The following is a 114,857-nucleotide window of genomic DNA, read 5'->3' as shown; positions in this document are numbered from 1 at the left end:
ACCGATCTCCCCGCATCGGTGCGCGAGAAGGTGGGGGAGTCGCTCTTCCCGACTCTGTTGACGCCGATCAAGCATCTCGCGTGCGATTCGGGCGACACTCGCAAAACCCTGTGGAAGGCGCATGACGGAACGCTGCTCGAAAGCGTCCTGATGCGCTATCCCGATCGGGCGACACTCTGCATCTCGAGTCAGGCAGGCTGTGGAATGGCCTGCCCGTTCTGCGCGACGGGTCAGGGCGGCCTCGACCGCAACCTCTCGACTGCCGAGATCGTGGATCAGGTACGCGAGGCAGCGGCCGCCATGCGCGACGGTGAAGTTGCCGGCGGCCCCGGCCGCTTGTCGAACGTCGTGTTCATGGGCATGGGTGAGCCCTTGGCGAACTACAAGCGCGTAGTGGCAGCGGTACGACGCATCACGTCACCTGCACCGGACGGACTGGGACTGTCTCAGCGATCCGTGACCGTCTCGACCGTCGGGCTTGCCCCGGCGATCCGCAAGCTCGCTGACGAAGGCCTGAGCGTCACGTTGGCGGTGTCGCTGCACACGCCGGACGACGAACTGCGCGACACCCTTGTCCCGGTCAACAATCGCTGGTCAGTGTCGGAGGTACTTCAGGCTGCCCGGTACTACGCGGACAAGACCGGTCGCCGTGTCTCCATCGAGTACGCGATGATCAAGAACGTCAACGATCAGCCGTGGCGCGCGGACATGCTGGGCAAGAAGCTGAAGAAGGCGCTCGGCGGTTTGGTGCACGTCAACTTGATTCCGCTCAACCCGACTCCGGGCAGCGAGTGGGACGCGAGCCCCAAGGACGTCGAGCGTGAGTTCGTGCGTCGGGTCATCGCTCAGGGAGTCTCGTGCACGGTGCGCGATACGCGCGGTCAGGAAATCGCCGCAGCCTGTGGTCAGTTGGCCGCGGAGAACTGAAACGCTCCAGGCCTGAAACACGTAAAGAGAAGGCCTCCACGAACTTTCGTTCGTGGAGGCCTTCTCTATGTCAGGTCTCTAGCGCGGGCGGCGACGAATGACGATGTCGCGGACCAGAATGAAGATCATCAATCCGGCGGTGCCGATGAGCCACAGATCCTCGACCTTGCCGTGATGGTTTCCGATCATCATCAGAAGCAGGAATATTGCGAAGAACCATCCGAGGAAACGGAAAAACTTGAGTCCTTCACCACTCCACCCCCATGCGGCAGAGGGAACCTCGGCCTCATCGACGTGCGAGACCACGACGGGGGCGCTGGACTTGACGTCCAACTGGGTATCGGCCACGGTCGATCCTCCTGCTCATTCGGTTGCACTACTGCCCAATATGGTGACATACGACTGCCTGTCGTACGTAGTTGGGCGTCGATAAGGTTGTTCTCAGGTGTTATCAGGAACAATGGGCGAGTGCAGGAAACCACACGTACCCGCGTCCTCCTCCTCGGCAGTACCGGTTCGATCGGTACCCAAGCGCTGGAGGTCATCGCCGCCAACCCCGATCGTTTCGAAGTAGTGGGACTCGCGGCGGGTGGCAACAATGTCGAGTTGTTGGCCGAACAGATTCGCGCAACAGGCGTCACCGACGTCGCCGTTGCCGATCCTGCGGCGGCATCGGCGCTGGAATCGGTCACCGCCCGTTCGGGACCGAGCGCCGTGACGGAACTGGTTCGGGACAGTGGTGCCGACGTTGTCCTCAATGCGCTCGTCGGTTCGTTGGGACTCGAGCCGACGCTGGCTGCTTTGAACTCGGGGGCGCGTCTGGCGCTGGCGAACAAGGAATCGCTTGTGGCGGGCGGAGCGCTGGTGACCAAGGCTGCCGCGCCCGGTCAGATCGTGCCGGTCGACTCCGAGCATTCCGCGCTGGCTCAGTGCCTCCGTGGCGGATCGGCCGGCGAGGTGGCTCGCTTGGTCCTCACCGCTTCGGGTGGGCCATTCCGCGGCTGGAGTGCCGAGGATCTCGAAAGTGTGAACCCGGCACAGGCAAAAGCGCACCCCACCTGGTCGATGGGACCCATGAACACTCTCAACTCGGCAACCCTGGTCAACAAGGGCCTCGAGTTGATCGAGACGAACTTGCTGTTCGGGATCGACTACGACCGGATCGACGTCACCGTCCATCCTCAGTCGATCGTGCATTCCATGGTGACCTTCTTCGACGGATCGACGCTGGCACAGGCAAGCCCGCCGGACATGAAGCTGCCGATCGCGCTCGCTCTCGGCTGGCCGGACCGTATCGAAGGCGCGGCGTCGGCATGCGACTTCACCACCGCCTCCACCTGGGAATTCGAGCCGCTCGATTCGTCTGTGTTCCCCGCCGTCGATCTGGCGCGAAGCGCGGGCAAATCCGGAGGTTGCTTCACCGCGATCTACAACGCGGCCAACGAAGTGGCAGCCCAGGCATTCCTCGACGGTGTCATTTCCTTCCCGGCAATCGTCCGCACGGTGGCCGCTGTTCTCGACGATGCAGGTCAATGGTCCGCGGAACCGGTTACCGTGGACGACGTTCTGGCCGCAGACGGCTGGGCACGCACACGAGCGCGTCAGCTCGTGAAGCAGGAGGGCTAGAGCTTTCATGGTTTTTGCACTGGGCGTAGTGCTGTTTGCCCTCGGCATCGGCGTGTCCATCGCCCTGCACGAAGCCGGCCACATGTGGACGGCCAAGGCTTTGGGAATGAAGGTTCGCCGCTACTACATCGGCTTCGGACCGAAGATCTTCTCGTTCCGTCGAGGTGAGACCGAGTACGGACTCAAGGCGCTGCCGCTCGGTGGATTCTGCGACATCGCCGGCATGACGGCCCTCGACGAGATGACGCCCGAAGAAGAGCCGCACGCGATGTACAAGAAGGCGGCGTGGAAGCGCGTCGTCGTCATGTCCGGCGGTATCGCGATGAACTTCATTCTCGGGTTCCTCCTGATCTACGCGTTGCTCCTCGGTTGGGGTCGAACTGAGCCCGCTCAGCCAGTGGTCCAAGAGGTCACGTGTGTAGCCCCCGATCAGCTGGGCCAGGACGGCAACTTCGAGCTGACAGAGTGCTCGGGTGGAGGCCCCGCAGGAGATGCGGGCCTGAAATCGGGGGATCGGATCACCGCAGTCGATGGAAAGTCGACGAGCACCTTCCCCGAGGTGGCAGCTGCTATTCGAGGTGTGAATGGCCCGATCGTGTTGTCGGTTGATCGCGACGGAGAGGCGTTGTCGATCACGGTCGTCCCCGAACGAGTCCAGCGATATGTGAACTCGGCCAGTGGCGTTCCCGTGAAGCAGGAAGTATCCGCTGTCGGAATCGGTGGTCCGGGCTCGGCGTTGGTCGAGTACAACGCGCTCACTGCTGTTCCGGCAGCCTTCGACTACACCGGACAGATCATGGTCGACTCGGTGAAGGCGCTGGCTGACATTCCGTCGAAGGTGGGGGCTCTGTGGGAGTCGGTCACCGGCGGTGAGCGGGCTCAGGACACACCGATCAGTGTGGTCGGTGCCAGCGTGATCGGCGGCGAGGCCGCTGATCGAGCCGAGTGGCCGATGTTCGTCGGATTGCTCGCGTCGATCAACTTCTTCCTCGGAGTTTTCAACATCCTGCCGCTGTTGCCGCTCGACGGCGGGCACATCGCGGTCGTCTTCTACGAGAAGATCCGCGATTGGTTCCGCGCACGCCGCGGCCTGATTCCGGGCGGCCCGGTCGACTACACGAGACTCCTTCCGATTACTTACGTATTCATCGTGATCGGTGGCGCGTTCATGTTGCTGACACTCACGGCTGACATCGTCAATCCGATCAAGATCTTCTGACCGTGTGAGAAGGGCGACGGTTGCCGCGCGGTAGTGCGGCGATCGCCCGGCTAAACTTGCAGTGAAGCTATGAAAGAAGGCACAGACGTGACCATCCCTATCGGACTGGGAATGCCCTCGGCACCCGCAGCGATTCTTGCTCCTCGACGCAAGACACGGCAGCTGCAGGTCGGCACGGTAGGTGTGGGCAGCGATTTCCCCATCTCGGTGCAGTCGATGTGCACCACGAAGACGCATGACGTCAACGCAACGCTCCAGCAGATCGCCGAACTGACCGCGTCCGGTTGCGACATCGTCCGTGTCGCCTGCCCGCGTCAGGAAGACGCGGACGCGTTGTCGATCATTGCGAAGAAGAGCCAGATCCCGGTTATCGCGGATATCCACTTCCAGCCGCGCTACATTTTCGCGGCAATCGAGGCGGGATGCGCTGCGGTGCGCGTCAATCCGGGCAACATCAAGGAATTCGACGGCCGCGTCAAAGAGGTTGCCAAGGCTGCCGGTGACGCGGGCATTCCGATCCGCATCGGTGTCAATGCGGGATCGCTCGATCCTCGGTTGATGGAGAAGTACGGCAAGGCGACGCCCGAAGCGTTGGTCGAGTCCGCGCTGTGGGAAGCCGGGCTGTTCGAAGAGCATGGCTTCGGTGACATCAAAATCTCGGTCAAGCACAACGATCCGGTGATCATGGTCGAGGCTTACCGCCAACTCGCTGCCAAGTGCGATTACCCGCTGCACCTCGGCGTCACCGAGGCGGGCCCTGCGTTTCAGGGCACGATCAAGTCCGCGGTCGCCTTCGGTGCGCTGCTCGCGGAGGGTATCGGCGACACCATCCGCGTATCGCTCTCTGCCCCGCCGGCCGAGGAAATCAAGGTCGGTAACCAGATTCTGCAGTCGCTGAACCTGCGTCCGCGCAAGCTCGAGATCGTGTCGTGCCCCTCGTGCGGCCGTGCACAGGTCGACGTCTACACACTGGCCGACGAGGTCTCTGCCGGCCTCGAGGGTATGGAGATTCCGCTTCGCGTGGCAGTCATGGGCTGCGTCGTGAACGGGCCGGGTGAAGCGCGTGAGGCGGACCTCGGAGTGGCGTCCGGCAACGGCAAGGGCCAGATCTTCGTCAAGGGCAAGGTCATCAAGACGGTGCCCGAGGCTCAGATCGTCGAGACGCTGATCGAAGAGGCGATGAAAATTGCCGAAAGCATGGAGGGTGACGCTTCGGAGGGTGCACCGGTCGTCACCGTGAGTTGAGTGATTGCCGGATGAATCTTCCCCGTCGGTGTCAGGTTCGTGGCAATCTGAGTGCATCATGATCGGGTAGTGATATTCGTGGACGCGCAGTCGAGTCGAGGGGGTTGACGGATGCTCAAACTCCTCGGAGCCAAGCAGGTCGGAAGTCGAGATCTCGAGGACGTCCGGGCGGTACTCGACGCCGATCCGGTGGCGGCCTGCATGATTGCCGCGCGTGTCGAAGAATGCGGCGTCGATCCGCGAATGATTCACGGCGAGCTGTGGAGTCGAGGCGGGCCGTTGTCTTCCCTGTGCTTTGCCGGGGCGAATTTGGTTCCGCTGCGGGGCGAGCCGGATGACATTCGGGCATTCGCTGACCGTGCTTGCCGGATTCCGCGTATGTGCTCGTCGGTAGTCGGACGCGCCGAGTTGGCGTTGCCGCTATGGGAGATGCTCGAGCTCGATTGGGGAACTGCGCGGGAGGTCCGCCCCGAACAACCTTTGCTCGCGGTATCCGAGCCGTTGGCGTGTCCGTCCGATCCGCTGGTCCGGCAGGTTCGTTCGGACGAACTCGAGATCTATCTTCCTGCCGCGATCGCAATGTTCATCGAAGAGGTCGGCGTCGATCCACGTGCCAACGACGGTGGGCGCGGGTACCGACATCGTGTCGCAAGCCTGATCGCCGCCGGGCGAGCGTGGGCGCATATCGATGACGGTCAGGTCGTGTTCAAGGCCGAGGTCGGTTCGATGTCTGCGCGCTGTGGCCAGATTCAGGGTGTGTGGGTCAATCCCGAGTTTCGGGGACAAGGCTTCGGCGTGACCGGTACAGCGGCTGTAGCGGAGTCGATCATGGCGACCGGTCGCATTGCGAGCCTGTACGTCAACAGCTTCAATACGATTGCGCGGTCGACCTATTCGCGCGTGGGGTTCCGGCAGGTCGCGACCTTTTCGACGGTGCTGCTCGACTGAGCGTCCAAGTTGCAGGCAATGGTCGCGCCTACGCTGGGTGGAGCATTTGTCGCCCTACTATGGGGCTCGATGAACACTCGGCATTTCTCTCGTAGTCGCTCGGCCCAACTGTTGGCCTCCTGCACCGTGATTTTCATGGCGGTGGGGATCAGTTCGTGTACTCCGAAACCCGCCGGTCCCGAGCCCGTCGCGCAGCAGTTCCTGAGTGCGTTCGGTGACAGGGACATCGACGAGGCAGCGAAACTGACGGACCGGCCTGATTCCGCGGGTCCTGTATTGAGCGACACCTGGGATGCGCTCCAGGCGGAGTCGATGACTGCCGAGACCACCTCGGTGAAGATGAACGGTGATACCGCGACGGTCGGCTACACCTACGAGTGGCACCTTCCGAAAGACCGCGTCTGGACGTACGACGGCGAGCTGCAGATGGGACGCAAGGACGGCGACTGGTCCGTCCGGTGGAGTTCGACGGACGTTCATCCGCGCCTCGGTGACAAGCAGACGATGTCGTTGCGGGCAACCGCGGCGCCGCGAGCGCGGGTCAACGAACATTCGGGGACCGATGTCCTGGTGCCGGGAATCGTCTACCGAGTGAAGTTCGATCGCTCCAAGAGCAACGACATCATCGGTTCCGCAAACAGTCTCGCAAGTGTTCTCGGGCGGTTCGATTCGTCGCTGACGGGTCAGTCGATCGCCGAATCCTCGACGGCCGTCAAGGGCGACTATCTGGTGACCCGGCTGCGCAGTGACGACTACGACCAGGTTTCGGCGCAACTGGGAGCCATCTCGGGAGTATCTGTCTCGGACGAATCGGATCTCGTCTCGACGGACCCGGAGTTCGCGCCTGACCTACTCGGGCAGATCAAGAAGACGATCATCGACGAGGTTGACGGTAAAGCCGGCTGGAGTGTCGTCACGGTCAACCAGAACGGCGTCGACACCGACGTGCTGACCGAGACTGCGCCGCAACCTGTTCCGTCGTTCAGTATCAGTCTGGACCGTAACATCCAGATCGCTGCGCAGCGCGCGGTGAACGTGAACAAGGACCAGGCGATGATGGTGGTCATCGAACCGTCGAGTGGGGCCATTCTGGCCGTTGCACAGAACAAGGCGGCGGACCGTGACGGACCGGTCGCGACGATGGGTCAGTACCCACCGGGTTCGACGTTCAAGATCATCACGGCGGGTGCGGCGATTTCGACCGGTCAGGCGACCCCCGACACGATGGTGCCGTGCCCGGGCCGGATCGAGATCGGTGAGCGCAGCGTTCCCAACTACAACGAGTTCTCACTCGGCACGGTGCCGATGGCAACGGCCTTCGCGCGTTCGTGCAATACGTCCTTCGCCAAGCTGGCCAGCGAGATGCAACCGGACACGTTGACCACTGCCGCAGCGCAGTTCGGTATCGGCCAGGACTACAACGTGGTGGGATTGCCGATCGATTCGGGTTCGGTGCCGCCGGCGTCGGATCTGGTCCAGCGCACCGAAGACGGGTTCGGTCAAGGCAAGGTCGTGGTCAGTCCGTTCGGAATGGCGATGGCAGCCGCGACGGTCGCGAACGGGTCGACTCCGGTGCCGCAACTGATTTCGGGGCGCGAAACCATCATCGACGGCGAGCGCCCGGCGATCACGCCCGCCATGGTCGACGGTCTGCGCGGAATGATGCGACTCGTGGTCACCAGCGGTACTGCCGAACGCGTCGAAGATCAGGGTGAGGTGTACGGCAAGACCGGTGAAGCCGAGGTCGAAGGGGGATCGCATGCGTGGTTCGTCGGCTATCGAGGCAACCTTGCCTTCGCGACTCTGGTTGTGCGGGGCGGAAGTTCGGACAACGCCGTCGCAGTCACCCGCGACATGCTCACCGCCTTGCCGGAAGGCTACTGACTCGTCAGGGGAGCAGTCCCAACCTGCGGGCGGTCACCACAGCTTCGTGGCGTGAGCTCGCGTCCAGCTTGCCCATCGCGCTACGCAGGTAGCTCTTCACGGTCTCCGGGCGGAGGGAAAGCCTTTGGCCGGCTTCGATGTTGGTGCAGCCGAGTGCGACTTGCGAGAGAACATCCACTTCACGTGGGGTGAGCGTGACGTCGGATTCGGCGTCGACGGTAGGCCGCAGCAGGTTGGCCAACCGCTGGGAGAGTCCGCGGAGTTTGGTCTGTAAGTCGGTGTCTGTGACGGTCTGGGCGACACTGCGTAGTTCGGCGTGGACTCCGCGGATCTCTTCCGAAGACATACCGTCGGCGGTGGTCGCGGCGGCGGCCTGCAGTAGTTGCAGGCGACGGTCGACTTCGTCGCGGATGGCGAACTCCATCCCGAGGCGCCGGGATGCGTTGACCATGACGTCTGCTGTGCGGTCACCCAACGGAGCGGAATCACGGATCGCGGCGTAGAGGACGGCGCGCGATTTGCCGGACACCATGACCGGAACGGCGATGATCGAATGCAGGCCCTCGCTGAGAACAGGCCGGTCGAAGTGATGAGTGATGGACTGCGAATTGCCGTAATCGTTGACGGTGATCGGTGAACCCTGGGCGACGACGCGTCCGCCCATGCCCGAGCGCGGCGGGATGGCCAAGCCCTTGAGGTTGTTGGTGCGGGTGCCGACGAATTCGCTCAGGTGCAGGGTTCCGTCCTGGACCTCGCCTCCGAACAGCACGGGAACAACGCCCTGAGCTGCAATTGTTCGGAGTTCACCTCGCATTGCGTCCCCGTCGCGGGGACGCAGAAGTGACGAAGCATGTCGGTTCACGCAGGTACCCCTTTCTGGGGGTAGTGAAGTTCTCTTGTGAGCTAGATCATAGGGGGTGAACAGTACGTATGACGAGCCGCCAACGTAACCGGTCGGGCCAACCATACGACGATCGATAAGGAGCAAGTTGATGAGCACCGATCCCACCGCACGGGTGCGCGAGCTGCTGGACCAGTACGACACCCCGCATGCCAGCGCCGCAGAATTGCTCTGCGATCGGCACCCCGCGGATGGCGTTGCATTCACCGTCGTCGAGGCAGACCTTAGCTCGGTGGACCTCACTTACGGTCATCTACGTGAGCAGTCCGCGCGTTTCGCGGCAGCTCTGGCCGACCTCGGAGTCGAGCCGGGTGACAACGTCGCGACGTTGATGGGCAAGTCTGCGGACCTCGTGGTCGCGCTCCTCGGAATCTGGCGCCGCGGCGCGGTCCACGTGCCGTTGTTCACGGCGTTCGCCTCGCCGGCCATCGCCTTCCGCTTGACGGCCAGCGGCGCGAAGGTGGTCATTTCCGACGCCAATCAGCTCGACAAGCTCGCGCCGGGTGAGGACATTCCCGCCGACGCAGCGTGGCAGGTCGTCGTCGCGGGCGGTGCGGCCGGTGACGAGTTGGACTTCGACGCACTTGTCGCAGCTCAGGATGCCGAAAACCCGAAGGGCGCTGCTCAGGCAGTCGGCGGCAACGCACCGATGGTGCAGTTGTTCACCAGTGGCACCACGGGAACACCCAAGGGCGTTCCCGTTCCGGTGCGCGCGCTCGCGTCGTTCCACGCCTACCAGGAGTTCGGCCTCGACGTCCGCGACGACGACGTGTTCTGGAACGCCGCAGACCCGGGCTGGGCGTACGGGCTGTACTACGCCTTGCTCGGCCCGCTTGCCGCCGGCACGCGAAGCATTCTGCTGCACGCCGGCTTCTCCGCGCCTCTGACGTGGCAGATCATCGAGAAGTTCGGTGTCACCAATTTTGCCGCCGCTCCGACCGTGTACCGCAGTCTGCGCGCCGACAAGGCACCCGTTCCGGAAGGCATCTCGCTGCGCCGTGCGTCCTCGGCCGGTGAGCCCCTGACCCCGGATGTTGTTGCGTGGTCCAAGAACTCGTTGGGCGTCGAGGTCCGTGATCATTACGGCCAGACCGAGCACGGCATGTTCATCGTCAACGCCTGGGCTGACGGTCTCCGCGAAGACGTACGCCCGGGATCGATGGGTCGTCCGTTGCCGGGTTGGTCTGCCGCTGTGCTGGAAGACAATTCGGATGACATCGCGCCGGCTCGCACTCAGGGGCGCGTTGCGATCGATACTCACAACAGCCCGTTGATGTGGTTTACCGGGTACGTCGATGCGCCGGAGAAGACGAAGCAGCGATTCAGCGAAGACGGTCGCTGGTACATCACCGGTGACGCCGGAATGACGGACGAGGACGGATTCTTCTTCTTCTCCTCGCGCGACGACGACGTCATCATCATGGCGGGCTACCGCATCGGCCCCTTCGACGTCGAGAGCGTGCTGGTCATGCACGAACACGTCATCGAGGCCGCCGTCGTGGGTATGCCCGACGAGTTGCGCGGCGAGGTCCTCGAGGCGTTCGTCGTTCTCCGCGAAGGCGTCGACGGCGACGACGAACTCGAGAAGGAACTGCAAACCCTGGTGAAGAAGAAGTTTGCCGCGCACGCGTACCCGCGCACCGTGCATTTTGTTCCGAACCTGCCCAAGACCCCGAGCGGCAAGGTTCAGCGGTACATCTTGCGGAAGGGATAAACCCCCTGCTGTGCGCCTTTATTAACCCCCGGCGGTTAATAAAGGCGCACAGCAAGGTCAGCGCCGCCGGATTCTGCCGACCACCATGAGGGCGACCAGGGTGACTGCAAGCAGCAGTGTCGTATTTGCTGCGGCGAGAAATACCTGGCCGCGGTCGGTGAGTCCGAAGATGCTGACCGGCAAGGTCTTCCAGGTCGCCGGATAGACCATCACGGTAGCGCCCAGCTCGCCCATCGACAGTGCGATGGAAAGCCCGGCGGCCGCACCCAACGCTGGGAACAGCAGCGGTAGCGTCACCCGCGTCAGGACCCGCACGGGCCCGGCGCCGAGTGATTCGGCAGCTTGACGGTAGGCGGGATCGAGCCGTTCGAGCGCGGCCGATACGGAACTGAAGGCGAAGGCAAGCACCAAAACCGTGTGAGCGAGAATCACGATCCACTTGGTACCGCCGAGCAGCAGTGGGCGCTCGTTGAAGGTGATCAGCAACCCCAAACCGATCGCGACCGAGGGAACTGCAATCGGCAGGTGGAACACGGCGTCGGTGATGCGCCGCAGCCACATCGGCGCCTCACGAGCAGCCAGCGCCGCCCAGGTTCCGACGATCAGAGCTAGCGCGCCCGAGATGAACGCAGTCTGCAAGCTGACGGTCAGGCTGGCGAAGTTCTCGTCGGACAGCGCCGTGGAGAAGTTCTTTCCACCGAGATTCGACGGAAGTGGCCCGGTCCACGATCCGGCCAAGGCAGCCGCGACGACGGTGGCGATCGGCGCGACGAAGACAACCGTGACGACGAGGGCGAAGAATCCGAGTACGAGAGTCCTAGAGCTTCGGGTCCACAGCAGCACGGCTGCCTCCCATCAATCTGTTGAAGGTGAATCGGTAGAGGCAATACAAGCCGAGCGAGAGTGCGACTTGAACCGTCGCGATCACTGCCGCTCCCGGCAAGTCGAAGGTGACGATGCCACGGGTGTAGATGAGGACCGGAAGGGTTACGACGTCTTTTGCTCCGGTGAAGAGCACGATGCCGAATTCGTTGAGCGTCATCAGAAGGACGAGTGAGCCACCGGCCAGCAGGGCCGGCCACGCTTCCGGCATCACCACCTGTCGCAGAACTCGGACAGGAGACGCGCCGAGACTGGCTGCAACGTCGAGCTGTTCACGCGGAATCTGGGTGAACGCGGCCAGTAGCGGTCGGACGACAAACGGCGTGAAGAAGGTGATCTCGGCCGCGATGACTCCGAACGGCGTGTTGAGGAAATTGAGCGGACCGCTCGCGTCGCCGGTGATGCGAATGATCAACGCGTTGACGGCGCCGGCCGTGCCGTAGAGAAACGTGAACGCCAGCGTGATCAGGAACGACGGCAGGGCGAGCACGGTGTCGATCAATCGGCCAACCACCTTGGATCCGGCAAACGGAACGAAGGCAAGCACCAAGGCGAGGAAGGTGCCCAGCACCAGGCAGCCCAGCGTCGACGCCACAGCGATTTGGATGGTCCGCCAGAGTGCGGTTCGGAACAGTTCCGAACCGAGTACGGAGGACCACGTGGACAACCCGGTGCCGCTCTCGGTGCTCACCGATTCCGTGAGGACACGCGCGGTGGGATAGACGGCAAACACGAGGACAAGAAGCAGGGGCGGTAGGGCCCACCCGATCCGGCGCAACGGGATCGGGTCTCTGTGCTGGGGCACAGCGGTTTCGGGGCGTTCCAAGGTGGTCGTCATGGGTGGCGATCCGCGGGAACCAGAACGCTGCCGTCCGTGGGCAAGACGACGCCCACTTCTGTGTCGACCGGTCGCTCGTCGTGCCCTGGAACATCTGCGTCGACGCGGACGTCGTCGAGACCATGGACAGCCAGTGTCAGACGCGTCGTGGAACCGCGCCAGACGCTCGAGACGATATGTGCTGGGAATGATCCTCGCGCACCGACGCCGGTTACGCCCACCGCATGTGGACGAACACACAGGTAGGCGTCCATGTCGGACTCCCATTCGATGTGCCCGATCTCGGGCTGCGGGGCGTGAGCAGTGAACGGCGTGCCACCGATCGAGACCAGTGCGGAGGTGCCGATGACGCGTGTGACGGTGCAGGGCAGCAGGTTGGCACCCCCGAGGAAGGCCGCGGTGAAGCTGGACGGTGGACGCTTCCACAAGGCCTCGGCGGTGTCGATGTCCGCGAGTCTGGCGTTGCGCATCACTGCGATTCGGTCTGCGAGCGCCAGGGCTTCACTCTGATCGTGCGTCACGTAGAGCATGGCGGTGTCAGGTAGTGCTGCGCGCAGTCTCGCCAGTTCGCCGAGCATGCTCTCGCGAAGTTGAGCATCCAGGGCGGCCAACGGTTCGTCGAGGAGGAGTACTCCAGGGCGAATCGCCAATGCTCGGGCAATGGCGATTCGCTGCTGTTGACCGCCGGAAAGTTCACGGGGAAGGCGCTTTCCGTACGCCGACATCCCGACCATGTCGAGGGCTTCGGCTACGCGAGGGCCGATCTCCGACCGCGGCACGCGATGGGCTCGGAGTCCGAAGGCTACGTTTTCGGAAACTCGCATGTGCGGGAAGAGGGCGTACGACTGAACGACGACGCCGATACCGCGCTGTGCGGGAGGCAGATTGGTGATGTCTCGGGTGCCGAGCTTGACGGAACCGGACGTGGGGCGGACAAATCCCGCGAGGGCCTTCAGCGCGGTCGACTTCCCGGATCCACTGGGCCCCAGCAGTGCCACAGTTTCACCCGGTGCCACTCGCAGATTGAAATCGACGAGGGCATGGGTTGCGGTCTTTCCACGGCCGTAGGCGACGTTGACGCGATCGAAAGTGATTGCCGGAGCGGAATGTTCGATCGCTCCGTGAACACCGACGGTCTCGGGGAGCGTCCGCCCCAGTCTGGTTCTTGCCATGATCAGCTCCCGGTGGCTTTCTGGTAAGCGGCGATGTCGGCGTCGAGCGAGCTGAGGACGTCGTTCCAGTTCGGGGTCCAGACGTCGACGCCCTGCAGAACTCCGGAAGGCGTGTTCTTGTCGCTGGATTCACCGGCGTTGCTTCGGACGTCCTCGCGGACCGATACGCCGAGTGCATCGGTGGCGACGGTCTTCTGGGACTCTTCGGAGAGCAGGAACTCCATCAACTTCTTGGCTTGTTCGCTGCTGGGTGCGCTCTTGGCGAGGCCCATCACGTAGGGCAGTGCGATGGTGGTGCGAGTGCCGTCGGCTCCAGCGGGGAAGAAGATGTCGAACTTCGATCCGTCGTCGGCGATGGACGCGAGGTTCATCTGGACGTCACCGTTGGCGACCAGCAGCTCGCCGTTGCTGACCTTGGGCTGGAGCTTTCCGGTGGAGGACGAGGGTCCGACGTTGTTGGCCTGGAGCTTTCCGAGGTAGTCGAGGGCGCCTTCCTTGCCCATCAGATGCTGGAGCAGCAACAACACCGCGGTACCGTCGCCGGCCTGCCCGGGCGTGGAGTACTGCAACTTGCCCTTGAACTGATCGGTGAGCAGGTCGTCCCAAGATTGTGGGGCGGGTGATGCAGTTGGATTGGCGATGAACGAGAGGTAATTCTCGACGACGGGTACGTACTTGCCGGCGTCGTCCTTCTCGTCGGCAGGAACGGCGGAGGTGTCGATTCCGCTGGGCTCGAGCAGACCTTGCGCGTCGGCCTTCTGGATGAACGGCGGCAGCGTGATGATCACGTCTGCCTGTGGGTTGGACTGCTCCTTCTCGACGCGGGAGACAACCTCGCCGGATCCAGCTTCGACCAGGTTGACGGCGATACCGGTCTGCGCGGTGAAGGCGTCGAATCTTCCCTTGTACCAGCCGGACAGGCCGTCGGCGCTGTAGACGGTGACGGTCTCGGTATCTGATCCGGCGGCAGTGCCGGTGCCACCGCAGGCGGTGGTGAACGAAAGGACGGACACGGCGAGAGCGGCCGCAGCGATGCTCGGGCGTAGACGCATGACGATTCCTTTTTCGGAGGTGAGATCAGGAGTGGGTGAGGAGTTCGGCGAACTCCGTCACGGACGGGACGATGTGGGTGGCACCGGCTTCGCGAAGTTGCTGTTCGTCGTGAGCGCCGGTCAGAGTGCCGGCAACGATCGATGCGCCGGAGCGAATGCCGCTGAGCACGTCGTTGGACGTGTCGCCGAGTACGGCGATCTGGTGGACGTCGTCGATCGAAAGTTTGAGCAGGGCAGTCAGAACCAGGTCCGGGTACGGTCGACCGCGACCGGCCTCGGCGGGGGAGAGGGTGAGATCGGCGAGGGATTCCCAGCCGAGCGCGACGAGGAGTTTGTCCTGCGTCGATCGGCTGAACCCGGTGGTCAAGGCAACTTTGATGCCGGCCTCGCGCAAAGTGGTGATGGCTTTCTCGGCGCCGGGGATCGGCTCGGCCAGGCCCTGGTCGATGAGGGAATCGTAAGTGGTTTCGAAGGCGGCGTTCGCGGCTTGGGCGCGGGATTCGTCCCCGAAGATCGCCCGGAACACGACGATCTTCGACTGGCCCATCGTGTCGAGGACGTATTGGCGAGCGGCGTCGGCTTCGGTGCCTTGGGCAGGCAATCCGCCGGCTTCGGCAGCGGCGGCGAACGCGCGAAGCACCAGTCCGTCGTCGGCGACGGTGGTGCCGGCCATGTCGAGAACGGCAAGGGTGATGGGAGACATGAGAAGTCTTTCTTGTCGGAAGGATTCAGAGACCGAGCTGGTCGGCGGTGTGTTCCGCCAGTGCCGGGCCGAGCGTCATGCCGCGGCCACCGGGACCGGCAACCACCCAGACGTTGTCGGCGGCTTGTGCGCGGTGAACAAGTTGTGAGGGGTCGAGGCACTGGCTGTAGACGCCCGCCCATCGCTTGACGATGGGCGGAAGATCGCGTCCCAGAAGTGTTTCCACGACTCCGGACAGATGGCGATAGGGCGCCTCGTCGACGTCGAAGTCGAAGGGCTCCTCGTATTCGTGGGTGTCGCCGATGGTCAGGCCGCCGTGCAAGCGCTGCACGCACAGGAGCTGCATGCGGTGCTCCTCGGCCGTCGGTTCCTGCGGCTGCACCGTGCGAAGGTGATCGAGGGCAGATCCGGCGAAACCGGGGTAGTAGCGGAAGCTGTCACCGTCCGCGATTGCGGTGGTGAGCTTTTCGCCGAGTGGGGCTGTCTGCATCATCTGCAGGCGCACACGTCGCAACGGGAGATCGCCGGCGAGATCGCGGGCCAATCCGCCGAGTGTTGCTCCGGGGCAGACGATCACGAGATCGGCGTCGAAGTTGCGACCGTGGTCGTCGCGGATGTGTACGCCGGAGGTGTTCGTCGTGATCTCGCGGGCTTCCGTTCCGGCGTGGAAGGTGTAACGGCCGGTGGATTCGAGGTAAGAACGGATGGCGGGGAGCGCTTGCCGTGACTCGACAGCGGCGTCCAGGGTGCAGTGCAGTCCGCCGAGAAACTTGCCCCGGAGCGCGGGGTTGACGACGCGAACGGCGTCGGGATCGAGAAGTGCGAACCCTCGGTTGTCGGCGTCCGGCCGAGCGAATGCTTCCTGCGCGACCGCGACCTCCTCCTCGGTGCGCATGAGGGTGATGGAGCCGGCCGGGCGGTATCCGACGCCGGGGACACGGGCGGCTAGGTTCGCCCACAGCTCGCGCGAACGCAGCGCGGCTTCCAGTTCGTTGGGAGCTCGCCCGGATACCCAGACCAATCCGAAGTTCCGTACCGTTGCACCGCGGGCTTCGGGCTCGCGTTCGAGATGGATGACATCGTGTCCCCGGCGGATTGCCTCGTCGGCGTGCGCCGTTCCGAGGATTCCTCCGCCCACAATCAAAATTCGCATGTAGAGATAGTGACGTTTGGTCTAGACCAATAGGGGGAATCGAGACGAACTCCAGGTTAACAATTGGTATAGACCGAATTCTTGTACGCTTGCGCCATGAATCAGCAGACGTCCACCGGGCCGGGGACCTCGAGCGTCGTGATCGAACCCGAGTTGAAGTACTACCGGGTGCGCACCGAGATCGAGACCATTCTCAGCGGGCTCGACGAGGGTGATTCCGTCCCGTCGGAGCGGGAACTGGCGGCGCGGTTCACCGTCGCTCGCGAGACGGTCCGTCAAGCGCTTCGTGATCTTCTCGTCGAAGGACGGATCGAGCGGCGGGGTCGGGGCACCGTCGTAGCGAGTCCGAAGTTGGTTCAGCCGCTGTCGATTCGTTCCTATACCGAAGGCGCCCTGAGTGCTGGGCGAGTGCCCAGTCGTAAGGTTGTGACCTTCGAACGAATGTCAGCCGACGACGGTCTCGCGACGGAGTTGGGTATCGAGTTGGGCGACAGCGTGGTTCATCTCGAGCGTGTCCTCTTCGCCGACGGCGAGAAGATCGGGCTCGAATCAACCTTCTTGCCGGACAGCAGGTTCGGTGAGATGCTCGACGCCTTCGACGCGACGACGTCCCTGTACGCGGCCATCCGCTCCATCGGCGTGGTCTTCGCCTCTGCTACCGAACGGATCGAGACGGTGCTCGCGTCACCGCGCGAGGCAACACTCGTCGAGTCCACCACCTCGATGCCGATGCTTCTGCTGCACCGGACGTCCGTCGATCCGGAGGGTGTGCCGATCGAGCGCGTTCGTTCGCTCTACCGTGGTGACCGTATTGCCTTCTTGACGACTCTTCGCGAGTAGGGGGCGTTGAGGGGGTCTGCTGTTACCCGGAACGACAGGCACTCCCAGGGTCGTGGAATCTGTTCTGTACTGGACTCCGTCAAACGAGAGGACAGTGAACATGGCTGAAAAGAAGGTCTGGTTCGTTACCGGCGCAGGCCGGGGCATGGGAGTCGACATTGCGCAAGCGGCTCTTGCTGCCGGGCATGCGGTGGTGGCAACGGGGCGTGACGCGGACCGTGTTTCTGCAGCGATCGGTGAGCATGACGACCTGTTGGTGATTGCCTTGGACATCACCGACGAACAAGCCGCATATGCTGCGGTGGACACGGCAGTTGCACGATTCGGTGGAATCGATGTGCTGGTGAACAACGCCGGAAACTTCTACGCCGGGTTCTTCGAGGTTGTCAGTCCGGCCCAACTTCGCGCTCAGATGGAGACCAACTTTTTCGGGCCGATCAATGTGACACGGGCGGTGCTGCCGGTGATGCGTAGGCAACGGAGTGGGCATGTCGTGACTGTCAGTTCGCTTGCGGGCCTGGTTGGTCAGGAGTTTTGCGCAGCCTACGCCGCGTCGAAATTTGCGCTGGAGGGCTGGATGGAATCATTGCGATTCGACGTCGAACCGTACGGAATCGGGACGACGATCGTGGAGCCGGGATTCTTCCGGACCGAGCTGCTTGTCGAGGGTGCGTCGTCGATCTGGCCGGAATTGTCGATAGACGACTACGACGCTCGGACTGGAGAGACCGTCGAAGCGTGGAAGAGTATGAACGGTGCCCAGGGTGGGGATCCGGTGAAACTTGCCGCGGCACTTGTGGCACTTGTCGATTCGCCGTTACCCCCACGTCGTTGGGTCGCCGGCGCCGATGCAGTGTCCGTGGTCGAACAGAAAGCCCGCCAACTGCTGGAGCAAGTCGAAGCCCACCGTGGTTTGTCTTCGTCGCTTGCCCACGAGGACGTGACGACCTGATCCGAATTCGTCAGGTCAGGGGTGTGAGGTGAACATGTCCAGGAGCCCCTGGGGTGCGTTCTCGCCGAAGCACATGTCCAGTCCATCAGCCGACTGTTGTGCAGACGCGGCGCTGCGCGGGAACAGTCGCTCTTCGTAGGCAGCAAGTCCTTCTTCCGTGCCGCTGTGTGACGCGATCGCCTCGCCGAGTTCGGCGCCGTCGAGCATTGCCAGGTTCGCGCCTTCTCCGGCAAACGGCGACATGACGTGCGCTGCGTCCCCGAGCAATGTGACGCCTGGAGTACGGCTCCAACTGTGCCCGATGGGAAGGGCATGGATGGGGCGAGGAGTCAGCGTGCTGTCCGCTTCGGCGATCAGTGAACGCAGCGACTCGTCCCAGTCCGAGAAGTGTTCCAGCAGAATCTTCTTCGCGATGTGATCGTCGGAGAAGTCGACACTCGCCGTCCAGTTCTCGGGAACTCGCAGGGCGGCATAGATGTGCAGACTGTTGTCGGTCTCACGGTGGGCAAGGAAGCCTTTGTCGGCGCTGAGCGCGAACATCATTCCGCCACCGATTGTTTCGGCGGCATTCGCGTGTTGGTTGTCGGCGTCGTGAAGGTCGAACTCAACGAAAGATATTCCGGTATAGGCGGGAGTGGCGTTCGAAACCAGTGGGCGAATTTTCGACCACGCGCCGTCGGCGCCGATCAGGAGATCGGTGGTGAAGTGGGTGCCATCGGCGAGGTGTACCTCGTGTCGACCGTCCGGCAACGGATGTGCACTGCGGACCTTGGCTCCCCAGTGGATTGTTTCTTGTGGAAGTGAGTTGAGCAGTAGGTCGCGCAGCTGGCCTCGGTCGATTTCCGGGCGGTCACCGTCTCCGGTGTCCTGCTCGCTCAGGTGCACGACGGCATTTCGATCGAGGACGCGTGTCTCTTCACCGCCTTGATGAACGAGGGCGCGGAACTCGTCGTACAGGCCGGCGGCACTAAGCGCGATCTGGCCCGAGTCTTCGTGGATGTCGAGCATGCCACCTTGGGTCCGCGCTGTTGGTCCGGATTCGAGATCGAATACCGCCGAATCGATTCCGTGGAGATGGAGGACTCGGGCGAGGGTGAGGCCGCCGAGGCCGGCACCGATGATTGCGATGGGATAGTGATTCATGGTGGATTCCTAAGAAGTGAGTGGGGTGTTCTCGATGCCCGTGATGAGCGTGCGAAATCCCCAGGACAGACGTGCGGTGGGTTCACCGGCGAGTAGTGCTGTTGCATGGCCTGCGACGAGGGGGTGCGTCTGCGGGTTTGCGTTCTGGATTGCGTCGGTCAACGCGCTCCATTGGGCATCCGAGTCGGCGGAATTGTTCGGCGCCGAGTGTTCGGCAGCTGTGGACGTCGCATACTGCAGCAGCAAGTCCACGCCCCACGCTGCTTGACCCGAAGGGACTTCGCCTTCGTCGAGTAATGCCAGCAGCCGCTCGAGCAGGCGTACGTAGTGAACTCCGCTGGGCCGGGAAACGAGTGCCGACTGGGCGAGACCGGGATGATCGAACAGCACGGCCGTGTAGGAGGTCAAGACCTGTTCGAGGCGGGCTTGCCAAGTGCCGGAAGAATTTTCGGCGAGATCCACGGCTCCGAGTAGTTCGTCGAGAACCGCGGCATGCAGCTCGACAGTATTGCGCACGTACACGTACAGCGATGCCGGGCCGGTGTCGAGTTCGAGGGCGAGTCGACGCATCGTCAACTTCTGCAACCCCTCCGACCGCAAGATTTGCACCGCGGTACCGACGATGCCCTCGCGTGTCAGAGCGGGTTTGGCCGCACGATTGCGACGGCTCGACGGACCTGTTGGCTGAGTGGGCATGACTTCACCGTACACGAACATGTTCGTAACGAACATGTTCGTTGGGTCACGCACTGAACATCCAGCGCTATACAGAGCTGTATCGAGCGTGGCGGGCTACATGCCCGTGCCGCCGGAAAGCATCGCGATCGTCAGTAGGATGCCGCCGACGATCCCCGCGAGCGGGCTGTCGCTGTTGAGTAGCCAGTCGTTCAAGGATCCCATGTCTGCCTCTTCCGGGTTCGATCTGTCGATGGATGAGCCTATCGACTGACCGAACCCGAAATGTCACTTTCGTCCGAATTGTGGATCCGACCCGAGGTGATCAGCCGTAGACGTTGTCGGGGCTGATCAACTTGGTGATCGGTACCATCAACGCGCTGGTCAGATCAGTCTCGCCGTCGATGTCGGTGTTGATGAAGACGACCAGGGTGGTGTCCTTCTCGGGCAAGTAGACCGAGACTGTCTTGTAGCCGGGCAGGCTTCCGTTGTGACCGATCCAGCCACCGCTGTTGAACAATCCGAGTCCGTAGCCGGAGCTGTCGTCCCCTTCGCTCAAGTTCACGGTTTGCAGGCGCTGCTTCTGAGTGTCGTCGGTGAGGAGATCGCCCTTGGCCAGCGCCGGAACCCAGATGCGCATGTCGTCCAACGACGAGATCATTGCACCCGCGGCGCCGCCCCACGACGGATTCCAGTCCGTCGCCGCGGTCACGGATTCGTCGAGCGTTTGGTTGGTGTACCCCTGTGCGTGTGGTGTCGGGAACGCGTTGGTCATGGGAAAGCTGGTGTGCTCCATCCCGAGTGGTGTCGCGACCTTGGTGTCGATGACGTCCGACAGTTTTGAGCCGGAGACCTTTTCGATCACCATTCCCAGCAGAACAGTGTTGGTGTTCGAGTAGTCGACGGTGGTCCCTGGTCGAAGTTGGAGTGGGAGGTCCTTGACGTATCCGACGAGTTCCTCTGGTGTGAAAGCTCGGCGAGGATCCGAAAGATATTCCATCACAAACTGTTCAGACGTCGTGTAGTCCACGAGGCCGCTGCGCATCCCTGCCAGGTGACGCAAGCTGATCGCATCACCTTCCATGACGCCGTCGACGTACTGGGAGATCGGATCATCGAGACCGATCTTTCCCTCGTCGACCAATTGCAGCAGGGCGGTCACGGTAAATGTCTTGGTGACGCTACCGATTCGATGGTAGAAGTCGGTTTCCATCGGTGCTTTCGTTGCAGTATCGGCGACGCCCGCAACCTTCACATAGTTGCCGTCGGGTCCCCAAATGCCCACCATCGCACCGGGAATCCCGGTCGAATTCACCGCCGCGTCGATGATCGAGTCGAGCTGGTCGGTGATGGCAGAGTCCATGACCTTGTCAGAGGTGGATGTGGGATTGTCTGTGGATTTGTCCGTGCTGCAGCTGATTACAGCGCCGGCAATGATGGCGCTGCACAGGCCGACAAGCATGATGCGTCTTGCTCGGGTTTTCATGAGTCGAACTCTGCCTGTCCGAGGGCACTCACACATCGACCCCGGGTACGGCAGACGCAGTCCCCAGGTACCTCCTCAACCGGTACCGGGGGACTACGGAACCCTGGCCTGAACCCTTGACTTGGGTCAGAGCCCGCCGTCGAAGAACGCCGCCAGCGCCGGTGCCGGGTCTGCCGCGGTGCCCATATTTGCCACGCAGACAACGATCAATCCCAGCGTGAACAGTGCAGTGAGAATGCCTATCGACCCCGACACGAATCTCGTCCGTCGCTCGGATCGTGCCGTTCTCGCGAAGCGTACCCACACGACCACAGTCACGGCCAGTGATATTGCTGCCGCGATCAGCGCGATCACCGCCATGGCCAAGTGATACCGCGCGAAGTCGCTGATCATCAGTTCGAGGGCCGGACTTTGCTGATTTCCGGTGGCCGTCGACTGAGCGAGCTGTTGTCGGACCTGCCCGACAGTGTCGCCAAGTGCCCCATCCGTCTGGGCCACGGGCAACATCGAGATCAGCGAAGAGAAGGGTGCAACGACACCTTGGACGTTTGCCATCACGAGTACCGACGAGAACAGTGCGAGGAGTGTGACCAGTCCACCGGCCGAGACGAATGCGAGTTTCTTTCCAGCCGTGAGAGGGCCGGCGTTCACGAACGACATCCAGAGCGCGCGGCCGAGTGAGAGCAGGACGGTCAACAGGATTACCGCAATCACTGCCTTGGCCATGTGGTACCGCTGCCAGTAGTCGACAGCGGACTGCAAACCGGGCGTGAAGCTCTCAACGCCCGAGTTCCAATACTCGACGAAATTTGCTCGGACCGTCTCGACGAGCGCCCCCTGGTTTGCATAGCCCTCGCCGGGACGTGTTGTCAGCATGGCCGGGGCGAGAACGAAGGCTGCGGAGAAGACGGCGGCGGCAGCGATCAGCGCGGCGATCTTGCGGCCGGAGGACAGTATCGGCCGAGATGGCCCCGACGCGGTATGCAGCGGGATTCCTCCAGCGTGATGCGCGGTCATCTGGTCACCGTCCACAAAGTCATGTCACCGAGTGTAGAAATCCGCGCTACGGACTTCATCGTTCGAGAGGATGATATTTCCGGCGACGGCGTCCGCCCGCCGACGCCGCCGGCGACATCCCCTCAGCACTCGACGACATTGACGGCGAGCCCGCCTTCACTGGTTTCCTTGTAGCGCACGGACATGTCGTTTCCGGTTTGTCGCATGGTCTCGATGACGGTATCGAGGCTCACCACATGCGTCCCGTCACCCAGGTATGCGAGCTGCGCTGCGGTGACTGCAGTCGAGGCGGCTACGGCATTTCGCTCGATGCAGGGGATTTGGACCAGGCCACCAACCGGATCGCAGGTCAGCCCCAGATGGTGTTCCATGGCAATCTCAGCTGCATTCTCGATTTGTCGTGGCGATCCACCCATGACGGCACACAGACCTGCCGCCGCCATCGCACAAGCGGCTCCGACCTCACCTTGACACCCGGCTTCCGCACCCGAGATCGAGGCATTCGCCTTGATGATCGACCCGATTGCCGCCGCGGTGAGTAGAAATGTTCGAACGTCATGCGCGCCGGCGCCCGTCGCACGTATGTGGTGGTAGAGCACCGCCGGCACGATGCCTGCCGCACCGTTCGTCGGAGCCGTTACCACGCGGCCACCTGCTGCATTTTCTTCGTTGACCGCCATGGCGTAGACGGTCAGCCACTCGCGTGAGGATGGTGCGCAGTTACGTTGTTCCAGTTGAATGTTCGCAGACCGCGCGCGTCGGCGAACTCCGAGACGCCCGGGCAACACACCTTCGGTCTGGGTGCCGCGCTCGATGCAGGCGCGCATCGCGGACCAGATCGCGTCGATGCCGGTGAATGCCCGATCCTGGCCGTGTATCGCGATTTCGTCCGACAAGGCCAGTTCGGCGATAGTTCCGGAGCCGCATTCCGCCAGTAGCTCTTTCGCGGTTCGGTAGCGTGAGTTGATCGAATGCGCGTTTGCTTGCGTCTCCGTTCCGGCGCGCAGTACGAATCCGCCACCGATCGACAGATATGTACGTGTACAGACGATTTCGCGACCGCTGAAGGCGGTCAGGGTCATCGAGTTGGGGTGGCCGTGACGGCGAACCAGCGGCTCGAACACCATGTCCTCGTGCTCGAACACTACGTGTTCGAGCGAGCCACCGACGAGCGTCACCGATCCGCCGTCCGACAGCTCGGCCCATCGCCCGTGAACGTCGGTCGGCTCGCACGTTTCAGGCTCCAACCCACGAAGTCCCGCGATCACCGCGTCGGGAGTGCAGTGACCTATTCCGGTGGCGGCGAGAGAGCCGTGCAGGTTGCAGCGAATCCGGTCGACCGACGCGGTCAAGTCGGCAGCGGCGAGCTCGCCGCCGAAAGCGTGCGCAGCGCGCATCGGACCGACCGTGTGTGAACTGGAGGGGCCGATGCCGATGGAGAAGAATTCGAGAGCGGAAACATAGACTCCGGTGGTGCTCATTCGGCGCTCGTGACGGTGGTCGCTCCTGACTCGCGCTGGGCCGCAAGCGTCAAGAGGGTGGAGCGCGAGTCCCCGCTAGCGGCTCGGATCACAGTGCGCGCCATTGCGATTGCTCCGTGCAGAACGGCTTCGTCACCCGCCGCGGAGCGGGCATCAGCGGCAAACTCGATAGTGTGAGGAACTCCGGTGACGCCGCGCAACGCGATCATCGGGTGGATCGAGGGCACCGCCTTCGACACGTTGCCCATGTCAGTCGAGCCGCCGGTCAGGGGAGTTCGGGCGGCCGCGGTGCGGCCCAGGCTCGCGATCTCCTCGTCCCAGATGGTCGCCAGCACGCGATGTTGTACCAGCTCCTCGTACCGAGGTTCGGCGCGTTCGGTCGACCAGGAGCAGTCGCTGGCCACAGCAGCGCCCTCGAAGCATGCGAGCATGCGACGCTTGGCGTCCAACAGCACGTCGAGTTCTGCGGCCCGAACTTCCGCTCGAACCAATGTCGAGGCCGGAATGATGTTTGTCGCTTCGCCGCCGTGCTCGATGTAGGCGTTCAGTCTGACGTCGGACGGAAGTTGTTGACGGAGAAGTCCGATGGCAACCAAGGCGATCGTGGCGGCGTCACCTGCGTTGATTCCCTTGTGTGGCGCAGCGGCCGCGTGCGCGGCTCGTCCGGCGTAGGTCACGTCGAACCGATCGACTGCCTGCGTTCCGGTGACGGTGCAACTGACGTCTTCACCTGCAGCGCCGTGGACCATGATCGACATCGCCGCGCCCTCCCATGCGCCGCGTTCGAGGAGTAGGACTTTCCCGCCGCCGTGTTCCTCGGCCGGCGTACCGAGGAGGACGACGGTCAGGCCGTGCTCCTCCGCGACCTCACCGAGTGCGACGGCTGCGCCGAGTCCGGCGGCGGCGATGACGTTGTGTCCACACGCATGACCGATGTCGGGGAGGGCGTCGTATTCGGCGCAGACGACGACGCGGAAGGGGCCGGAGCCTCGCACCGCTTCGAATGCCGTCTCGAGGCCGTAGGCGGCGCGAGTAACCGTGAAGCCCGCTTCCTGCGCGGCGTCAGCCAAGAGCGCCGACGCACGATGCTCTTCGAATGCCAACTCTGGGTGAGCATGGATCGTGTGGCTGACGTCGATGAGGCGAGATGACCACTTCTCGATCGTGTTCGAAACCGAGTCCGTGGGGGCGAGGGTGTCAGCGATGGACATGGATATTGCTTCCTTTCAAGATCTTTTGTTTCCAGCGTCTTTCGGTGCAGTCCTAATGCCAGAGGCCGAGCGCGAACTCCGCGACGACCACGGAAAGCAGGTACGAGGCGAGGATCGCGACGATTCCGACCGGGACGATCTTCCAGCCGATCGTCTTGAGTAAGGGAAGGTCCTTGCCGAGGCTGAGACCTGCGACAGTCAAGGTGAGGGTGCAGATCGAGAGAAAGTCGACGGTACCGACGGTGGTCGAGACGAAGTCACCGATGGGGGACCACGGCGTGGTCGCCAAGGCGCCGACGGTGATGATGGCGATCATCGCCGCGATCTTGCCGCGGGTCAGGCGGGCCACGCCGACGCCCAGGAGCAACAATCCGGTGAGGATCAGGTATCCGACGATGATCGATCGAGTTACGCCACCCGCTGCGATCGAGGAGACGATGACCCCACCGACGAACAGAATCGGAACGATAGTGGTCAGCGGCACGGTGACACTCGGCGCGACCGCTCGTGGGGCAGTGTCAGCTTTCCGTTCGGTGGTCGTCTTCGAGCGCTTGGTGAGTGCGCCGTAGATTCGATCAGCAAGGGGGAGTGCGACATACATGCCGACATACACGCCGAGGAGGCCGGTGATGATGTTGGATGTGGCCGCCACGGCGAGTACCTGGTCGGCCATCTCGGGGTGCGCCGAAACGACGCTCGCGGCAGCGGCAGCCATCATCGAGCCGGATCCGACCCCAGCACCCATCGCCAACGCGAGTGGGTCGAAGATGTTGAAGGACGTAGCCAGCGACGCAATCAGGCTGATCAGCACGGCACCGAACAGAGTGCCGAAAACGTACATCGACAGGACTCCGCGGTACTGGTCGGAATCGGGGCCGTAGCGTTCACTGACCATCGCGAAGGAGCCCTCGCGGTCGATGGAGAAGGTTGCTCCGACGGTCGCCGGTCCCATCCGAAGGAGTACCGCCAGTGGGAGTGCGAGAGCGATAGTGCCGAACAAGTGCCCCAGTTCCTGCAGTAGCAGGGCAGGGCCCGCCTCGAACAACAGTTGGATGTTCGGGCCGATGGTGAAAGACAGTCTTGCGCAGAGCAAGAGAACAGCCAGCCCCATGATTGCCGAGGCTGCGGCCTGAAGATCGAGGCCGAGAGGTTTCCACTTCTGGCTCGAGACGACACCGCCGGCAATCAGTCCCCACACCATGGGCAGGATCGTGATGGCGGCAGCGCCGACGGGAATCACTGCGGGGCCGATCAGTTGGGCGCCTGCCGCAAGCCCGAGGAGCAGAATCACCACGATCCACAGGCGTGGCGACCTCATGGCGAAAACGACCTTGTGCGTCGCGGTCTGATCGCTGACCGGAGAATCGTCATGCGAGACAGGGAATGCTTCGGTCATGTCGGTGTCTTTCTCGAGGGGGCGAACGAACGCAAGATGTAGCGTTCTCGAGGCTCAGGATTTGGTGGACTATTGATGAGATGAAGTTAGGATTGATGCGTTTCGATCCTGTTTCGGTGCAGCATTCTTGTGAAAGTGAGGTCCTCGGTGCAGGATCAGATGCTCAAGGACGACGATCTTCGGCTGTTGAACGCACTGCAGATCAGGCCGCGAGCGTCGTGGTCCGAGCTTTCACGCGCGATCGGTTCCGACCCGGTGACCCTGACCAGGCGTTGGGAGCGTCTGCACTCGCAAGGGATAGCGTGGATCGCTGCCTACCGAGGCGGTCCCATCGTGTCGGCGACTGCGCTCCTCGAGATCGAATGCGCACCCGCGCAGACCCTTGGTGTCGCCGAACAGATCGCGCACGATCCAGAGGTCCTGACAGTCGATCTCACAACCGGCAATCGGGATCTGCTTGTCACGCTCACGTGCACCGACCTCGATCAATTGTCCAGATACGTCCTGGAGCGAACACGATCGCTGCCGATGATCACCGCGATGCGAACTCAGATCGTGTCCTCGGCGAACTCCGATGCCCGAAACTGGCGTCTACGTGCTCTCGACGCGGACGAGATCGCCGCGCTCGAGGCGACTCCGCCGGCGAAGATTCGTGGTGTACGCGCCAGCGGAGAGGAACAGTCGCAGCTGTTCGACATCCTTTCCCGCGAACCACGAATTACCGTCTCGGCCCTCGCTGCAGCCCTCGGAGTCACGCCGGCACGCGCCGGAGCGTTACTTTCTCACGAGCTGTCGACGGGGCGTCTGGTCGTCCGCACGGAGATAGCTCGGCCCTACTCCGGCTGGCCGGTCTACGCGTGGTACTTCTTACGTCTCGACGGGCGAAAGGAGGCAATTGCTCAGCGCCTTTCCCACCTGCGCGAGGCGAGGCTTGTTGCTTCTACCATCGGCAGCTACGACATCGCGTTGGCGGTGTGGCTGCGCTCGATCGACGACGTGCAGCGTTTGGAAGGTTATCTCGCCGAGCAGTTTCCGGGCGTATCCGTGGTGGATCGGTCGATCGTCCTGCGTACGCCGCATCACCTTCATCGAACGATCGATGTGTCGGGTCGAAGCATGCCGAAGCACGGGTGATCCGCAATGCGTTCGCGGGGCGGGTGCTCTTCCGACTAGTCGGGGATCGTCACGTCGACGATCAAGCCGAAGTGATCGGAACCTTCGATCTCGATCCGCTCGAGAGCTTTCGCCTGTCCGCCCCGCAGAAGTACATGGTCGATGCCGACGATCGCGGGATATTTCTTGTCCGCCGGGTAGGTGTGAACGATGCCTGCTCCCAATTGGTCTGCGGCATCGGAGTAGCCGACGTCGAGGAGGTCACGAAATTGCTTGTGCGTGAATGTCGTATTGAAGTCGCCACTGACGATGACGGTTTTTTGCGCGGAGGCGGCGTCGAGTGCGTTCCGTAAAGTGCTCAGCTCGGCAGTCCACACGTCGGGCGGGGTCACGTACGCCGGTCCGGGGTGTACCGCCAGAAGGGTGAACGGAGTCGAGAAGCCCACTTCGGCAACAAGATTGGTAGGTCCGAATCCGGTCAGTTCCCGAGCTTCCGTCAGGGGATAACGGCTGTAAATACCTGCGCCACCCCCGCCGGCCTCGTCCGGTACCAAGTAGTGATGCGGCAACAGTTGCTCGAGCCCTTGATCTCTCAGGGACCCTTCGAGTGATGTGGTCAGTTCCTGAACCGTCAGGACATCGACTGCCTTCTCGCGCACCGTCGCAGTCAAACTGACGGGGTCTGCCTGCCCGAAGAGGAGGTTCGCTTGCATTACACGCAGGGACGGCCCGTCGATTTCGGAACTGTTTGCCACATACATGGGACTGATCACCGACGCGCCCACCGCAATCAGCAACATCGAGATCGCCAGCAGTATCCAGCGACGAAAAATCAGGCATATCAGGGACGCGACGAGTGTGACCGCAAGCAGCATCGGGACAAAGGAGGCCACGGCGATCAACGGGTTGATCGGTTTGGTGGAGTACAACGCGATCAGCGCGACAACCCCGACGGCAATACCGCCCACACCGGCGACCTGAGCGATACGGCGTGCCGGAACGTTGTCCGTCGTGAGTCCCATACCAAACGGTACCTAATGCAGCCAATGCTCCCGACTGCCTGGCGTTGTCAGTCGCCGGTTCGGGTGCGGAATGCGTTCACGGCCGCTTCGATGGTCGGGTAGAAGTGTGTCGAGTCGAATCTGTCGCCGACACCGAATCGGATGAGTCGATCCTTGATCGGACCTTTCATCTCCGCGAATGCCAATCGAATTCCTTTGCCCTCCAGAAATGTATCCAGATCGACGAGTTCGTCGACGGCGGTCGTGTCCAGCCCGGTGATCGGTTCGGCGGCAATGACCACCCATTCGACCGGGTCGGGTGCCTTGGCGACGACGGAGCGAACGTACTCGTCGAAGATCTCGCCGTTCGCGAAAAACAGTGGCGCGTCAAACCTCACCAACACCAGGCCGGGGATGCGATGCCCATCTGGATGTCGTTCGACGTCGTGGAATCCGGCGGGTTCGCCGGTCTCGACGAGTTCGGTTCGATGTGGCTGCCATACCTGCGCGATGACCGCTGCGAAGGACAGTCCGATCGCAACAAGGATGCCTTGAAGCACCCCGACGAGGGCGACGCCGAGGAACGCCGCGACGGCGAGGCCGAATTCCACGGTGCTCATGCGCCACATGCGGACCATGCCGCCCACGTCGATCAGTGCACACGCGGCGACGATGACGACGGCGGCCAGTGTTGCATCGGGCAGATATGCCGTGAGTCCGGGAGCGACGAGGACGAACACCAGGACCGCAAGCGCTCCGACAACGCCGGCCAATTGTGTATGTGCCCCACTCTGTTCGGCTACCGGCGTCCGTGATCCGCTCGCAGAGATCGGGAATCCGCCGAAAAGTCCGCCGGCCACGTTCGCGACACCGATCGCCTTCATTTCGGTACTGCCGTTCACGTCCTCGCCGTGTCGGGCGGCGAAGGTGCGCGAGAGAACACCGGTGTCGGCGAAGGCAATCAGCGCGATACCGGCCGCCGGTCCGATCAGGTGCCCGACGTCCTGCCAGGTGACTCCGCCGACAGAGGGGAGGGGGAGCCCTTCCGGCAGCGCGCCGACCATTCCGATGTCATCGGTGAGACCGGCGGCGGCGGACAAGACTATTGCCGCGACGACGGCGACCAGCACACCGGGTATAACAGGTACCCAGAGCCGGAAGACCACAATGACAATGAGTGAACCCACGCCGATGACGGCAGCGAGGGGATCGACATCTCCACCGGCCAGAGCCTTTCCGATCTCACCGATTTCACCGAGGAGGCCGGACGCGTCGACGGAGAAACCGAGCAGCTTGGGAAGCTGACCGATTACGACGACGAGCGCGATGGCGTTGAGGTAGCCGAGACGGATCGGTTTCGAGAGGAGTTCGGTCACGAAACCCAGACGCAGGAATCCGCCGATCACCAGGATGAGCCCGACAAGAACGGCCAGAACTCCGGCTAGTGCAAGCGCGTTCTCCGAATCGCCGACCACCGCCAGCGGTATGACCGCGGCGGCGATGAGCGGTGCCAGCGACGAATCAGGTCCGAGTACAAGAATCTTCGACGGTCCGACTACCGCGTACGCGAGCAACGGCACGATGGTTGCGTACAGACCGGCGTACGCGGGCAATCCGGCGGCCTCCGCGTAGCCCATCCCCGCGGGGATGAGCAGGGCCGTCAGAACGAGTCCTGCCGTGACGTCTGCGCGGAGCCATTCACGGCGATATCCGCGTGCAGTCGCGATCCCCGGTAGCCGACCTAGACTCTCCGTCCACATCATCCGTCGATTATCCCCCCGCAATTGTCAGAAGTCTCGAACTGTGCCCCATCGGTCGGCCTGGCCACGAGAGGTACCTGAATTGTGTTGTTTTCGAACCCTTTCCGAGTCTTGACGCGCTCGGCTGGACGGACGACCATTAATGAATGACTGGCGACGAAGAGTTGCTTCACGTCGAGCGGGTGATCACTCGCCTGATTTCCCGGTATCCGAATGTTCCTCCACCGGAGATCGAAAACAGAGTGCGAACAATTCATCAGCGGTTCGTGGGCTGTCGGATCCGTGACTTCGTGCCTCTCCTTGTCGAAAAGGCTGCCAGACAAGAGATCTCGAATCGGAGAATCGTGATCTCGATTATGGACGAGCGTTCGGCGAACCTGGACTCACTCGAGCTGTAGCCGGAACGGATGTCGTCGGCGCATACTGAAATGACCTTGGACCAGGGAGTTCTGGCCGAATGCAGAAGTTCAGGCGCGGAAGGTCAGCCTCCCGAACTCCTGATGTGTAAACCGAGTGCAGGGAGCGTTGACATGGAAGGTTTCTGGGAATTCTTCTGGTTCATCTTCGTCTGTTTCGCCTTTGTGGCCTACTTGAGCGTGTTGTTCTCGATCATCACCGATTTGTTCCGTGACCACGAGACTTCGGGCTGGGTCAAGGCGCTGTGGATGATATTTCTCTTCGTCATTCCATTCCTGTCCGCGATGATCTACGTGGTCGTCAAGAACGACGGAATGACGCGGCGGTCGATGGAGGCCGCTCAGCAGCACATACACGCGCAGAGTGATTACATTCGAAACGTCGCCGGGAAGTCGCCGACTCAGCAGATCGCCGACGCCAGAGAGCTTCTCGACTCAGGCGCGATCAACGAAGAGGAATTTCAGGCCATCAAGGCAAAGGCGCTGGCGTAGTTTTCGTATCTTCTGCCCCAGGCCCGGCGTCGTCGGTTCCGGCGTCGTCGGGCCGGGCATCCTCCGCGGCGGCGCGTGCAGGACGAACAAGTATTTCGAGAACTACGAGTGCGACCAGCGCAATGATGACAATCCAACCCACGACCAATCCTGTGGGGTAGCGCCAGAAGAGCAGCAACAGTGCGGCGATGCCGATGATGGCGCAGCGCAGCGGAACACGAAGCTGATCGGCCCACCGCTCCACCTGATTCGGCGTACGCCCTCTGGAGGAATGCCGGACGAAGTCCAATGCCTGCCCATAGCCTCGGCGAACGGCGATTGCCGACGACGACCCACCGACCAGGTAGGCGCCGAGCCCCACCACCACGCCGAGGACTGCAACCGCGCGAAGACTCGTGCGCAGTGGCACCAGAACTGTGTCGATGACGGCAGTCGCGGCGTCTGGCGAGAGAATATCGGTAGGGACACTGTCGAGGTAGATTGCACGCCCGATGAGAATTCCGATCGCGAGAACAAGCATTCCCAACGCAATCGACAGACCGACCAGTGACAGCGCGCGGAGCCTGCGACCCGTTGGAGCAACGGCGACAGCGGCTGCCGCGCAAGCGATTCCCAGCCATGGCAGCACTGCTGAGACCTTGTCGAGTGCCGCGACGGCTCGCTGTGCCTTCACGAGTTCGGGGGACTGGAAGAGAACAAATTCCTTGTCCACGGAGGGGATTTTGTCTGCGAAGGCGAAGCCGCGGTCGATCAAGACTGTTTTGACCTTGTCGATGATCGTGCTCAGCGAAATGCTGACGGTTCCGCTCTGATCGACTTCGACGGAGTCGGGTCCGTAGTTGCCGGTCATGACCGCGACGAGAGAGTTGTGCGCAGACCTGTTCGCCTGAATCCACAAGTCTTCGAACTGTTGTGACCGCACGAGTGAGCCCACCGTGTCGTGGACAAAACTCTTCGCCTGACCGGCGATCACCGGGGCCAACCCCACGAGAGCTTGGTCCAGGCGAGGTGCGTTGGCTGCAAGGTTCGACACGTCGGTCAGTGCGGTGAGCGCGTCGGTGGTGAGCCCCTCGACATCGACACGATCGAATATCTCGTCGGTGATCTGATTCGTGATCTCGGCCTGCACGGCGGGATTCTCGCCCAGTGGCGCAACAGTGCTGACGTAACGGTCCGTGTCCAGGATCTGACTTCGGGTGAAGCGCGTGGTCACGGACAAGACTGCGAGTAGCGCGACCAACACGAGCAGAATTACCACGGCGGTCCACCGGAGGCCGTGTCGAGGTGGCCGGGGGACCTGTTCGAGGGGCGTTTCACGGGCGCTGGGAGTGTGCTCGCGAAGCGATGCAACCTCTTGGCGCAGCCTGGCCAGTTCGGCACGCTCGTCCTCGTGGAGTGGGCCGTCGCTCGTGCCGTTTGCCATCATGTTCCTCTCAGGAGGGAAACTGCTGCCGCACAGATGAAAACGTCGAACTTGATAGGTGGATCCGAAACTGTCGCCTCAGATCACGTCGGGATTCCATGTCGCGACAGCCCAGATGACGAACACGTCGAGCGCGATGATGATGATCGACCACCACGGAGAGTGGGGTAGCCAGAGGAAGTTCGCGAGGATCGACAGAGAACAGATGACTATTGCTCCGACCCGTGCCCACGTCGCGCCGGTGAAGAGCATGATTCCGACCGCGGTGACGAGCACACCGAGTACGAGGTGGATCCATCCCCACGACGTGAGGTCGAATTGATAGGTGTATTCGGGGCCGACGACTGTCACGTCGTCCTCGGATATCGCCGAGATGCCTTGCAGAATTTCGAGCACGCCGACGGTGACGAGGAGAACCGCTCCGCCGAGCGCGCTTCCTTTTGCCACACCCTGCTTGACCAGTGAATCCTCGGACATGACCGCCCCTAGATTTCAAGTGCGAAATTGCCTGGCGTAACTCCGTATTGCGACTATTTACGGTGGTGAAGTATCCCGCCACGGGGCAAATCAAACATTGAGCGCTGCTCGTCCTCGCGATATTCACTCGCCTACGAATTCGAAAGAACCTACCGTGGCGGCATGGATATGGGGGACGTGGGCAGGTCGACGGCGACTGCACCTGAGGTGATCCGGACGGACCGACTGGTACTTCGCACCTATCGGCCGGGTGATCACCGGGATCTACTCGTCTTCCACGGGCGCAGCGACGTATGCCGGTACCTGTTCAACGAGCCTTGGGATCTCGCGGCGGCCCGAGAGGCCGTGCAGACCAGGATTTCTCGCCGTAACCTCGCGGCCGGTGCCCTGGCGCTTGTTGTCGAATACGACGGTCAGGTTGTGGGAAGCGTGAGTGCGTGGCTTGTCGACGAGCCCGAGCGCACAGCTGAAACCGAGCGCACCGCCGAACTCGGGTGGGCATTCTCGCCCGAGTTCGGCGGCCGCGGATTCGCGACGGAAGCGGTGACGGCTCTGCTCGATTATGTATTCGCGACTCCCCGATTGCACCGCGTGATCGCGCAGATGGATTCGAGAAACGAATCTTCGGCACGACTCGCGCAGCGTATCGGTATGCGGCTAGAGGGACATTTTCGGCAGAACGCGTGGATCAAGAACGAATGGACCGACACTCTGGTTTTCGCGACACTGCGCAGTGAGTGGCCTTCAGGTGCGTGATCGGACCGCGTGGGCTGCTACTTGGCGACCAGTTCGGTCAACTGTGGAACGAGCTCGTCGGTTGCCCACGGGACACTCAGAACGCTGACGTACATGGTCGCCGCTGTCAGGCGATTGTCGGTGATCCACAAGTCCTTTCCGTTGGCGATGACCGGCCACCGCGCGAACAGAGTGTTGGCCAACGTGCTGTCGACTTCCGACTGATCGCTTGCCCATCCGAGATACACGTCGGTGTTGATCGTGTCGAGTTTCTCCATGCTGATGCCGAACAGGAAAGAGTTGCCTGCAAAGTTCTTGGCGCCGTTCACCACGTCGGGAGCAACTGTGAGCCCAAGGTTTTCGACGAACTTGACGCGTGGATCGTCGGGGCCGTAGATGGCGGTTTCGGTTTCTCCCTCGCGGATGTAGGACCCGAAGGCAAAGGTGACCCCGTTGAATTCCGGATGGCTCGCCTTCGACTCCTGGACAGTTTCCTCCGCGGACTTGATCAGCGCAGCGGTCTGAGTGGGGCGACCGAGAGCCTTGCCGACATCGGTGGCCAGGTTCTGCCACGAACTCGGCTGGTACGGCTTGGTGTCGTAGGGGAGTGTCGGGGCGATCGAACTCAGGCGCTGGTAGTCCTGCTCGGAGAAACCGGAATACGGCGCAAGAATCAGATCGGGTGCGACATTGAGTATCTGTTCGAACAGGAGCTCCCCGCTGTCGGAGTAGTACGGCGCAGGCGTGGGCAGTGTCTGGCCCGACTTCTCGAGTTCCGCGCGGGTCCACGGCAGGAAGCCGTCGGCGTCGCCGGCCCACGAGTCCTTCTGCATCGCTACCGGGGTGACTCCCAGGGCGATGACGGTGTCTGCCGCTGCGGAATCGAGGGTGAGGACCCTGGTCGGTTCCTTGTCGATGACGGTTTCACCGAATGCGTGCTTGATCGTGACGGGAAACGCGCCGTCCTCGACGGCGGATGCCGACGAATTGTTTCCTTCGGTCTCGGTCGACGACTGTGTGCAGGCGGTCAGAGGCAGTGCGGCCGCCACCATCAGCGCAACGACTATTCGTCGCCTCCGCTGGGGACGAATTCTCTGACGGGCAGATCTGAACACGCGAAACTCCTCGGGATTGATCGGGGAAGTGCTTGCACGACTCAGTGCCTCGAGCACATGAGAGCAGGCTTACCTAAGTGAATGTAGGGCGCGTCCGTGTAGCGAAGGGGCCAGCAGATGTCGACAACAGGTCAGGCTTGCGTCAGTTGACGGCGGCGAGAGCATTGCCGGGGGTGTAGCCGACCGTCTTGCGGAAGGCGGCGATGAACGAACTCGACGTCCCGTACCCGACTCGACGACTGACTGCATTCACACTCATCCCGGTCCCGAGCATTCCCAAGGCCGTACTCATGCGAACCAGGGTGCGCCACTGCGCAAAGCTCAAGGCGAGTTCCGCGGCGAAGATCCGGGTGACCGTGCGTCGGCTGAGATTGAGAACGTGCGCCCACTGATCGAGTGATCGATCGTCGGCGGGATCAGACAGAACTTTGTCGACGAGTATCCGTAGCCGAGGATCGCGGGGGATCGGCACGTCGAAATGCGGGGCCGATGCGGGAGTGAGGAGATCGACGCAGACCTGCTGAGCCCGAAGGCGTTGTTCTGCAGGCATTCCGGTATGCGCGAGGTGGATCAGCAGAACTCGCGCCGCCTCGCTCAGCGTCACGATGCACGGTTCGTTCCAGGCGGGAGTCCACAACTCGGGGGTGAAGAGAGTGGCGCGGAATGCGACGTGGGGATTGGCCTGACCCTCGTGGAGGACCCCGCGAGGGATCCACAGGCCGACGCCGGGCGTGACGGTCCAGAGTTGATTGTCGATGATCATGTTGACGACGCCGCGGTCGGACCAGATGAGTTCGTGCTCGGCATGAGCGTGCTGTGGCCACTGCGTGATGTGGTCGGTCTCGACGATGTACGTCGTCAGTTGAAACGGCGCCGGGACGGCGCGCGCCATCGGGGTGTGGCGTTCGGGTTCCCGTAAGTGCGGACCGTCGTCCAGGTGTGGACCACCGTCGATTTCACGAAGGGCAGGGATCGGCACCGCGGACTACCTCCAAAGCAAAGTTAGGTAAACCTTACACCCTGTTTGTTGGGCTCAGTGGCCCGCACCGAGTTCGATGAGAAGTACGCCTGCCGCGATAAGGCCGATCCCCACGATCATGAGCTTGGTCAGCGGTTCGCGAAAGAGAATGCGGGATGCGATTGCCGTCAGCGCCACCCCACATGCAGTCCAGATGCCGTACGCAACGCCGATCGTCTGGCCCGCGTCGAGTGCGAGCGTGAGGAAAGCGAAAGCGGCGAGGTACCCCACGGCGACAACCGCGAGCCATCGCTTGTCGCTGCCGTCCTGCGACGCCATCCGTAGTGACAACGTCGCGGTGACCTCGGAAATAATTGCAGCGATCAGAAATACGAAGGTCATGCCGGGTCCACCGGCCCGCTGTCGGCAGCAACCTGGGAACCGAGTTCGACGCACAGCACTCCGCCGATGACCAGGGCAATACCGACGCCCATCGTTGCTGTCAGCGGGTCGCCGAAAAGAAAAGTTGCGAACACGGCGGTCAGGACAACGCCGGTTGCGCCCCAGATTCCGTATGCGACACCGAGTCCCATGCCCTCCCGCAGGACGAACGACAAGGCGGTGAATGCCGCGAGATATCCGCCGACGACCACGATGTACCAAGCGGGGTGATCGAGGGCGGCGCGCAACGACAGAGTCGCAGACACCTCGGTCAGGATCGCGGTGATCAACAGTAGCCATTTCTTCACGGTTCGGATTCTGTCAGGCTCCACGGATTCCGGTCGCGCACTACGGTTGAGACATGACGTGCGTGCTGCTCGGCGGAATCCGCGACGGTGACATCCGCCACGATGTGTCCGGTGGCGACGCAGCCGCGACACCGATTCTCGACTGGGGCCACCACGACGTGGCCCGCCTATACGAGGACATTGCAGAAGGTGCGATCCAGTCGGCGCAGGAGTTTCTGGTGTCGGCGCATCGCAGCGTCGCTGCAACGATTCGGGCGGTGTACGGACTCGACGACCGGCAACCCGTCTCGGTGACATTGAGTCGAGGGCGCGGATCATGCAGCCAGAGGCTTGCCGTCGTCGAAGCGTTGGCTCGCCGCCGAGGTATCGCCACCCGCGTCCGCGGTCTCGTACTTCGCGGGGAATTCTGGTATCCGCGATTTCGGCATCTACGTGCGGTGATTCCGAAGTCAGTGCTGCTGGCGTGGCCGGAATTTCTGATCGACGGACGCTGGCAGGACATCTCCGAGATCGTTGCACCTGCGGCAGTCTCATCGGTGCAACCGTTCACGAACACCGGCGAGGAAACACTGTTCGACGCGATCGGACGCGCTCCGATCAGCTGGGGTGGATCAATTTCGTGTGATTGCTTGGACTTCTCCGAGTTCGTCGACCGTGATCTGGGCACCTTCGAATCGCGCGACAATCTCTTCGAGGAGTTCGGACAGACGATGTCGACCCCCGTCAGAATTCTCGTCGATCCGGTTTTCCGGAACTGGAGTGCATCCGGCTGACGCGCGACGCGAGGTCTAGGCTGTTCTGCATGTCTGTGCGTACCCCATTGGTCCCTGGAACCGTCTCTCCCGTCCTCGCTGTGCCCTCGAAGATCGAGCGGCCCGAGTACGCGTGGAAGCCGACCGCCAATGAGGGCAACGAGCCCTGGGTTCAGACGCCGGAGACGATCGAGGCGATGCGCATCGCCAGCAAGATCGCTGCCGGCGCGCTGCAGGAAGCCGGCAAGGCTGTCGCTCCTGGTGTCACGACCGACGAACTCGACCGCATCGCACACGAGTTCATGCTCGACCACGGCGCATACCCGTCGACGTTGGGCTACAAGAGCTTTCCCAAGTCGTGCTGCACGTCTCTCAACGAGGTGATCTGCCACGGAATCCCCGACTCGACCGTGATCCAGGACGGCGACATCGTCAATATCGATGTCACCGCGTACATCAACGGGGTTCACGGCGACACCAATGCGACGTTCCTCGCCGGTGACGTGTCCGAAGAGAACCGCTTGCTCGTCGAGCGCACGCACGAGGCAACGATGCGGGCCATCAAAGCCGTCAAACCCGGCCGCGCGCTCAACGTGATCGGACGTGTCATCGAGTCATACGCCCATCGGTTCGGGTACGGCGTCGTCCGGGACTTCACCGGACACGGTATCGGCGAGACCTTCCACAACGGCCTCGTGATCCTGCACTACGACGAGCCCGCGGTCGAGACGATCATCGAACCGGGCATGGTCTTCACGATCGAACCGATGATCAACCTCGGTGGTATCGACTACGAGATCTGGGAGGACGGCTGGACCGTCGTCACCAAGGACCGTAAGTGGACGGCACAGTTCGAGCACACCTTGGTGGTCACCGAGACCGGTGCAGAGATTCTCACCCTGCCTTGAGTTCGGAGATGCGCGGCGCTCTGCTGGTAGCCGGCACGACATCCGACGCCGGCAAGAGCGTTCTGGTGGCCGGACTGTGCCGCATGCTGGCGCGTCGAGGCGTCAGAGTTGCGCCGTTCAAGGCACAGAACATGTCGAACAATTCCGTGGTCACGCTCGACGGCGGAGAGATCGGCCGTGCGCAGGCTCTTCAAGCACGAGCGTGCGGGCTCGAACCGAGTGTTCGGTTCAATCCGGTGCTGCTCAAGCCGGGCAGTGACCGGACGTCGCAACTTGTCGTTAGGGGCAAGGCGATGACCACGGTGGGTGCTCGCGATTACATGCAGCATCGGCAGTGGCTTCGCGCCGTCGTGGCCGAAGATCTCGAATCGCTTCGATCCGAGTTCGACGTCGTGATCTGTGAAGGCGCCGGTTCGCCGGCCGAAATCAACTTGCGCGCAACGGATCTTGCCAACATGGGATTGGCTGAGGCTGCGCAGATTCCGGTCGTCGTCGTCGGTGACATCGATCGCGGCGGCGTCCTGGCCCATCTGTTCGGGACCGTTGCTGTGCTTTCGCCGAGCGACCAGGCATTGATCGCGGGATTTGTGATCAACAAATTCCGCGGTGACGTTGCACTGTTGGAACCCGGACTGGATCAACTGCGCAGCCTCACCGGTCGACCCACTCTCGGAGTGATCCCGTTTGCCGACGATCTTTGGCTCGACGCCGAGGATTCGCTTGGCGTCACCGGCAACGCCCCGGTAGGGCGCCCTGGCCCACCCGTCGGTTCGGCTTGGCTCACCGTTGCTGCGGTCCGGCTCCCGCGCATCTCCAACTCGACGGATGTCGAGGCGCTGGCATGTGAACCGGGCGTGGCAGTTTCGTGGGTGACGGATCCGTCGCGGATCCGCGACGCAGACCTCGTGGTGATTCCCGGTAGTAAGTCCACCGTGAGTGACCTCGAGTGGTTGCGTAGTACCGGCCTGGCTGACGAGATCATCGCCCGAGCGGGCCGCGGGCAGGCAGTGCTGGGAGTCTGCGGCGGATACCAGATGCTGGGTAATTCCATCGTCGATGACGTTGAATCAGGATCAGGGATTACCGCAGGACTCGGTCTGCTGGACCTCGACATCGAATTCGCTCCGGACAAAGTGCTGGCGCAGGTAACCGGTTCCGCCGACGGTATCTCGGTGTCAGGGTACGAGATTCATCACGGACGCGTCGTGCGCAACGGGGACCGCCCATTGCTGGCGGACTCGGGCGGTGTGCCGGAAGGCAGTGTGCGAGGGTCTGTTCGAGGGACACATTGGCATGGTCTCCTGGAAAGTGACGACTTTCGGCGCAGCCTGCTGCGTGAGATCGCGGTTCCCGGTTTTATTGCTGCACCCGACACCTCGGTTGCCGCGGTGCGAGAACAACAACTCGACCTTCTCGCTGATCTCGTCGAGCAGCACCTCGATCAGGATCTACTCGAGAAACTGATCAACGCAGGCGCGCCGATCGGGCTGCCCGTCATCGCGTCCGCACTCGAAGTCTGAGAGCACTCCCGCGGGCGCCGACGTGGACGCGGTAGAATAGCCAGGCCTCACTCCCGCGACGGCTCCCTAGTAGGAGTGTGCGCGGTGACAGATCAATTCGACGGCTTGCTTACCGACTTCAGTGACGAGGTGCTGGTCGACTCGGCAATGCTCGGCGATCATGCGGCCTTCGACGTCATCGTTCGCCGATACGGCCCGCACTTGTATCGATTTGCCCGTCGACTCGTCACCAGTGAGAGTGACGTCGACGATATCGTCCAGGAAACCTGCGTTGCCGCCTGGCGCCAACTTCCGGGGTTTCAGCGGCGCTCGAGCATCAAGACCTGGTTGTTCGCGATCTGTTCTCGCAAGATCTCGGATGTCCATCGAAAAGTCGGCTCCTGCGCCGCCGATGTGGACGGACTTCGGGACGAAGTCGATACTCGATTGCGCGATCCGAGCGAGGAAGTATGCGGCACAGCATTTCTCGACGCTCTTGAAGCCGAACTCGATCGTCTACCGCTGCGTCAGCGTGCCGCCTGGGTCTTGCGGGAAGTGGAGGGCATGACGTATCCACAGATCGCAGTTGTCCTGGAACTGAGTCCGGACGCGGTTCGTGGCCAACACACTCGGGCGAGGCGGAATCTGGGTCTCGCGCTCGACCGATGGCGATGACGACTCGGCGGTTTGCCGGGTTCTGTCACCGAACTCACTCTCCTGACGGCCCGTGAAACTGGAAGAATGCTTCGTCGTGGATACCGCTTTCGACCCCAGAGGCTTAGACCCGAGAACCGAGGATTCGGTGCCGTCGGTAATGCCGGACGATGCGACGGCAACGGGTGCTGACGTCGCCGTCGAGGCTGCGGAAACTCGGCTGACTGCAAGCGCGGTCCGGGAGTTGCTGGCAGCGCTCGGAGGAAGTATCGGTGACGAGGACGAACTCGTGGTCCTGCTCCAGCGGGCCGTCGAAATCGCGAACGACGCCATCGAGGGCGCCGACAGCATCGGGGTCACCATCGATCTGGCCGGGCAGACCTACACCGCCGTGCACACCGATTCGCGAACCCTGCGCGTCGACATCGAGCAATACGACGCCGGCGACGGACCATGTCTGCACGCCGCTCGAACCGGTGACACCGTTGTCGTCGACGCCGAGACCAGCGCGGAACGCTGGCCGCGGTTCGCGGCGGCGGCGAAGGACGAAGGGATCAAGTCCTTTCTCGCGGCGCCGCTCTTCACGCCGGATCAGCGACTCGGTTCGTTCAACCTGTACGGACGCGCCCCAGCGGCATTCGATCGCGTCGACGCGGACGTAATGGAGATTCTCACGACAACAGTTTCACGTGCTATCGGCGACTTCTCTCGTTTCAAGTCCACCAAGGCGGTGGCTGATGCCTTGCAACGCGCGCTCGAGACCCGGGCGCCGATCGAACAGGCCAAAGGCATGCTGATGGCCATCCATCGGATCGACGCCGACACAGCATTTCACATGCTGCGCAAGCAGTCTCAGACCACGAATACCCGGTTGCGCGACGTGGCGGCCGAGATCGTCGAGACGTATTCGGCGCCGCCTACCGCTGTCTAGTTCGAGGGAGACCGACGTACAGCCTCGAGTGCGACGACGACGCCCGCGGCGACAACCACGTGCATCAGCGCGAGCATGACCGTGCTGACGGCGTCGAAGTCGGCGGCAATGGTTGAAGCGATGGTGCCGAGCGCCACGACTGCGCCCACGACCTGAGCGATGCGGATGATCGGCTCCCACTTCAGTGAGATCAACATTGCGGCCGACAAACCGACCAACAGCGGCACGACCGTCAGCGTGATGACGCCGCCGGGTGCGACGCCGGCCGGCTTTCCCTGGTCTGTCATCTCGAACGACCCACCCAATGCGAGGCCGATCAACCACAGGATCAGGTTGACGATGAGGGCCGAGATAGTGGCGCCGAGTACGGCACGTGGCTTGGTGACGTGGAGGTTGTGTGCGGTTGACGCGATTGCAGACATGGTGTTCTCCCGGCTCGATGCGATGGTCTGGTGACGTCGCTCTGATGAATAGACCCGCCGGCGGGGAGAAACTCATCGCTGAGGTTGACTACTGCCCGTCGACGACGGGCACTGCGGTGCCGGTGACCGAGATACCGCCGTCGACCGGGATGTCGACTTCGAGCACACTGGGACGCCCGACGTGTCGGCCCTGGTGGATGGTGATCCGCCGCGGAGTGGCCGCGGCTTCGAGTTTGCGCAGGTAACCGCCGGTCGACGCCGCTGCGGACCCGGTTGCGGGATCCTCGACGATGTTTCCCACCGGAAACAGATTTCGGGCTTCGAATGTGGAGTCGTCGAGGGGATGCAGGATTGTCACCGTGCCGGCCCACCCCTGCGCGTCCATCAGGGTTCGCATCGCTACGGGATCGAATGTGAACTCGTCGAAAGCTGTCTGCTCTTGTAGTACGACGATCGGGTGAGTGTTGCCGGCATACGACAGCATTGCGGGATACCGTACGTCCAGCGCCGACGAATCGATGCCGATGAGCCCGAGCAGTGCCGTCAACACCGCGTGATCGACCGGCGAGACCGACGGTTCGACGCTGGTGAAGGTGGCGGTGGATCTGCCGTCCGCGTCGGTCGCCGTGTCGATCGATACCGGTCCGATCGGCGTCTCGAATGTGAAGGTGCCGGCGCCGTCTCTCTCGGTGAGCGCGATGGCCGTCGCGATAGTGGCATGGCCGCAGAACGGTACTTCGGCGATAGGGGAGAAGTAGCGGATCCGGCTGTGACGCGGATTGCCGCCGAGTTCCGGTTCGATGAGGAACGCCGTCTCTGCATACCCGACTTCAGCTGCAACAGATTGTAATTCGGAGTCGTCCAGCCCACGGGCGTCGAGCAGTACGCCGGCGGGATTGCCGCCGGCCGGATCCGAGCTGAACGCAGTCAGTCGGAGGATGTCGTGAGAAGTTGCCATGTCGACCATCTTTGTCCGCTGTCGTCCATCGGGGGAAGAGACATCGCGCGATTGCGGTCCGCGATCTGCGAACTGGACTGCCTCCGGAACAAACCGGCCGCACGGCGTCGTTGGTGCAGATATGAGCAATGACACAGACACCGCCGAAGCGTTGTTCGCACTCGTGGCCCAGGGAAAACAAGGCGTGCTGGCAACCGTCAAGCGTGACGGCCGCCCACAGTTGTCCAACATCATTTACCGCTGGGACGTCGAGTCGAAGACTGCTTCGGTGTCCATCACAGCCGATCGCGCCAAGAGTAAAAATGCGATCCGCGATCCGCGGGTTTCCCTCCACGTCAGCGCGCCCGACTTCTGGAGCTACGCCGTGATCGAAGGACTTGCCGTGGTGACACCCGTCGCGGCCGATCCTCACGACGAAGTGTCTGACGCACTGGTCGAGCTGTACCGGGACATCAGCGGTCAGGAGCATCCCGATTGGGAGGAGTACCGCGAAGCAATGGTTGTGGAGCGTCGACAGATCCTCACGGTGCGCGCTGATCACGTCTACGGAATGACGAGGCTCCCCAAGCCGTCCGGTACCTGAACTGCGTTGGTTCAGGTAGGGAGATAACGTTACGAGTTAATATGTAATGGTGAAAACCGAGTCTCCCGCCCGTATCGGACGACCACGCGACCCAGGCAAGGACGAGGCTGTGCTGCTTGCAGCTCGCACACTGCTGGCCGAAGTCGGGTATCAGCAGACGACCATTTCGGCGATTGCCAGGACTGCCGGTGTCAATACGCCGGCCATCTACCGTCGCTGGTCGTCACGGGAAGCCCTGATCGAAGAAGCGGTGCATGGTCCCGGCGGACATCCGTTGCCTCGGTCGACCGGTGATTTGCGGGTGGATCTGACGACGTGGGTGCACATCTTCCTGGTCCGCGCTGCCCGACCCGCGGCGCGGGCCGGAGTTCCTGGCCTGCTTGCCGATTCGCGGACGGCGGAGGCGCGACAACGTCTGTTGGCTATCGGTGCGCCGGTTCGTGCAGCGTTTCAGGATCTGCTGGACGACGCGGTGAGGCGTGGTGAGATTCCGGCAGGTGCAGACGCGATGTTCTTGTTCGATCTGCTGGCCGGAACGACGACTATGCAGGGGCTGACCCGTGGGCTCGAGGGTCAGGACCGCTTTGTAGATGCCCTCGCACGATCTCTGTACGTCCTGGCTGCGCATCCGGCCGATGCCGTCGGGACGGAAGCGGTGGGGCAATGATCTCGGTTTCGGTGGACGGCGGCGTTGCCGTCGTGACCCTCGACAGGCCTGACAAGCGGAATGCCTTCAATAAGCATATGGGTCGAGAATTGGGGCAGGCGTACCGAAAGCTCGACGAAGACGATTCCGTTCGCGCGATCGTGCTGACCGGTGCGCCACCAGCCTTCTGCGCGGGTGCAGATCTTGGCGACGGCGCCGGCACCTTCGATTCACCTGACGGTGAGCAGTTTTCGTCGTCACCGGTGGATCCGCCGGCGTTCGAGTTGCGAAAGCCGGTCATCGCAGCGGTGAACGGACATGCGATCGGAATCGGCCTCACCATCGCGATGCAGGCCGATATCAGAATCTTTGCAGCAGACGCCAAGTATGCAATTCCGCAGGTTCGCTTCGGTGTGTTGCCGGATGCGATGGCTCATTGGACGGTTCCACGCATCGCCGGAATGGCAGTGGCCGCTGACATCCTTTTGACGGGTCGCACGTTCGACGGAACCGAGGCAATCGCGCTCGGGTTGGGTAGCCGCTGTCTGCCCGCCGACGCAGTGCTCCCGGCGGCGTTGGAGATCGCTCGGGACATTGCGACGAATACTGCACCGATGTCGGTGGCACTCTCGAAACGACTGCTCTGGCAGAGCCAGAGCAGAAGCTATCGACCAGAGACAGTGGCGGCCATGGAAACCGACTTGCACCTGCGTGTCATGGGGAAGCCCGACGCGGTGGAAGGGGTTCGTGCATTCATGGAACGGCGCACGCCTGTGTGGGTTTCGCGCTTGTCCGCCGAGTGGCAGGAAATCCCGTCGGAATGATTCGGGAGCCTTGCGGAAAATCACACGCGGACGACTACGCGTCTCGCAGCAACTGTTCGAGACGATGTTTGCAGAACGCGGTGATATCCGTATGTTCGCCGAGTTGGAGATGCGTGGACAGGCGCAGGAGCGGAACAGCGAGCAGAACCGCAGCGAGTACCTCGTTGAACACAAGGTTCTCGACCCTCCAGCCGGTCAGTTCCTCGTAGCGGGCAATGGTCTCTTCTCGGCTGGGAGTGCCTGGCAAAGGTGTGTGTCCCTCGAATTCGCTACACGCCCAATCGAGAAACAACAGCCAGGCGAGGTCTGCCTCGTGATCGCCGAGGTAGGCCATCTCCCAGTCGAGAACCCCGGCGATCGACTGGTCCGGGCCGTAGAGGATGTTCGACATCCGGGCATCGCCCCAGCACAGTGTCACGTGTTCGGGTTGGTAGATGTTCTCCCTCAGCCAGGCCAGTGCTTTGTCGAATATCGGCGGTAGGTCCGGCGATGCCCAACGAACGGCCCAGTCGAGGTAGTTCACCGCCTGTTCGACCGGATGGGTGCCGAACTCGGGGTACGAGAGGAATCCGAGTTCGAGCTTGTCCGGGTCCAAGCGATGAATCTGCGCAATCGTCTCGACGCATCCCCACCACATCTTCGCTCGGCCTGCCTCGTCGGCTTCGAAGTATGTTCCGGCACTGTGATACGACGGAAAGTCGCTGGGCGCCTCGGCATTACCGATGCGGTCCATGACGTAGTAGGGGCTGCCGAGTGGGTTGTCACCGCTGTCGATCCACCGAACGTGGGGGACTGCGAGGTCGGACTTCGCGAGCCTTTGTGTCACGAGGAACTGGCGGCGGAGATCGTAGTCGGGGAACAGCGAAACCTCCGGTGGACGCCGGAAAACAAAACCACTCGCCTCGCCAGTGGCGCCATCGAGGTCGAACAGGTATGTCTCCGTCGAGAATCCGCGTTCGGTGCGCTTGAAGTTGACGATCTTGGCGCCTCGAGTACCCGGAATGTGCTCCCGGACAAGTGGTTCAAGGGCGGGTGCGATGTCTTCTGCGGCTGTTCGGTCAGTCATTGTTCGTACCTGTCCGTGTGTTGCTCCAATCGGTGTACCCGTAGCGGGGATTCACGCCCATGAAGACCATTTCCACGAGCCCGTATCCGACTTTGTCTCCCATGCGGACCTCGCACAGCGTCTCGCTGAGCATGCTCACCTGCCGGATTTCATCGAGGTTCGTGATGTCGACGGTGAAGCTGTCGCTGAAGTCCTTGCCGCGGTACATGCCGGAGGCGTAGCCCCGGTACTCGTCGTAACCGGCCAGTCCGGGCCAGAAATCGCACACTGGATTCACCTCGATCACGTCGGTGGTCCGGTCCGCTCGGTGCACGGTGAAAGTGCCGGATTCGACCACCCGCATGTCGTCACGGAATTTCAGGTCGTGCTCGACGTCGATGATCGGTAGCGCGTCCTTGCCGGAACCGATCGGGAAGAGCACCTCGCCCTCGAACTGCCAGCGCGCGCCGGTACTGGTTTCGCGCTGCGCGAAATGCACTACCTCGTCGTCGAATTGGAATATCCCCATGTAATAGAGGACTCCGTCCGGAACCTCGGACGGCTGCAGGTTCGCGCCCTCGGACAGACTGCCGCCGCCACCGCCGTGTCGTACGCCCCACGAGTGATCGCGGCCGAACCACCAGTTGTCGGGATCGATGTCGATGCGGGTGCCGTCGATTTCGATCCAACCCGTGATGGTGCCGTTCTGGTAGAAGCGTCGGGCGTCTTCGCGAACGCGGCCGCGCGTGCGATGGAACGCTGCCGTCTGCTCGTACACCGGGAAGTCGCCGTGGAAGTCGAGTTGCAGGCTCAATCCGTGTTCGTTTGCGTCGACCGTGGAACGTACCTGGCGGAGTGGTTCGACGATTTCATAGGTGTACGGCCCCACACTCCACGCTGCCAGTCCTCCGGTCTGAGGGTTCAACTCGGTGGACAGGCGCACCACGCGGGCTTCCTCGCCCTTGCGCGTCACCATCGCGTAGGCGTCGAGGACGTTGCGGTTCGGGTATTTGGCCAGCCCCGTCATGATGCTGATCTCGCCCGTTTTGTCGAAGCCGTACATCACGATGCGTTCGGTCCAGCGCAGGTCACTTTGCGAGACGTGGTCGAGTGTCGTCGGGAGTTGATGAATGAGTAGTTCGTCGTGCGGTGTGATCACGGTAGGTCCTTCTGTCAACGGGGTGGATGTCCATAATCTATTACGGAGCGCTACGCAACGTAATGGTTTTCGGCGAAACCGGTCGGGTACTGTCCGCAGTTGTGGACCAACGCAAGGATCGACGTATCGGCACCGTCGGAGTGGGGCGCCCTCGAGATCCGCAGGTGGACGACGCCATCCTCACCGCCGCCCGCGAGTTGCTGGCGGAGCACGGTTACCAGAAGACCACGATCACAGCCATCGCGCGAAGGGCCGAACTGGGCACTGCCGCAATTTATCGGCGCTGGGCGACCAAGGAATCCATCATCGAGGATGCGGTCTTCGGAATGCAGGATGCGGCGCTACCGGTGACCACGTCGAATTTGCGTGACGACATGCAGGCCTGGACGAGATGGTTCCTCGCGAGAGTTGCCGAACCGGCAACGCGCGCAGCGATTCCCGGCCTGCTGTCGGCCTACCATCAAGAAGACGGCGCCTACGAACAACTGGTTCGGAGATCGGAAGACCCGGCCCGGCTCGCACTCGCCGAGCGAGTGCGTGTCGAATTCCCCGAGCGTCCGGACGCAGAGATTCTGTCAACTGCCGATGTGGCTTTCGACATCCTCGTTGCAACCACCCTCGTCCGGGGCCTCACGAGCGGCCTCGCCGACGGTGACGCGTTTTGTACGCGCACCGCGGATGCTCTGGTTCTGCTTCTCACGGCCGCCGGTGCCGAGGCACGTCGATGACCAGCTGACCGAGGCGCTTCCTCCGGTCAGACGCTCGGTGCTTCGGCCCACCCCCACCCGAGCGAACGGTACATCGGTCGCCTCAGATGCGCCGAAAGCCACTTTCGCTCGGAAGGGAGGGGGTAACGAGGGGGTACAGAGCGAACAAATCGGGCTCGCAGCGGTGGTGTGAATGTATGAGTGGTCATACTTCTGTCGACTCCAGGGTCCTCCACAGTGTGGATCGCGTACCGTTTCCAGACATGGAATTGACTCGAGTAGCGGTGGGCAGTGGTTCGTGCACCGTTCGGATCGACGGGCCGGTCAGCAAGCATGCGGTACTCCTGCTCCCCGGCAAGGGCGACCCCGTCGACTTGTACGACGATGTGTGTGAGCGACTGCATCATTCGGATCTGCGGACCGTCGCGGTGGAATCGATCGAGAATCTCGACGAGACCTCGGCAGTGGTCCTGCTGGACGAGTTGAACATCGCCTGGGTGAATCTGGTCGGTCACCGGGAGGGCGCCGATCTCGCGTGGCTGTTGGCTGCACGTCAGTTCGGCCGCTTCGCGAGTTTGATCGCCGTGGACCGTGGTCACCCGTCGGCGAGCGATATTGCCGGCGTTCCGCCGGTCGAGGTTCCGACCACCGTCGTCGTGGGCAGTGGAGGTCGGGCCATCGCCGACGCCAGTGGTCGTTTCGTGTACTCCGACTTCCGCGTGACGGAACTTCCAGGTGTCGACGACGTCGTGAAGTCGGCACCGGCCGAACTCGCAACCGAGATCGTGCTGCGTACCAGCCCCTGGTGACACTCTGACCTACGGAAAGGCGGGCACTCCCACTACGCGGAGCGCCCGCCTTTTCGGCGTCATGCGGGTTGGTCGTGGTCAGATGTCGAGGCCGAGCAGCGCGTTCTCGACTACTTCGGCCAGGGCCGGGTGGATCCAGTACTGGCCGCGGGCCATGTCCTGAGCTGACAAACCGAAGCTCATCGCCTGGATGAGCGGCTGGATGACGGTCGGGGCCTGCGTACCCATGACGTGGGCGCCGAGGATGCGTCCGGTGCCGCGCTCGGCGATCACCTTGCAGATGCCCTCCTGATCTTCCATCGCCCAGCCGTACGCGACGTCGCCGTATGCCTGCACCTTGACCGTGATGTCGAGTCCGGCGTCGCGAGCCTGCTTCTCGGTCATTCCGACATCGGCGATCTGCGGGTCGGTGAACACTGCAGCGGGTACGAAGCGGTGATCGGTGCTGCGAAGCCCGGACGTGTCCTTCCAGGCGTCCTGGAGCAGGTTGTGCTGAACGACTCGCGCTTCGTGATTGGCGACGTGCTTGAGTTGGTACGGCGAGGAGACGTCACCGAGCGCGAAGACACCCTCGGCGGTGGTGCGTTGGTATTCGTCGACCACGATCGAGCCCTTGTCGTCGAGTTCGACTCCGGCCTTGTCGAGGCCGAGTAGATCGCCGTTGGGCTGCCGACCCACCGCGACGAGGAGGACGTCACCGGAAACGACTGTGCCGTTTGCCAGTTCGACGGCGATGTTGTCGCCGTCGCCGCGTACCGACGTGAGGGGGGAACCCAGATGGACGTCCCACTTCTGTTCGGCCAACTCGGTGAAGCGCTCGGATATCTCGTCGTCGAGGTGCCGTAGCAGTCGCTGGCTTCGACCGATGATCGACACGCGGGAACCCAACGCGGAGAACACGTGTGCGAATTCGGTGGCGATGAATCCGGAGCCTACGATCACGAGGTGTTCAGGGAGTTCCGGCAGTCGCATGATGTCTTCGTTGGTGTAGTACTTCACACCACTCGACGCGATCTCTTCCGGGATGATCGGACGTGAACCGGCTGCGATGACCACCTGGTCAGCGGTGATCGTCTCGCCGGTTCCGGTGTCGATCGTCTTGTCGCCGGTGAACGTGGCGTGGCCGCGATAGACGGTGGTGTTGGGGCTGTCTTCGCTGCGGTACCGCTCTCCACCTGCAGAAATGGGATCGATGCGGCCGAAGACGCGCTTGACGATGTCGGACCAACGGACGCCGTCGAGCGTGGCGTCGACGCCGTACTTCTCGGCAGTGGTGATGGTGCGTGCCACCTCGGCGGCGTAGACGAACATCTTGGTCGGAATGCACCCGACATTGAGGCACGTTCCGCCGAAGGTGCCCTCTTCGAGGATTGCGATCTTCTTGCCGTCGAACCGCTCGTCGGGCAGCGAGTTTCCGGATCCGCTGCCGATGATTGCAAGGTCGTAGTGCGTCACTGCGCGATCTCCTGTGTGTTGCTTGCTGTGCTTGCCGAACTCTCTACGGCCGGGGTGAGGTGGCCGTCGAGCCACTCCAACCACAGGTCGAGTTCGGAAAAGGCTGTGGCCAAGGGCTTCTCGGTGGAAAGGAACACGTCGTGGCGGGCGCCGTCGATCGGGACGATAGTGGTGCGATCGCCGAGGCACCCCGCCCAGCGTGCGATCTGTTTGACGTCGAGAACGGAATCGGCGAGGTCGACGCTCGGGTTGTACGCCTTCGCGAACTGCGACTTCTTCGAGCGCAGGATCAGCGCAGGCACTCCGATGTCGAGGCCGCGGTGAAGTTTCGCGTGACCCGCTCGAACCGCGCGCATCCACCCGAAGGTGACGGGGCAGCCGGCCAGTGGCTTCCAATCGAGGTTGTAATCCCAGACGCCGTTGGCCGAAACATGAAGACTGGAACCGTAAGTCGGTAGTCCCGTTCCCGGGATCACGGTCTTTGCCGACACTCGTCCGAGGGCGTCGATCGCTGTAGTGCCGACGTTGCGAACTACCGAAGGCCCCTGAAGGTCGAACCACGGGCTGTTGAGGACCAGCCCGCAGATTCCGGCTCCGGCGCTGCCACCGGGCTTGCGCTGCAAACGGTTCAGCCAGAGCGGAACGATCAGACCGCCGGTGGAGTGCGCCATGAGCAACACCTCGCTGCCCTCGGTCTCGCTGCGGACGATGCGCAGCGCTTCGTTCAGTTCGGCGTCGTAGAGCGCAAGGTCGGAGACGTAATGAGCTGTGTGCCCCGGCTTGAGGGAGCGCCCGCATTTACGCAGATCGAGTGCGAAGAACGCGTAACCCTGTTCGGCGAAATGCTCGGCCAGGTGCTTCTGGAAGAAGTAGTCGGTGAAGCCGTGCACGTACAAGACGGCACGACGTGTCTTCACCGCCTCCTTCTGCGGTTGGTAGCGGACCAGTGTTGCGTCCACCTCGCCTTCGCCGTCCGGATCCGTTCCGAGGGGGATCGTCAGCTGCTGATATCCGTCACCGAGGACGTCTGGAACCCAAGTAGTCACAAATCACAATCTAATCGTCGTTTCGGGTGCGCGTTGTAGAGCACAATTGGGGGTGGTGAACCGCGCGAGTACGCACGGGTAACCTATTCGGCGTAACACAGCAGGCGGATGCGCGCACGGCTAATGACAAGGAAGTCGATTCTCCAGTGTCGAATCAGAACGCGGTAGAGACGAAGACGGATGTAGTGCTCGTGGGCGCAGGCATCATGAGCGCCACGCTGGGCGCATTGCTGCGCCAGCTGCAGCCCGATTGGTCGATCTCGACCTTCGAGCGGCTCGATGCCGTCGCAGCCGAGAGCAGCGACCCCTGGAACAACGCGGGAACCGGTCACTCCGCCCTGTGTGAGCTCAATTACACCCCGGAGAACTCGGACGGCACGGTCGACATCAAGAAGGCCGTCAACGTCAACGAGCAGTTCCAGGTGTCCCGCCAGTTCTGGGCACACGCGGTCGAGCAGGGCGTCCTGACTCAGCCCAAGGAATTCATCAACCCCATCGCACACGTGAGCTTCGTTCACGGTGAGGCCAACGCCAAGTACTTGCGTGCTCGCTACGACGCACTTGCCGGCCACACGCTCTTCCGCGGCATGGAATACATCGACGATCCGGCCGAGTTCAGCAAGCGTTTGCCACTCATGGCCAAGGGACGCGACTTCTCGGATCCCATCGCCCTGAACTGGAGCCAAGACGGCACCGACGTCGATTTCGGAGCGCTCACCAAGCAGCTCATCGGCTACATCGGTAAGACCGGCGGCAAGATGTACTTCGGCCACGAGGTCACCAACCTGACCCAGAACTCGGACAAGTCCTGGACCGTCAAGGTCACCAACCGTCGTACCGGTGAAAAGCGCACCGTTCGCTCGCGCTTCGTGTTCGTCGGTGCCGGTGGCGGCGCCCTGCACCTGCTGCAGAAGTCGGGCATCAAGGAAGCCAAGGGCTTCGGCGGCTTCCCGGTCAGCGGCGCTTTCCTGCGCTGCACCAACCCCGAACTCATCGACCAGCACAGCGCCAAGGTCTACGGCAAGGCTGCTGTCGGCGCCCCGCCCATGTCGGTGCCTCACCTCGACACCCGTGTCATCGGCAACAAGCCGGGTCTGCTGTTCGGCCCGTACGCCGGTTGGTCGCCGAAGTTCCTCAAGCAGGGTCGCGTCACGGACCTGCCCGGCTCGGTCAAGCCGAACAACATCCTCTCGATGCTCGGCGTCGGTGTCAGCGAGCTCGGCCTGGTCAAGTACCTGGTGAGCGAGCTCGCCAAGAACGAAGCCGGTCGCATCTGGGATCTGCGTGAATTCGCGCCCAAGGCGCAGGCGCAGGACTGGGAACTCATCACCGCCGGCCAGCGTGTCCAGGTGATCCGCCGGGCCAAGGGCAAGGGTGGTGTTCTCGAATTCGGCACCGCGGTGGTCGCCGCTGAGGACGGTTCCATCGCCGGCCTGCTCGGTGCTTCGCCCGGTGCGTCGACGGCCGTTCCGGCGATGCTGGACGTGCTCGAGCGCTGCTTCCCGACCGAGTTCCAGGGTTGGAAGGGCAAGCTTCGCGAGATGGTTCCGTCCATCGGCGTCAAACTCACCGACAACGAAGGCCTGTTCAACCAGGTCTGGGATTGGTCCTCGAAGGTTCTCGAGCTCGATTCTGCCGGTGCTTCCGAATCGGCTCCGGTCGCGGATACCGCCGCGACTGTGTGATAGTCCAACCCATGACGGCAACAGCAGCTTTGAAGCGTTCATGGGCACTCGACCTCGACAACAAGACCTTCTACGAGTTGTTGAAGCTTCGAGTGGAGGTCTTTGTCGTCGAGCAGGCCTGCCCGTATCCCGAGTTGGACGGGCGGGACCTGCTGACGGAAACCCGCCACTTCTGGCTCGAGCAGGACGGCCAGGTGGTGTGCACACTCCGTTTGCTCGAAGAGCACGACGACGGAAACAAGAGTTTCCGAATCGGGCGTCTCTGCACGTCGCGTCAGGCTCGTGGACAGGGGCATACGACCCGCCTCCTGCAGGCTGCGCTGGCCGAGGTCGGCGAAGCGCCGTGTCGGATCAACGCGCAGACCTACCTGGTCGAGATGTACGCCAAGCACGGATTCAAGGCCGACGGTGAAGAGTTCATCGAAGACGGCATCCCGCACACTCCGATGCGTCGTGGTGGGGGAGAGCCTTTCGTGGCTGTCAGCTAGTTCGTCGGAGATTTGACCCTGGTCGGCTCATGGGAAAGTGAGCCGACTAGGGTTTTTTCGATACCGAATGCTCGCGGGGAAGTCCTGTTCGATCCAGGCGCGGTCCCGCCACTGTGAAAGATCTCTCCTCTACCGATTGACCGGGAGATCTCAGCCAGGTTGCCGCGACATTCGAGTGCAGCCAAATTCTCGGCGAGGAAACCGAGAGGTGGAGGGATATCGACGTGCGAAGTGAAGAAGATCGACCAGTGGCGGGCTTCCCGTTCAGTGCTGTGGTCGGCCAGGATCAATTGCGATTGGCGCTGATCCTGTGTGCGGTGCATCCGGGGATCGGTGGAGTCCTGGTCCGCGGTGAGAAGGGAACTGCCAAGTCGACGGTCGTGCGCGCGCTGACTGCGCTGCTGCCCGCGGTCGACGACGCCGGAACGATGCGACCGGCCCGCTTGGTGGAACTGCCCGTCGGCGCCACCGAAGACCGAGTGATCGGCTCGATCGACCTCGAGAAAGTTCTCCGTGACGGTGAGCGCGCTTTCCAACCGGGCCTGCTTGCCGCCGCTCACCAGGGTGTTCTGTACGTCGACGAGGTGAATCTGCTTCACGACCACCTGGTCGACGTGCTTCTCGACGCCGCGGCGATGGGCCGGGTCCACATCGAGCGTGACGGCATCTCCCATTCGCACCCGGCCAAGTTCGTACTCGTCGGCACGATGAATCCCGAAGAGGGAGAACTACGTCCGCAGTTGTTGGACCGATTCGGTCTGGCTGTCGACGTCGCAGCTTCCCGCGACGTCGACGTGCGCATGGAAGTGGTGCGTCGCCGCCTCGACTACGAGCGTGAACCCGAGGCATTTGTCGCTCGGTACGAATCAGCCGATGAGGAGTTGGCAGCCGAAATCCTCACGGCGCGTGAGAAACTGGACTCGGTCGAGCTGAGCAACCGCGAGCTGCGACGTATCGCCTCGCTGTGTGCGTCGTTCGACGTCGACGGAATGCGCGCCGACTTGGTGCTCGCGCGCACCGCGACCGCCCACGCCGCGTGGCGAGGCGACACTGAGGTCACTGCGGAGGACGTGCGAGTAGCGGCGGAACTGACGCTGCCGCATCGCCGCCGCCGCGATCCGTTCGACGAGCCCGGCTTGGATCAGCAGCAGTTGGACGATGCACTCGAGCAGGCCGATCAGGACGCCCAGTCTCAGGTCGAGGACGACGCGCGCGACGGAGAGCCCGAACCTCCCGAGAGTCCCGAAGACCGTGGCCCTGACGAAGACCGTGGCCCGGAAGATGGTGGCCCCGAAGACGGCGGTCCGGACGACGAGGGTCCGGACGACGACGGCCCGGAAGACCCTGACGGACCTGGTGGGGGAGTACGCGCCACCGATCGACCTTCGGCACCACCGGCCGGCGAGTTCAAGGCCAAGCTCCTCGAAGTTCCTGGTGTCGGCGAAGGTGCACCGGGACGCCGCTCGCGGTCGATGTCTTCCCGCGGACGGGTCGTGCGATCCACCCGGGAGCGTGGTCACGGGTTGCATCTGACGAGCACGGTCTTCGCCGCAGCCGAGTCCCAAGTTGCGCGCGGTCGTACTGCAGGACGCTTACGGCTGGCACCTGCCGATCTGCGTGGCGCGATTCGTGAAGGGCGAGAAGGCAATCTGATCGTCTTCGTTGTGGACGCCTCGGGGTCGATGGCGGCACGCGATCGGCTCTCAGCGGTCACCGGTGCGGTTGTGTCGCTGCTGCGCGACGCTTATCAGCGCCGCGACAAGGTCGCCGTCATCACGGTCCGTGGTCGCGAGGCCGAGCTCGTACTGCCGCCGACGTCGTCGGTGGACATCGCTGTTCGTCGTCTGCAGTCCATGCGTACCGGCGGCAAATCGCCACTCGCAGAGGGATTCCTGCGTGCCCGTGAGGTGGTTCTGCGTGAGCGCCTTCGTGATCCGCAGCGTCGAGCCCTCGTCGTCACGCTCACGGACGGCCGGGCTACCGGCGGCAAGGATGCGCTGCATCGCGCCCGCGTCGCCGCGCACCTTCTTGCCGACGCGTCTGTCGCGTCCATCGTCGTCGATTGCGAGACCGGCCTCGTGCGTCTGGGGTTGGCAGCCGAGTTGGCCCGAGAACTACGTGGCGGTTACGTCCGCCTTGCCGAATTGTCAGCGCAGCAGGTCGCGGGTGTCGTCCGCGCCGCAGCCTAGATCCCAGCTCAGGAGTTCACGATGCCTAAGGGTGTTCCCGAGACAGTTCCCGACGACGGTCTGACCACGCGTCAGCGTCGCAACGCACCGGTGCTCGCCGTACACACCGGCCCTGGAAAGGGCAAGTCCACTGCCGCTTTCGGCATGGCGCTGCGCGCCTGGAACCAGGGCTTCGACATCGGCGTCTTCCAATTCGTGAAGAGCGCCAAGTGGAAGGTCGGTGAGGAAGCCGCATTCCGCGCCCTCGGAAACCTGCATGACGAAACCGGTGTCGGTGGGCCGGTGCAGTGGCACAAGATGGGCGAGGGCTGGTCGTGGACACGCAAGGCCGGTAGCGAAGAAGACCATGCCGCTGCTGCCGCTGAGGGTTGGCAGGAGATCGCGAGAAGGCTTGCGGGCGAGGAACATCGATTCTATGTCCTCGACGAGTTCACCTACCCACTCAAGTGGGGTTGGGTCGACGTCGACGAGGTCGTGCAGACACTGCGCGATCGTCCGGGCAACCAGCATGTAGTCATCACGGGACGCGACGCCCCGCAGGCGCTGATCGACGCCGCCGACCTCGTGACCGAGATGACCAAGATCAAGCACCCCATGGATGCCGGCCGAAAGGGTCAACGGGGTATCGAATGGTGAGTTCTTCCACCCCGGCCGTGGTGATTGCCGCACCTGCCTCGGGTAGCGGAAAGACCACGGTGGCAACGGGATTGATCGGTGCGCTCCGGCGCTCGGGCAGCAGCGTCGCGCCTTTCAAAGTGGGGCCTGACTACATCGATCCCGGATATCACGGGCTCGCCGCGGGTCGACCTGGACGCAACCTCGACACTGTCCTGGTGGGTCCCGATCGCATCGGCCCGCTCTACCGGCACGGAACAGGCGGCTGCGACATCGCGGTGGTCGAAGGTGTCATGGGCTTGTTCGACGGCAAGATCGACGAGGCCAACTCGCAGCCGTCGGCCGAAGGATCGACGGCGCAGGTCGCATCAATCCTCGGTGCGCCGGTGGTTCTCGTCATCGACGCCCGTGGACACAGTCAGAGTCTGGCCGCCGTACTGCACGGCTTCGCGACGTACGACGCAGGTGTGCGCATCGGCGGCGTCATCCTCAACCGCGTCGGGAGCGCTCGTCACGAGCAGGTGTTACGTCATGCGTGCGACAAGGTCGGCGTCGCGGTGCTCGGAGTGGTACCGCGGTTGCCGGAACTCGAAGTTCCGTCTCGGCACCTCGGTCTGATTCCGGCGGCCGAGCACGGCGCGGCCGCCGTGGCCGCGGTGGACGCGATGTCCGACCTGATTGCCTCGCACGTCGATCTGGGTGCTGTTCGCGCGCTGGCCGCCTCGAACGTCAGCTCTGCTGCATGGGATCCGGTTGCCGAAATCGGCGGGCACGCCGAATCTCGGCCGGTGGTCGCCATGGCTGGTGGACCTGCCTTCACCTTCGGCTACGCCGAGCATCGGGAGCTGCTGACCGCTGCCGGCGCGGACGTGCAGGTGTTCGATCCGTTGCACGACGAGCTTCCCGCGGGAACTGCCGCTCTGGTCCTTCCCGGTGGCTTCCCGGAAGAACACGCGGTGGACCTTGCGGCCAATACCGTTCTGCTGCAGCAGGTTCGTGACCTGGCGGACGGCGGTGCACCGATCCATGCGGAATGTGCCGGACTGCTCTACCTCGCGCGCAGCCTGGACGGTCACAGCATGTCCGGTGTTGTCGGGGTGGACGCGACGTTCGGAAAACGCCTGACCCTCGGCTACCGCGAGGCAGTGGCGATCAGCGACTCCAGCCTCTTCGACGCGGGCTCCCGTGTCACCGGTCACGAGTTCCACCGAACGTCTCTCGTCTCGACAGACGCGGACGGTTGTGCCGGCGCGTGGGGATGGCGGCCGTGGGACGGCGGCAGTGTCCGCGAAGGATTTGTTCGCGGCGGCGTCCACGCGTCGTATCTGCACACTCATCCGGTGGGGCAGCCCCAATCGATCGCGAAGTTCGTCGATGCCGCTCGGGGATGACCTCTGTATAGGTGTTGGATTCACGACGAGTGCCACCGCGAAGGACATCGTCGCTGCGGTGAACGCCGTGCTGCGGGGGCAAGAGAGGATCGTGGTCCTCGCCACTGTGACCGGAAAGGCGGCGTCTTCGGCTCTGTTGGCAGCGGCCGATGAGCTGAACGTCCCGATTGCGAGTTTCGACTCGGACGTACTTGGGCGAGTTCGGGTTCCGTCACCGTCGACTCGCGTCGAACACGCGATCGGGACGGCAAGCGTCGCGGAAGCGGCGGCAATCCTCGCCTCCGGGGGTGGCCGGCTCGTAGTGACCAAGACTGCCAGGGATGGAGTGACCGTAGCCGCGGCCCGTAAAGTTCCCTCCAGCTTGAACAATTCTGACGACGAAACGGAGTGCGAGTGAGCGAGTCCACCGCAGACGAGACCAACTACTTGGTCGGCCTCAACCTGACCGATCGACGCGTGGTCGTGTTCGGTGGCGGCACTGTGGCTCAGCGCCGACTCGGACTGCTGGTCGCCTCCGGTGCCCGTGTTCACGTCATCAGCCGCGCATTCACCCCGGCGGTGGAAGGTATGGCCACGGCCGGACAGATCACTGTGGAAGAGCGTCCGTACGCCGACGGTGACCTCGAAGGTGCGTGGTACGCCATCGCCTCGACCGACGAGCCCGAAACCAATGCGGCGATTGTCGCCGAAGCGGAGCGTCGCCACATCTTCTGCGTGCGCGCCGACAACGCGAAGCACGGCACGGCGGTGACTCCCGCCAGCGCCGAGTACGACGGTATGAGCATCGGAATTCTGGCCGGCGGCGATCACCGTCGTTCGGCAGCCGTGCGCACCGCCGTCGTCGAAGGTCTTCAGTCGGGCGTCCTCGCCGATACGGCCGAGCCTGCTGCTGCGGGTGTTGCCCTCGTCGGTGGTGGCCCGGGTGACCCCGATCTGATCACCGTGCGAGGACGCCGGTTGCTCGCCCGGGCCGACGTCGTCGTGGCTGACCGATTGGCTCCACCGGAGTTGCTCGCCGAACTCGGTCCGGACGTCGAGGTGATCGACGCCGCGAAGATTCCGTACGGCCGTGCCATGGCTCAGGAGGCCATCAACGCCGCGCTGATCGACAACGCGAAGGCAGGCAAGTTCGTGGTCCGCCTCAAGGGCGGGGACCCGTACGTCTTCGGGCGGGGATACGAAGAACTCGAAGCGTGTGCCGCTGCCGGCGTACCGGTGACCGTAGTGCCCGGAATCACGAGCGCGATCTCGGTCCCGTCGGCCGCAGGCATCCCGGTCACCCACCGCGGCGTCACCCACGAGTTCGTCGTCGTCAGTGGGCACGTGGCTCCGGACCATCCGGATTCGCTTGTCGACTGGTCGGCGCTGGCCAAGTTGCGCGGCACGATCGTGCTGCTCATGGCGGTCGAGCGCATCGATCAATTCGCGAAGTCGCTCGTTGACGGTGGACGCCCGGCAACCACGCCCGTCACCGTGATCCAAGAGGGCACGTTGCGAACTCAGCGTGAACTTCGGGCCGATCTGGCGACCGTTGCTCAGCGCGTCAAGGACGAGGCGATCAAGCCTCCGGCGATCATCGTGATCGGGCCGGTCGCGGGCTTTTCTGTCGACGCTGGGTAACGTGAAGTCTTGTGTCTGATTCCCTGAGATCCGAAAACGCTGCTGGGTCCGAAAACACCATGACGAAGTACCCCGTGGCGACACGGGCATTCGGGCTGGCGATCATCGTCTTGAGCGGTATGCAGTTGATGATGGTGCTCGACGGGACGGTGGCGTCGTTGGCCTTGGCCCGGATCCAGGAGGATCTCGATCTCAGCGACTCCGGTCGGAACTGGGTCATCACTTCGTACGCACTGACCTTCGGTGGACTGATGCTTCTGGGCGGCCGGTTGGGTGACACCTTCGGGCGCAAGAAGGTGTTCCTCAGCGGAGTCATCTTGTTCACGCTCGCTTCGCTGGCATGTGGCTTGGCCACCAACGAAGCGATGCTGGTGGCGGCCAGATCTGTCCAAGGCGTCGGTGCAGCGATCGCCTCGCCTACGGCGTTGGCTCTTGTGGCGACGACGTTTGCTCCCGGCCCCGTCAGGAACCAGGCCATCGCGATCTTTGCAGCCATGACCGGAATCGGTTCGGTGACGGGTTTGATCATCGGCGGTGCACTCACCGAGGTGTCATGGCGGTGGATCTTTCTGATCAACGTCCCCATCGGACTGATGATCATCGGGTTTGCATTCAAGGCCCTGGTCGAGACTGGAGCCGAGCGACTGAAGTTGGATGTGCCAGGGGCAATTCTTGCCACAGTGGGCTGCACCGGAATCGTCTTCGGATTCACCGAAGGTCCCGAGATGGGTTGGACCAGTCCTGCGGTTTTGGGTGCTCTCGTCGGTGGAGTCGCGTTGTTCGTCGTCTTCCTCCTGGTAGAACGGCGCGCCGAGAATCCACTGTTGCCGTTCAGCCTCTTCAAGAACAAGAACCGTGTCTTCACGTTCATTTCGCTCGCGTTGATCGGCGCCGTGATGTTTTCGTTGGCGCCGTTCGTGGCGCTCTTCGTTCAGGACATCCTCGGATACAGCCCGCTCCACGCAGGTCTCGCCTTCGTGCCCTTTGCATTCGGGCTGGGAGCGGCAGCATTCGTCGCGTCCAAACTTGCAGTTCGCGTACAGGCACGATGGCTGATCGTGACGGGTTCGCTGCTGACGTTCGTGGGACTCTTGTACGGGTCGACCTTGGACGAGACGACCACCTACATGGGCAACTTGTTTGTCCTCGTCGTGGGAATCGGCTTCGGTGTGGGTTTGGCCGTCGTTCCGCTCCCGCTGTGCGCTATTGCTGGTGTCGGCCCACAGGACATCGGTCCGCTGACCGCAATTGCACAGGTTGCTCAGGTTCTTTTCGGTCCAGTAGGACTGGCGATAGTGGGCGCGATGGCGACGTCTCGAACCCTCTCGCTCGGCGGTGTGAGCGGGGTCGCTGCAGACATGACTCCCGCGCAGCTGTCAGCGCTGAGCGAGGGTTATGTCTTTGCGCTCTTCGGCTGCGCGATTTTCGCGGCGCTGGCTGCGATCTCCGCGCTGTTCATCAAATTCACTCCTGCCCAGGTAGCCCAGGCACAAGCGGCGGAGAAGGCAGCGCAGGGAATCGCCTGATCAGCCTTGTTTATCCGCTTCGCCAGCCGATACGATCGTTGCAGGACGTGCCGAGAGTCTCGACGGATCGGGGTGCCGTGATGCGGATCGCGGACATATTGCGAAACAAGGGCAACAGCATCGTCACCATTGACGCCCACACGACGGTCAACGGGTTGCTGTGCGATCTCGCCCGCCACAACATCGGGGCCATGGTCGTGGTCGACGATGACGCGGTGGTCGGGATCATCTCCGAACGCGATGTCGTTCGACGCCTGCACGATCGCGGCCCGGATCTCCTGGACATCCAGGTTTCCGAGGTCATGACCGCGCTGATGTACACGTGCGTTCCGGCAGATGCGGTGGACAGCATTGCCGCGATCATGACCGAGCGTCGTATCCGCCATCTGCCGGTCATCGAGGACGGCAGCCTTCTCGGCATCGTGAGTATCGGGGACGTGGTGAAGAGTCGCATCGACGAGCTCAAGAGTGAGCGCGATCAACTCGAGTCGTACATCGATCAGGGCTGATCGATAGGTCGTCTCACGGTGACTACTCTCGTGTGATGGCTGCAATCCAGGAATCCACAGCAGGCGCGGTCACCATCGTGGCCGGCCTCGAGAGCACTTTCGCCGACGAGCTGGGCGCTCTGACCGTGCCGTGGCAGGGTGCTGCCGCGCCTGACCCGCAGTTGCTCGTGGTGAACGAGCAACTGGCCGCGTCGTTGGGATTGGACGTGACGGTGCTGCGAAGTGCGGACGGGGTCGGCGTCCTGTCCGGGTCGACGGTGCCGGTCGGGGCCGCACCGGTGGCGATGGCGTATGCGGGCCATCAGTTCGGTGGATACGCACCAATACTCGGGGACGGTCGGGCGTTGTTACTCGGCGAACTCGTCACCAATGACGGGCAGCGAGTTGACTTGCATCTGAAGGGCTCCGGGCCCACGCCGTTCTCTCGGGGCGGCGACGGGTATGCAGTCGTAGGGCCGATGCTGCGCGAATATCTGGTCAGCGAGGCGATGTACGCCCTCGGCATCCCCACCACGCGCGCGCTGTCGGTGGTGGCGACGGGTCGCCACGTTCGCCGCAACGGCGCGGAACCCGGTGCTGTGCTTGCCCGGGTTGCGTCGAGCCATATTCGAGTGGGGACCTTCGAGTTCGCGGCCCGGCAGGGTGAAGTCCTGCAGTCGCTCGCCGACTTCGCGATCGCCCGCCATTACCCGGAGCTGAGCGAACTGCCGGCGACGGGTACACACAATCGGTACCTGAGGTTCTTCGAGGCGGTGGTCGAGGCGCAGGCGTCACTGGTGGCGAGGTGGATGCTCATCGGTTTCGTGCACGGGGTCATGAACACCGACAACACGACAATTTCGGGGGAGACCATCGACTACGGTCCGTGCGCCTTCCTCGACGCATTCGATCCGGCGGCAGTGTTCAGCTCGATCGACCACGGGGGGCGCTATGCATTCGGCAATCAGCCCGCCGTACTGAAGTGGAACCTGGCGCGCTTGGCAGAAACACTGTTGCCACTGATCGATTCCACACCCGACGAAGCAATTTCCGCGGCGTCAGCAGTTCTCGAGACCTTCGACGAGCGCTACGAGGGTCACTACGCGACCGGTCTCGCGGCAAAGCTCGGTCTGGCCCAGCCGTTTGTCGATCGGGCGCTCGTCGACGATCTGCTGACGTTGTTGGCGGAACACGGTGCTGATTGGACGGGCAGTTTCCGCGCTCTCGCCGACGAATTGCGCGGAAATTCGGTGCCTCTCGACAACCTCGTGCCACGGGAGCACATCGCGCCCTGGTTGCAGCGGTGGCAGGGAGCCCTGACCGAAAACGGACACGGGGCCGCGGAGACCGCGAGCGCGATGGATCGCGTCAACCCGCTGTACATTCCGCGTAATCATCGGCTCGATGCGGCCTTGCGCGCCGCGACCGACGGTGACCTCGCTCCCTTCGAGAAGCTGTTGGAAGTGGTCACGCACCCGTTCGGCCGACGCGACGAGTGGGCTGACTACACCGAGGCGGCTCCGCAGTCTTTCAGCGAAACATTCCAAACCTTCTGTGGCACTTGACAGACGATGCCATCAATCCGTCAGGATGATCAGTTCACGCTCCGACGCGATTTCCACCCGCAGGCCCGCCTTCGACGCCACCCGCGCAACCCCCTTGATATCGGTCGGTTCGGCACGCGAGACCACCAGCGCACGGGCGAGCAGACCCTTGTGGTGCTTGTTGAAGTGACTGACGACCGTCCGGGTGCCGTCCGGCTTTTCGGTGAGCACGGTGGCGATCAGTGCGTCCGGAACCGGTCCGAGGTCTTGGTAGGTACCCGATCGCAGATCGATCACCAGCCCGTCGGCTTCGGCGGCCAGCGCCTTCGGCAGTTCCGGCTTCCACAGTGAGCGGAGCGTGCCCATCCCCGGCAGCTTGGACCCGCCGGAAAGGCGGTAGGCGGGGATCAGATCTCCCGCGCGGACAGCACCGAAAAGAGCGGAACCGATCGCGATCCGATCGAGAGCCTTGGCCTTCTGGGCACGGGTGAACGACTTCGCGTCGAGGGCATCGAAGAGCACTCCGGTGTAGCGCTGCAGCGCGGGCCGTGTCGCGGACACCCACAGCTTGGCGTTGCGCTCCACTTCGTCTGCTTGCGTCGGACCAAGGCCGAGCGCTTCGCACGACGCGTCGACGTCAGCGGCCAGATCGACCAGCGCCTGAACGAGCAATTCGCGCGTTTCGGTCAACTGGGGCATCGACAGTTCGGCCAGATCGAGGGGCGCATCCTTGCCGCCGTCGGACTTGGTTTCTGAGGGAGGCAGCAGTACTAGCACGCTGTAACCGTACCGAGGCCCGCTCCGCCTACTGCGGCGACTATCCTTACACCTCGTGATTACCCGTCTGTCCCACCTGTTCCTGCGTACCCTGCGTGACGATCCCTCGGACGCCGAAGTTGCCAGCCACAAACTGCTGGTTCGTGCCGGCTACGTGCGTCGTATCGCGCCAGGCGTCTACTCGTGGTTGCCGCTGGGATTGCGGGTGCTGCGCGAGGTAGAGCGTGTCGTTCGCGAAGAGATGAATGCCATTGGCGGGCAGGAAATCCTGCTGCCTGCTCTGCTCCCGCGCGATCCCTACGAGGCGTCGAACCGCTGGACCGAGTACGGCCCCAACCTGTTCCGCCTCAAGGACCGCAAGGGCAACGACTACATGCTCGGCCCGACGCACGAGGAGCTCTTTGCTCTGACGGTCAAGGGCGAGTACAACTCCTACAAGGACTTCCCGGTCACCCTGTACCAGGTGCAGACCAAGTACCGCGACGAAGAACGTCCGCGTGCGGGCATTCTGCGCGGTCGCGAGTTCCTCATGAAGGATTCCTACTCCTTCGACCTCAGCGACGAAGGCCTGACGGAGTCGTACCAGGCGCACCGCGGCGCCTACGAGAAGATCTTCACGCGTCTGGGTGTCAAATACGTCATCGTCTCGGCCACCTCCGGTGCGATGGGCGGTAGCGCTTCCGAAGAGTTCCTCGCCGAGAGCGAGATCGGCGAAGACACCTACGTCCGCTGCCTCGAGTCGGGCTACGCCGCCAACGTCGAGGCCGTCAAGACGGTTGTTCCGGACTCGATTCCGTTCGACGGACTGCCCGAAGCCAAGGTGTACGACACCGCGAACACACCCACCATCGACACTCTCGTGGACTGGGCGAACGGTGCCGACCTCGGCCGCACGATCACCGCCGCCGACACTCTCAAGAACATCATGGTCAAGACCCGCCTACCCGGCGGCGAGTGGGAACTGCTCGGTATCGGCATCCCCGGCGACCGTGAGGTCGACGAAAAGCGCCTCGAAGCTTCGCTGGAGCCGGCCGAGTTCGTGATGATCACCGAGACCGACTTCAAGAACAACCCGTTCCTGGCCAAGGGCTACATCGGCCCGAAGGCACTGCAGGCCAACGGCGTTCGTTACCTCGTCGATCCGCGCGTCGTCGACGGCACGAGCTGGATCACGGGCGCCGACGAAGACGGCAAGCACGTGGTCGGCCTCGTTGCCGGTCGCGACTTCACCCCCGACGGAACCATCGAAGCTGCCGAAGTCCGCGACGGCGACGCCTCTCCGGACGGAGCCGGCACGCTGGTCTCGGCTCGCGGTATCGAGATCGGGCACGTCTTCCAGCTCGGCCGTAAGTACACCGACGTCTTCACCGTCGACGTTCTCGCCGAGAACGGCAAGCCCGTCCGTCCGACCATGGGTTCGTACGGCGTGGGCGTCTCGCGCCTGGTGGCCGTCATCGCCGAGCAGCATCACGACGAGAAGGGCCTGCGCTGGCCGGCCGAGGTTTCACCGGCCGACGTCTACCTCGTCATCGCGAACAAGGACGAGACCGCTCGTGAAGGTGCAGAAGGCCTCGCCGCGCAGCTCGACCGCGCCGGACTCGAAGTGATCCTCGACGACCGCAAGGCATCGCCGGGCGTGAAGTTCAAGGACTCCGAGCTGATCGGCGTTCCACTGATCGTTGTCGTCGGCCGTGGTTGGGCAGACGGCAAGGTCGAAATTCGCGACCGCTTCACTGGCGAGAGCCGTGAGATCGACGCAGACTCGGCGATCGAGGAGATCATCAGCGCAGTTCGCGGCTGATTCGAATAGTCGTCAGGGCCGCCGCAGCCACCTTCCGAGGTGTCTGCGGCGGCCCTTCTTTTCTGCCACAATCGTGGCTATGGAACGCGAACCGGATTGGGCAGAAGTCGACGGCTATCTCGTTTCCACGTTGGTAGGTGAAGATCCGGTTCTCGACGCGGCACTCGCAGCCAACTCCGAGGCCGGTCTCCCGCCCATCGACGTGGCGCCGAACCAGGGCAAGCTCCTCAATCTTCTGGCGCGAATGTGCCTGGCGCGCAATGTTCTCGAGATCGGAACGCTCGGCGGATACAGCACGATCTGGCTCGCTCGCGCGGTCGGCCCCTCGGGCCAGGTCATCACGCTGGAATTCGATCCCACCCATGCGGATGTCGCTCGGGCGAATATCGAGCGCGCCGGCTTGGCTGACCGTGTCGACATCCGCGTCGGGGCGGCACTCGACAGTCTTCCGTCGATCGCGAAGGAAGAGTTGGGTCCTTTCGACTTGGTCTTCATCGACGCCGACAAGGAGAACAACACCGAGTACGTGCGGTGGGCGCTTGCCCTCTCGCATCCCGGAACCGTCGTCATCGTGGACAACGTCGTGCGTGGGGGACATGTGTCCAACCCGGACATCGACGACGAGCGCGTCAAGGCGAGTCGAGCCGTGTTGGAGATGATCGCGGCCGAGCCGAAACTCGACGGCACCGCCATCCAAACCGTGGGTTCGAAGGGGTGGGACGGGTTTGCCGTTGCAGTAGTGAACGAGTGAGCGCAGACTCGAAGCGGTGAGGATGCTGGGGGCAGCGAAGGCGGCATGGCGATGGGTGCGCAGTGCTCCCGGTACATACGTCTGGTTGCTTGCCCTGCTGTTCACCACACTGTTCCTGCGGCATCTGCCTGACAATGTCGAGGAGCGTTTTCTCGGCAAGCGCTCGACCAATCTGCATCACCTGGCCGAAGACCCGCTACGAGTCCTGTTCTCGAGTGCCTTCTGGCTCGAAGGTGGCGGTTGGCTGGGATACCTGGTTCTCTTCACCATCTTTCATGCAACGGCTGAGCGTTGGCTCGGGACGTGGCGGTGGCTGTGTGTTGTCGTCATCGCCCACGTCGGAGCCACGTACATCAGCGAAGGTGTTCTGTACGAAGGTATTCGGCACGGATACGTGGCGGAGTCGGCGGTCAACACTCTCGACGTGGGAGTGAGCTACGGGCTGGCCGGCATCATGGGGATTCTGGTGTACCGCATCGTCGATCCGTGGCGATACGTCTATCTCGCGGGGCTGTTGGTCTTCTACGGTGTACCTCTGATTTTCGCCACCAATTTCACCGCCATCGGCCACATGTCTGCGTTGTTGCTGGGATTGGCGTGCTATCCGATCACGCGTGCTCGGGCGGGCACGTGGAATCCGATGGACCTGTGGCATTCGCGAAGAATCGCAGGTCTTCCATGAATCGCACCGCGGAAAGTTACCCGCTGGTAGTTTAGCGTCATCGACGAAAGGTAATGACGTGTCTGGCACCGATGGATTGCTCTTCAACCCCCATACTTACGACCCCGCTCAGTTCGATCCTGAGACCCGCCGTTTGCTGCGAGCCACCATCGAATGGTTCGAGAACCGCGGCAAGGAGCAACTGCTTCAGGACGACCTCGACGCAGTGTGGGTTTCCGACTTTCTCGAGTTCGTCGGCAAGGAGAAGTTGTTCGCCACGTTCCAGACTCCGGCGGCGTTCGCCGACGGTGACGAGAACCGTCGTTGGGACGGTGCCCGCAACGCAGCTCTGAGTGAGATCTTCGGTTTTTACGGGCTGGCGTACTGGTACGCGTGGCAGGTCACGATCCTCGGACTCGGACCGATCTGGATGAGTGACAACGACGCAGCGAAGAAGCGTGCAGCACAGGAACTCGCCGATGGTGGAGTCATGGCGTTCGGACTGTCCGAGCGCGACCACGGCGCCGACGTGTACTCCACCGACATGCTTCTCACTCCCGCCGACGGTGATGTCGCCTTCCGTGCGAGCGGCGAGAAGTACTACATCGGGAACGGCAACGTAGCCGGGATGGTGTCGGTGTTCGGGCGTCGTACCGACGTCGAGGGTCCCGAAGGCTACGTGTTCTTCGTCGCCGACAGCGCACATCCGAATTATCAACTCGTGGACAACGTCCTGCGCGGCCAGATGTACGTCAGCAATTTCCGCCTCGACGACTATCCGGTCCGTGAGGAAGACATTCTGCACACCGGCGTCGCCGCATTCGAGGCCGCGCTCAACACGGTCAACGTCGGAAAGTTCAACCTCTGCACCGGCTCCATCGGGATCACCGAACATGCGTTCTTCGAGGCAATCACTCACGCGCAGAATCGAATTCTCTACGGCAATCCGGTCACGGACTTCGCCCACGTTCGCGCCGCATTCGTCGACGCGTACTCACGTCTGATCGCGATGAAACAGTTCAGTGCCCGGGCGGTCGACTACTTCCGCAGCGCCAGCCTCGAAGATCGTCGCTATCTGCTGTTCAACCCCATGACCAAGGCCAAGGTCACCTCGGAAGGTGAGAAGGTCGTCGGGTTGCTGCACGACGTGATCGCAGCCAAGGGCTACGAGAAGTCCACGTACTTCCGTGAGGCAGCGCAGATGATCGGCACGCTGCCCAAACTCGAGGGCACCGTCCACGTCAACGTCGGCCTGATCCTCAAGTTCTTGCCGAACTATCTTTTCAATTCGGCGCAGTTCCCGGAGATCGTTACTCGTGACGACGCCGCCGATGACGAGTTCTTCTGGAACCAGGGGCCTACCCGCGGCGCTGCGAAGATTCAGTTCCACGAGTGGAAGCCCGTCTACGAGAAGCACTCGTCGATTCCGAACGTCGCTCGTTTCTACGAGCAGGCGATCGCGCTCACCGAATTGCTCACTGCGGCAGCGCCGGACGCGCAGCAGCAAAAGGATCTCGACTTCATGCTCAACGTGGGGCACCTGTTCTCCCTCGTTGTCTACGGCCATCTGATTCTCGAGCAGGCCGAGATCAGCGGGCTCGACGCCGACGTCGTCGATCAGATCTTCGACTTCCAGATCCGCGACTTCTCGGGATACGCGATCGCACTGCACGGAAAGCCGTCGTCGACGCCGGAGCAGCAGAAGTGGGCCTTGGCCGCGGTGCGGAAGCCTGTCGTCGACAGTGAACGCTTCGACCGGGTGTGGCAGCAGGTCAAGGCGTACGACGGTGCATACGAGATGCGCGCATGACGGCCCCGGTGACGCGCGAGCAGTTGATGGCCCTCGTGGAGGGATCCCCGAAAGCCGTCGGCGCGCATGACCGCTCGACCTGGGTTGCCCTGTTTGCCGAGGAGGGCCAGATCAACGACCCGGTAGGTTCACGTCCGCACAACGGGCAGGCGGCGATCGAGAGTTTTTACGACACGTTCATCGCCCCCAATTCGATCACCTTCCATGTCGAGCGAGACATCGTGTGCGGCCGCACGGTGTGGCGTGATTTGAGCCTCGCTACCGAGATGTCGACTGGAGTCGTCCTCGACGTGCCGATGCATTTGCGCTACGACTTGGTGGGGGAGCCGGATTCGTTGCGGATCGGAACCCTCTATGCGCATTGGGAATTGGCGACGATGCTGAGCCAGCTCGCTACCGCCGGCGTTGCCGGGGTGAAGGCGGCCGCGAAATTGACTCCGCAGTTGCTCTCGAACCAGGGGATCGGGGGAGCGCTCGGATTCTCGCGCGGCATCTTCGGCGTCGGAGACAAAGGCAAGAAGGCAGCTTCGCGGTTCCTCGAGGCGGCCGCTGTCGGTCGAACGCCGCCGGTGCCCGTCGAGCTTCCGGCGGGCACGCCGTTGTCCAATGCTGATGTCAACGCTCTGCTCACCGGCGTGACGAAGAGCAAGATGCTGGTTGCCGGTCGCACTGTGACGGCGAGCGTAGTCGTGTGCGGAGAACCGGCCATCGCACTGTTCGGCTTCGAGGCGAGCGGTCATCGCCTCAATCGGGTGCGCTTCTTCACCGAAAGCTGATACCGAGAACACTCGAATGCAGGTCAGGCTCGGCGCGCCACTCCGGCGCGCCGAGCCTTCGCTTTTCGGTGAAGTGTCAGATCGACCCGAGATCCGCAGACAGCCAGTGCTGCGGATTCATGTAGATCGCTACCTGCTCACCCAACTGCGACCGCGCGAATTCGAGATACCCGTCGACCTTGTCCGGGGTCAAATAACGCCGCGAGACTTCGACCAGCATCTCGTCGGTGCCCGGAACGATCTTGTCGACGGATCCGCTGACGCTGACGTAACGGATTGTCGGATCGAGCCTTTCGGCCATCAACGAGAAATGTCCGGCCGACTCGATGAGTCGTGCCTTTCGTGAATCCTTGCCCGTGAGGATCCATGGATTGCCACCGGGTGAGTACAGGTACCAGATCGGGACGGTCAAGGGACCGCGTTCGGCGCCGTCCGCTACGGACAGCGCCCCGATGTGGGGTTCGGCCAGAAACTGTTCACGCTCATTTTCGGAGAGTGCCATTCCTCGAGATTACCGCGACGTTTGACACGGCGTTGTGACTCCGTACACAATCGATGTGCTCATTATGAACAGGCGTTCGCAATGCGAACATTTCGATCTGAATTACTGGATCTGAACCGGTCGCGAACGCCCACAAGCAGTGAATGTCGAGGATCCGATGACCGCACCGCATACGCAGTCGAGTTCAATTACCGGTTCGCGTGGGGCGCGTGCCGCAATGTGGGTGGCACCGTTGTGTTGGATCGCTGTGCTTCTGGACGGATTCGACCTGGTCGTACTCGGCGCGGTCATTCCTTCGCTTCTCGACTACGACGCGTGGGGATTGAGTACCGGCACGATCACGATGATCTCGACCTTCGGGCTCATCGGCATGACCATCGGCGCCCTCGTCATCGGCACTCTCACCGACGTCATCGGTCGACGCCGCGCGCTGCTGTACGCCGTTGCCGCATTCTCGATTCTGACTCTGTTGTGCGCAATTGCGCCCAATCCGTTCATCTTCGGACTGCTGCGCTTCCTCGCCGGTGTGGGACTGGGTGGCGCCCTGCCGACGGCATTGGCTCTGGTCAACGAATTCTCGAAGAAGCAAGGCGGGGGATCTGCGTCGACCATGCTGATGACCGGCTATCACGTGGGCGCCGTTGCCACCGCCGCGCTGGCCCTCGTCGTGATCGAGCCTTTCGGTTGGCGAGCGATGTTCGTTGTCGGCGCACTTCCTGCCGTCGTCCTCATTCCACTCATGTTGCGGTATCTGCCGGAATCCCCGTCATACCTTCTCGCTCACGGAAAGCGTGCCGAGGCCGAGGAAATCGCTGCCCGCTACGGCGTCGAACTCGAGGCTGCGCCCACGTCCGAAGCTGGTCGCGCCGAAGCTGCCAATCCCGTTCGCGCACTGTTCTCTTCGAAGTTCCTGCGTAACAGCATCGCCATCTGGATCACCAGTTTCATGGGCTTGCTACTCGTCTACGGATTGAACACGTGGCTTCCGACGATCATGCGCGAGGCCGGATACAACCTCGGAGCGTCGTTGACGTTCCTTCTGATCCTCAATGCCGGAGCCGTCGTCGGACTGTTGATCGCCGGGGGTGTGGCGAACAAGATCGGCCCGCGTACCGCGGCCATCGTGTGGTTTGCCGGAGCGGCGTTGTTCCTGGCGCTACTGAGCGTGAAGGTGTCGTTCGGGATCTACGTGATGGTCTTCCTCGCCGGATGTTTCGTGTTCAGTGCGCAGGTATTGGTCTACGCCTTCACCAGCGCCAATCACCCACCTCAGATTCGCGCGACAGCGCTCGGATGGTCGGCAGGCGTCGGCCGGGTCGGTGCCATCTGTGGCCCGATTCTGGGCGGAGTTCTCCTGGGTGCGGGGTACGCCGTGCCGTGGGGCTTCTACGCTTTCGCGCTCGTCGGACTGCTCGGTGCAGTATCGATCTCCTGCACGCGGGTGCGCATCTGAAAATGTCAGTTTCGTAGCTTGGTGCGCTACTGCTATCGTTGAACATGAGTATGAAGAGTAGCGCTATCGTCGCGTCACAGGCACCGCTACCGGTGGCATCGACACGATCCGGTTTGTTGTGGGGATTGCTCGGAGTGCTGGCGTTCTCGTTCACCGTTCCGCTCACGCGGGTCGCCGTCGAGGATCTCGACCCACTGTTCGTCGGTGCGGGCCGCGCCGTCGTCGCCGGAGCCCTTGCGATTGTGATGCTGTCGGTTACTCGCGCGACGCTTCCGACACTTCGGCAATGGCTGCGCATCGCACTCGTGACCGTTGGTGCAGTACTGGGGTTTTCACTGTTCACCACGTTTGCATTGCAGACCTCGCCGGCGAGTCACGCGGCAGTCGTGATTGGGTTGCTTCCCGCGGCGACTGCGGTATTTGCCGTCGTTCGAGGAAAAGAGCGTCCCAGTAAGGGATTCTGGTGGGCGAGCGCCGCCGGTGCGGTGTCCGTCGTCGGATTCGTGGCCGTCGCCAACGGTGGACTCGGCTCGTTCCATCTCGCTGATCTTCTTCTGTTCGCCGCGGTTGTCTGTGCAGCACTGGCATATTCGGAAGGTGCGTTGCTGGCCCGCGAGATCGGGTCGTGGCAGACGATTGCCTGGGCGTTGATTCTCGGACTGCCGGTCACGATTGCGTTGACGGTGGCGTCCATGGCACAGGCTCCGGTCTCTGCCGATATCAACTCGTGGCTTTCGTTTGCCTACCTGGGATGCGTGAGTATGTTTCTCGGATTCTTTCCCTGGTACCGAGGTCTGGCGATCGGTCCCATTTCCACAGTGAGCCAAACACAGTTGGTTCAACCGGTGCTCAGCATTGCCTGGTCGGCGCTCATACTCGGTGAGGCGTTGTCACCCTCGATCGTGGCCGGCGGCGTCGTCGTCATCGGGTGTGCCTGGCTTGCCCTGAAGGCCCGAGTGGCAGCGCCGCGTGCTGTGCCGGCACGCGACGCGTCTACTGCCACCGATGATTCAGAAAAGCGGGCCGCCACCGAAGGCACTGCGGTGTGACGCAGGTTGTTTCCCGTTGGCGTCGGTGATTCCGTACTCGACGGCCGTCTCCGCCGTGATCAGCGTGTGACCGCTACGCGCGTTCACTTCCGGATCGTTGGCCAATGCAGTGATGACTTGGCCGACGAACTCCGGGGTTTCGGCCTCGGCCAGTGAGAAGCCTTCGAAGCTCTCGATCCCACTCGCCTCCATCCGCTCGTTGCGGATCAACCCGAGCCAGAAGGAAAGTGCGGTGACGCCGGTTCCCTTCAATTCGACAGCCATGTCCGCGGCCATCTTGTCCAGACCTGCCTTCGACATCCCGTACAGCACAGAGTGCAGGTACCCGCGGGTCCCGAACGACGAGATGTTGCCGATCACTCCACTGCCCCGGGGAACCATCAACTTCGCCGCTTCCACCGAAGCAACGTAGTGAGCGCGCAGTCCGATCCCGATCAGCGAATCCCAATCGTCGATCGGCCTCTTCCAGAATGGATCGGCGAAGCCTGCATAGCCCGCCGGATTGGCCCAGACGTTGTTGACCAGAAGATCGAGGCGGCCGGACTGTTCCTCGGCGATACGTGCGAACAGGTCGACGATCTGTTGATCGTCGGCGTGATCGCACTGCACGGCAATGCCGTGACCACCGCGTTCGATGATCTCCGCTGCGGTGCGATCGAGGGGGCCGTCGGCGCCGACGGTTCCTCTCGCCGTCACGTACACCGTCCAGCCGTCGCTTCCCAGGGCGAGGGCAATGCCCTTGCCGACGCTCCGGCTGGCTCCGGTTACGAGCGCAACGTTTCCGTTCGTCGTCATCGCGGCCCACCCAACGAACCCTCGGCGATATCAGCGTCCGGGGACAGGGGGGTCGTAATCGACCACGTCTCCGTGAAATGGCATTGACTCATTTTCCACACACCGTCCTCGATCACGTATTTGTCGTCGTATTCGCCGGTCATCAACTTCTCGGTGCGTCCGACAGTGTCGACCTGGCGGAACTGCAGGGTCCATCGCCCCACCGCCGACGTCTCCGAGGTCAGTGCGATGTCGGGATGCAATCCGTGATGCATGTCGAGGACCGCGTACCGGCCGTCGATCTTCCGAAGAGCGATCTTCTCGAAGATGTCCGCCATCGGCCCGGCGTCGTCGAACGCGCCGAGGCGGCCGTAGTCGATCGATGCTCCTGAACGGATGAAGCTGCTGCGGAACCGAACCGGATCCTTGGCGTCACAGGCTCGCCAGTAGCCATGTTTGAGCTTCTTGATTTCCTCGATCTGTTCGAGCGCGTCGAGGCGTTGTGCGAGATCCACCGTCGGTCCTTTTCGTCTGGGTTTCCCGGAGACATGTCGGATCGACTGTAGGGTGTCCTCAGTCACATGTGTGTAGTTTTTCCCAGTGACCGGTCAGGAAACGGTGTCGGTTTCGCTCGAGGATTCGTCGCCGGTGAGAGTGATTGCAGTCGAGTCGCTGAAGACGCTGCCCCACAGTTCGCCGAGGGCCGGATCTTCTTCGGCGTGTTCGGGTGCCATCATCGCGAGCAGATTGTTGATCAGCATGCCGTTCGCGATGAACAAGCGCGCTTGCTCGGGCGTGCAACCGGTGCGCTCACGCAGCAAGGTGTAGATGCCGGACATGGCGTTCCGGGACACCGCGGCGACGTCGTCGGTGCTGGTTGCGAAGCCGTGCAACATGACAAGCAGTAGATCCCGGTCGAGAACCAGCTCGCCGTAGGCGGATCCGAGTTCGGCCCAGAACTGCGGATTGCTCGGATCGATTGTGACGGTGTCCAATTTGTCGTTGAAGGTGCGAACGATTTCGTCGAGCGCGCGCGTGAACACCGCGTGGAACAAATCGGCCTTGGTTCCGAACATGCGCACGACGTACGGCTGCGAGACGCCGGCTTCCTTGGCTACGGCGTCCGTGCTGGTGCCGGAATATCCGCCCTTTGCGAACGCTCGCGTTGCCGCGGCAAGGACCAGTGCGCGACGTTCCGGTGCGCTCATCCTGCGGGTACGTGGTTCAGCTGCACCGATCGACATGTTGACACGTTATCACCGGATAGCTTAGTTTCGACTTAAGTAATCATTCAATGCCTTAAGGCACCTTCACTCGAGGAATCGCGATGACCGTTTTGACGAAGTCCGGATCGGACGCCGCATCCGGGTCGGAAAGCAGTGGAGGACGTAAGGTTCCGATCGCGATCGCGATGGTTGCTGCCTCTCTGCCCATGTTCATGGCCACCCTCGACAACCTCGTGATGACGAGCGCGCTGCCGGTGATCGAGAAGGAACTGAACGCGTCCGTCGGGCAACTCCAGTGGTTCATGAATGCGTACACGCTCTGCTTTGCGACGCTGATGCTTTCGGCGACGACGCTCGGCGATCGGTGGGGTCGCCGCCGTATGTTCGTGTTCGGAATCGGGCTGTTCACGGCGGCATCGATCGCTTCGGCGCTGTCCACAACCCCAGGCTTGCTGATTGCGGCCCGAGCCTTCCAGGGCGCCGGTGCTGCCGCGATCATGCCCCTCTCGCTGACCCTCCTCGTCGCAGCGGTACCGGAAGCCAAGCGCGCCATGGCAATCGGCGTGTGGGGTGGTGTCTCCGGCCTGGGAATCGCGATGGGTCCCGTGGTCGGTGGAGCGGTAGTCGACGGGTTCTCGTGGCAGGGGATCTTCTGGATCAACGTGCCGGTGGCGATCGTTGCTGTTCCTCTTGCGTTGTATGCGTTGCGTGAATCGACCGGTCGCACACAACCTCTCGACCTTCCCGGTGTCGCACTCGCCGGACTGGGTGTGTTTCTGGCGGTGTGGGGAATCGTTCACGGCAACGACGACGGCTGGGGATCGTTCGGAGTGGTTGCGTCGTTGGTCGGTTCCGCAGTCGCCTTGGCGCTCTTCGTTCTTCGCGAGATGAAGACGTCACATCCGGTGATGCCCCTACGTCTGTTCCGCTCACGGAGCTTCTCGATGGCGAACGTCATCGGCTTGACCTTCTCGATCGGGATCTTCGGAGCGGTGTTCCTGCTGTCGCAGTACCTCCAGATCGTGATGGGCTACAGCCCGTTCCAAGCAGGCCTGCGGACGCTTCCGTGGACGGCAGCGCCGATGATTTTCGCTCCTCTCGCCGGTTTTTTGGCGCCGAAGGTCGGGCTCCGTTCACTTCTGCTGACCGGTCTACTGCTCCAGGCCGGAGCACTGTTCTGGTTGGCCGCGTTGATCGGTCCCGACGTGACGTACGGTTCGCTGGTTCCGGCTCTACTGATGGCGGGAATCGGCATGGGCTTGACCTTCGCGCCGAGTTCGACCGCGGTACTCGTCGACATGGACGAGCCTGATCACGGAACAGCCAGTTCGACGAATTCGACGCTTCGCGAGATCGGTGTCGCACTGGGAATCGCGGTTCTCACAGCGGTCTTCCTTGCCGCCGGTGGTGCGCTCACCCCGCTTGGCTACGGCGACGCCCTGACACCCGCGCTGCGCGTCGGCGGTTGCTTCGTGCTGGTGGCCGTGGTCGCGGCGTGGTTCGTGCCCTCGCATCGAAAGGCCTGAGCCACTGCTGTGCGCCTTTATCAACCCCCGGCGGTTAATAAAGGCGCACAGCAGTTATGAAGTGGGGTCCCCCGGGAAGGCTGAGGTGGCCGGAGCCGTTCCCAGCGCGGACCGCCATCCGGCGCCGCGGATTGCCGCATCGGTGAGGCCGTCGATTCCGAACGTGCGGAGTTGGTCGGTATCGACCTGTTCGACGAATGCCCGGTAGGTCACGGCGGTATCGGATTCGATCTGCGCTGCCAGTTGTGCCGCGGTAACGGCGTCCGTCACCGGGAACGGAATCTCGTAGGCTGCCGCGGCTGTCGGTGGGGTCTCGCCCGCGTCGGTCGACAGGGCAACCAGCGCATCACGTCGCGCGCGGTGCGCGGCCGTATGTGTGGCAACTTCGTTGACACGGGCAGGATTCGAAAACGCGGCAACCACTCCGTACGCGAAGATCGCGGCATTCTCTGATTCGATCGCGGTCAGCAAGGCAGAACTCTCGGATCGACGGGTGTGCGAAGTGATCACGGAAGCAACACCGCAACCTGAGTCGAGCACGACGCGCTGATCGAGCCGAGCAGGCCCGCGCGATAGCCGGACATCGTCCGAGCGAGATCCGCGGCACTGCGCGCCGAATCAGCCAGCGAGGTACTCAAGGATTCGACGCCGGTTGGAGCGTTTGCGACCGAGGTCGACGGGGGTGCAGTGGTCGTAGCGGCGCCGCCGCCCGCTGCTCGTGCAATCTCGGCGTCGAGTTCGAGTGCATGCGCTGTGCGTTCGGCGCTGATCGTGGTCAGTGATGCCGACTTGTCCGGTGCGAGTGCGATCGCGGCGGTTGCGGCGGCAGCGTCGGCGCGAGCTCGCTCGGCCTGGGCCGTCAGCTGGTCGACTTCTGCAGCCGCCTCCGCTGTGCCGTCGTCGGTGCAGGCGGACAACGAGAAGGCTGCAGCGCCCAACGCTGCTGCGGTTCCCGTCATCTTGAGCGCACTCCGCCGGGAGAGTGAGGTAGTAGTCATGGGCGTCAGCACCAGTCCATCGTGCCAGGTGGTCGGCCGATCGTTCGAATCCGCGCGTCGTGTTCAAGTGTGACGTGCGTCGGGCACTCTGGTCACGGAGACGCGCAATGAGCGGTACTCTTGGATGCTTGCAGCATGTGGCACCTGGTGTCTTTTCATGCTCGCAGCCGCCCACGTCGACAGTCGACACAAGTCGGACAATCGACGACAACTGAAATGAGGAGTTCGCGAGATGCCGGTGCCATCCAGGGAGAGGGTGATCGAGCTGATCTCCGAACTCGTGCACGCCCAGGGTTACGACGTCGAGGACGTTGTCGTGACCAGTGCGGGCAAGCACAGCGCGGTGCGCATCATGGTCGACAGCGATGCCGGGATCGAACTCGATGCCGCCGCAGAGATCAGCAGACTCGTTTCGGAACTTTTCGACAGCCTCGAGGAAATCGGTGAAACGCCGTACACCCTCGAGGTGACCTCTCCGGGAATCGATCGCCCACTGACGCTCGAGCGTCACTGGCGTCGGGCTCGCGGACGTAAAGCGCGTATCGATCTGGCCGGCGAGACCGTGGTGGGCCGTATCGGAACGTTGAACGACGATTCCGTGGCGGTTGTCATCGGTGGCCGCGGCGGGCTGACCGTGCGCGAGATTGCTCTGGACGACGTTCAGAAGGCCATAGTTCAGGTGGAGTTCTCGAAGCCCAGTGAGGCGGAATTGGAACTCGCGGGCGGCATCCCGGAGGGGCGCGCAGTTCCCTCGGATGCGGTTGACCTCACCGATGACTCGGGCGTGGACAGTGTCGAAGACGACGAAGCAGAATTAGAAGACGTAGAAAACGAAGAAGGGTTCGACAAGTGAATATCGACATTGCAGCGTTGCGAGCGATCGAAGCCGAAAAGGGCGTTTCGATCGAAACTGTGATCGCCACGATCCAGACCGCGCTGCTGACGGCGTACCGCCACACCGAGGGGCACAAGCAGAACGCTCGGATCGATGTCAACATCAAGACCGGTTCGGTGCGAGTGATGGCGCACGACACCGATGCCGACGGCAACATGATCGGTGAGGAGTGGGACGACACTCCCGAAGGATTCGGACGCATTGCGGCTACCACCGCACGCCAGGTCATTCTGCAGCGTTTGCGAGACGCCGAGCACGAGCGCAGTTTCGGTGAGTTCTCGACCCATGAGGGCGAGATCGTCGGCGGTGTCATTCAGCGTGACGCGCGTGCGAACTCTCGCGGAATGGTCGTTGTGCGCATCGGCAGCGAATCCAATGGCGCAGAAGGATTGTTGCCGCCTGCAGAACAGGTTCCCGGCGAGAATTACGAGCACGGTGAGCGCATCAAGTGCTACGTCGTCGGAGTTGCTCGCGGCGCCCGTGGCCCGCAGATCACCCTCTCGCGGACTCACCCGAACCTGGTTCGCAAATTGTTCGCACTCGAGGTTCCGGAGATCGCGGACGGCAGTGTCGAGATCATCAACGTCGCGCGCGAAGCGGGACATCGTTCCAAGATCGCCGTTGCCTCACGCGTGCAGGGGCTCAACGCAAAGGGTGCATGCATCGGCCCGATGGGTCAGCGCGTCCGCAACGTCATGAGTGAACTCGCGGGGGAGAAGATCGACATCATCGACTTCGACGAAGATCCCGCGACGTTTGTGGGCAACGCACTTTCCCCGTCGAAAGTGGTCTCCGTCACTGTCGTCGATCCCGAAGCTCGTGCAGCCCGTGTCATCGTGCCCGATTTCCAGCTTTCGTTGGCCATCGGAAAAGAGGGTCAAAATGCCCGTCTGGCTGCGCGGTTGACGGGTTGGCGTATCGACATTCGTAGCGATGCGGCACCCGTTGGTGACGCGTCCGACCGGCCCGCCACGTCCAACGGATAACGGTGGAATGCAGTGATCGAGACGGTTCGGCGGTAGAGTGGACAATGGTTCGACGTGAGTCCTCGGATTCTGCGCGCGTGAAACCCGGTTCGCCGGTCAGAACGTGCGTGGGGTGCAGGGAACAAGGGTCGGCTGTCGATCTGTTGAGGGTCGTGGTTGGTGAGCAGGGGCCGGAGGGTTCCCCGCTGATCCCCGACGTATCGCGAAGACTCCCCGGTCGAGGTGCATGGCTGCACCTGGATCCGAGTTGTCTGAGCCTGGCAGAGCGGCGCCGAGCATTCAGCAGAGCACTGCGAGTGTCCGGAAATCTGGACACGTCCGCTGTCGACCAGCTGGTCGACGCAGTTCACACAAAAGCAGTACCTCTCGAGAAGAACAGGCACAAGCACTCATGAGCACACCGTGAAGCACCAACGATGAACGTCCATCGGCGATAACCCGAGGTCGTGCGGGACCCACATCTGTGGGATGCCTCCTGCTCGACCTCATCAGTGAGGAGAGCAGTGGCAGGCAAGGCCCGCGTGCACGAGTTGGCTAAAGAACTCGGTGTCACCAGCAAGGAACTACTCGCAACGCTCAAGGAGCAAGGCGAGTTCGTGAAGTCTGCGTCATCCACAGTGGAGGCGCCCGTCGCCCGTCGTCTGCGGGAGTCATTCCCGTCGGCAGGCGGAGCAGAAACCAAGTCCGAGACCGGCGCAGCCGCTCCGGCGGCTCGGCCCGCGGCAAAGCCAGGCGCACCGTCGCCGTCAGCTGCAAAGCCCGGTGCCCCGCGTCCCGGCCCCAAGCCGGCCGCACCCGCACCGGCGGCTCCCGCAGCACCGGCACCGGCAACCCCCGCGGCTCCCGCAGCTGCTGCTCCGGCAGCACCGTCGGCGCCGGTCCCCACCCCGACGTTCAACGCTCCGAAACCAGCACAGCCGGCACGTCCGGCTCCGGCTGCTCCCGCAGCGTCGGCTCCGGCAGCCCCCGCGGCTCCGGCAGCACCGTCCACCGGCGCAAAGCCCGGCGGACCGCGTCCGGGACCGAAGGCACCTCGCGTCGGTAACAACCCGTACTCCTCGGCTCCCGCCGAGCGTCCGGCACCTCGTCCCGCTCCCGGCGCACCGCGTCCGGGTGCAGGCCAGGGCGGTTCTCGTCCGGCTCCGGGTCAGGGCGGTCCCCGTCCGGCTCCCGGCCAGGGTGGACCTCGTCCGGCTCCGGGTCAGGGCGGTCCCCGTCCGGCTCCCGGCCAGGGTGGACCTCGTCCGCCTGCAGGTCAGGGCGGACCTCGCCCGAGCCCCGGCTCCATGCCTCCTCGCCCGAACCCGGGTGCAATGCCTGCTCGTTCCGCTCGTCCCGCGCCAGGTGGCGGCGGACGTCCGGGTCGTCCCGGTGGCGCTCCCGGTGGTCGTCCGGGTGGCGGCGGCGGTGGATACCGCGGCGGCGGCGCTCCCGGCGCCGGTGCTGGTGCAGGTGCTCCCGGTGGAGCAGCTCCGGCCGGTGGATTCCGCGGTCGTCCCGGCGGCGGTGGCCGTCCCGGTCAGCGCGGCGCAGCGGCAGGTGCATTCGGTCGTCCCGGTGGAGCAGTTCGCCGTGGACGTAAGTCGAAGCGGGCGAAGCGCGCCGAGTACGAAAGCATGCAGGCTCCCGCAGTCGGCGGCGTCAGGCTGCCACGCGGCAACGGCGAGACCATCCGTCTCGCTCGCGGCGCATCGCTGTCGGACTTCGCGGACAAGATCGATGCGAACCCCGCAGCACTCGTGCAGGCGTTGTTCAACCTCGGTGAGATGGTCACGGCAACTCAGTCGGTCAACGACGAGACGCTGGAGCTGCTCGGCGGCGAAATGAACTACGTCGTGCAGGTCGTCAGCCCGGAGGACGAGGATCGCGAGCTGCTCGACAGCTTCGACCTCACCTACGGCGAGGACGCCGGCGGAGAAGAGGACCTCGAGTCCCGTCCGCCTGTGGTCACCGTCATGGGCCACGTCGACCACGGTAAGACCCGTCTGCTCGACGTGATCCGTAAGGCGAATGTCCGTGAGGGCGAAGCCGGCGGCATCACGCAGCACATCGGTGCCTACCAGGTGCTGACCGAGCTCGAGGGCAACGAGCGTCTCGTGACGTTCATCGACACCCCGGGTCACGAGGCCTTCACGGCCATGCGTGCTCGTGGTGCCAAGGCCACCGACCTCGCGATCCTTGTCGTCGCAGCCGACGACGGCGTCATGCCGCAGACGGTGGAAGCGATCAACCACGCCCAGGCGGCCGACGTGCCGATCGTGGTCGCGGTGAACAAGATCGACAAGGAAGGCGCGAACCCGGACAAGATCCGGCAGCAGCTCACCGAGTACGGACTGGTGGCCGAGGAATACGGCGGAGACACCATGTTCGTCGACATCTCGGCGAAGCAGGGTCTCAACATCGACGCACTGCTCGAAGCAGTGCTGTTGACGGCCGATGCTTCCCTGGATCTGCGCGCCAACCCGGACATGGACGCTCAGGGTGTTGCCATCGAGGCGCACCTCGACCGTGGCCGCGGCCCCGTCGCTACCGTGCTCATTCAGCGCGGAACGCTGCGGGTCGGCGACTCGATCGTTGCCGGTGATGCTTACGGCCGCGTCCGCCGCATGGTGGACGAGCACGGTCAGGACGTCCACGAGGCACTGCCTTCACGTCCGGTCCAGGTCATCGGCTTCACGTCGGTCCCCGGTGCAGGCGACAACCTGCTCGTGGTCGACGAGGACCGTATCGCTCGCCAGATCGCGGACCGTCGCAACGCACGTAAGCGCAACGCGCTTGCAGCGAAGAGTCGTAAGCGCATCAGCCTCGACGATCTCGATGCAGCTCTGAAGGAACATTCGCAGCTGAACTTGATTCTCAAGGGTGACAACTCGGGAACCGTGGAGGCTCTCGAAGAGGCTCTCCTCGGCATTCCGATCGACGACGAGGTGCAGTTGCGCGTCATCGACCGCGGTGTCGGTGGCATCACGGAAACCAACGTCAACCTGGCTGCTGCGTCCAACGCGATCATCATCGGCTTCAACGTCCGCGCCGAAGGCAAGGCAACGGAGCTGGCGAACCGCGAGGGCGTCGACATTCGCTACTACTCGGTGATCTACCAGGCCATCGACGAGGTCGAGAAGGCACTCAAGGGCCTGCTCAAGCCGGTGTACGAAGAGGTCGAGCTGGGCAAGGCAGAGATTCGCGCCATGTTCCGTTCGTCCAAGATCGGCAACATTGCCGGTTGCTTGGTCACCTCGGGCAGCATCCGTCGCAACGCCAAGGCACGTCTCATCCGCGACAGCAAGGTCATCGCCGAGACGGTCACCATCTCCTCGCTCAAGCGGGAGAAGGAAGACGCCACCGAGGTTCGCGAGGGCTACGAATGTGGTTTGACCGTCACCTACTCCGATATCAAGATCGGTGACGTTCTCGAGTGCTACGAGCTTCGCGAGAAGCCGCGCGACTGATTATGTCGACACGGGCGTTGGGGCGGACGCACGTGAGTACTAGCTGACATGGACTCTTCCGGACTTGAACATACAAGTCCGGAAGGGTCCATTCGGCTCTGTCTAGGGGGAAAATGTTTGTAGGGGCACTGGAGTTCGACATCCTTTTCGGTGATGTCCACTCACTCAAGGAAAAGCGTTCGATGTTGTCGCCGATCCTGACGGAACTTCGTCGATTCGGTGTGAGTGCAGCGGAGGCGGGGGAGCAGGGACGCCTGCGTCGAGCGCTCGTGGGCGTCGGTGTGGTCAGTTCGTCCGTCGATCACCTGCACGATGTTCTCGATCATTGTGAGCGGGCGGTGGCCGAGCGTCCGGAGATTCAGTTGCTGGCTGTGCGAAGGCGAATCTTCGGCCCGGAAGACTGAGTGTCACTGGTCGGTGTCGGTGAGTCGCTCCCCGAGACGGCGTACCGAATCGAGTTGGTTGGCAAGGGATTAGGCGTCTACGGGACCAGCTGTGACGGTATCTGTGCTCACGGTCGGCGCACGCGGAGACTGTGGCGATCGACAACGGCCCTGCCGGCGGTGGCTTGTCGTCGAAGACCTCTGCGGATGGTGATTTGGTTGCCGGGTAGCCGATGGACGAGACTGTTGTCGGTAATAATTCTTGTTAACCAGAACTTTGATCGATCGAGTCACCTCGATTCGAGTGGCCAGGTAGAGGAGACTGACAGTCATGGTAGATCCAGCCCGGGCACGCAAGCTGGCAAAGCGTATCGGAACCATCGTCGCGACGGCGATCGATCACGAGATCAAGGATCCGCGGCTCGCATTCGTCACCATCACGGACACCAAGGTCACCAATGATCTGCACGACGCGACGGTGTACTACACCGTTATGGGTGAGAAGGTCGATTCCGCGCCCGACGTGGAAGCTGCCGCTGCGGGTCTGGAGAAGGCCAAGGGTGTTCTGCGCTCGAAGGTCGGCGCCGGAACCGGAGTCCGGTTCACTCCGACTCTGACCTTCGTCGCCGATACCGTTCCCGACACCGCGCGTCATATGGAAGAGCTGTTGGCCCGGGCCAAGGCCGCCGACGACGAGGTCGCCAAGGCTCGTGAGAACGCACAGCCCGCCGGAGATGCAGATCCGTACAAGGAACCGCGAGTGGCTGCGGACGAAGACGCGGCGTCTCCAGATGTTCGTGAAGCCGACTGACGCGCACCGAGAATGACGATCACCGCACTTTCGGACGTCGACCCCTGCGCGGCGAAATTCGCTCAGGTGGCCGAGGTGCTCGAAGCAGCACACTCGGTGACGATTCTCTGCCACGTGCAGCCGGATGCGGACACGATCGGTAGTGGACTTGCACTCGGCCTCGTCCTCGAGCGTCGGGGAGTTTCGGTTCAGGTCGCGTTCAGCCGGCCGTCGGCGCTGCCCGAGTCGATGCGTGATTTCCCCGGTGTGCACCTGCTCGTGGCTCCCATCGACGTTCGGGAAAACGTCGACGTGCTGGTGACCGTGGACGTCGGCAGCGAGGGGCGGCTCGGTGAGTTGGCGAGTCGACTCACCGGCGCACGTCGCACGATCGTTCTCGATCACCATCGCTCCAATTCGGAGTTCGGAACGATCAACGTGGTCGACGAAACCGCGGCTTCGACGACGGCACTCATCGCACGATTCTTCGATGCGTGGGGAGTCGCGATCGATCGCGATATCGCGCACTGTCTCTATGCCGGACTGGTCACCGACACCGGCTCCTTCCGGTGGGGAGGTCCGCTTCCACATGTGCTCGCGGCGCGTTTGCTGGCGACGGGCATCGACGGCGACGCGATTGCGCGAAAGCTGCTCGACACCCATCCGTTCGGGTGGTTGCCGATGCTGGGTTCGGTACTCGGGTCCGCAGTGTTGATTCCGGACGCCGCCGCCGGCCGTGGGCTGGTGTACGCAGTGATTCGACGCAGTGACATCGGCGATCTTCGCTCCGAGGAGATCGAGAGCGTCGTCGATATCGTGCGAACCACTTCGGAAGCCGAAGTTGCCGCTGTACTCAAAGAGTCGGTTTCCGGAAGCTGGTCGATCTCGTTGCGTGCAAAGTCGGCGATCGACGTGTCGGCGGTCGCTGAAAGTCTCGGTGGCGGCGGGCATCGGCTGTCGGCCGGATACACGTCGACCACGTCCAGCGACGAGATTGTTGCCGCGCTCGTCGCGGCACTCGGCTGAATCCGCGGCATTGAGCGAATCTGACGCCACCTCGGCGAGATCTTCGGCAGCTGAGTTCGACGTCACTGGACGACGAATCTTTTCCCTGGCGTTTCCGGCACTCGGGGTGCTGGCGGCTGAACCCCTCTATCTGTTGTTCGACATCGCCGTGGTCGGCCGACTCGGGGCGCTTCCGCTGGCCGGGTTGGCGGTCGGTGGTCTGATCCTGTCGTTGGTGAGTACGCAGCTGACCTTCTTGTCGTACGGCACGACGGCGCGCGCCGCGCGGCTGCACGGAGCGGGCCGCGAGCGCGACGCGGTGGGCGAGGGCGTTCAGGCGACCTGGCTGGCAGCCGCGATCGGCTTGGCCTTGGTAGTGATCGTGCAGGTGATCGCGGGCCCGTTGACGTCGGCGGTGGCCGGTACTCCCGACATCGCCGCGGCTGCGGAAAGTTGGCTTCGGATAGCGGTATTGGGTGTTCCGCTCATCCTGGTAGCCCTGGCCGGAAACGGCTGGATGCGCGGCGTTCAGAACACGGTGCGACCGCTGCGGTTCGTCCTTGTCGGCCTGGGTATTTCTGCGGTGTTGTGCCCGATTCTGGTGCACGGATTGCTCGGTGCTCCCCGAATGGAACTCGAAGGATCGGCTGTCGCGAATCTGGTGGGCCAGAGTGTTTCGGGTGTTCTGTTCGCCTGGGCGCTCTTTCGTGAACCGGTCTCGGCTCGACCACATTTTGCGATCATGCGGGCGCAGATGCTGATGGGCCGTGACCTGATTCTGCGCAGCCTCGCGTTCCAAGCTTGTTTCGTCTCGGCGGCCGCGGTGGCGTCGAGGTTCGGTGCAGCTGTCGTCGGTGCACATCAAGTTGTCCTCCAACTGTGGAACCTGGTTTCGCTCCTTCTCGATTCCTTGGCGATCGCAGCTCAGACGCTCATCGGAGCAGCACTCGGCGGTGGGTACGCAGTCGCGGCGAAGAGGATGACCTGGCGGATCACCGCGTGGTCGACGGTTTTCGCCGTGGTGCTCGCGATCTTCTTCGCTGCCGGTCACTCCGTGATCCCCGGTCTCTTCACGTCCGACGCCGAGGTGCTCGGTCAAATGTCGATCGCGTGGTGGTTCTTCGTCGCGATCATGCCGGTCGCGGGAATTGTGTTCGCCCTCGACGGTGTTCTGCTCGGTGCCGGCGACGTGGTGTTCCTACGCAACGCGACCATGCTCTGCGCAGTTCTCGGGTTTCTGCCCGCGATCTGGCTCTCCCTCGCCTACGACTGGGGGCTGGCCGGAATTTGGGCAGGGCTTACCGTGTTCGTAGTACTTCGGATGGTCGCGGTGTCGTGGCGAGCGTTTTCCGGCAAGTGGGCCGTGACAGGTCCGGCGACGGCGAGGCGCGGAAGTTCAACTGAGGAAGCAGAGGGATTGTGGCAGCAAAGTTGATGGCGGTGAGCGACATTCACGTCGGTCACAACGGCAACAAGCCGATGACGGAAGAGCTGTTTCCGGATTCGCCTGACGACTGGCTCATCCTCGCCGGTGACGTCTCGGAGAAGACGGACGACATCCGGTGGGCTTTGAAGCTCCTGCGAAGCAGATTCGCAAAAGTCATCTGGATTCCGGGGAACCATGAACTGTGGACGACCGCCAAGGACCCGGTTCAGATTCACGGAGCGCCGCGGTACGAGTACCTGGTTAACATGTGCCGCGAACTCGACGTCATCACACCCGAGGACCCGTTTCCGGTGTGGGAGGGAGACGAGGGTCCGGTCACGGTCGTCCCGATGTTCCTTCTCTACGACTACTCCTTCCTGCCGGAAGGTGCGCGGGACAAGGAACACGGGCTCGAGATCGCGCGGGACAAGAACGTCGTCGCCACCGACGAGTTCCTACTTTCACCTCAGCCGTATGCGACGCGCGACGCGTGGTGCCGCGCGAGGATCGAGTACACCCAGGCACGGCTGGACGCACTTCCCGAAGGCACGAAAACCGTTCTCGTGAACCATTTCCCGATGGTCCGGCAGCCGACTGACGTGCTCATGTATCCGGAGTTCGCATTGTGGTGCGGAACCACCGCGACCGCCGACTGGCACGTCAAGTACAACGCGGTGTGCTCGGTGTACGGGCACCTGCACATTCCTCGAACCACCTACTACGACGGCGTCCGCTTCGAGGAAGTTTCACTCGGATACCCGCGTGAATGGCGTCGGCGCGGACTGCCGGAGAAGCTGTTACGTCAGATTCTTCCCGTTCCGGAGTACCCGCCGGGAACGCTCAACAAGTGGGGTGGTCACTTCAAGGTCACGCCGGAGCAGGAAGCCGAAGTCGAGCGCATGCGCGCCGGACGCTGAGAGGTATCGCTACGTGATCGAACAGATTCTTCCCGGTGGAGTTGCGACGGCCGAGGCCTTCGTCGATCCGCCCGGTCTGGTTCCGCACCCCAGCGAGGAGGCGTTGATCGGCCGTGCCGTCGAGAAGCGTCGTCGCGAATTCGTGACTACTCGGCATCTCGCGCGTCAGGCGATGGGCAAGCTCGGTGTTCCGTCTGCCGCAGTCATGCGCGGCGAGCGTGGCGCCCCGCTGTGGCCGCAGGGAGTGGTCGGGAGCCTCGCGCATTGCGACGGCTACCGCGGCGCTGTGCTGGCGTACTCCATGCAGGTCCGCTCACTCGGGATCGACGCCGAACCGCACGGTCCACTGCCGGACGGGGTATTGCCCGCGGTCAGCATCGAAGCGGAACGAACGTGGCTGGGCGCTCAGGCAACCGGCGGTCCGGTGCACTGGGATCGAGTGCTCTTCTGCGCGAAGGAAGCCACCTACAAGGCGTGGTTCCCGCTCACCGGCCGCTGGTTGGGGTTCGAGGACGCCCACATCACCTTCGAGGCGGAGTCGGAAACTTCGGGGACCTTCACTTCGCGTCTGCTCGTCCCCGGTGAGGCGACGTACGGTCCGCCGCTGACCTCTTTCGACGGCAGGTGGTTGGTGTCGGACGGGCTCATCCTGACGGCAATTTCGGTGCAGTGAGCGCGACTGGCAGAATCGACACACGTGTCAGCTCGTGAAAAGCCTTCCTCCGGTCTTGTCGGCGCCGGAATCCTGATCGTCGACAAAGAGGCGGGTATCACCAGCCACGACGTGGTCGCGCGATGCCGCAAGTTGTTGAACACCCGCAAGGTGGGACACGCCGGAACGCTCGATCCCATGGCGACCGGTGTTCTCGTTCTCGGCGTCGAGCGTGCGACCAAGTTACTCGGTCTCCTGGCACTGACCACCAAGGCGTACTCGGCGACCATTCGACTCGGCGCAGCGACGGATACGGACGACGCCGAGGGCGAGGTCCTGACATCTGCAGATGCCTCGGGGGTGACGGACGAGGAGATCGCCGCGATCGTGGCGACGTTGACCGGAGACATCAAGCAGATCCCGGCAAGCGTGAGCGCCATCAAAGTCGACGGTCAGCGCGCGCATGCTCTGGTGCGCGCGGGAGAAACCGTCGAGTTGGCGCCGCGCCCGGTGACGGTGTCGACTTTCGACGTTCTGGCTCGGCGAGATGTCCCGGGAGGCTTCGTCGATCTGGATGTCGAGGTGGAATGCTCGTCCGGAACGTACATCCGTTCGCTGGCGCGCGATCTCGGTCGTGAGTTGGGCGTCGGTGGTCATTTGACGGCATTGCGCCGCACTCGCGTCGGGCCGTTCACTCTCGAACACGCGCGCACGCTCGAAGATCTCGCAGAGCAGCCGGGTGTGAGCCTCGACATCGATCAGGCCGCGCAGACGGCCTTTCCACATCGACAAATCACGGCGGAGGAAGCCGAGGCGATCAGTCAGGGTCGTTGGCTCGAACCGATCGGGATGAAGGGGATCTGTGCGGCCATCGATCCCACGGGTCACACGATCGCGCTCTTGCAGGAGAAGGGGCGACGCGCCAGTTCGGTGATGGTCGTGCGGCCGGCGACGCTACGCGGATGATCGTCCGCGAGCGTGTCGAAAGCGACCTCGGCGGTTGCATCGATGCGCTGGCGCAGGTTCACGAGCGCGACGGGTATCCGGACACATGGCCGCAGATCCCACGACGTTGGCTCAGTTCGCCAACTCAGGTGAAGGCGTGGGTCGGTGAGAGTCACGGCCGTGTTGTCGGCCATGTCGCCCTCGACAGCTCGCTCGGAAGTGCGCCCACGACTGCGGGCACGATAGCCGTGTCGCGACTGTTCGTTCATCCCGGTTCACGCGGAAGCGGCCTCAGCGGTGCGCTACTCGACGCCGTGACGGATTTTGCCGTCGACCGTCGGTTGGGGCTGGTGCTCGACGTCGTCACCGACGCTCTTCCGGCGATCGCGCTGTACGAGCGTCGAGGCTGGGTGTACGTCGACGAGAGACTTGCCGACTGGACGCGGGCAGACGGCGTCCGGCCCGTGGAACGACGGTACCGGCTGCCGCTCTGAACTACTGTGGCTACACGAGCCAAATTGCTTGAGCGACTGGGCTTCCCAGGTCGATGGTGTTGGGGCTGTCGCCGAGTCGAACGGACACGGTCCCGGCGAAATCGCGGCGCTCCTCGACAGTGATCTCGACATCGAGACTGACACCGACGGAATCGAAGTACCGGAGCATTTCGGGATCGGAATCGGAGATCCGGGCAACGCGGCCCCGTTCGCCGTTGGCGAAGTCGCTGAGCTGGCGGGCCGGGGGAGTCGGTACCGAACCATCCGTGGCGGGAATGGGGTCCCCGTGCGGGTCTCGTTCGGGGAAGCCGAGTTTGGCGTCCATCCGGGAGATCATCAAATCCGAAACGGCATGTTCGAGGACTTCGGCTTCGTCGTGGACCTCGTCCCAGCCGTACCCGAGTTCCTGAACCAGATAGGTCTCGATCAACCGGTGGCGCCGGACCATGGACACAGCCGCGGCGCGGCCACTGTCCGTCAGCGCGATGGAGCCGTAGCGGGCGTGATCGACCAGACCCTGGTCCGAGAGTTTGCGGATCGCCTCCGACACCGTCGAGGCCGAGACGTTCATCTTCTCGGACAGGAGCTTGGTGGATACCCGCTCGTGAGACCACTCCTGGATCGTCCAGATGACCTTGAGGTAGTCCTGAGCCACCGACGAGAGTGCGAGCGTGTCGATTGCCGCGTCGTGCGCCGAAGTGCTGTCGCCATCCGGCGTCGATGATGCTTCCGAGGTTCCGGTCTTGTGAGCTGCCACAACGCTTAGCTTAGGCTACGAAATCCGGAACTTCCGTACGTGAGCGGCAGCACAGCGGTGATTCGATGGGCGGGTCCCGACGTGACCCGCCGCCAGTGGACCCGTAGGCTGCCAATCGTGCTGAGATGGCGTGGTCTCGACGAAGTTCCGGCCGATTGGGGTCGTTGTGTGCTCACTATCGGTGTGTTCGACGGTGTGCATCGTGGGCATGCCCAATTGATAGCGAGAGCGGTAACCGCTGCCCGCAAACGCGGTGTTCCGAGCGTGTTGATGACGTTCGACCCGCATCCCATGGAGGTTGTGCGGCCGGGTAGTCATCCGGCCCAGTTGACGACGCTCCAACGGCGTGCAGAACTGGCTCAGGATCTGGGCATCGACGTGTTCTGCGTGATGCCGTTCACCGCTGATTTCATGAAGCTGACGCCGGAGCGCTACGTCCACGAAATTCTCGTCGAACGTCTGCATGTCGCCGAGGTGGTGGTGGGGGACAACTTCACCTTCGGAAAGAAGGCTCTCGGCAACGTCGATCTTCTCCGTGAGATGGGCGCTCGCTTCGGCTTCGCCGTCGACGGCGTCCAGCTGCTCGCCGAGCATGCGGTGACGTTCTCGTCGACCTACATCCGCTCGTGCGTCGACGCAGGTGACATGGAAGCGGCTACCGAAGCTCTCGGCCGTCCACATCGTGTCGAAGGTGTAGTCGTGCACGGTGACAAGCGCGGACGTGAGTTGGGATTCCCGACGGCCAACGTTGCGCCGCCGATGTTTTCGGCCATTCCGGCGGACGGTGTGTACGCAGCGTGGTTCACGGTGCTCGGTGCCGGCGAGGAACTCGGAACTGTCGTTCCCGGACGTCGATACCAAGCCGCCGTGTCTGTCGGTACCAATCCGACCTTCTCCGGACGGACCCGGACCGTCGAGGCTTACGTTCTCGACACCGAAGCCGACCTGTACGGCCAACACGTCGCGGTAGACCTCGTTTCGAGGATTCGCGGGATGGAAAAGTTCGACTCGATCGAGTCGCTCATCGCGGCGATGAACCGGGATGTCGACCGCGCACGCGAAATCCTGAGCGAGGATGCAGAGCGCAGCGTTGGTTGAGCGCAGAGCGCAGCGTTGGTTGAGCGTGTAACCCAGCGTTGGTTGAGCGCAGAGCGCAGTGTTGGCTGAGTTCGTCCTGCTCTAGTGGCGGCGGCCACATTCGCTGCAGGCGGGCGAAAGTGCCTCATTGCTGCTGGTAGGATCTTCTCTCGGCGCGTGCTGCGGTTTGCGGTGGCCGCGCCCGATCTAGTTCCTTTCACGCAAACGTCATCACAGGAGTGAATCAAGTGGCATTGACCACGGAAGAAAAGAAGGCCGTTCTCGGCGAGTACGGCTTGCACGAGACCGACACGGGATCGCCTGAAGCTCAGGTGGCAATGCTCACCAAGCGCATCACCGATCTCACCGAGCACCTCAAGACCCACAAGCATGACCACCACTCACGACGTGGACTGCTCTTGATGGTCGGTCGTCGTCGTCGTCTGCTGAAGTACGTGGCAAAGACTGACGTCGCTCGCTACCGCACGCTCATCGAGCGTCTCGGCCTGCGTCGCTAGATTTTTCTCACGACGCTGATCGAAAGCAACACGGCAGGCTTCGGTTTGCCGAACACTCCGATAGCCGGCGAAGCCACGCATATACTGGGCTTCGCTGGCTTTCGGCGTTAGCTGCCGCAAGGCAGTTTCCGCTGTCGGCGCTATGCACAGTTGTCTTTGTGCAGTGCGCAGTCAGCACACCGTATGCACCAGAGAACGTGGTGTCGGTTGTCGGTAGTGGTTCTCCGGACCGGGCGAGTGCCCGAAAGCTCCGGCGGACTTCGATCGACGGCCGCCCGAACGTCGTGACGTCCCGAAGCAGAAATCGCTCGCATCGCAAGGAGCGTCTGCAATTCAAGAGGGGGACGTCCCTCGGTGCGCAGTTTCCACCAGGAGGGTGGAAACGCCCGCGCGGGTACGGCGAAGACGAGAGGGAAGTGAAGAGAAAAGAATGACAGAGAATTCCGTAGTAGAGGTCGACGAAGGCGTGTTCGAATCCACCGCCGTGATCGACAACGGGTCCTTCGGTACCCGCACCATCCGTTTCGAGACCGGACGCCTTGCTCAGCAGGCCGCCGGCGCCGTCGTCGCTTACCTGGACGACGAGACCATGCTGCTGTCCGCCACGAGCGCCAGCAAGCACCCCAAGGAGCACTTCGACTTCTTCCCCCTGACGGTGGACGTCGAAGAGCGTATGTACGCGGCGGGCCGCATCCCCGGCTCGTTCTTCCGTCGTGAGGGACGCCCCTCCACCGACGCGATCCTGACCTGCCGCCTCATCGACCGGCCGCTGCGCCCGTCGTTCGTCGACGGTCTCCGTAACGAGATCCAGGTCGTCGTCACGGTCATGAGCCTCAACCCGCAGGATCTGTACGACGTCGTGGCTATCAACGCCGCTTCCGCGTCGACGCAGATCGCGGGCCTGCCGTTCTCCGGACCCGTCGGTGGCGTGCGCGTTGCACTCATCGTCTCGGACGAGAACAAGACCGGCCAGTGGGTTGCATTCCCGACGGTCGATCAGCTCGAGAACGCCGTCTTCGACATGGTCGTCGCCGGCCGCGTCGTCTCCGGTAGCGGCGACAACGCCGACGTCGCGATCATGATGGTCGAGGCCGAGGCCACCGACAACGTCATCGCGAAGATCGCCGACGGCGCTCAGGCACCGACCGAGGCCATCGTCGCCGAGGGCCTCGAGGCCGCCAAGCCGTTCATCGCACGCCTGTGTGCCGCACAGGCAGCGCTGGCATCCAAGGCTGCAAAGCCTACGGGTGACTACCCGGTCTTCCCGGCGTACCAGGACGACGTTTTTGCTGCCGTCGAGGCTGCTGCGTCCGAAAAGCTCAATGCCGCACTGACAATCGCCGGCAAGCAGGAACGCGACGACAAGACCGACGAGGTCAAGGTCGAGGTTCTCGAGCAGGTTGCACCGAACTTCGAGGGCCGCGAGAAGGAACTGGGAGCTGCGTTCCGCTCGCTCACCAAGAAGCTGGTTCGCCAGCGCATCCTGCGCGATCAGTTCCGCATCGACGGTCGCGGCGTCACGGACATCCGTTCGCTGTCCGCCGAGGTCGCGATCATCCCGCGCGCACACGGCTCCGCGCTGTTCGAGCGCGGCGAGACCCAGATCCTGGGTGTCACCACTCTCGACATGGTCAAGATGGCTCAGCAGGTCGACTCGCTCGGCCCCGAGACCACCAAGCGCTACATGCATCATTACAACTTCCCGCCGTACTCCACCGGTGAGACGGGTCGCGTCGGTTCGCCGAAGCGTCGCGAAATCGGTCACGGTGCACTTGCCGAGCGCGCTCTCATGCCGGTTCTGCCCAGCGTCGAAGAGTTCCCGTACGCGATTCGCCAGGTCTCCGAGGCTCTGAGCTCCAACGGTTCCACCTCGATGGGCTCGGTGTGTGCTTCCACGCTCGCACTGCTCAACGCCGGTGTGCCGCTGCGTGCTCCGGTTGCCGGTATCGCCATGGGCCTGGTCTCCGACCAGGTCGACGGTGAAACCCGCTACGTCGCTCTGACCGACATCCTCGGCGCCGAAGACGCCTTCGGTGACATGGACTTCAAGGTCGCAGGCACCAAGGACTTCGTCACGGCCCTGCAGCTGGACACGAAGCTCGACGGCATCCCGTCGCAGGTTCTCGCCGGTGCACTCTCGCAGGCGAAGGATGCACGGACCACGATCCTCGAGGTCATGGCGGAAGCCATCGACACCCCGGACGAGATGAGCCCGTTCGCTCCCCGCGTGACGGCCATCAAGGTCCCCGTCGACAAGATCGGTGAGGTCATCGGCCCCAAGGGCAAGATGATCAACTCCATCACCGAGCAGACCGGTGCCAACATCTCCATCGAAGACGACGGCACCGTGTTCGTCGGCGCCACCGATGGACCGTCTGCACAGGCCGCGATCGACATGATCAACGCCATTGCCAACCCGCAGCTCCCCAAGGTCGGCGAGCGGTTCCTGGGCACGGTCGTCAAGACCACCGCCTTCGGTGCCTTCGTTTCGCTCCTGCCGGGACGCGACGGACTGGTGCACATCTCGAAGCTGGGCAGCGGTAAGCGCATTGCCAAGGTCGAAGACGTGGTCAACGTCGGATCCAAGATCCGCGTCGAGATCGCCGACATCGATGCACGTGGCAAGATCTCGCTGATCCCGGTCGAAGAGGGCAACGACGAGGCTGCCGCTCCGGCCGCCGACGAGGCTGCTTCCGAGTAGATCTCACTTCGTACTCTGATGCGGCCCCGCGCGGATTTCCGTGCGGGGCCGCATCTGTACTGTCTGTAGACACGTAGACACGAGCCTGTACGTACCTGTTACAACACTTGCACCGAGGACTGCTGAACCTTTTCATGGCAAAGACCACTCCCAACACCACGCGCAGCCGCAGCGCTGTGCTGAAATCGCCGATCGATGCGACTCCCGAATCCGGAGTGCAGCGCACGGTCCTTCCCGGCGGCCTGCGCGTCGTCACCGAGTTCATTCCCGGTGTGCGTTCTGCCTCCGTCGGTGTGTGGGTCGGGGTCGGCTCCCGAGACGAGCAGCCGAGTGTGGCCGGGGCCGCGCACTTTCTCGAGCACCTGCTGTTCAAGTCGACGCCGTCACGGACTGCGTTGGACATCGCGCAGGTCATGGATGGTGTGGGCGGCGAACTCAATGCATTCACGTCGAAGGAACACACCTGTTTCTACGCGCACGTGATCGACGACGACCTTCCCATGGCGGTGGACCTCGTTGCCGACGTCGTACTGCGCGGGCGTTGCAGAACTGCGGACGTCGATGTCGAGCGCCAAGTAGTGCTCGAAGAGATCGCGATGCGCGACGACGATCCGGAGGATCTGCTCGGCGACGCGTTTCTGACCGCGTTGTTCGGTGATCATCCCGTCGGTCGTCCGATCATCGGCAGCGTCGAATCGATCGAGTCGATGTCGCGCAATCAGTTGCATTCCTTCCATGTTCGGCGTTACACGCCGCAGCGGATGGTGCTGGCCGTAGCGGGCAACGTCGACCACAAGCAGGTTGTGACGCTCGCTCGCCGCGCATTTGCCGGGCACCTCGAGCGTGGAGTCAAGCCGGCGCCGCGGCGCGAGGGCACGTTGCGATTGCGCACGATGCCTGAACTGAGCTTGACCCACCGTGACAGCGAGCAGGTCCATCTTGCGCTGGGAGTACGCGCCTTCGGCCGGCACGAGGGTCATCGCTGGGCGCTGTCGGTTCTCAACGCCGCAGTGGGCGGCGGGCTGAGTTCTCGTCTCTTCCAAGAGATTCGGGAGAAGCGTGGGCTTGCGTACTCCGTCTATTCCGGCGTCGACACCTTCGCGGACACCGGAGCGTTCTCCGTATACGCCGGTTGCCAGCCGGAGAACCTCGGTGAGGTTGCCACAGTGATCCGCGAGGTACTCGCAAACGTTGCGACGGACGGAATCACCGATGCCGAGATCGCCCGCGCCAAGGGATCGCTGCGCGGCGGATTGGTTCTGGCACTGGAAGATTCGGGCTCACGTATGAACCGTATCGGTCGCAGTGAACTGAACTACGGCAACCATCGCAGTGTCGCGCAGACGCTCGCGACCATCGACGCAGTCACCTCCGAAGAGGTGCTCGAGGTGGCGCAGGTGCTCTTGACGAGGCCGTTTGCGGCCGCCGTCGTCGGCCCGTACAAGCGGGTTCGTGACCTCCCCGCGTCGGTACGCGGGATCGTGGGTAAGTAGTTCGAACTATCGAAATCGGGGTGTGCAGTTGAAGATCCGTGGTGCAGTGCTCGAAGAGATCGGCCGGGAGCGTCCCTTTGCGGAGTCGGCTCCGATTTCGATTTCGGAACTCGATCTCGAATCCCCGGGTCCGGGTGAGATCCTCGTCAAGATCGAAGCTGCGGGGCTTTGTCACTCCGACCTGTCCGTCGTCGACGGGAATCGTGTACGACCCGTACCGATGTTGTTGGGGCACGAGGCAGCTGGTCGGATCCTCGAACTCGGCGAAGGAGTCGATTCACTGTCGGTCGGTACCCGCGTCGTGATGACGTTCCTTCCGCGGTGTGGTGAGTGCGCGGGATGCGCCGCCGACGGCCGGATGCCGTGCACGGTGGGTAGTGCCGCCAACAACGAGGGCAGTTTGCTCGGTGGCGCGCAACGATTGCGACGCTCCGGCGAGAACGTCAAACATCACCTCGGTGTTTCAGGTTTCGCGACGCATGCGGTGGTCAACGCCAAGTCGGTTGTTGCCGTCGACGACGACATCCCGGCCGAGATCGCAGCCGTACTCGGTTGCGCGGTGTTGACGGGAGGGGGAGCGCTGCTGAACGCGGCCAAGCCTCGCCCTGCCGACACGGTGATGGTGGTCGGCTTGGGCGGAGTCGGGATGGCTGCAATCCTGACGGCGCGCGCACTCGGGGTCGAGACCGTCATCGGCGTCGACGCACTGGAGTCGAAGTTGGCCCAGGCCCTGGAACTGGGCGCGACCGAGGTCTTCACACCGTCCGGACTGTCCGAGAGTGGCGTCCGTGCGGACATCGTCGTCGAGGCCGCCGGAAATGCTCGGGCCTTCGAGACTGCGGTGGCGGCGACGGCACCGGGCGGCACGACCGTCACAGTGGGGTTGCCTGCACCTGATGCGCGTTCGTCGATCTCGCCTCTCGGGTTGGTTGCCGAAGCGCGGACCATCATCGGCAGCTACCTCGGATCCGCGGTCTCGGCCCGCGACATCCCGATCTACGCGCAATTGTGGCGGGACGGGAAGCTTCCCGTCGAGAAGCTCATCTCCTCGCGAATCGAACTGGCCGACATTAATTCCGGCATGGACGAACTCGCCGACGGAAAAGAAATCCGACAGGTCATTATCTTCGACGCGGAGTAGGCGCACGTTGCTGTTATGCAGCGGAAATGAGAAGTTTGCGGCCCCGATAGCCTCCCGAGTCGCCGCGGAAAATCGTTACCCCTTGTAACGCTCCTCTCGTACTGGACGACTACTCGAATGACGTTGCGTGACGCCCCGGGGGTCGGTCGTACGTTTTCCAAAAGTTGATTGGGGAGAAGATATGCCGGTTCGTGGGTTCTTTTCGCGACATCGAATACTGGCGGGTGCTGTAGCGCCCGCAGCGCTCGGCGTGGCCGCGTTGGTGGCGGTCGCGGTCGCTGTGGATTCTCCGCAATCACAGACGATCGAGACCGAGTTGACCGCGTCTGTCACCGAGTGTCACGACACGGTCGGGATCGGTGTCGCCGGTCGCGGTGACACTCCGGTCGAGGGCACGACGAAGATGCTCGTTGGTGCCGATGGGAAGACGCTCCTCCCGGCGGCGCTCACAGACGACTACAGCAGCCACTGGGTGGACCCGGTACTCAAGGCGCCTGCCGGTTCGGTCAAGGACGGCTCGTACGCCTCGGTCTACATCGCGTACCCCGCAAACATGGACAGTTACGAAGAGGCCGTGACGACGGGCGCGGACAATACCCGCGCTGTGATGAAGGCAATCAGCGCGGCCTGCCCGAACACGAAGTTCTCGATTGTCGGCTACAGCGAGGGCGCTGACGTCGTGCGCCGCGTCGCGATGGACATCGGCTCGGAGGCGAGTACTTCCGGCATCAATCCGGACAACGTCGTCGGTGTGGTCATCTTCGCCGACGCTGGTCGACTCGCGGGCGAGGGGCCGTTCCCCGGTGCCGAGAACCCGTACTCGAACCCGAATGGTTTCAACGAGAAATATCAGAACGGAAAGAACACCGCTTCCGGATCCGGGGCACTTCCAGGCACCAGCGGAGATTTCGGGGCACTGAAAGGCAAGATTGCCTCGTTCTGCTCTGACGGCGACCTCACTTGCGCAGCCCCCGCGAACATTTCACTCCTGATCCTGGCGGCAAACGTCGGTCGGCAGCTCAACGTCGACCAGTTGCAAGCTCAGAATCTGACGCCCGCCACCGGCATGGATATCGCGGTCGTGATGGGACGTGTGATGTTCGATGCGTTCAACGACATCTCGGGCAATCCCGCCTGGATGCAGAGCGACGAAACCTTCCTCGATGTCTTGCTGAAGGTGTCCGACCCGGCATACAAGCCGAGCGAGCCCACCACCGAGCCAGTCGCAAAGGACTCGGTTTCCACTGAAGAAGTATCACCGTTGGCGTACCTGCCGCAGAAGCTGTTCAAGGAAATCGTCGGCCTCATCGCCACGAACCAGAACACCATCCCCGTCGTCATGAACGATCCGTACGGCCTGACCCTGGGCCCGGACGTCGGTCACCACTTCGACTACTGGCGTGATTCGGATGCCGCAAACGGCAAGCCCCTGACATCAGCGGAATACGCTGCGGCGTGGCTGACCTATCTCGCCAAGCAGGCGCAGGACGGCAAGCCGGTCGATTCGTCGGCGAAGCCGACCGCAGAAGAGATGGCGGATGCAATCGATGCCTTGGCTGCTTCGCCTTCGGTTACGGACTCGGCCAAGCCCACCACAACCACGGTCGCAGCGGTGCAACCCGCACCCGCAGGGTCGGAATCTGTAGCACCGGCACCCGCGGCTCCTACGACGTCAGCCGTTGCTCCGGCCGCGACGCCGAGTGTGACTTCAACCGTGACGCCGTCGACTTCAGTCGAGTCGAGTGCACCGCCCGCCGCTACCACGACAACGGCAACATCAACAACAACGACGACACAAGCTGCAGCCGGCTAGCCGAGAGGTTTCCGTTCGTCACACGAATAACGCTGTCACAGGCTGCGATCCGCAATCAGATGCGGATCGCAGCCTGTTTTGGTGTACGGGTTCCGTACGGCGACTGGTGGTGCTTATCGTGGAAGGAAGGTTTCCGGATCACGAATCGTGGGTTCACCGTGCACGAGCTGTCTATTGCGCAGAGTGTGGTCGAAGCCGTGTGTGAGCGTGCCGGCGAGCGACGAGTATCGAGCGTGCGGCTGGAAGTCGGACAACTCTGCGCGGTGGTTCCACACTCTCTGTTGTTCTGCTTCGACGTCGTCACTGCGGGTACTCACGCCGAAGGTGCCAGCTTGCACATCGATCAGATTGCAACGAGCGCGCGATGCAAAAGCTGTGGCGTGACGTTCTCGCCGCCCGACATGTTCTTGTTGTGTGGGTGCGGCAGTGCTGATGTCGAGGTGCTTGCCGGCCGCGAGTTGCGGATCCTGTCGATGGAAGTGAGCTGAGCATGTGCGCGACGTGTGGGTGCGGGGACACCGCGGGACCGCGGGTGTCGGTGGTCGAAGAGGGACAGGACGAGCAGGTAGACGGTCACGAGCAGGAACACGGTCACGGTCACGGGCACGGGCACGGGCATGACCATCAGCACGGTCACTCGGAGCACACTGTGCTTCTCGAGCAGCAGGTGCTTGCCAAGAACGACGGCATCGCACTGCACAATCGTGAGTGGATGCGGGTCCGCGGAATCACAGCACTCAACATCATGAGTTCGCCCGGCGCGGGTAAGACGACGTTGCTGGCACGAACGATCCGGGAACTGACACGGGAACGACCTATCGCAGTGATCGAAGGTGACCAGGAAACCCGGCTCGACGCCGAGCGGATTCACGAGACCGGTGCGTCGGTGGTCCAGGTGAACACCGGGGCCGGATGTCATCTCGATGCCGAGATGATCGATCACGCACTACGGGCTTTGGATCCGCCAGACGGCTCGCTGCTTCTGATCGAAAACGTCGGAAACCTGGTGTGCCCCGCGCTCTTCGACCTGGGCGAGGAAGGCAAGGTTGTCCTAATTTCGACGCCGGAGGGGGGCGACAAGCCGAAAAAGTACCCGCACATCTTTGCCGTCGCGGATCTCGTGGTGATCAACAAGATCGACTTGCTCCCGTACGTCGAGTTCGACGTCGATGCCTGCATCGCGCAAGCAAGAATGCTCAATCCTGCTGTGCGCGTATTTGTTCTGTCCGCCACGACAGGTGAGGGCATGGACGAGTGGTACGAGTGGATCGGTAGTCGTTCGGCGATTTCTCCGGTGGCCGTTGACAACTGATCTGCTCGGGTAGTTAATGAAATGAGTGGGTGCCACGCAAGTGGGCCGAGGTTCGACTCCGGTGGCGTCAGCGTTTCGGTGCCGCGGTGTTTCGAGACCACAGCGAGGCCACAGAGTTTTGAGGCCCTAGCGTGTCAGGCCGGTGGCGGCGCCGAGAATCAGGCGCAAGTGCACCCGTGAAAGCGGCTGACATGGACACACAAAAATCGACTGCTGGCACCACGGCGGAACCTGCCTCCGCTGTAACCCCCCAAAGCGCAGCAGCCAAAGCGGAAGAAACGCTGATTCACGTGCTGTGGATCAATGCCGGTCTCAGTTGCGACGGTGATTCGGTGGCACTGACTGCCGCTACGCAACCCAGTATCGAGGAGATCGCACTCGGTGCGTTGCCTGGCCTGCCTCAGGTAGCGGTCCATTGGCCGCTCATCGACTTCGAATGCGGACCGCAGGGTGGAGCCGACGATTTCCTGGAATGGTTCTGGAAAGCTGACCGGGGAGAATTGGAACCCTTCGTTCTCGTCGTCGAAGGATCTATACCGAACGAGAAACTCCACGACGAAGGGTACTGGTGTGGCTTCGGGAACAATCGCGAAACCGGCCAACCGGTCACCACGAGCGAGTGGCTCGACAAGCTGGCACCGAAAGCCACTGCGGTAGTCGCGGTCGGCACGTGCGCAACCTACGGCGGCATACATGCGATGGCCGGCAATCCGACCGGTGCTATGGGAGTGCCGGACTATCTCGGGTGGACCTGGAAATCGAAGGCGGGCATCCCGATCGTGTGCGTTCCCGGGTGTCCCATCCAGCCGGACAACCTCTCCGAGACCCTGACTTACCTTCTGTACATGGCCACTGATCAGGCGCCGATGATTCCCTTGGACGAATCCCTGCGCCCGCAGTGGCTTTTCGGTGCCACCGTTCACGAGGGCTGTGACCGTGGCGGGTACTACGAGCAGGGCGAGTTCGCGACGGAGTACGGGTCACCGAAGTGCATCGTCAAGCTGGGGTGTTGGGGACCGGTCGTGAAATGCAATGTCCCCAAACGCGGTTGGATCAACGGAGTCGGCGGATGTCCTAATGTCGGCGGGATCTGTATCGGTTGCACGATGCCGGGATTCCCGGACAAATTCATGCCGTTCATGGATGAACCACCTGGCGGCAAACTCTCCACCAATGCGGTGGGAATGTACGGGTCCGTGATCCACAGTCTGCGCCGGATCACCGGTCACACGTTGGACAAGGAACCGCACTGGCGCGAGCGCGGGTCGAAGTTGCTCACCGGTGCGACACGTACGTGGTGACCGACCGGATACATTCAAATCAGTTCGTGAGCAACGTCTCTGGGAGGCACTGCAATGACGGCCATCGTTCCCGAACCCACCTCGACTGCGGACCGCGACGGTCTTGTCGAGATGGCGTGGGACCCCATCACCCGAATCGTCGGCAGTCTGGGTATCTACACAAAGATCGACTTCGCCAATCGCGAAGTGGTGGAGTGCCACAGCACGTCGTCGATCTTTCGTGGGTATTCCCTGTTCATGAAGGGGAAGGACCCGCGCGACGCGCATTTCATCACCAGTCGTATCTGCGGCATCTGCGGTGACAACCACGCCACATGCTCGTGCTACGCACAGAACATGGCGTACGGTGTCAAGCCGCCGCATCTGGGAGAGTGGATCGTCAATCTCGGCGAGGCGGCCGAGTACATGTTCGACCACAACATTTTTCAAGAGAATCTGGTCGCGGTCGACTACTGCGAGAAGATGGTCTCCGAGACGAATCCAGGGGTGCTGGCGCAGGCGGAGAACACGCGCTGTCCGCACGAGGACCAGCATGGTTATCGCACGATCGCCGACATCATGCGGACTCTCAATCCGTTCACGGGCGAGTTCTATCGGGAGGCGTTGCAAGTCTCGCGTTCGACCCGTGAAATGTTCTGCCTGATGGAGGGCAGGCACGTCCACCCGTCGACGCTCTATCCCGGTGGCGTGGGCACGGTCGCGACGATCGAACTGATGACGGACTACCTGTCGCGGCTGATGCGGTACGTCGAATTCATGAAGAAGGTCGTGCCGATGCACGACGACCTGTTCGACTTCTTCTACGAGGCGCTGCCTGGTTACGAAAAGGTCGGTCTGCGACGGACCCTGCTGGGTTGTTGGGGATCGTTCCAAGACCCCGAGTACTGCAATTTCTCGTACAAGGACATGACCGACTGGGGCCGGAAGATGTTTGTCACTCCGGGCGTCGTCGTCGACGGGAAGTTGGTCACCACGGACCTGGTGGACATCAATCTCGGTATCCGAATCATGCTGGGCTCCTCGTATTACGAGGACTGGAGTGATCAGGAGATGTTCGTCGAAACCGATCCGCTGGGTAATCCGGTCGATCGCCGGCATCCGTGGAATCAACACACCAACCCACATCCGCAGAAGCGGAACCTCGAGGACAAGTACAGCTGGGTGATGTCACCGCGATGGTTCGACGGAAAAGACAACCTCGCTCTGGACACCGGCGGGGGAGCATTGGCTCGTCTGTGGAGCACCGCTCTTGCCGGCCTGGTCGACATCGGGTACCTCGAGTCGACTGGACACAGCGTGAAGATCAATCTTCCGAAGACAGCGTTGAAAGGTCCGGTCTCGCTCGAGTGGAAGATACCGGAACACGGCAGCAATACTCTCGAAAGAAACCGTGCGCGAACCTATTTCCAGGCGTACGCGGCCGCGGCTGCCCTTCATTTCGCCGAGAAGGCGCTTGTCGAGATCCGGGCCGGCCGGACCAAGACGTGGGAGTCGTTCGAGGTTCCGGACGAGGGTATCGGTTGCGGATTCACCGAAGCCGTCCGCGGAGTTCTCTCTCATCACATGGTGATACGTGACGGGAAGATCGCGAACTATCACCCGTACCCGCCGACTCCGTGGAACGCGAGCCCGCGCGACAGTTACGGAACTCCCGGTCCGTACGAGGACGCTGTGCAGGGTCAGCCGATCTTCGAGGAGAACGATCGAGACCACTTCAAGGGCATCGACATCATGCGGACGGTGCGTAGTTTCGATCCCTGCCTGCCGTGTGGGGTTCACATGTATCTCGGCGGTGGCAAGACCCTGGAGAAGCTGCACTCGCCGACGCAGTCCGTGACCGGGGAGTGATCGATGGAGCAAACGGCCGACTACTGGCGCGGAGCAGGTGAGCGCATCGAGACGTTGTTGCAGGCCAGTGCCGGTGCGGGACCGGTGGCTCGCGATCGCGCCGAGCAACTGGTGCGTGAGGTCGTGCAGTTGTACGGCGCAGCGCTCGAACGCACCGTCGCGCTGGCGGATCCGGCCACGATGGATGCGATGGTTCGCGACGATCTCGTGTCGAGCCTGCTACTCGTGCACGGACTTCACCCGCACGACGTCGAGACCCGCGTACGCGCTGCGCTCGACAGCGTGCGTCCGTACCTCGGTTCGCACGGCGGCGACGTCGAACTGATCGAGGTGGCGAACGGAGTCGTGCGGCTACGTCTGCTCGGAAGCTGCAACAGTTGTCCTTCGTCGTCGGTGACTCTCGAAACCGCGGTCCAGGACGCGGTGCAGGCTGCGGCACCCGAGACCACCGGAATCGACGTCGAAACACCGGACCCGCACGAGCTGAAGTCGGGTGTGATCTCGGTCGAGTCCCTGTTCTCGCACGTACACGCCGACGGGGGAGGTGCGCACTGGGTGGAGGTCCCCGAATTCGCCGAAGTCGACGCGGGTGAGGTCGCGGGCTTCCTGGTATCGGGTACCGAACTGTTGGTCTGCCGCTCCGGTGACGATCTGTACGCGTATCGCGACCGTTGTCCCGTCTGCGACCACTCGATGGCGGGGTCTGTGCTCGAACGCATGATGGGCGTTCCTGCCCGAGACGCCGCCGTTCTTACCTGTCCGACGTGCTCTGCCCACTTCAGCGTGTACGGAGCGGGAGCGAGGGTTGGTGGTGGTTCGGAGCACCTGGCGCCGCTGCCGGTGTTGATCCGCGACGGAGTTCTCTCGGTCGCGCTCGCCGACGATTCCGTGTTGCCGGTGACCTAGCCGTGAACGAAGACCGGTCATGAAAGTCACCCTGTCATGAAAACTACTGTGGGAGAAGTACTCACACGAATCGCCTCGGCGCGCGTCATGCCGACCGGGCCGCTGTGTGAGATGTGCGCGGCGGGCATAGGGGACGAACACCAACACGTCGTGGACGTACAGGTTCGGAGCCTGATGTGCGTGTGCCGTCCCTGCTATCTGCTCTTTTCGCCGGTCGACGCGGACCTTCGATACAAAGCGGTTCCCGATCGGTATCTCGAATTTCCGGACTTCGAGCTGGCGCCGGGCCGCTGGGAGTCTTTGGAAATCCCCGTCGGCCTCGCATTCTTCTTTCGAAACTCGCTCCTCGACAAGTACATAGTCTTCTATCCGGGACCAGCCGGAGCTACCGAATCCGAGCTGCCGATCGACTCCTTCGAGACAGTGCTCGACGAGAATCCGGGGATCTCGCAGATGCGGGCCGACGTCGAGGCGTTGATCGTCTCCGTGCCCACGTCAGGACAATCGCCGCGATGTTTCGTTGTTCCCGTCGACGCCTGTTACGAACTGGTGGGACGGCTGCGCACCGTGTGGCGCGGATTCGACGGTGGCCAGGATGCCGCGCGCGCAGTGGACGAATTCTTTGCTCGCGTCGAGGCACGAAGCAGGTCGGCATGACTTCTCTCGACTTCTCGGTCGACAACGTGGAGGTGGAACCGTACGCGGTCACGCCGAATCTGACGGTGAGATTGAGGATGTCGGAGACGACCGGCGTGACCGTTCGTGCGGTGGCCCTGCGCGCACAAGTTCGAATCGAACCGCACCGCCGGCCGTACTCCGATGCGGAAGGCGAAGCCCTGCACGATCTCTTCGGTCCGCGGGAGCGTTGGTCGAGCACGCTGCGCACCTTCTTGTGGATGGAGTGTTCCACGGTCGTTCAAGGATTCACGGGAGCAACGGTCGCGGCCTTACCCATGGCGTGTACGTACGACTTCTCGGTGACGGCGTCGAAGTACATGCATGGCCTCCGTGACGGAATCATTCCGATCGTGCTTTTGCTGAGCGGCACGGTATTCACTGACGGACCGCGTGGTTTCTCGGTGCAGCAGATCCCGTGGGACAGATCTGCTGCCTACGAATTGCCGGTCGACGTGTGGAAACTGCTGATGGCCACGCATTATCCGGCCTCCGGCTGGGTACGCCTCGACCATGAGACGATTGCCGATCTCGTGCGATTCAAGGCTGCCCACGGCCTCACGGACCTCGATTCAGCCGTGCGGCAGTTGTTGACGGCGAGCCAGGTGCAGCGATGACTCGAGCGGAGATCGATCACGACGTTCGGGCCGTGGCCGACGCTGTCCTCTACGAGGGCTACCTTCTCTATCCTTACCGGGCCGGTTCGGCGAAGAATCAATCCCGTTGGCAGTTCGGCGTTCTCGGACCGCCCGGCGCCGCCGAGGTCGGAGTCGGGGAGGAACCGTCGATGTCCGCGCAATGTCTGCTCGGCGAATTCGAGCGGAGCGGCGTCGAAGTGACTGCGACTGTGAGGTTTCTGCACCACCAGTCGCGGACGGTTGAACGACTCGGCGCCGGCGGCGCGTGGATTCCGGTCGATCGGTTGGTAGTCGACGGGCGCGAGTCGATCTCGTGGGACGAAGCGACCGAATCCGAGTCGGCATTGGGCCCGTGGGGTCTGGACGAACTCGAAGCCGGCGCCGAAGAAACCTTCTGTGCGGCGGGAGTTGTCGACGGCGAGACTCTCTCGGACTCTCGGGGCAGAGTGGTCGGACGGATCGTCCGGACACGGCTTCCGGTGAATGGTCGCGTGGCAGTGAGCGCCTCATCCGGAGGTGGACGCACGGTGATGTCCGTGAAGGTCATGAACACCACGAGCATCGACGCGAGGGACAAGGGCACCGCCACGGCGCAGTCGATGCTCGGCACTCACGTCATTCTGAACTCCACAGGCTCGAGATTCCTGTCGTTGTTCGAAGAACCCGATCATTCGGAGCCGCTGCGGCAAAATCGCTGTTATCCCGTGCTTGCGGGCATAGCGGACTCCACTCACCCTGGCACTTCGGCCACCGTTCTGGTGTCACCGATCATCCTGTACGACTTCCCCGAGATTGCGCCGCAGAGCGAAGGATCTCTGTTCGACTCGACCGAGATCGACGAAATACTCACCCTGAGAATCCTTGCCATGACCGACGAGGAAAAAGCGGTGGCGCGGGCTACCGATTCCAAAGCTGCCGACATCATCGACCGGTGTGAGCGCTTGACGGACGACGATCTGGCCGGCTTGCACGGTGTGCTGCGAGATCCGCATGCCGGTTCTGATCTCGTACCCGAGGTGCCTGACGGCGTGGACTGGTGGACCCCGGAAGCCGACACCAGTGTTCAACCGCGCACCGACGCAGTTTTGATCAACGGCGTCCGCGTTTGTGGTGGAAGTACAGTTCGGCTTCACCCCTCGCGTCGCGCTGATGCTCAGGACCTGTTCTTCGACGGCCGGATCGCCCACGTCGCCACCATTCATGAAGACGTGGACGGCGACATTCATGTTGGGGTGACACTCTTGGACGATCCGGCCGCCGATCTGCACAACTGGTACGGCCGCTACCTGTACTTCGCGCCGGACGAGATAGAGCCGGTGCCGCGAGACGGCGCGAGTTGACGTACTTCACGCTGTCGGACTTCACAGCTATCGGACTTCACAGCTATCGAGAGGAGAACTCGCCATGAGGAGCATGGGATTGCTGTCGACGGCACTTCTCGGCGCCACCGCGATCGCAGCCGCGATCGTCCTGGTGGTGTCGATGCCGGACATCCAGCGGTATCTGAGAATGCGAAAGATGTAAAGCGCTGTGCGCGTGCTGATTGCAGGCGTCGGAAACATATTTCTCGAAGACGACGGATTCGGTCCCGAAGTCGTTCGGGCGCTGCAGCACGAGGATCTCCCGTCGGGAACCCGCCTGGTCGACTACGGGATTCGCGGCGTGCATCTGGCGTACGACTTGTTGGAGCCGTGGGACGCACTGGTGTTGATCGACGCCCTACCGGCCACCGGGGTCCCGGGGAAGCTCTCGATCATCGAGGTGGACCCCGAAAGTGAAGGCCCGCACGGTGGTTTCGACGCCCACTCGATGCATCCGAGTTCGGTGTTCGCCAGCTTGCAGGCCCTCGGCGGAACACTTCCGCGGACGTTCGTGGTGGGGGCGCACGCGAAATCGATTGGTGACGGGATCGGATTGAGTGCGGAGATGAGCGGTTCGGTCGGGCAAGCCGCATCCGCGGTGATGGCACTCGTGAGGTCGATCGACGTGGATTGCGATGTCACCACATTGGGACCGGAGGTGTGAGTCATGTGTCTGGGAATCCCGGGACGAGTCCGCGAACTACTGGACGGGTACGGCGGTCAACTCGCCCTCGTCGACGTGGAAGGTGCTCCGCGCAAAGTCAACATCGGGATGCTCGACGAAGGCGCCGTCACCGCAGGGGACTGGGTGGTGATCCACATGGGCTTCGCAGTGGAAAAGGTCGACGAACAGGGAGCGCACCGTGCCCGGACCGGCCTCGAACTGATGGGCCGAGGTCAAGCCAGTGAGATCGACGACTCCGATACTCGTACGGGCGAGGTCGGGACATGATGATCGCCTGCCGTGTCATCGTTCGTGGCGTAGTCCAGGGGGTGGGATTCCGGCCGTTCGTTCATGCGACTGCCACCGAACTGGGACTGTCGGGTTCGGTGGGAAATTCTGCTCTCGGTGTCGTGATCGACATCGAAGGCGACAACAAGGCGATCGATGCATTTGTCGTTCGAATGCGACACAGCCCCCCACCGCTGGCACGAGTGGAGTCGATCGAGCGTGAGGACTTGCCGCCGGTAGGTCGTCAGGGGTTCTGCATAATCGAGACGGATGCGGGGTCGGTCGGGCGAACCTTGGCGCCGGCTGACGTCGGAATCTGCGACGACTGCCTCCGCGAACTGACTGATCCGAGCGATCGGCGATTTCGTCATCCCTTCATCACCTGCACCAATTGTGGTCCACGATTCACGATCATCGAGTCGCTGCCCTACGACCGGGCCGCCACGACGATGAAGCGATTCCCGTTATGCGCACACTGTGCGGCGGAGTACGCGGATCCCTCCGACCGCCGATTTCACGCGCAACCGATTGCCTGTCCGGAGTGCGGCCCGACGCTCTCGTTCGTGAAAGGGGACATGCCTGCGGTGACCGGCGAGGCTGCACTCCTGGCCGCCCGATCGCTGCTACGAGGCGGAAAGATTCTTGCTGTCAAGGGAATTGGCGGATTTCATCTGGCTTGTGATGCCCGCGACGATCACGCGGTTCACCAGTTACGTGAGCGCAAGCATCGAGCAAGCAAGCCGTTGGCGGTGATGGTGCGCGACATGCGCGAAGCCAGAGCGCAGGGTCTTGTCTGCGATGCCGAGGCCGGTGCCATGTCCTCACGCGAGCGCCCGATAGTGCTGGTGGCAAAAGCGTCTGGATTCGCTCTTTCGCCCTCGGTTGCCCCAGGAATCCCGGACATCGGAATCATGCTGGCCTACAATCCGATTCAGCATCTTCTTCTCGGCTTGCCCGGGGACGCTGCAGGCCCGGCGGTGTTGGTGATGACGTCGGCGAACATCGGTGGAGAGCCTATTCTGTTCTCCGACAGCGATCTCGCACGACTGGATTGTCTGGCCGACGGGGTCTTGACCCACAACCGTCCGATCTTGATGCCGTGTGACGACTCGGTGATGCGAATAGTGGACAGTGGACGGCAGTTGCTTCGTCGCTCGCGCGGATACGCACCGCTGCCCGTCGCCGCGCCGTTCGACTTACCGCCCACCTTGGCGGTCGGGGCCGACCTGAAGAACACCTTCTGTCTCGCCGAGGGTGCCTGTGTGTGGCCGAGCCAGCACATCGGAGACATGGGCGACCTCGCAGTCATCGACAGTTTTGCTGCCTCGGAGCGTCACTTCGAATCGATCACGGGAGTAGTGCCTCAGCAGATCGCCTGTGACGAACATCCGCGGTATCGCTCGTCCTCGTGGGCTCGAAGGCGTAGCGGCGACCGACCGGTGCGCGTCGTCGGGCATCACCATGCACATGTGGCTTCCGTGATGGGGGAGAACGGCCGGGACGGGAGCGAACCCGTACTCGGAATGGCGTTCGACGGCACCGGCTACGGGGCGGACGGCGCAGTGTGGGGAGGGGAATTGCTGCTGGCGACGTACAAGGGCTGTCGCAGGCTTGCGCATCTGGAATACGTACCGCTGCCCGGTGGTGATGCCGGAGTGGAACGACCGTACCGAATGGCGCTCGCTCACCTGTGGCACGCCGGGTTGGATTGGGACGTCGACCTCGCGCCGGTTGCGGCCTGTCCGCCCCGAGAGCGGTCGGTTCTACTTCACCAGTTGGAAACCGGTTTCGGGTGTGTGGACACCTCCAGCATGGGGCGGTTGTTCGACGCAGTCTCATCGCTGGCCGGGGTTCGACAGTGTGTCGACTACGAAGCGCAGGCCGCAATCGAGCTGGAGGGGATTTCGAGGGGAGTCGACAGCGCCGGTTCCCGGTACACCTTCGACTGGATGCAGTCGGACGAGGATTCGTGGACAGCCGATCCGCGGTCGGTCATTCGGGCTGTCGTCGGCGATCTCCGGGCGAAGGTGCCCGCCGACGTGATCGGCGCCCGTTTTCACGAATCAGTAGCGCACCTGGTGCTCGAGTGGGCAATTCGTGGTCGGAAAATGGCGGGAGTGGACGAGGTAGTACTCACCGGAGGTGTCTTCCAGAACCCTCTCCTGCTCGTCCGGGTGTGTGCCCTGCTCGGAGAAGCGGGATTCACGCCGTTGACAGGACTGGAGTTACCACCGAACGACGGCGGTCTCGCCTACGGCCAAGTGCTGGTCGGGAGTTCGTCATGAGGTCAGGAGTTGTGTCATGTGCCTAGCCGTACCAGGACGTATCGAGTCCTTGGAGGAACGCGACGGAACGACGATGTCGGTGGTGAACTTCGGTGGCGTCCGAAAAGAGGTGTGCCTCGAGTACATTCCGGGCGCCCGAGTCGGCGAGTACGTCGTGGTACACGTCGGATTCGCCATCCAGCGACTCGACGAGGAATCCGCGCGCAGCACGCTGGCGGAATTCGAGCACCTCGGCGTACTCGACGAGGAATTCGGCGACGGGTTCGAAAGGGCTGCCCGGGCCGCGGGGATCGAACCGAAGGAGACGGAATCATGAAGTATCTGGACGAGTTCTCCGATCCGGAACTTGCCGGCAAACTGCTGGATCAGATCCGCGCGCTGGCCACACGGCGATGGGCGATCATGGAAGTGTGTGGTGGTCAGACACATTCGATCATCAGACACGGCATCGATCAACTACTTCCGCAACAGATCGAGATGATTCACGGACCAGGATGCCCGGTCTGTGTCACCCCGCTCGAGATCATCGACAAAGCTCTCGAAATCGCGGCAAGGCCCGATGTCATTTTCTGCTCCTTCGGGGACATGTTGCGAGTCCCGGGGAGTTCTTCGGATCTGTTCCGGATCAAGAGTGCCGGCGGCGACGTACGCGTCGTGTACTCACCGTTGGATGCGCTGACCATTGCCAAGGGGAACCCGGACCGGCAAGTGGTGTTCTTCGGGATCGGATTCGAGACCACCGCGCCGGCCAACGCCATGACCGTCTATCAGGCCAATCGCCTGCGCATCGAGAACTTCTCGCTACTCGTCTCGCACGTTCTCGTCCCACCGGCGATGGCCGCGATCATGGACTCGCCAGAGTGCCGCGTGCAGGCATTTCTGGCGGCCGGGCATGTGTGCAGTGTGATGGGTACGTCGGAATACCCGGCGCTCGCCGAGAAGTACAAGGTCCCGATCGTCGTCACCGGATTCGAGCCGCTGGATTTGCTGGAAGGAATCAGAAAGACTGTGCTGCAATTGGAATCGGGTCGATACGAGGTCGAAAATGCCTACGCCCGTGCTGTCACGGCCGAGGGCAACACCGCAGCGAAGGCGATGCTCGAGGACGTGTTCGCGGTGTCGGATCGGACATGGCGCGGCATCGGATCGATTCCGGACAGCGGTTGGCAGCTGGCGCCGAAGTATGCGTATTTCGATGCCGAAGAGCGCTTTTCGGTGACCGATATCCATACCGACGAGTCGAGCGTGTGCCGTTCCGGAGAAGTGTTGCAAGGCTTGATCAAGCCACACGAGTGCAGCGCCTTCGGGAAGGAATGCACTCCGCGGAATCCGCTCGGTGCCACGATGGTCTCGTCCGAGGGGGCGTGCGCTGCGTACTACCTGTACCGGCGCCTGGAACTTCAGGAGGCGGGTCATGCCGGCTGAGGAGACCGCTGTCGTGGACCTCTCGGCATGGGTCTGTCCACTGCCGCTGCGTGATTCGCCGAACATCGTCATGGGGCACGGTGGTGGGGGAGCGATGTCCGCCGAGCTGATCGAGCATCTGTTCCTGCCCTCGTTCGGAAGCGCCGCCGATGCAGAACTCGGCGACTCGGCCGTATTCGACGTCGGCGGGGTGCGGCTCGCCTTCTCGACGGACTCGTACGTCGTGAAACCCATGGTGTTTCCCGGCGGAACGATCGGCGATCTTGCTGTCAACGGAACGGTGAACGACCTGGCGATGGCGGGAGCACAACCTCTGGTGATGTCGACAGCCTTCATTCTCGAAGAAGGGACCGCGCTGACCGACATCGCGGGAATCGCGAAAGCGCTCGGTGAGGCCGCGCACGTTGCCGGCGTTCGGCTGGTGACGGGTGACACGAAGGTCGTCGATGCCGGTCACGGCGACGGAGTCTTCATCAACACCGCGGGAATCGGGATTGTCGCCGATGGGGTGAACATCAACCCCACTCGCGCACAAGTGGGTGACGTCGTGATCGTCAGCGGCGACATCGGCGTTCACGGAGTGGCCGTGATGAGTTGTCGCGAAGGTCTCGAATTCGGGACCGAAGTGCGCAGTGATTGTGCGGCCCTGAACGGCGTGGTTGCCGACATGATTGCCACCGGCGTCGACATCCACGTCCTGCGCGACCCTACGCGGGGAGGAGTCGCGGCGACCCTGAACGAGATCGCTCAGGCGTCGAACATCGGGGTTGCACTGGTGGAACGAGATCTGCCGATTCCTGCTGACGTGCGCGACGCCTGTGGGCTACTCGGTTTGGATCCGTTGTACGTTGCCAACGAGGGCAAGTTGATCGCCTTCGTTCCGCGAGACGATGCCGACCGAATTCTGGAAGCGATGCGCGGCAATTCACTGAGTGTGGGAGCCGCCGTGATCGGGGAGTGCGTGGCCGAACATCGCGGAATGGTGGTGGCGCGCACGGCATTGGGGGGCAATCGGGTAGTGGATTTGCCTGCAGGTGAACAACTTCCGCGGATCTGCTGATGACTGCCGTCGGTATCAGCGGGCCGGCGTTCTTTGCTCGTTACGCATATCCGCCGAACGAGTTGGGTTACTGCGGACCCGACGATCCTTCAGCGCTGCTCCGCCAGGCCCTTGGTGGCTCGGGCAGCGGCGACCGTGATCGCGCTCGTCAATTCGACGGTGCGTGGCCGTACCTCGAGGCATTGGCCGTAGGTGCGGGCATCGAGGATCCTCTCGATCCGCGGGTGATCGAAGCCTATTGGGTAGGGAGTGATCTCCTCGACTCGCTCGATTCGGCGACGTTGTTGCAGCACTTGAGGACGGCATTCGGTGAACGCGAGAACACCGGGTTTCTCACCGCTCTCGAGGATCGGGACCGCGCGCTCGCACACCACAGTTTCCACGTTTTTCTGGTGTATCCGTGGGTCAAGCTTCTTCGCAAGCGCGGTGCGGTCCCACTGTCCGTTCTCCAGAACTGTCGGATCAGATGCGGAGTGGTCGAGGACGTGAGCCAGGAGCACGCGTCGGTGGTTTCGTCCCCGCTCGAGTTCGACGGTCAGCAACTCGCACGCGGAACGCCGGTGTCGCAGCGAGTGAGATGGAGCGTCGGCGGCCGCTCACTCGCGCCGGCGCCCGTTCCGGGCGCCGTGGTGACGATGCACTGGGATTGGCTGTGCGACAGCATCACTGCAGAGCAGGCACTGGCCTTGGATGCCGCGGAGGACTCCGCACTGCGGATCGCGAACCAGATGTTGTCGACCGATATGTGATCGTCAGTTCCCCTCCAGGACGGAGGCTCCGGTGAATTGGGGTAGCGCGGTACCGGACAGCGCACTGTGGTTGGCAGAGGCATACGCGATTACGGTAGTGGTTCTCGTGATCACCGCGCTGCTCCTTGCTCGGTACACTCGCTGGGGCAACCAATTTCGGCGAATGGCTTGGCCCTACTTCGATCCCCGGCGCACCGTCCTTCCAATGTCGATTCTCGCGTCACTGTTGCTGCTCACGATATTCGGTGTCCGCGTGACTGTGTTGTTCTCGTACTGGTACAAGGATTTCTACGACGCTATCCAGAACCTCGACGAAACCGCCTTCTGGCACTACCTGCGAGTGTTCGCGATATTGGCCGCAGTCCACGTCGCGAGCTCACTTGTCGTCTACCTGGTAGGTCAAACCCTCGATATCAACTGGCGCAGCTGGCTCAATGACACACTGACCGACGATTGGCTCGACGGCCGCGCCTACTATCGCGGAAACTTCCTGGAGAACCCGGTCGACAATCCGGACCAACGTATTCAGGCAGACATCACCACATTCGTGACGTCGTCCCGCACGTTGTCCATGGGCGCCGTCACGGCAATGGTGTCGATCGTCAGCTTCACCAAGATCCTGTGGGATCTGTCCGGGCCGTTGACTGTTTTCGGTGCCGAGATTCCGCGAGCGATGATCTTCCTTGTCTACATCTACGTGTTGGTGACGACGGCACTGGCTTTCTGGATCGGGCGGCCTTTGATCATGCTGAACTTCTTGAACGAGAAACTCGGCGCCACCTTCCGGTACGCACTGGTTCGACTGCGGGAGTACGGCGAGAGCATCGCCTTCTATCGCGGAGAGAGCGTCGAACGACGCACCCTCGGACTACGTTTTGCTGCGGTGATCCGCAATATGTGGGCGATCGTTTTCCGGACGCTCAAGTTCAGTGGCTTCAATCTGGCAGTGAATCAGACCGCGGTGGTGTTTCCGTTCCTCGTCCAGGGATCTCGATTGTTCAGCGGGCAAATAACTTTCGGCGACGAGATGCAAACTGCTCAAGCGTTCGGCCAGGTGCACAATTCACTGTCCTTCTTTCGAGAGTCCTATGCTGATTTTGCCAGTTTCCGGGCCACGCTGATCCGTTTGACAGGGCTCGCAGATGCGGATCGACGTGCCCGCGCACTCCCGGTGCTCGACGCTTTTTCCTCGGGTAAACACTTGATTGTTCGGGGACTCGATGTGCGCACGCCTGTTGGTGAGGCATTGATCTCCGAACTCGACATGTCACTGGTGCCCGGTGATGCTCTGCTGGTGAAGGGCCCGTCGGGAAGCGGCAAAACCACGCTGCTCCGCAGCATCGCGCAGTTGTGGCCGTACACAGACGGTTCCGTGACCACTCCTGTCGGATCCGTGCTCTTTCTCTCGCAACGTCCGTACTTGCCGTTGGGTTCGCTGCGCGCAGGTCTGGCATATCCGGATCAGTTGCCCTCGGGGCAGCCGAACACAGGGCGTGCGAACTTCGACGACGACAGGTTTCGCGACGCGTTGGCCCACGTGCATCTTGCGCATTTGGTCGGCCGACTCGGCGAGGCTGCGGATTGGACTCGAATTCTGTCGCCGGGGGAGCAACAACGGCTGGCGTTCGCCCGAGTCCTCCTGATCCGCCCGCGAACCGCATTTCTCGACGAGGCGACATCCGGAATCGACGAAGGTCTCGAGTACACGCTCTACGACATACTTCGCCATGAACTGCCCGACAGCATCATCGTCAGCGTGGGCCATCGCAGCACACTCGACGTTTTTCACAATCGACAACTCGAACTGCGCGGTGCGGGACACTGGACGCTCACTGATCGCGAAGGCTGAGAACAGCTTTCCTCGGTCGGCCTCTTTCGACAAACGTCGGCGGGAGCATCCACTGCGCGGCGGGCGATCGAAGACATCGTCCGTCAAGAGGTCGAAGGGTTGTCGGGGTCGTTTGTGCGCTGGAGCACCCAGGCCGCAATCCCGGTGCGCGAGCTGTACCCCAGTTTGTTCAGTATGTGATCGACGTGGCCGTCGACAGTGCGCTGGGAAATGACCAGCTTGTCCGCGATTGCTCGGTTGGTCAGGCCCTGTGCGACGAGTTCGGCCACCTGCTGCTCCCGTGGAGTCAGCACTTCGTCGGC

114 protein-coding genes (2 of these 114 running past the window's edge) are annotated in these 114,857 nt (G+C 62.8%); 76 read left to right on the top strand and 38 right to left on the bottom strand.

What is annotated here, in order from left to right; genetic code table 11:
* On the top strand, window positions 1-927 hold the 3' portion of the coding sequence (gene rlmN / locus DBV08_RS01140; RefSeq protein ID WP_003942816.1) for a 23S rRNA (adenine(2503)-C(2))-methyltransferase RlmN. It extends 183 nt beyond the left edge of the window; the window shows 927 of its 1,110 coding nt (coding positions 184-1,110); the start codon falls outside the window, past its left edge; it ends in the stop codon at window positions 925-927.
* 78 nt (window positions 928-1,005) lie between these two features.
* Here rlmN and DBV08_RS01135 read toward each other — a convergent pair whose 3' ends face one another.
* Window positions 1,006-1,275, bottom strand: coding sequence for a DUF2631 domain-containing protein (locus DBV08_RS01135; RefSeq protein ID WP_003942762.1), 270 nt, complete (start codon window positions 1,273-1,275; stop codon window positions 1,006-1,008).
* A gap of 120 nt (window positions 1,276-1,395) precedes the next feature.
* On the opposite strand from DBV08_RS01135, the gene dxr reads away from it, so the two are divergent.
* From dxr to DBV08_RS01110, 5 genes are all read left to right on the top strand, one after another.
* A complete protein-coding gene (gene dxr, locus DBV08_RS01130; protein ID WP_124566295.1) occupies window positions 1,396-2,553 on the top strand; it encodes a 1-deoxy-D-xylulose-5-phosphate reductoisomerase in 1,158 nt (385 codons plus the stop codon).
* A gap of 7 nt (window positions 2,554-2,560) precedes the next feature.
* Complete coding sequence (locus tag DBV08_RS01125; RefSeq protein ID WP_124566294.1) at window positions 2,561-3,772, top strand: RIP metalloprotease; 1,212 nt, start codon at window positions 2,561-2,563, stop codon at window positions 3,770-3,772.
* Window positions 3,773-3,859: 87 nt separating this feature from the next.
* On the top strand, window positions 3,860-5,017 hold the full coding sequence (gene ispG, locus DBV08_RS01120; RefSeq protein ID WP_095970762.1) for a flavodoxin-dependent (E)-4-hydroxy-3-methylbut-2-enyl-diphosphate synthase: 1,158 nt from the start codon (window positions 3,860-3,862) through the stop codon (window positions 5,015-5,017).
* Between the two features lie 111 nt (window positions 5,018-5,128).
* Window positions 5,129-5,965 (top strand): GNAT family N-acetyltransferase, encoded by an 837-nt coding sequence (locus tag DBV08_RS01115; protein ID WP_095970716.1) that lies wholly within the window; start codon window positions 5,129-5,131, stop codon window positions 5,963-5,965.
* A gap of 69 nt (window positions 5,966-6,034) precedes the next feature.
* Window positions 6,035-7,849 (top strand): penicillin-binding transpeptidase domain-containing protein, encoded by a 1,815-nt coding sequence (locus DBV08_RS01110; protein ID WP_185564390.1) that lies wholly within the window; start codon window positions 6,035-6,037, stop codon window positions 7,847-7,849.
* Between the two features lie 4 nt (window positions 7,850-7,853).
* Here DBV08_RS01110 and DBV08_RS01105 read toward each other — a convergent pair whose 3' ends face one another.
* Window positions 7,854-8,663, bottom strand: a complete 810-nt coding sequence (locus tag DBV08_RS01105; RefSeq protein ID WP_166809803.1) for a LuxR C-terminal-related transcriptional regulator — start codon at window positions 8,661-8,663, stop codon at window positions 7,854-7,856.
* 178 nt (window positions 8,664-8,841) lie between these two features.
* On the opposite strand from DBV08_RS01105, the gene DBV08_RS01100 reads away from it, so the two are divergent.
* Complete coding sequence (locus DBV08_RS01100; protein WP_124566293.1) at window positions 8,842-10,464, top strand: AMP-binding protein; 1,623 nt, start codon at window positions 8,842-8,844, stop codon at window positions 10,462-10,464.
* Between the two features lie 57 nt (window positions 10,465-10,521).
* On the opposite strand, the gene DBV08_RS01095 is transcribed toward DBV08_RS01100, so the two are convergent.
* From DBV08_RS01095 to DBV08_RS01070, 6 genes are read right to left on the bottom strand one after another with little or no spacing between them, the layout of a single operon-like run.
* Window positions 10,522-11,307 (bottom strand): ABC transporter permease, encoded by a 786-nt coding sequence (locus DBV08_RS01095; protein WP_124566292.1) that lies wholly within the window; start codon window positions 11,305-11,307, stop codon window positions 10,522-10,524.
* Window positions 11,282-12,184: a 2-aminoethylphosphonate ABC transporter permease subunit gene (locus tag DBV08_RS01090; RefSeq protein WP_124566291.1), complete on the bottom strand. Its 903-nt coding sequence runs from the start codon at window positions 12,182-12,184 to the stop codon at window positions 11,282-11,284. Before DBV08_RS01090 ends, DBV08_RS01095 begins: the two co-directional genes overlap by 26 nt.
* Complete coding sequence (locus DBV08_RS01085; protein ID WP_124566290.1) at window positions 12,181-13,356, bottom strand: ABC transporter ATP-binding protein; 1,176 nt, start codon at window positions 13,354-13,356, stop codon at window positions 12,181-12,183. Before DBV08_RS01085 ends, DBV08_RS01090 begins: the two co-directional genes overlap by 4 nt.
* Window positions 13,357-13,358: 2 nt before the next feature.
* Window positions 13,359-14,408: a 2-aminoethylphosphonate ABC transporter substrate-binding protein gene (locus DBV08_RS01080; RefSeq protein ID WP_124566289.1), complete on the bottom strand. Its 1,050-nt coding sequence runs from the start codon at window positions 14,406-14,408 to the stop codon at window positions 13,359-13,361.
* A gap of 25 nt (window positions 14,409-14,433) precedes the next feature.
* The gene (locus tag DBV08_RS01075; protein WP_124566288.1) at window positions 14,434-15,111 is read right to left on the bottom strand and encodes a phosphonatase-like hydrolase; all 678 of its coding nucleotides are present in this window, start codon (window positions 15,109-15,111) and stop codon (window positions 14,434-14,436) included.
* 25 nt (window positions 15,112-15,136) lie between these two features.
* Window positions 15,137-16,264 (bottom strand): TIGR03364 family FAD-dependent oxidoreductase, encoded by a 1,128-nt coding sequence (locus tag DBV08_RS01070; RefSeq protein ID WP_124566287.1) that lies wholly within the window; start codon window positions 16,262-16,264, stop codon window positions 15,137-15,139.
* 96 nt (window positions 16,265-16,360) lie between these two features.
* Between DBV08_RS01070 and DBV08_RS01065 the strand changes: the two genes are divergently transcribed.
* On the top strand, window positions 16,361-17,104 hold the full coding sequence (locus DBV08_RS01065) for a GntR family transcriptional regulator (protein ID WP_095970707.1): 744 nt from the start codon (window positions 16,361-16,363) through the stop codon (window positions 17,102-17,104).
* A gap of 100 nt (window positions 17,105-17,204) precedes the next feature.
* Entirely contained in the window at window positions 17,205-18,056 is an 852-nt protein-coding gene (locus DBV08_RS01060) for an SDR family oxidoreductase (protein ID WP_124566286.1), read from the top strand.
* A 15-nt stretch (window positions 18,057-18,071) separates the two neighbouring features.
* On the opposite strand, the gene DBV08_RS01055 is transcribed toward DBV08_RS01060, so the two are convergent.
* From DBV08_RS01055 to DBV08_RS01025, 7 genes are all read right to left on the bottom strand, one after another.
* A complete protein-coding gene (locus tag DBV08_RS01055; RefSeq protein ID WP_124566285.1) occupies window positions 18,072-19,199 on the bottom strand; it encodes an NAD(P)/FAD-dependent oxidoreductase in 1,128 nt (375 codons plus the stop codon).
* Between the two features lie 9 nt (window positions 19,200-19,208).
* A complete protein-coding gene (locus DBV08_RS01050) occupies window positions 19,209-19,895 on the bottom strand; it encodes a TetR/AcrR family transcriptional regulator C-terminal domain-containing protein (RefSeq protein WP_124566284.1) in 687 nt (228 codons plus the stop codon).
* A 304-nt stretch (window positions 19,896-20,199) separates the two neighbouring features.
* Entirely contained in the window at window positions 20,200-21,360 is a 1,161-nt protein-coding gene (locus tag DBV08_RS01045; RefSeq protein ID WP_124566283.1) for a serine hydrolase, read from the bottom strand.
* 126 nt (window positions 21,361-21,486) lie between these two features.
* Window positions 21,487-22,377, bottom strand: a complete 891-nt coding sequence (locus DBV08_RS01040) for a hypothetical protein (protein WP_260395227.1) — start codon at window positions 22,375-22,377, stop codon at window positions 21,487-21,489.
* 122 nt (window positions 22,378-22,499) lie between these two features.
* Entirely contained in the window at window positions 22,500-23,858 is a 1,359-nt protein-coding gene (locus tag DBV08_RS01035; protein ID WP_124566281.1) for an L-serine ammonia-lyase, read from the bottom strand.
* On the bottom strand, window positions 23,855-25,069 hold the full coding sequence (locus tag DBV08_RS01030) for an amidohydrolase (protein ID WP_124566280.1): 1,215 nt from the start codon (window positions 25,067-25,069) through the stop codon (window positions 23,855-23,857). Before DBV08_RS01030 ends, DBV08_RS01035 begins: the two co-directional genes overlap by 4 nt.
* 52 nt (window positions 25,070-25,121) lie before the next feature.
* Entirely contained in the window at window positions 25,122-26,465 is a 1,344-nt protein-coding gene (locus DBV08_RS01025; RefSeq protein ID WP_124566279.1) for a DUF3100 domain-containing protein, read from the bottom strand.
* Between the two features lie 135 nt (window positions 26,466-26,600).
* On the opposite strand from DBV08_RS01025, the gene DBV08_RS01020 reads away from it, so the two are divergent.
* On the top strand, window positions 26,601-27,599 hold the full coding sequence (locus tag DBV08_RS01020; RefSeq protein ID WP_260395226.1) for an Lrp/AsnC family transcriptional regulator: 999 nt from the start codon (window positions 26,601-26,603) through the stop codon (window positions 27,597-27,599).
* A 35-nt stretch (window positions 27,600-27,634) separates the two neighbouring features.
* On the opposite strand, the gene DBV08_RS01015 is transcribed toward DBV08_RS01020, so the two are convergent.
* Both DBV08_RS01015 and DBV08_RS01010 read right to left on the bottom strand, forming a co-directional pair.
* Window positions 27,635-28,600: an endonuclease/exonuclease/phosphatase family protein gene (locus DBV08_RS01015; RefSeq protein WP_124566278.1), complete on the bottom strand. Its 966-nt coding sequence runs from the start codon at window positions 28,598-28,600 to the stop codon at window positions 27,635-27,637.
* A gap of 47 nt (window positions 28,601-28,647) precedes the next feature.
* A complete protein-coding gene (locus tag DBV08_RS01010; protein ID WP_124566277.1) occupies window positions 28,648-30,342 on the bottom strand; it encodes a SulP family inorganic anion transporter in 1,695 nt (564 codons plus the stop codon).
* 143 nt (window positions 30,343-30,485) lie between these two features.
* Between DBV08_RS01010 and DBV08_RS32700 the strand changes: the two genes are divergently transcribed.
* Together DBV08_RS32700 and DBV08_RS01000 are read left to right on the top strand one after the other, a co-directional pair.
* A complete protein-coding gene (locus DBV08_RS32700) occupies window positions 30,486-30,737 on the top strand; it encodes a three-helix bundle dimerization domain-containing protein (protein WP_124566276.1) in 252 nt (83 codons plus the stop codon).
* Between the two features lie 132 nt (window positions 30,738-30,869).
* Window positions 30,870-31,247 carry an SHOCT domain-containing protein gene (locus DBV08_RS01000; protein ID WP_124566275.1) on the top strand — a complete coding sequence of 126 codons (378 nt, stop codon included), beginning with the start codon at window positions 30,870-30,872 and terminating at the stop codon, window positions 31,245-31,247.
* On the opposite strand, the gene DBV08_RS00995 is transcribed toward DBV08_RS01000, so the two are convergent.
* Together DBV08_RS00995 and DBV08_RS00990 are read right to left on the bottom strand one after the other, a co-directional pair.
* Window positions 31,225-32,670: a hypothetical protein gene (locus DBV08_RS00995; protein ID WP_124566274.1), complete on the bottom strand. Its 1,446-nt coding sequence runs from the start codon at window positions 32,668-32,670 to the stop codon at window positions 31,225-31,227. The two genes, DBV08_RS01000 and DBV08_RS00995, sit on opposite strands and share 23 nt — an antisense overlap.
* Window positions 32,671-32,748: 78 nt before the next feature.
* Window positions 32,749-33,147 carry a hypothetical protein gene (locus DBV08_RS00990; RefSeq protein WP_124566273.1) on the bottom strand — a complete coding sequence of 133 codons (399 nt, stop codon included), beginning with the start codon at window positions 33,145-33,147 and terminating at the stop codon, window positions 32,749-32,751.
* A gap of 162 nt (window positions 33,148-33,309) precedes the next feature.
* Here DBV08_RS00990 and DBV08_RS00985 point away from each other — a divergent pair, with 162 nt between their 5' ends.
* Window positions 33,310-33,903, top strand: coding sequence for a GNAT family N-acetyltransferase (locus DBV08_RS00985; protein ID WP_124566272.1), 594 nt, complete (start codon window positions 33,310-33,312; stop codon window positions 33,901-33,903).
* A 17-nt stretch (window positions 33,904-33,920) separates the two neighbouring features.
* Here the strand turns inward: DBV08_RS00985 and DBV08_RS00980 are convergent, their stop codons facing one another.
* From DBV08_RS00980 to DBV08_RS00965, 4 genes are all read right to left on the bottom strand, one after another.
* Window positions 33,921-34,997: an ABC transporter substrate-binding protein gene (locus DBV08_RS00980; protein ID WP_260395225.1), complete on the bottom strand. Its 1,077-nt coding sequence runs from the start codon at window positions 34,995-34,997 to the stop codon at window positions 33,921-33,923.
* 142 nt (window positions 34,998-35,139) lie between these two features.
* Window positions 35,140-35,976: an AraC family transcriptional regulator gene (locus DBV08_RS00975; RefSeq protein WP_095970691.1), complete on the bottom strand. Its 837-nt coding sequence runs from the start codon at window positions 35,974-35,976 to the stop codon at window positions 35,140-35,142.
* A 54-nt stretch (window positions 35,977-36,030) separates the two neighbouring features.
* On the bottom strand, window positions 36,031-36,357 hold the full coding sequence (locus tag DBV08_RS00970) for a multidrug efflux SMR transporter (RefSeq protein WP_124566271.1): 327 nt from the start codon (window positions 36,355-36,357) through the stop codon (window positions 36,031-36,033).
* Window positions 36,354-36,704, bottom strand: coding sequence for a multidrug efflux SMR transporter (locus DBV08_RS00965; protein ID WP_095970689.1), 351 nt, complete (start codon window positions 36,702-36,704; stop codon window positions 36,354-36,356). The genes DBV08_RS00970 and DBV08_RS00965 overlap by 4 nt, the downstream gene beginning before the upstream one ends.
* Window positions 36,705-36,757: 53 nt before the next feature.
* Between DBV08_RS00965 and DBV08_RS00960 the strand changes: the two genes are divergently transcribed.
* From DBV08_RS00960 to DBV08_RS00940, 5 genes are all read left to right on the top strand, one after another.
* Window positions 36,758-37,477 (top strand): transglutaminase domain-containing protein, encoded by a 720-nt coding sequence (locus tag DBV08_RS00960; protein ID WP_124566270.1) that lies wholly within the window; start codon window positions 36,758-36,760, stop codon window positions 37,475-37,477.
* A gap of 29 nt (window positions 37,478-37,506) precedes the next feature.
* Window positions 37,507-38,364, top strand: a complete 858-nt coding sequence (gene map, locus DBV08_RS00955) for a type I methionyl aminopeptidase (RefSeq protein ID WP_124566269.1) — start codon at window positions 37,507-37,509, stop codon at window positions 38,362-38,364.
* 8 nt (window positions 38,365-38,372) lie between these two features.
* On the top strand, window positions 38,373-39,884 hold the full coding sequence (locus tag DBV08_RS00950; protein ID WP_124566563.1) for a cobyric acid synthase: 1,512 nt from the start codon (window positions 38,373-38,375) through the stop codon (window positions 39,882-39,884).
* 84 nt (window positions 39,885-39,968) lie between these two features.
* Complete coding sequence (locus DBV08_RS00945) at window positions 39,969-40,538, top strand: RNA polymerase sigma factor (protein ID WP_021333021.1); 570 nt, start codon at window positions 39,969-39,971, stop codon at window positions 40,536-40,538.
* Between the two features lie 76 nt (window positions 40,539-40,614).
* Window positions 40,615-41,448, top strand: coding sequence for a GAF and ANTAR domain-containing protein (locus DBV08_RS00940; RefSeq protein ID WP_124566562.1), 834 nt, complete (start codon window positions 40,615-40,617; stop codon window positions 41,446-41,448).
* Here the strand turns inward: DBV08_RS00940 and DBV08_RS00935 are convergent.
* Entirely contained in the window at window positions 41,445-41,870 is a 426-nt protein-coding gene (locus DBV08_RS00935) for a DUF6069 family protein (protein WP_124566268.1), read from the bottom strand. The two genes, DBV08_RS00940 and DBV08_RS00935, sit on opposite strands and share 4 nt — an antisense overlap.
* 88 nt (window positions 41,871-41,958) lie before the next feature.
* Window positions 41,959-42,828 carry a PhzF family phenazine biosynthesis protein gene (locus tag DBV08_RS00930; RefSeq protein ID WP_260395223.1) on the bottom strand — a complete coding sequence of 290 codons (870 nt, stop codon included), beginning with the start codon at window positions 42,826-42,828 and terminating at the stop codon, window positions 41,959-41,961.
* Between the two features lie 121 nt (window positions 42,829-42,949).
* Between DBV08_RS00930 and DBV08_RS00925 the strand changes: the two genes are divergently transcribed.
* From DBV08_RS00925 to DBV08_RS00915, 3 genes are read left to right on the top strand one after another with little or no spacing between them, the layout of a single operon-like run.
* On the top strand, window positions 42,950-43,411 hold the full coding sequence (locus DBV08_RS00925; RefSeq protein ID WP_124566266.1) for a PPOX class F420-dependent oxidoreductase: 462 nt from the start codon (window positions 42,950-42,952) through the stop codon (window positions 43,409-43,411).
* 49 nt (window positions 43,412-43,460) lie between these two features.
* Complete coding sequence (locus DBV08_RS00920; protein WP_230544058.1) at window positions 43,461-44,078, top strand: TetR/AcrR family transcriptional regulator; 618 nt, start codon at window positions 43,461-43,463, stop codon at window positions 44,076-44,078.
* Window positions 44,075-44,881 carry an enoyl-CoA hydratase/isomerase family protein gene (locus DBV08_RS00915; protein WP_124566265.1) on the top strand — a complete coding sequence of 269 codons (807 nt, stop codon included), beginning with the start codon at window positions 44,075-44,077 and terminating at the stop codon, window positions 44,879-44,881. The genes DBV08_RS00920 and DBV08_RS00915 overlap by 4 nt, the downstream gene beginning before the upstream one ends.
* 34 nt (window positions 44,882-44,915) lie before the next feature.
* Here DBV08_RS00915 and DBV08_RS00910 read toward each other — a convergent pair whose 3' ends face one another.
* Window positions 44,916-45,947 (bottom strand): phosphotransferase family protein, encoded by a 1,032-nt coding sequence (locus tag DBV08_RS00910; protein WP_124566264.1) that lies wholly within the window; start codon window positions 45,945-45,947, stop codon window positions 44,916-44,918.
* A complete protein-coding gene (locus tag DBV08_RS00905; RefSeq protein ID WP_021343973.1) occupies window positions 45,940-47,085 on the bottom strand; it encodes a hypothetical protein in 1,146 nt (381 codons plus the stop codon). Before DBV08_RS00905 ends, DBV08_RS00910 begins: the two co-directional genes overlap by 8 nt.
* Before the next feature lie 101 nt (window positions 47,086-47,186).
* Between DBV08_RS00905 and DBV08_RS00900 the strand changes: the two genes are divergently transcribed.
* Window positions 47,187-47,813, top strand: a complete 627-nt coding sequence (locus DBV08_RS00900) for a TetR/AcrR family transcriptional regulator (protein ID WP_260395222.1) — start codon at window positions 47,187-47,189, stop codon at window positions 47,811-47,813.
* Between the two features lie 242 nt (window positions 47,814-48,055).
* A complete protein-coding gene (locus tag DBV08_RS00895; protein ID WP_003942671.1) occupies window positions 48,056-48,601 on the top strand; it encodes an alpha/beta fold hydrolase in 546 nt (181 codons plus the stop codon).
* 78 nt (window positions 48,602-48,679) lie between these two features.
* Here DBV08_RS00895 and mtr read toward each other — a convergent pair whose 3' ends face one another.
* Window positions 48,680-50,056, bottom strand: coding sequence for a mycothione reductase (gene mtr / locus DBV08_RS00890; protein ID WP_020969385.1), 1,377 nt, complete (start codon window positions 50,054-50,056; stop codon window positions 48,680-48,682).
* Window positions 50,053-51,102, bottom strand: a complete 1,050-nt coding sequence (locus DBV08_RS00885) for an alpha/beta hydrolase (RefSeq protein ID WP_095970676.1) — start codon at window positions 51,100-51,102, stop codon at window positions 50,053-50,055. The genes mtr and DBV08_RS00885 overlap by 4 nt, the downstream gene beginning before the upstream one ends.
* Before the next feature lie 146 nt (window positions 51,103-51,248).
* Here DBV08_RS00885 and mqo point away from each other — a divergent pair, with 146 nt between their 5' ends.
* The 10 genes from mqo (at window position 51,249) to DBV08_RS00835 (ending at window position 62,669) form a co-directional block, all read left to right on the top strand.
* Entirely contained in the window at window positions 51,249-52,787 is a 1,539-nt protein-coding gene (gene mqo / locus DBV08_RS00880; protein WP_003942820.1) for a malate dehydrogenase (quinone), read from the top strand.
* Window positions 52,788-52,798: 11 nt separating this feature from the next.
* Window positions 52,799-53,275 carry a GNAT family N-acetyltransferase gene (locus DBV08_RS00875; RefSeq protein ID WP_003942808.1) on the top strand — a complete coding sequence of 159 codons (477 nt, stop codon included), beginning with the start codon at window positions 52,799-52,801 and terminating at the stop codon, window positions 53,273-53,275.
* A gap of 224 nt (window positions 53,276-53,499) precedes the next feature.
* Complete coding sequence (locus DBV08_RS00870; protein WP_260395221.1) at window positions 53,500-55,464, top strand: magnesium chelatase subunit D family protein; 1,965 nt, start codon at window positions 53,500-53,502, stop codon at window positions 55,462-55,464.
* 21 nt (window positions 55,465-55,485) lie between these two features.
* Window positions 55,486-56,100 (top strand): cob(I)yrinic acid a,c-diamide adenosyltransferase, encoded by a 615-nt coding sequence (gene cobO / locus DBV08_RS00865; RefSeq protein ID WP_019748043.1) that lies wholly within the window; start codon window positions 55,486-55,488, stop codon window positions 56,098-56,100.
* Window positions 56,094-57,470 (top strand): cobyrinate a,c-diamide synthase, encoded by a 1,377-nt coding sequence (locus DBV08_RS00860; RefSeq protein ID WP_124566262.1) that lies wholly within the window; start codon window positions 56,094-56,096, stop codon window positions 57,468-57,470. The genes cobO and DBV08_RS00860 overlap by 7 nt, the downstream gene beginning before the upstream one ends.
* The gene (locus DBV08_RS00855; RefSeq protein ID WP_124566261.1) at window positions 57,454-57,867 is read left to right on the top strand and encodes a cobalamin biosynthesis protein; all 414 of its coding nucleotides are present in this window, start codon (window positions 57,454-57,456) and stop codon (window positions 57,865-57,867) included. Before DBV08_RS00860 ends, DBV08_RS00855 begins: the two co-directional genes overlap by 17 nt.
* On the top strand, window positions 57,864-59,090 hold the full coding sequence (gene cobA / locus DBV08_RS00850; RefSeq protein WP_124566260.1) for a uroporphyrinogen-III C-methyltransferase: 1,227 nt from the start codon (window positions 57,864-57,866) through the stop codon (window positions 59,088-59,090). Before DBV08_RS00855 ends, cobA begins: the two co-directional genes overlap by 4 nt.
* 59 nt (window positions 59,091-59,149) lie before the next feature.
* Complete coding sequence (locus tag DBV08_RS00845; protein ID WP_042925809.1) at window positions 59,150-60,616, top strand: MFS transporter; 1,467 nt, start codon at window positions 59,150-59,152, stop codon at window positions 60,614-60,616.
* Window positions 60,617-60,696: 80 nt separating this feature from the next.
* Window positions 60,697-61,125, top strand: coding sequence for a CBS domain-containing protein (locus DBV08_RS00840; RefSeq protein WP_124566259.1), 429 nt, complete (start codon window positions 60,697-60,699; stop codon window positions 61,123-61,125).
* A 35-nt stretch (window positions 61,126-61,160) separates the two neighbouring features.
* A complete protein-coding gene (locus tag DBV08_RS00835; RefSeq protein ID WP_185564388.1) occupies window positions 61,161-62,669 on the top strand; it encodes a YdiU family protein in 1,509 nt (502 codons plus the stop codon).
* 12 nt (window positions 62,670-62,681) lie between these two features.
* Here the strand turns inward: DBV08_RS00835 and yaaA are convergent, their stop codons facing one another.
* Entirely contained in the window at window positions 62,682-63,425 is a 744-nt protein-coding gene (gene yaaA / locus DBV08_RS00830; RefSeq protein ID WP_124566257.1) for a peroxide stress protein YaaA, read from the bottom strand.
* 55 nt (window positions 63,426-63,480) lie between these two features.
* On the opposite strand from yaaA, the gene DBV08_RS00825 reads away from it, so the two are divergent.
* From DBV08_RS00825 to DBV08_RS00805, 5 genes are all read left to right on the top strand, one after another.
* Window positions 63,481-65,226 (top strand): proline--tRNA ligase, encoded by a 1,746-nt coding sequence (locus DBV08_RS00825; RefSeq protein ID WP_020969391.1) that lies wholly within the window; start codon window positions 63,481-63,483, stop codon window positions 65,224-65,226.
* A 79-nt stretch (window positions 65,227-65,305) separates the two neighbouring features.
* The gene (locus DBV08_RS00820; RefSeq protein ID WP_124566256.1) at window positions 65,306-65,977 is read left to right on the top strand and encodes an O-methyltransferase; all 672 of its coding nucleotides are present in this window, start codon (window positions 65,306-65,308) and stop codon (window positions 65,975-65,977) included.
* A gap of 22 nt (window positions 65,978-65,999) precedes the next feature.
* Entirely contained in the window at window positions 66,000-66,659 is a 660-nt protein-coding gene (locus DBV08_RS00815) for a rhomboid-like protein (RefSeq protein ID WP_070386971.1), read from the top strand.
* A gap of 58 nt (window positions 66,660-66,717) precedes the next feature.
* Window positions 66,718-68,448 carry an acyl-CoA dehydrogenase family protein gene (locus DBV08_RS00810; protein ID WP_124566255.1) on the top strand — a complete coding sequence of 577 codons (1,731 nt, stop codon included), beginning with the start codon at window positions 66,718-66,720 and terminating at the stop codon, window positions 68,446-68,448.
* The gene (locus DBV08_RS00805) at window positions 68,445-69,224 is read left to right on the top strand and encodes a nuclear transport factor 2 family protein (protein ID WP_124566254.1); all 780 of its coding nucleotides are present in this window, start codon (window positions 68,445-68,447) and stop codon (window positions 69,222-69,224) included. The genes DBV08_RS00810 and DBV08_RS00805 overlap by 4 nt, the downstream gene beginning before the upstream one ends.
* 76 nt (window positions 69,225-69,300) lie before the next feature.
* On the opposite strand, the gene DBV08_RS00800 is transcribed toward DBV08_RS00805, so the two are convergent.
* Window positions 69,301-69,726, bottom strand: a complete 426-nt coding sequence (locus DBV08_RS00800) for a pyridoxamine 5'-phosphate oxidase family protein (RefSeq protein WP_124566253.1) — start codon at window positions 69,724-69,726, stop codon at window positions 69,301-69,303.
* Between the two features lie 157 nt (window positions 69,727-69,883).
* Between DBV08_RS00800 and DBV08_RS00795 the strand changes: the two genes are divergently transcribed.
* Together DBV08_RS00795 and DBV08_RS00790 are read left to right on the top strand one after the other, a co-directional pair.
* Entirely contained in the window at window positions 69,884-71,179 is a 1,296-nt protein-coding gene (locus DBV08_RS00795; RefSeq protein ID WP_124566252.1) for an aromatic acid/H+ symport family MFS transporter, read from the top strand.
* A 50-nt stretch (window positions 71,180-71,229) separates the two neighbouring features.
* Entirely contained in the window at window positions 71,230-72,228 is a 999-nt protein-coding gene (locus DBV08_RS00790) for a DMT family transporter (RefSeq protein ID WP_185564418.1), read from the top strand.
* Here DBV08_RS00790 and DBV08_RS00785 read toward each other — a convergent pair.
* The 3 genes from DBV08_RS00785 to DBV08_RS00775 all read right to left on the bottom strand — a co-directional run bounded on the left by DBV08_RS00785 (window position 72,190) and on the right by DBV08_RS00775 (window position 74,246).
* Window positions 72,190-73,023, bottom strand: a complete 834-nt coding sequence (locus DBV08_RS00785; protein WP_124566251.1) for an SDR family NAD(P)-dependent oxidoreductase — start codon at window positions 73,021-73,023, stop codon at window positions 72,190-72,192. The two genes, DBV08_RS00790 and DBV08_RS00785, sit on opposite strands and share 39 nt — an antisense overlap.
* Window positions 73,020-73,517: a nuclear transport factor 2 family protein gene (locus DBV08_RS00780; RefSeq protein WP_124566250.1), complete on the bottom strand. Its 498-nt coding sequence runs from the start codon at window positions 73,515-73,517 to the stop codon at window positions 73,020-73,022. The genes DBV08_RS00785 and DBV08_RS00780 overlap by 4 nt, the downstream gene beginning before the upstream one ends.
* Window positions 73,518-73,610: 93 nt before the next feature.
* Complete coding sequence (locus tag DBV08_RS00775; RefSeq protein WP_021333000.1) at window positions 73,611-74,246, bottom strand: TetR/AcrR family transcriptional regulator; 636 nt, start codon at window positions 74,244-74,246, stop codon at window positions 73,611-73,613.
* Between the two features lie 83 nt (window positions 74,247-74,329).
* Here DBV08_RS00775 and DBV08_RS00770 point away from each other — a divergent pair, with 83 nt between their 5' ends.
* On the top strand, window positions 74,330-75,754 hold the full coding sequence (locus DBV08_RS00770; RefSeq protein ID WP_124566249.1) for an MFS transporter: 1,425 nt from the start codon (window positions 74,330-74,332) through the stop codon (window positions 75,752-75,754).
* A gap of 54 nt (window positions 75,755-75,808) precedes the next feature.
* Here DBV08_RS00770 and DBV08_RS00765 read toward each other — a convergent pair whose 3' ends face one another.
* Window positions 75,809-76,264, bottom strand: a complete 456-nt coding sequence (locus DBV08_RS00765) for a ferritin-like domain-containing protein (RefSeq protein ID WP_124566248.1) — start codon at window positions 76,262-76,264, stop codon at window positions 75,809-75,811.
* Window positions 76,261-76,713: a hypothetical protein gene (locus DBV08_RS00760; RefSeq protein ID WP_095970751.1), complete on the bottom strand. Its 453-nt coding sequence runs from the start codon at window positions 76,711-76,713 to the stop codon at window positions 76,261-76,263. The genes DBV08_RS00765 and DBV08_RS00760 overlap by 4 nt, the downstream gene beginning before the upstream one ends.
* 271 nt (window positions 76,714-76,984) lie before the next feature.
* On the opposite strand from DBV08_RS00760, the gene rimP reads away from it, so the two are divergent.
* From rimP to DBV08_RS00700, 12 genes are all read left to right on the top strand, one after another.
* Window positions 76,985-77,605, top strand: a complete 621-nt coding sequence (gene rimP, locus DBV08_RS00755; RefSeq protein ID WP_124566247.1) for a ribosome maturation factor RimP — start codon at window positions 76,985-76,987, stop codon at window positions 77,603-77,605.
* Window positions 77,602-78,633, top strand: coding sequence for a transcription termination factor NusA (gene nusA / locus DBV08_RS00750; protein WP_124566246.1), 1,032 nt, complete (start codon window positions 77,602-77,604; stop codon window positions 78,631-78,633). The genes rimP and nusA overlap by 4 nt, the downstream gene beginning before the upstream one ends.
* A gap of 44 nt (window positions 78,634-78,677) precedes the next feature.
* Window positions 78,678-79,028: a YlxR family protein gene (locus tag DBV08_RS00745; protein WP_095970750.1), complete on the top strand. Its 351-nt coding sequence runs from the start codon at window positions 78,678-78,680 to the stop codon at window positions 79,026-79,028.
* A 108-nt stretch (window positions 79,029-79,136) separates the two neighbouring features.
* Window positions 79,137-82,082 (top strand): translation initiation factor IF-2, encoded by a 2,946-nt coding sequence (gene infB, locus DBV08_RS00740; protein ID WP_124566245.1) that lies wholly within the window; start codon window positions 79,137-79,139, stop codon window positions 82,080-82,082.
* A gap of 113 nt (window positions 82,083-82,195) precedes the next feature.
* Window positions 82,196-82,486 carry a DUF503 domain-containing protein gene (locus DBV08_RS00735; protein WP_003942205.1) on the top strand — a complete coding sequence of 97 codons (291 nt, stop codon included), beginning with the start codon at window positions 82,196-82,198 and terminating at the stop codon, window positions 82,484-82,486.
* Between the two features lie 310 nt (window positions 82,487-82,796).
* Entirely contained in the window at window positions 82,797-83,276 is a 480-nt protein-coding gene (rbfA, locus tag DBV08_RS00730) for a 30S ribosome-binding factor RbfA (RefSeq protein ID WP_095970657.1), read from the top strand.
* A gap of 12 nt (window positions 83,277-83,288) precedes the next feature.
* A complete protein-coding gene (locus DBV08_RS00725; protein ID WP_095970656.1) occupies window positions 83,289-84,281 on the top strand; it encodes a bifunctional oligoribonuclease/PAP phosphatase NrnA in 993 nt (330 codons plus the stop codon).
* A gap of 10 nt (window positions 84,282-84,291) precedes the next feature.
* Entirely contained in the window at window positions 84,292-85,695 is a 1,404-nt protein-coding gene (locus tag DBV08_RS00720) for an MATE family efflux transporter (RefSeq protein WP_260395217.1), read from the top strand.
* Window positions 85,680-86,603 (top strand): metallophosphoesterase, encoded by a 924-nt coding sequence (locus tag DBV08_RS00715; RefSeq protein WP_003942180.1) that lies wholly within the window; start codon window positions 85,680-85,682, stop codon window positions 86,601-86,603. The genes DBV08_RS00720 and DBV08_RS00715 overlap by 16 nt, the downstream gene beginning before the upstream one ends.
* 13 nt (window positions 86,604-86,616) lie before the next feature.
* Window positions 86,617-87,276 (top strand): 4'-phosphopantetheinyl transferase, encoded by a 660-nt coding sequence (locus DBV08_RS00710; protein WP_124566243.1) that lies wholly within the window; start codon window positions 86,617-86,619, stop codon window positions 87,274-87,276.
* A 24-nt stretch (window positions 87,277-87,300) separates the two neighbouring features.
* Complete coding sequence (gene truB / locus DBV08_RS00705) at window positions 87,301-88,221, top strand: tRNA pseudouridine(55) synthase TruB (RefSeq protein WP_095970652.1); 921 nt, start codon at window positions 87,301-87,303, stop codon at window positions 88,219-88,221.
* Window positions 88,218-88,694, top strand: a complete 477-nt coding sequence (locus DBV08_RS00700; RefSeq protein ID WP_124566242.1) for a GNAT family N-acetyltransferase — start codon at window positions 88,218-88,220, stop codon at window positions 88,692-88,694. The genes truB and DBV08_RS00700 overlap by 4 nt, the downstream gene beginning before the upstream one ends.
* Window positions 88,695-88,704: 10 nt before the next feature.
* Here the strand turns inward: DBV08_RS00700 and DBV08_RS00695 are convergent, their stop codons facing one another.
* On the bottom strand, window positions 88,705-89,451 hold the full coding sequence (locus DBV08_RS00695; RefSeq protein ID WP_095970650.1) for a metal-dependent transcriptional regulator: 747 nt from the start codon (window positions 89,449-89,451) through the stop codon (window positions 88,705-88,707).
* Between the two features lie 117 nt (window positions 89,452-89,568).
* Here DBV08_RS00695 and DBV08_RS00690 point away from each other — a divergent pair, with 117 nt between their 5' ends.
* From DBV08_RS00690 to DBV08_RS00585, 23 genes are all read left to right on the top strand, one after another.
* Window positions 89,569-90,549, top strand: coding sequence for a bifunctional riboflavin kinase/FAD synthetase (locus DBV08_RS00690; protein ID WP_095970749.1), 981 nt, complete (start codon window positions 89,569-89,571; stop codon window positions 90,547-90,549).
* Window positions 90,550-90,776: 227 nt separating this feature from the next.
* On the top strand, window positions 90,777-91,046 hold the full coding sequence (rpsO, locus tag DBV08_RS00685; protein ID WP_007735061.1) for a 30S ribosomal protein S15: 270 nt from the start codon (window positions 90,777-90,779) through the stop codon (window positions 91,044-91,046).
* 430 nt (window positions 91,047-91,476) lie between these two features.
* Window positions 91,477-93,747: a polyribonucleotide nucleotidyltransferase gene (locus DBV08_RS00680; RefSeq protein ID WP_003942275.1), complete on the top strand. Its 2,271-nt coding sequence runs from the start codon at window positions 91,477-91,479 to the stop codon at window positions 93,745-93,747.
* 134 nt (window positions 93,748-93,881) lie between these two features.
* The gene (locus DBV08_RS00675; RefSeq protein WP_003942169.1) at window positions 93,882-95,240 is read left to right on the top strand and encodes a pitrilysin family protein; all 1,359 of its coding nucleotides are present in this window, start codon (window positions 93,882-93,884) and stop codon (window positions 95,238-95,240) included.
* 28 nt (window positions 95,241-95,268) lie between these two features.
* Window positions 95,269-96,381 (top strand): alcohol dehydrogenase catalytic domain-containing protein, encoded by a 1,113-nt coding sequence (locus tag DBV08_RS00670; RefSeq protein ID WP_185564386.1) that lies wholly within the window; start codon window positions 95,269-95,271, stop codon window positions 96,379-96,381.
* Between the two features lie 181 nt (window positions 96,382-96,562).
* A complete protein-coding gene (locus tag DBV08_RS00665; protein WP_124566240.1) occupies window positions 96,563-98,194 on the top strand; it encodes a cutinase family protein in 1,632 nt (543 codons plus the stop codon).
* A 158-nt stretch (window positions 98,195-98,352) separates the two neighbouring features.
* Complete coding sequence (hypA, locus tag DBV08_RS00660; RefSeq protein WP_095970748.1) at window positions 98,353-98,682, top strand: hydrogenase maturation nickel metallochaperone HypA; 330 nt, start codon at window positions 98,353-98,355, stop codon at window positions 98,680-98,682.
* Window positions 98,683-98,684: 2 nt separating this feature from the next.
* Complete coding sequence (gene hypB, locus DBV08_RS00655; RefSeq protein WP_124566239.1) at window positions 98,685-99,506, top strand: hydrogenase nickel incorporation protein HypB; 822 nt, start codon at window positions 98,685-98,687, stop codon at window positions 99,504-99,506.
* Window positions 99,507-99,697: 191 nt separating this feature from the next.
* The gene (locus tag DBV08_RS00650) at window positions 99,698-100,807 is read left to right on the top strand and encodes a hydrogenase expression protein HypE (protein WP_235172061.1); all 1,110 of its coding nucleotides are present in this window, start codon (window positions 99,698-99,700) and stop codon (window positions 100,805-100,807) included.
* Between the two features lie 54 nt (window positions 100,808-100,861).
* Window positions 100,862-102,655 carry a nickel-dependent hydrogenase large subunit gene (locus tag DBV08_RS00645; RefSeq protein ID WP_124566238.1) on the top strand — a complete coding sequence of 598 codons (1,794 nt, stop codon included), beginning with the start codon at window positions 100,862-100,864 and terminating at the stop codon, window positions 102,653-102,655.
* Between the two features lie 3 nt (window positions 102,656-102,658).
* Entirely contained in the window at window positions 102,659-103,561 is a 903-nt protein-coding gene (locus DBV08_RS00640) for a NifU family protein (protein ID WP_095970644.1), read from the top strand.
* 36 nt (window positions 103,562-103,597) lie between these two features.
* Window positions 103,598-104,218: a DUF5947 family protein gene (locus DBV08_RS00635; protein WP_185564384.1), complete on the top strand. Its 621-nt coding sequence runs from the start codon at window positions 103,598-103,600 to the stop codon at window positions 104,216-104,218.
* A complete protein-coding gene (locus DBV08_RS00630; RefSeq protein ID WP_124566237.1) occupies window positions 104,215-104,853 on the top strand; it encodes a DUF6084 family protein in 639 nt (212 codons plus the stop codon). Before DBV08_RS00635 ends, DBV08_RS00630 begins: the two co-directional genes overlap by 4 nt.
* A complete protein-coding gene (locus DBV08_RS00625) occupies window positions 104,850-106,214 on the top strand; it encodes a hypothetical protein (RefSeq protein ID WP_124566236.1) in 1,365 nt (454 codons plus the stop codon). The genes DBV08_RS00630 and DBV08_RS00625 overlap by 4 nt, the downstream gene beginning before the upstream one ends.
* A gap of 64 nt (window positions 106,215-106,278) precedes the next feature.
* Window positions 106,279-106,398 (top strand): DUF6893 family small protein, encoded by a 120-nt coding sequence (locus DBV08_RS33205; RefSeq protein WP_003942178.1) that lies wholly within the window; start codon window positions 106,279-106,281, stop codon window positions 106,396-106,398.
* A 6-nt stretch (window positions 106,399-106,404) separates the two neighbouring features.
* Complete coding sequence (locus tag DBV08_RS00620; RefSeq protein WP_095970640.1) at window positions 106,405-106,899, top strand: hydrogenase maturation protease; 495 nt, start codon at window positions 106,405-106,407, stop codon at window positions 106,897-106,899.
* A 3-nt stretch (window positions 106,900-106,902) separates the two neighbouring features.
* The gene (locus DBV08_RS00615; protein ID WP_095970639.1) at window positions 106,903-107,187 is read left to right on the top strand and encodes a HypC/HybG/HupF family hydrogenase formation chaperone; all 285 of its coding nucleotides are present in this window, start codon (window positions 106,903-106,905) and stop codon (window positions 107,185-107,187) included.
* Window positions 107,184-109,472, top strand: coding sequence for a carbamoyltransferase HypF (hypF, locus tag DBV08_RS00610; protein ID WP_124566235.1), 2,289 nt, complete (start codon window positions 107,184-107,186; stop codon window positions 109,470-109,472). The genes DBV08_RS00615 and hypF overlap by 4 nt, the downstream gene beginning before the upstream one ends.
* A 16-nt stretch (window positions 109,473-109,488) precedes the next feature.
* The gene (locus DBV08_RS00605) at window positions 109,489-109,788 is read left to right on the top strand and encodes a HypC/HybG/HupF family hydrogenase formation chaperone (protein WP_095970637.1); all 300 of its coding nucleotides are present in this window, start codon (window positions 109,489-109,491) and stop codon (window positions 109,786-109,788) included.
* Window positions 109,785-110,897 carry a hydrogenase formation protein HypD gene (gene hypD / locus DBV08_RS00600; RefSeq protein WP_124566234.1) on the top strand — a complete coding sequence of 371 codons (1,113 nt, stop codon included), beginning with the start codon at window positions 109,785-109,787 and terminating at the stop codon, window positions 110,895-110,897. The genes DBV08_RS00605 and hypD overlap by 4 nt, the downstream gene beginning before the upstream one ends.
* Entirely contained in the window at window positions 110,887-111,957 is a 1,071-nt protein-coding gene (gene hypE, locus DBV08_RS00595; RefSeq protein WP_095970635.1) for a hydrogenase expression/formation protein HypE, read from the top strand. Before hypD ends, hypE begins: the two co-directional genes overlap by 11 nt.
* A complete protein-coding gene (locus DBV08_RS00590; protein WP_124566233.1) occupies window positions 111,957-112,706 on the top strand; it encodes a DUF6390 family protein in 750 nt (249 codons plus the stop codon). The genes hypE and DBV08_RS00590 overlap by 1 nt, the downstream gene beginning before the upstream one ends.
* A 31-nt stretch (window positions 112,707-112,737) precedes the next feature.
* On the top strand, window positions 112,738-114,555 hold the full coding sequence (locus tag DBV08_RS00585) for an ABC transporter ATP-binding protein/permease (protein ID WP_124566232.1): 1,818 nt from the start codon (window positions 112,738-112,740) through the stop codon (window positions 114,553-114,555).
* Between the two features lie 83 nt (window positions 114,556-114,638).
* Here the strand turns inward: DBV08_RS00585 and DBV08_RS00580 are convergent, their stop codons facing one another.
* On the bottom strand, window positions 114,639-114,857 hold the 3' end of the coding sequence (locus tag DBV08_RS00580) for a LuxR C-terminal-related transcriptional regulator (RefSeq protein ID WP_124566231.1). 2,187 nt of this gene lie beyond the right edge of the window; 219 of the gene's 2,406 nt are visible here — the last part of the coding sequence; its start codon lies beyond the right edge, outside the window; its stop codon occupies window positions 114,639-114,641.

Origin of the sequence: Rhodococcus sp. KBW08 (assembly GCF_003852455.1) — a bacterium.
GTDB classification, from domain to species: Bacteria; Actinomycetota; Actinomycetes; order Mycobacteriales; family Mycobacteriaceae; genus Rhodococcus_F; species Rhodococcus_F baikonurensis.
This window is presented reverse-complemented; position numbering and strand designations above follow the sequence as displayed.

Bases quoted from the DNA above. Each gene is read 5' to 3' on its own strand.
- DBV08_RS01125 (WP_124566294.1), top strand. From the start codon at position 2,561: ATGGTTTTTGCACTGGGCGTAGTGCTGTTTGCCCTCGGCATCGGCGTG.
- DBV08_RS01115 (WP_095970716.1), top strand. From the start codon at position 5,129: ATGCTCAAACTCCTCGGAGCCAAGCAGGTCGGAAGTCGAGATCTCGAG.
- DBV08_RS01110 (WP_185564390.1), top strand. From the start codon at position 6,035: ATGAACACTCGGCATTTCTCTCGTAGTCGCTCGGCCCAACTGTTGGCC.
- DBV08_RS01105 (WP_166809803.1), bottom strand. From the start codon at position 8,663: ATGCGAGGTGAACTCCGAACAATTGCAGCTCAGGGCGTTGTTCCCGTG.
- DBV08_RS01100 (WP_124566293.1), top strand. From the start codon at position 8,842: ATGAGCACCGATCCCACCGCACGGGTGCGCGAGCTGCTGGACCAGTAC.
- DBV08_RS01090 (WP_124566291.1), bottom strand. From the start codon at position 12,184: ATGACGACCACCTTGGAACGCCCCGAAACCGCTGTGCCCCAGCACAGA.
- DBV08_RS01085 (WP_124566290.1), bottom strand. From the start codon at position 13,356: ATGGCAAGAACCAGACTGGGGCGGACGCTCCCCGAGACCGTCGGTGTT.
- DBV08_RS01080 (WP_124566289.1), bottom strand. From the start codon at position 14,408: ATGCGTCTACGCCCGAGCATCGCTGCGGCCGCTCTCGCCGTGTCCGTC.
- DBV08_RS01075 (WP_124566288.1), bottom strand. From the start codon at position 15,111: ATGTCTCCCATCACCCTTGCCGTTCTCGACATGGCCGGCACCACCGTC.
- DBV08_RS01070 (WP_124566287.1), bottom strand. From the start codon at position 16,264: ATGCGAATTTTGATTGTGGGCGGAGGAATCCTCGGAACGGCGCACGCC.
- DBV08_RS01065 (WP_095970707.1), top strand. From the start codon at position 16,361: ATGAATCAGCAGACGTCCACCGGGCCGGGGACCTCGAGCGTCGTGATC.
- DBV08_RS01060 (WP_124566286.1), top strand. From the start codon at position 17,205: ATGGCTGAAAAGAAGGTCTGGTTCGTTACCGGCGCAGGCCGGGGCATG.
- DBV08_RS01055 (WP_124566285.1), bottom strand. From the start codon at position 19,199: ATGAATCACTATCCCATCGCAATCATCGGTGCCGGCCTCGGCGGCCTC.
- DBV08_RS01050 (WP_124566284.1), bottom strand. From the start codon at position 19,895: ATGCCCACTCAGCCAACAGGTCCGTCGAGCCGTCGCAATCGTGCGGCC.
- DBV08_RS01045 (WP_124566283.1), bottom strand. From the start codon at position 21,360: ATGAAAACCCGAGCAAGACGCATCATGCTTGTCGGCCTGTGCAGCGCC.
- DBV08_RS01040 (WP_260395227.1), bottom strand. From the start codon at position 22,377: ATGACCGCGCATCACGCTGGAGGAATCCCGCTGCATACCGCGTCGGGG.
- DBV08_RS01035 (WP_124566281.1), bottom strand. From the start codon at position 23,858: ATGAGCACCACCGGAGTCTATGTTTCCGCTCTCGAATTCTTCTCCATC.
- DBV08_RS01030 (WP_124566280.1), bottom strand. From the start codon at position 25,069: ATGTCCATCGCTGACACCCTCGCCCCCACGGACTCGGTTTCGAACACG.
- DBV08_RS01025 (WP_124566279.1), bottom strand. From the start codon at position 26,465: ATGACCGAAGCATTCCCTGTCTCGCATGACGATTCTCCGGTCAGCGAT.
- DBV08_RS01015 (WP_124566278.1), bottom strand. From the start codon at position 28,600: ATGGGACTCACGACGGACAACGTTCCGGCACGCCGTATCGCTCAGGTC.
- DBV08_RS01010 (WP_124566277.1), bottom strand. From the start codon at position 30,342: ATGATGTGGACGGAGAGTCTAGGTCGGCTACCGGGGATCGCGACTGCA.
- DBV08_RS32700 (WP_124566276.1), top strand. From the start codon at position 30,486: ATGACTGGCGACGAAGAGTTGCTTCACGTCGAGCGGGTGATCACTCGC.
- DBV08_RS01000 (WP_124566275.1), top strand. From the start codon at position 30,870: ATGGAAGGTTTCTGGGAATTCTTCTGGTTCATCTTCGTCTGTTTCGCC.
- DBV08_RS00995 (WP_124566274.1), bottom strand. From the start codon at position 32,670: ATGGCAAACGGCACGAGCGACGGCCCACTCCACGAGGACGAGCGTGCC.
- DBV08_RS00990 (WP_124566273.1), bottom strand. From the start codon at position 33,147: ATGTCCGAGGATTCACTGGTCAAGCAGGGTGTGGCAAAAGGAAGCGCG.
- DBV08_RS00985 (WP_124566272.1), top strand. From the start codon at position 33,310: ATGGATATGGGGGACGTGGGCAGGTCGACGGCGACTGCACCTGAGGTG.
- DBV08_RS00970 (WP_124566271.1), bottom strand. From the start codon at position 36,357: ATGACCTTCGTATTTCTGATCGCTGCAATTATTTCCGAGGTCACCGCG.
- DBV08_RS00960 (WP_124566270.1), top strand. From the start codon at position 36,758: ATGACGTGCGTGCTGCTCGGCGGAATCCGCGACGGTGACATCCGCCAC.
- map (WP_124566269.1), top strand. From the start codon at position 37,507: ATGTCTGTGCGTACCCCATTGGTCCCTGGAACCGTCTCTCCCGTCCTC.
- DBV08_RS00950 (WP_124566563.1), top strand. From the start codon at position 38,373: ATGCGCGGCGCTCTGCTGGTAGCCGGCACGACATCCGACGCCGGCAAG.
- DBV08_RS00935 (WP_124566268.1), bottom strand. From the start codon at position 41,870: ATGTCTGCAATCGCGTCAACCGCACACAACCTCCACGTCACCAAGCCA.
- DBV08_RS00930 (WP_260395223.1), bottom strand. From the start codon at position 42,828: ATGGCAACTTCTCACGACATCCTCCGACTGACTGCGTTCAGCTCGGAT.
- DBV08_RS00925 (WP_124566266.1), top strand. From the start codon at position 42,950: ATGAGCAATGACACAGACACCGCCGAAGCGTTGTTCGCACTCGTGGCC.
- DBV08_RS00915 (WP_124566265.1), top strand. From the start codon at position 44,075: ATGATCTCGGTTTCGGTGGACGGCGGCGTTGCCGTCGTGACCCTCGAC.
- DBV08_RS00910 (WP_124566264.1), bottom strand. From the start codon at position 45,947: ATGACTGACCGAACAGCCGCAGAAGACATCGCACCCGCCCTTGAACCA.
- DBV08_RS00895 (WP_003942671.1), top strand. From the start codon at position 48,056: ATGGAATTGACTCGAGTAGCGGTGGGCAGTGGTTCGTGCACCGTTCGG.
- DBV08_RS00875 (WP_003942808.1), top strand. From the start codon at position 52,799: ATGACGGCAACAGCAGCTTTGAAGCGTTCATGGGCACTCGACCTCGAC.
- cobO (WP_019748043.1), top strand. From the start codon at position 55,486: ATGCCTAAGGGTGTTCCCGAGACAGTTCCCGACGACGGTCTGACCACG.
- DBV08_RS00860 (WP_124566262.1), top strand. From the start codon at position 56,094: ATGGTGAGTTCTTCCACCCCGGCCGTGGTGATTGCCGCACCTGCCTCG.
- DBV08_RS00855 (WP_124566261.1), top strand. From the start codon at position 57,454: ATGCCGCTCGGGGATGACCTCTGTATAGGTGTTGGATTCACGACGAGT.
- DBV08_RS00845 (WP_042925809.1), top strand. From the start codon at position 59,150: ATGACGAAGTACCCCGTGGCGACACGGGCATTCGGGCTGGCGATCATC.
- DBV08_RS00840 (WP_124566259.1), top strand. From the start codon at position 60,697: ATGCGGATCGCGGACATATTGCGAAACAAGGGCAACAGCATCGTCACC.
- DBV08_RS00835 (WP_185564388.1), top strand. From the start codon at position 61,161: ATGGCTGCAATCCAGGAATCCACAGCAGGCGCGGTCACCATCGTGGCC.
- DBV08_RS00820 (WP_124566256.1), top strand. From the start codon at position 65,306: ATGGAACGCGAACCGGATTGGGCAGAAGTCGACGGCTATCTCGTTTCC.
- DBV08_RS00815 (WP_070386971.1), top strand. From the start codon at position 66,000: ATGCTGGGGGCAGCGAAGGCGGCATGGCGATGGGTGCGCAGTGCTCCC.
- DBV08_RS00805 (WP_124566254.1), top strand. From the start codon at position 68,445: ATGACGGCCCCGGTGACGCGCGAGCAGTTGATGGCCCTCGTGGAGGGA.
- DBV08_RS00800 (WP_124566253.1), bottom strand. From the start codon at position 69,726: ATGGCACTCTCCGAAAATGAGCGTGAACAGTTTCTGGCCGAACCCCAC.
- DBV08_RS00795 (WP_124566252.1), top strand. From the start codon at position 69,884: ATGACCGCACCGCATACGCAGTCGAGTTCAATTACCGGTTCGCGTGGG.
- DBV08_RS00790 (WP_185564418.1), top strand. From the start codon at position 71,230: ATGAAGAGTAGCGCTATCGTCGCGTCACAGGCACCGCTACCGGTGGCA.
- DBV08_RS00785 (WP_124566251.1), bottom strand. From the start codon at position 73,023: ATGACGACGAACGGAAACGTTGCGCTCGTAACCGGAGCCAGCCGGAGC.
- DBV08_RS00775 (WP_021333000.1), bottom strand. From the start codon at position 74,246: ATGTCGATCGGTGCAGCTGAACCACGTACCCGCAGGATGAGCGCACCG.
- DBV08_RS00770 (WP_124566249.1), top strand. From the start codon at position 74,330: ATGACCGTTTTGACGAAGTCCGGATCGGACGCCGCATCCGGGTCGGAA.
- DBV08_RS00760 (WP_095970751.1), bottom strand. From the start codon at position 76,713: ATGACGGGAACCGCAGCAGCGTTGGGCGCTGCAGCCTTCTCGTTGTCC.
- rimP (WP_124566247.1), top strand. From the start codon at position 76,985: ATGCCGGTGCCATCCAGGGAGAGGGTGATCGAGCTGATCTCCGAACTC.
- DBV08_RS00745 (WP_095970750.1), top strand. From the start codon at position 78,678: ATGGTTCGACGTGAGTCCTCGGATTCTGCGCGCGTGAAACCCGGTTCG.
- DBV08_RS00735 (WP_003942205.1), top strand. From the start codon at position 82,196: ATGTTTGTAGGGGCACTGGAGTTCGACATCCTTTTCGGTGATGTCCAC.
- rbfA (WP_095970657.1), top strand. From the start codon at position 82,797: ATGGTAGATCCAGCCCGGGCACGCAAGCTGGCAAAGCGTATCGGAACC.
- DBV08_RS00725 (WP_095970656.1), top strand. From the start codon at position 83,289: ATGACGATCACCGCACTTTCGGACGTCGACCCCTGCGCGGCGAAATTC.
- DBV08_RS00700 (WP_124566242.1), top strand. From the start codon at position 88,218: ATGATCGTCCGCGAGCGTGTCGAAAGCGACCTCGGCGGTTGCATCGAT.
- DBV08_RS00680 (WP_003942275.1), top strand. From the start codon at position 91,477: ATGACAGAGAATTCCGTAGTAGAGGTCGACGAAGGCGTGTTCGAATCC.
- DBV08_RS00675 (WP_003942169.1), top strand. From the start codon at position 93,882: ATGGCAAAGACCACTCCCAACACCACGCGCAGCCGCAGCGCTGTGCTG.
- DBV08_RS00665 (WP_124566240.1), top strand. From the start codon at position 96,563: ATGCCGGTTCGTGGGTTCTTTTCGCGACATCGAATACTGGCGGGTGCT.
- hypB (WP_124566239.1), top strand. From the start codon at position 98,685: ATGTGCGCGACGTGTGGGTGCGGGGACACCGCGGGACCGCGGGTGTCG.
- DBV08_RS00650 (WP_235172061.1), top strand. From the start codon at position 99,698: ATGGACACACAAAAATCGACTGCTGGCACCACGGCGGAACCTGCCTCC.
- DBV08_RS00645 (WP_124566238.1), top strand. From the start codon at position 100,862: ATGACGGCCATCGTTCCCGAACCCACCTCGACTGCGGACCGCGACGGT.
- DBV08_RS00640 (WP_095970644.1), top strand. From the start codon at position 102,659: ATGGAGCAAACGGCCGACTACTGGCGCGGAGCAGGTGAGCGCATCGAG.
- DBV08_RS00635 (WP_185564384.1), top strand. From the start codon at position 103,598: ATGAAAACTACTGTGGGAGAAGTACTCACACGAATCGCCTCGGCGCGC.
- DBV08_RS00630 (WP_124566237.1), top strand. From the start codon at position 104,215: ATGACTTCTCTCGACTTCTCGGTCGACAACGTGGAGGTGGAACCGTAC.
- DBV08_RS00625 (WP_124566236.1), top strand. From the start codon at position 104,850: ATGACTCGAGCGGAGATCGATCACGACGTTCGGGCCGTGGCCGACGCT.
- DBV08_RS33205 (WP_003942178.1), top strand. From the start codon at position 106,279: ATGAGGAGCATGGGATTGCTGTCGACGGCACTTCTCGGCGCCACCGCG.
- DBV08_RS00615 (WP_095970639.1), top strand. From the start codon at position 106,903: ATGTGTCTGGGAATCCCGGGACGAGTCCGCGAACTACTGGACGGGTAC.
- hypF (WP_124566235.1), top strand. From the start codon at position 107,184: ATGATGATCGCCTGCCGTGTCATCGTTCGTGGCGTAGTCCAGGGGGTG.
- DBV08_RS00605 (WP_095970637.1), top strand. From the start codon at position 109,489: ATGTGCCTAGCCGTACCAGGACGTATCGAGTCCTTGGAGGAACGCGAC.
- hypD (WP_124566234.1), top strand. From the start codon at position 109,785: ATGAAGTATCTGGACGAGTTCTCCGATCCGGAACTTGCCGGCAAACTG.
- hypE (WP_095970635.1), top strand. From the start codon at position 110,887: ATGCCGGCTGAGGAGACCGCTGTCGTGGACCTCTCGGCATGGGTCTGT.
- DBV08_RS00590 (WP_124566233.1), top strand. From the start codon at position 111,957: ATGACTGCCGTCGGTATCAGCGGGCCGGCGTTCTTTGCTCGTTACGCA.